This is a genomic window from Mesorhizobium sp. C268A (assembly GCF_040324475.1).
Lineage (GTDB): Bacteria > Pseudomonadota > Alphaproteobacteria > Rhizobiales > Rhizobiaceae > Mesorhizobium.
In genome coordinates this window covers 2,210,667-2,326,009 of the sequence record NZ_JAMYVX010000001.1, presented here as the reverse complement: position 1 = coordinate 2,326,009, position 115,343 = coordinate 2,210,667, and the positions used below count along the sequence as shown (strand labels likewise).

At 59.7% G+C, this 115,343-nt stretch carries 81 protein-coding genes, 35 pseudogenes and 1 riboswitch (2 of these 117 cut by a window edge); of the genes and pseudogenes, 44 read left to right on the top strand and 72 right to left on the bottom strand.

The features are described 5' to 3' along the window. On the top strand, nt 1-51 hold the 3' end of the coding sequence (locus NKL06_RS11240; protein WP_023693488.1) for a CocE/NonD family hydrolase. Its footprint begins 1,965 nt before the window's first position; the window shows 51 of its 2,016 coding nt (coding positions 1,966-2,016); the start codon falls outside the window, past its left edge; it ends in the stop codon at nt 49-51. Nucleotides 52-63: 12 nt separating this feature from the next. Here the strand turns inward: NKL06_RS11240 and NKL06_RS11235 are convergent. The 3 pseudogenes from NKL06_RS11235 to istA form a co-directional block, all read right to left on the bottom strand. Further along, nucleotides 64-333 (bottom strand): annotated as a pseudogene (locus NKL06_RS11235) (transposase); the annotation flags it as partial. A 97-nt stretch (nt 334-430) separates the two neighbouring features. After that, nucleotides 431-1,086 (bottom strand): annotated as a pseudogene (gene istB / locus NKL06_RS11230) (IS21-like element helper ATPase IstB); the annotation flags it as partial. 9 nt (nt 1,087-1,095) lie between these two features. Next, nucleotides 1,096-2,069, bottom strand: a pseudogene (gene istA / locus NKL06_RS11225) (IS21 family transposase); the annotation flags it as partial. A gap of 249 nt (nt 2,070-2,318) precedes the next feature. Between istA and tnpC the strand changes: the two are divergent. Next, nucleotides 2,319-3,963 (top strand): annotated as a pseudogene (gene tnpC / locus NKL06_RS11220) (IS66 family transposase). A gap of 2 nt (nt 3,964-3,965) precedes the next feature. Beyond that, nucleotides 3,966-4,199: a hypothetical protein gene (locus tag NKL06_RS11215; protein WP_023693486.1), complete on the top strand. Its 234-nt coding sequence runs from the start codon at nt 3,966-3,968 to the stop codon at nt 4,197-4,199. Between the two features lie 409 nt (nt 4,200-4,608). Here NKL06_RS11215 and NKL06_RS11210 read toward each other — a convergent pair. Continuing rightward, nucleotides 4,609-5,657, bottom strand: a pseudogene (locus NKL06_RS11210) (IS481 family transposase). A gap of 279 nt (nt 5,658-5,936) precedes the next feature. Beyond that, nucleotides 5,937-6,054, bottom strand: a pseudogene (locus NKL06_RS32715) (helix-turn-helix domain-containing protein); the annotation flags it as partial. 151 nt (nt 6,055-6,205) lie between these two features. Between NKL06_RS32715 and NKL06_RS11200 the strand changes: the two are divergent. Both NKL06_RS11200 and NKL06_RS11195 read left to right on the top strand, forming a co-directional pair. Then, entirely contained in the window at nt 6,206-6,409 is a 204-nt protein-coding gene (locus NKL06_RS11200; RefSeq protein ID WP_023694811.1) for a pantoate--beta-alanine ligase, read from the top strand. A 5-nt stretch (nt 6,410-6,414) separates the two neighbouring features. Next, nucleotides 6,415-6,714 (top strand): annotated as a pseudogene (locus tag NKL06_RS11195) (pantoate--beta-alanine ligase); the annotation flags it as partial. Between the two features lie 229 nt (nt 6,715-6,943). Here the strand turns inward: NKL06_RS11195 and NKL06_RS11190 are convergent. The 5 genes and pseudogenes from NKL06_RS11190 to NKL06_RS32710 form a co-directional block, all read right to left on the bottom strand. Beyond that, the gene (locus tag NKL06_RS11190) at nt 6,944-7,918 is read right to left on the bottom strand and encodes a GlxA family transcriptional regulator (RefSeq protein ID WP_031210778.1); all 975 of its coding nucleotides are present in this window, start codon (nt 7,916-7,918) and stop codon (nt 6,944-6,946) included. A 181-nt stretch (nt 7,919-8,099) separates the two neighbouring features. Next, nucleotides 8,100-11,114 (bottom strand): annotated as a pseudogene (gene ydiJ, locus NKL06_RS11185) (D-2-hydroxyglutarate dehydrogenase YdiJ). Nucleotides 11,115-11,180: 66 nt separating this feature from the next. Continuing rightward, nucleotides 11,181-12,161 carry an alpha/beta hydrolase gene (locus tag NKL06_RS11180; protein WP_023694816.1) on the bottom strand — a complete coding sequence of 327 codons (981 nt, stop codon included), beginning with the start codon at nt 12,159-12,161 and terminating at the stop codon, nt 11,181-11,183. Beyond that, complete coding sequence (locus NKL06_RS11175; protein ID WP_023694817.1) at nt 12,145-13,077, bottom strand: amidohydrolase family protein; 933 nt, start codon at nt 13,075-13,077, stop codon at nt 12,145-12,147. The genes NKL06_RS11180 and NKL06_RS11175 overlap by 17 nt, the downstream gene beginning before the upstream one ends. Nucleotides 13,078-13,765: 688 nt before the next feature. Then, nucleotides 13,766-14,014 (bottom strand): annotated as a pseudogene (locus tag NKL06_RS32710) (IS66 family transposase); the annotation flags it as partial. A gap of 149 nt (nt 14,015-14,163) precedes the next feature. Between NKL06_RS32710 and NKL06_RS32705 the strand changes: the two are divergent. From NKL06_RS32705 to NKL06_RS11130, 9 genes and pseudogenes are all read left to right on the top strand, one after another. Then, a pseudogene (locus tag NKL06_RS32705) lies at nt 14,164-14,599 on the top strand (IS21 family transposase); the annotation flags it as partial. A gap of 229 nt (nt 14,600-14,828) precedes the next feature. Then, the gene (locus NKL06_RS11165; RefSeq protein ID WP_023694820.1) at nt 14,829-15,773 is read left to right on the top strand and encodes an ABC transporter permease; all 945 of its coding nucleotides are present in this window, start codon (nt 14,829-14,831) and stop codon (nt 15,771-15,773) included. Nucleotides 15,774-15,804: 31 nt separating this feature from the next. Then, nucleotides 15,805-15,996, top strand: coding sequence for a hypothetical protein (locus NKL06_RS11160; RefSeq protein ID WP_352580273.1), 192 nt, complete (start codon nt 15,805-15,807; stop codon nt 15,994-15,996). Then, complete coding sequence (locus NKL06_RS11155; RefSeq protein WP_023694821.1) at nt 15,983-16,696, top strand: ABC transporter permease; 714 nt, start codon at nt 15,983-15,985, stop codon at nt 16,694-16,696. Before NKL06_RS11160 ends, NKL06_RS11155 begins: the two co-directional genes overlap by 14 nt. Before the next feature lie 3 nt (nt 16,697-16,699). After that, nucleotides 16,700-17,728 carry an ABC transporter ATP-binding protein gene (locus tag NKL06_RS11150; protein ID WP_023694822.1) on the top strand — a complete coding sequence of 343 codons (1,029 nt, stop codon included), beginning with the start codon at nt 16,700-16,702 and terminating at the stop codon, nt 17,726-17,728. Next, nucleotides 17,721-18,797: an ABC transporter ATP-binding protein gene (locus NKL06_RS11145; protein WP_023694823.1), complete on the top strand. Its 1,077-nt coding sequence runs from the start codon at nt 17,721-17,723 to the stop codon at nt 18,795-18,797. The genes NKL06_RS11150 and NKL06_RS11145 overlap by 8 nt, the downstream gene beginning before the upstream one ends. A 212-nt stretch (nt 18,798-19,009) precedes the next feature. Next, nucleotides 19,010-20,470, top strand: a complete 1,461-nt coding sequence (locus tag NKL06_RS11140) for an amidase family protein (protein ID WP_023694824.1) — start codon at nt 19,010-19,012, stop codon at nt 20,468-20,470. 43 nt (nt 20,471-20,513) lie between these two features. After that, nucleotides 20,514-21,527, top strand: a complete 1,014-nt coding sequence (locus NKL06_RS11135; protein ID WP_023694825.1) for a GlxA family transcriptional regulator — start codon at nt 20,514-20,516, stop codon at nt 21,525-21,527. Nucleotides 21,528-21,685: 158 nt separating this feature from the next. Continuing rightward, nucleotides 21,686-23,251, top strand: coding sequence for an ABC transporter substrate-binding protein (locus NKL06_RS11130; protein ID WP_084567756.1), 1,566 nt, complete (start codon nt 21,686-21,688; stop codon nt 23,249-23,251). Nucleotides 23,252-23,616: 365 nt separating this feature from the next. Here NKL06_RS11130 and NKL06_RS11125 read toward each other — a convergent pair whose 3' ends face one another. The 4 genes from NKL06_RS11125 to NKL06_RS11110 all read right to left on the bottom strand — a co-directional run bounded on the left by NKL06_RS11125 (nt 23,617) and on the right by NKL06_RS11110 (nt 26,061). After that, complete coding sequence (locus NKL06_RS11125) at nt 23,617-23,934, bottom strand: hypothetical protein (protein WP_023694827.1); 318 nt, start codon at nt 23,932-23,934, stop codon at nt 23,617-23,619. A 783-nt stretch (nt 23,935-24,717) separates the two neighbouring features. After that, a complete protein-coding gene (locus tag NKL06_RS11120; RefSeq protein ID WP_245267190.1) occupies nt 24,718-25,278 on the bottom strand; it encodes a hypothetical protein in 561 nt (186 codons plus the stop codon). Beyond that, nucleotides 25,221-25,862, bottom strand: coding sequence for a hypothetical protein (locus NKL06_RS11115; RefSeq protein WP_023694831.1), 642 nt, complete (start codon nt 25,860-25,862; stop codon nt 25,221-25,223). The genes NKL06_RS11120 and NKL06_RS11115 overlap by 58 nt, the downstream gene beginning before the upstream one ends. Further along, nucleotides 25,849-26,061, bottom strand: coding sequence for an IS4/Tn5 family transposase DNA-binding protein (locus NKL06_RS11110; protein ID WP_023694832.1), 213 nt, complete (start codon nt 26,059-26,061; stop codon nt 25,849-25,851). Before NKL06_RS11110 ends, NKL06_RS11115 begins: the two co-directional genes overlap by 14 nt. A gap of 531 nt (nt 26,062-26,592) precedes the next feature. Here NKL06_RS11110 and NKL06_RS11105 point away from each other — a divergent pair. Both NKL06_RS11105 and NKL06_RS11100 read left to right on the top strand, forming a co-directional pair. Continuing rightward, nucleotides 26,593-27,075, top strand: a complete 483-nt coding sequence (locus tag NKL06_RS11105; RefSeq protein WP_023694833.1) for a hypothetical protein — start codon at nt 26,593-26,595, stop codon at nt 27,073-27,075. Between the two features lie 97 nt (nt 27,076-27,172). Continuing rightward, nucleotides 27,173-27,455, top strand: a pseudogene (locus tag NKL06_RS11100) (IS21 family transposase); the annotation flags it as partial. 162 nt (nt 27,456-27,617) lie between these two features. On the opposite strand, the gene NKL06_RS11095 reads toward NKL06_RS11100, so the two are convergent. From NKL06_RS11095 to NKL06_RS11085, 3 genes and pseudogenes are all read right to left on the bottom strand, one after another. Further along, nucleotides 27,618-27,866, bottom strand: coding sequence for an ATP-binding protein (locus tag NKL06_RS11095; RefSeq protein ID WP_023694835.1), 249 nt, complete (start codon nt 27,864-27,866; stop codon nt 27,618-27,620). 53 nt (nt 27,867-27,919) lie between these two features. Continuing rightward, a complete protein-coding gene (locus NKL06_RS11090) occupies nt 27,920-28,069 on the bottom strand; it encodes a hypothetical protein (RefSeq protein ID WP_023694836.1) in 150 nt (49 codons plus the stop codon). A gap of 152 nt (nt 28,070-28,221) precedes the next feature. Next, nucleotides 28,222-28,673, bottom strand: a pseudogene (locus tag NKL06_RS11085) (IS21 family transposase); the annotation flags it as partial. Between NKL06_RS11085 and NKL06_RS11080 the strand changes: the two are divergent. Then, nucleotides 28,670-28,759 (top strand): annotated as a pseudogene (locus NKL06_RS11080) (ATP-binding protein); the annotation flags it as partial. The pseudogenes NKL06_RS11085 and NKL06_RS11080 overlap by 4 nt on opposite strands. A 165-nt stretch (nt 28,760-28,924) precedes the next feature. After that, a complete protein-coding gene (locus NKL06_RS11075) occupies nt 28,925-29,230 on the top strand; it encodes a hypothetical protein (RefSeq protein WP_245267192.1) in 306 nt (101 codons plus the stop codon). 13 nt (nt 29,231-29,243) lie between these two features. On the opposite strand, the gene NKL06_RS11070 is transcribed toward NKL06_RS11075, so the two are convergent. The 3 genes and pseudogenes from NKL06_RS11070 to NKL06_RS11065 all read right to left on the bottom strand — a co-directional run bounded on the left by NKL06_RS11070 (nt 29,244) and on the right by NKL06_RS11065 (nt 30,801). Further along, nucleotides 29,244-29,552 (bottom strand): transposase, encoded by a 309-nt coding sequence (locus NKL06_RS11070; RefSeq protein ID WP_023694839.1) that lies wholly within the window; start codon nt 29,550-29,552, stop codon nt 29,244-29,246. A gap of 161 nt (nt 29,553-29,713) precedes the next feature. Beyond that, nucleotides 29,714-29,839: pseudogene (locus tag NKL06_RS32700) on the bottom strand (transposase family protein); the annotation flags it as partial. 113 nt (nt 29,840-29,952) lie between these two features. Further along, nucleotides 29,953-30,801 (bottom strand): hypothetical protein, encoded by an 849-nt coding sequence (locus NKL06_RS11065; protein WP_031210786.1) that lies wholly within the window; start codon nt 30,799-30,801, stop codon nt 29,953-29,955. A gap of 379 nt (nt 30,802-31,180) precedes the next feature. On the opposite strand from NKL06_RS11065, the pseudogene NKL06_RS11060 reads away from it, so the two are divergent. Further along, nucleotides 31,181-31,713 (top strand): annotated as a pseudogene (locus tag NKL06_RS11060) (transposase); the annotation flags it as partial. Between the two features lie 13 nt (nt 31,714-31,726). On the opposite strand, the pseudogene NKL06_RS11055 reads toward NKL06_RS11060, so the two are convergent. Beyond that, nucleotides 31,727-31,934, bottom strand: a pseudogene (locus tag NKL06_RS11055) (transposase); the annotation flags it as partial. 62 nt (nt 31,935-31,996) lie between these two features. Between NKL06_RS11055 and NKL06_RS11050 the strand changes: the two are divergent. Next, a protein-coding gene (locus tag NKL06_RS11050) for an IS3 family transposase (protein WP_156939190.1) occupies nt 31,997-33,096 on the top strand; the annotation gives its coding sequence in 2 pieces (ribosomal slippage) (nt 31,997-32,249 and nt 32,249-33,096; 1,101 coding nt in all). A gap of 357 nt (nt 33,097-33,453) precedes the next feature. Here NKL06_RS11050 and NKL06_RS11045 read toward each other — a convergent pair. Together NKL06_RS11045 and NKL06_RS11040 are read right to left on the bottom strand one after the other, a co-directional pair. Continuing rightward, a pseudogene (locus NKL06_RS11045) lies at nt 33,454-33,684 on the bottom strand (IS110 family transposase); the annotation flags it as partial. A gap of 57 nt (nt 33,685-33,741) precedes the next feature. Continuing rightward, nucleotides 33,742-34,211: pseudogene (locus tag NKL06_RS11040) on the bottom strand (IS5 family transposase); the annotation flags it as partial. Nucleotides 34,212-34,749: 538 nt separating this feature from the next. Here NKL06_RS11040 and NKL06_RS11035 point away from each other — a divergent pair. After that, the gene (locus NKL06_RS11035; RefSeq protein ID WP_352580267.1) at nt 34,750-35,970 is read left to right on the top strand and encodes an ATP-grasp domain-containing protein; all 1,221 of its coding nucleotides are present in this window, start codon (nt 34,750-34,752) and stop codon (nt 35,968-35,970) included. Nucleotides 35,971-36,928: 958 nt separating this feature from the next. After that, nucleotides 36,929-37,141 (top strand): annotated as a pseudogene (locus NKL06_RS11030) (IS256 family transposase); the annotation flags it as partial. 193 nt (nt 37,142-37,334) lie between these two features. Here the strand turns inward: NKL06_RS11030 and NKL06_RS11020 are convergent. The 5 genes and pseudogenes from NKL06_RS11020 to NKL06_RS10995 form a co-directional block, all read right to left on the bottom strand. Beyond that, a complete protein-coding gene (locus NKL06_RS11020) occupies nt 37,335-38,564 on the bottom strand; it encodes an ATP-grasp domain-containing protein (RefSeq protein WP_023693496.1) in 1,230 nt (409 codons plus the stop codon). A 929-nt stretch (nt 38,565-39,493) separates the two neighbouring features. Then, nucleotides 39,494-40,777: pseudogene (locus NKL06_RS11015) on the bottom strand (IS5 family transposase). A 449-nt stretch (nt 40,778-41,226) separates the two neighbouring features. Further along, nucleotides 41,227-42,435 (bottom strand): IS91 family transposase, encoded by a 1,209-nt coding sequence (locus NKL06_RS11010; RefSeq protein ID WP_023693497.1) that lies wholly within the window; start codon nt 42,433-42,435, stop codon nt 41,227-41,229. Between the two features lie 10 nt (nt 42,436-42,445). After that, on the bottom strand, nt 42,446-43,306 hold the full coding sequence (locus NKL06_RS11005; RefSeq protein WP_352487742.1) for a site-specific integrase: 861 nt from the start codon (nt 43,304-43,306) through the stop codon (nt 42,446-42,448). Nucleotides 43,307-43,587: 281 nt separating this feature from the next. Next, nucleotides 43,588-43,885, bottom strand: a pseudogene (locus tag NKL06_RS10995) (hypothetical protein). A gap of 75 nt (nt 43,886-43,960) precedes the next feature. Here NKL06_RS10995 and NKL06_RS10990 point away from each other — a divergent pair. Next, nucleotides 43,961-44,174, top strand: a pseudogene (locus NKL06_RS10990) (helix-turn-helix transcriptional regulator); the annotation flags it as partial. Nucleotides 44,175-44,497: 323 nt separating this feature from the next. Here the strand turns inward: NKL06_RS10990 and NKL06_RS10985 are convergent. Both NKL06_RS10985 and NKL06_RS10980 read right to left on the bottom strand, forming a co-directional pair. Beyond that, a complete protein-coding gene (locus tag NKL06_RS10985; protein ID WP_031210613.1) occupies nt 44,498-45,178 on the bottom strand; it encodes an OmpW/AlkL family protein in 681 nt (226 codons plus the stop codon). 187 nt (nt 45,179-45,365) lie between these two features. Further along, nucleotides 45,366-45,792: pseudogene (locus NKL06_RS10980) on the bottom strand (prolyl oligopeptidase family serine peptidase); the annotation flags it as partial. A gap of 1,190 nt (nt 45,793-46,982) precedes the next feature. Here NKL06_RS10980 and NKL06_RS10975 point away from each other — a divergent pair. From NKL06_RS10975 to NKL06_RS10960, 4 genes are all read left to right on the top strand, one after another. Further along, entirely contained in the window at nt 46,983-47,129 is a 147-nt protein-coding gene (locus tag NKL06_RS10975) for a hypothetical protein (protein ID WP_156939155.1), read from the top strand. A 245-nt stretch (nt 47,130-47,374) separates the two neighbouring features. Further along, nucleotides 47,375-48,679, top strand: coding sequence for a lysine N(6)-hydroxylase/L-ornithine N(5)-oxygenase family protein (locus tag NKL06_RS10970; protein WP_023693506.1), 1,305 nt, complete (start codon nt 47,375-47,377; stop codon nt 48,677-48,679). A 505-nt stretch (nt 48,680-49,184) separates the two neighbouring features. After that, entirely contained in the window at nt 49,185-49,964 is a 780-nt protein-coding gene (locus NKL06_RS10965; RefSeq protein ID WP_023693507.1) for a phytanoyl-CoA dioxygenase family protein, read from the top strand. Nucleotides 49,965-50,288: 324 nt separating this feature from the next. Continuing rightward, nucleotides 50,289-52,292: a class I tRNA ligase family protein gene (locus tag NKL06_RS10960; protein ID WP_023693508.1), complete on the top strand. Its 2,004-nt coding sequence runs from the start codon at nt 50,289-50,291 to the stop codon at nt 52,290-52,292. A 785-nt stretch (nt 52,293-53,077) separates the two neighbouring features. Here the strand turns inward: NKL06_RS10960 and NKL06_RS10955 are convergent. The 5 genes from NKL06_RS10955 to NKL06_RS10935 form a co-directional block, all read right to left on the bottom strand. Beyond that, on the bottom strand, nt 53,078-54,541 hold the full coding sequence (locus tag NKL06_RS10955) for an NAD-dependent succinate-semialdehyde dehydrogenase (protein ID WP_245267142.1): 1,464 nt from the start codon (nt 54,539-54,541) through the stop codon (nt 53,078-53,080). A 78-nt stretch (nt 54,542-54,619) separates the two neighbouring features. Then, complete coding sequence (locus NKL06_RS10950; protein ID WP_156939157.1) at nt 54,620-55,027, bottom strand: insulinase family protein; 408 nt, start codon at nt 55,025-55,027, stop codon at nt 54,620-54,622. Between the two features lie 25 nt (nt 55,028-55,052). Further along, complete coding sequence (locus NKL06_RS10945) at nt 55,053-55,262, bottom strand: hypothetical protein (protein ID WP_023693509.1); 210 nt, start codon at nt 55,260-55,262, stop codon at nt 55,053-55,055. Next, nucleotides 55,259-55,633: a hypothetical protein gene (locus NKL06_RS10940; protein WP_156939158.1), complete on the bottom strand. Its 375-nt coding sequence runs from the start codon at nt 55,631-55,633 to the stop codon at nt 55,259-55,261. Before NKL06_RS10940 ends, NKL06_RS10945 begins: the two co-directional genes overlap by 4 nt. A gap of 696 nt (nt 55,634-56,329) precedes the next feature. After that, nucleotides 56,330-56,584 carry a hypothetical protein gene (locus NKL06_RS10935; RefSeq protein WP_023693511.1) on the bottom strand — a complete coding sequence of 85 codons (255 nt, stop codon included), beginning with the start codon at nt 56,582-56,584 and terminating at the stop codon, nt 56,330-56,332. A 344-nt stretch (nt 56,585-56,928) separates the two neighbouring features. Here NKL06_RS10935 and NKL06_RS10930 point away from each other — a divergent pair, with 344 nt between their 5' ends. Then, a complete protein-coding gene (locus tag NKL06_RS10930) occupies nt 56,929-57,141 on the top strand; it encodes a cold-shock protein (protein ID WP_023671852.1) in 213 nt (70 codons plus the stop codon). Between the two features lie 225 nt (nt 57,142-57,366). On the opposite strand, the gene NKL06_RS10925 is transcribed toward NKL06_RS10930, so the two are convergent. Next, nucleotides 57,367-57,840, bottom strand: coding sequence for a Ros/MucR family transcriptional regulator (locus NKL06_RS10925; RefSeq protein ID WP_023693512.1), 474 nt, complete (start codon nt 57,838-57,840; stop codon nt 57,367-57,369). Nucleotides 57,841-58,971: 1,131 nt separating this feature from the next. Between NKL06_RS10925 and NKL06_RS10920 the strand changes: the two genes are divergently transcribed. Continuing rightward, nucleotides 58,972-59,976 (top strand): glycosyltransferase family 10 domain-containing protein, encoded by a 1,005-nt coding sequence (locus tag NKL06_RS10920; protein WP_155924293.1) that lies wholly within the window; start codon nt 58,972-58,974, stop codon nt 59,974-59,976. A 137-nt stretch (nt 59,977-60,113) separates the two neighbouring features. Here NKL06_RS10920 and NKL06_RS10915 read toward each other — a convergent pair whose 3' ends face one another. After that, nucleotides 60,114-60,467, bottom strand: coding sequence for a hypothetical protein (locus NKL06_RS10915; protein WP_023671848.1), 354 nt, complete (start codon nt 60,465-60,467; stop codon nt 60,114-60,116). Between the two features lie 957 nt (nt 60,468-61,424). On the opposite strand from NKL06_RS10915, the gene NKL06_RS10910 reads away from it, so the two are divergent. Then, nucleotides 61,425-62,480 (top strand): cytochrome-c peroxidase, encoded by a 1,056-nt coding sequence (locus NKL06_RS10910; protein ID WP_023685632.1) that lies wholly within the window; start codon nt 61,425-61,427, stop codon nt 62,478-62,480. Between the two features lie 344 nt (nt 62,481-62,824). Here NKL06_RS10910 and metE read toward each other — a convergent pair whose 3' ends face one another. From metE to NKL06_RS10885, 5 genes are all read right to left on the bottom strand, one after another. After that, nucleotides 62,825-65,173: a 5-methyltetrahydropteroyltriglutamate--homocysteine S-methyltransferase gene (gene metE / locus NKL06_RS10905; RefSeq protein WP_031210616.1), complete on the bottom strand. Its 2,349-nt coding sequence runs from the start codon at nt 65,171-65,173 to the stop codon at nt 62,825-62,827. A gap of 94 nt (nt 65,174-65,267) precedes the next feature. Beyond that, nucleotides 65,268-65,469, bottom strand: a riboswitch (cobalamin riboswitch). 732 nt (nt 65,470-66,201) lie between these two features. Continuing rightward, on the bottom strand, nt 66,202-67,194 hold the full coding sequence (locus NKL06_RS10900; protein WP_352580261.1) for an adenosine kinase: 993 nt from the start codon (nt 67,192-67,194) through the stop codon (nt 66,202-66,204). A 106-nt stretch (nt 67,195-67,300) separates the two neighbouring features. Beyond that, a complete protein-coding gene (gene metK / locus NKL06_RS10895) occupies nt 67,301-68,476 on the bottom strand; it encodes a methionine adenosyltransferase (protein WP_023693516.1) in 1,176 nt (391 codons plus the stop codon). 53 nt (nt 68,477-68,529) lie between these two features. Then, a complete protein-coding gene (glyA, locus tag NKL06_RS10890; RefSeq protein ID WP_023693517.1) occupies nt 68,530-69,867 on the bottom strand; it encodes a serine hydroxymethyltransferase in 1,338 nt (445 codons plus the stop codon). 624 nt (nt 69,868-70,491) lie between these two features. Next, nucleotides 70,492-70,830: a recombinase family protein gene (locus NKL06_RS10885; protein WP_023693519.1), complete on the bottom strand. Its 339-nt coding sequence runs from the start codon at nt 70,828-70,830 to the stop codon at nt 70,492-70,494. A gap of 398 nt (nt 70,831-71,228) precedes the next feature. On the opposite strand from NKL06_RS10885, the gene NKL06_RS10880 reads away from it, so the two are divergent. Together NKL06_RS10880 and NKL06_RS10875 are read left to right on the top strand one after the other, a co-directional pair. Beyond that, the gene (locus NKL06_RS10880; protein ID WP_023693521.1) at nt 71,229-71,531 is read left to right on the top strand and encodes a hypothetical protein; all 303 of its coding nucleotides are present in this window, start codon (nt 71,229-71,231) and stop codon (nt 71,529-71,531) included. Continuing rightward, entirely contained in the window at nt 71,528-72,004 is a 477-nt protein-coding gene (locus NKL06_RS10875) for a PIN domain-containing protein (protein WP_023693522.1), read from the top strand. The genes NKL06_RS10880 and NKL06_RS10875 overlap by 4 nt, the downstream gene beginning before the upstream one ends. 801 nt (nt 72,005-72,805) lie before the next feature. Here NKL06_RS10875 and NKL06_RS10870 read toward each other — a convergent pair. Further along, nucleotides 72,806-73,300: a MaoC family dehydratase gene (locus NKL06_RS10870; RefSeq protein ID WP_031210619.1), complete on the bottom strand. Its 495-nt coding sequence runs from the start codon at nt 73,298-73,300 to the stop codon at nt 72,806-72,808. A gap of 50 nt (nt 73,301-73,350) precedes the next feature. Here NKL06_RS10870 and NKL06_RS10865 point away from each other — a divergent pair, with 50 nt between their 5' ends. Further along, nucleotides 73,351-73,560: a hypothetical protein gene (locus NKL06_RS10865; RefSeq protein WP_023693525.1), complete on the top strand. Its 210-nt coding sequence runs from the start codon at nt 73,351-73,353 to the stop codon at nt 73,558-73,560. Nucleotides 73,561-74,000: 440 nt separating this feature from the next. On the opposite strand, the gene NKL06_RS10860 is transcribed toward NKL06_RS10865, so the two are convergent. From NKL06_RS10860 to NKL06_RS10850, 3 genes and pseudogenes are all read right to left on the bottom strand, one after another. Continuing rightward, the gene (locus NKL06_RS10860; protein ID WP_245267152.1) at nt 74,001-74,393 is read right to left on the bottom strand and encodes a thiamine phosphate synthase; all 393 of its coding nucleotides are present in this window, start codon (nt 74,391-74,393) and stop codon (nt 74,001-74,003) included. Between the two features lie 54 nt (nt 74,394-74,447). After that, nucleotides 74,448-74,695 (bottom strand): annotated as a pseudogene (locus NKL06_RS10855) (thiazole synthase); the annotation flags it as partial. A 33-nt stretch (nt 74,696-74,728) separates the two neighbouring features. After that, nucleotides 74,729-75,886, bottom strand: a complete 1,158-nt coding sequence (locus NKL06_RS10850) for a porin (RefSeq protein WP_023693528.1) — start codon at nt 75,884-75,886, stop codon at nt 74,729-74,731. Between the two features lie 1,005 nt (nt 75,887-76,891). Between NKL06_RS10850 and hemN the strand changes: the two genes are divergently transcribed. Next, entirely contained in the window at nt 76,892-78,253 is a 1,362-nt protein-coding gene (gene hemN, locus NKL06_RS10845; protein WP_023693529.1) for an oxygen-independent coproporphyrinogen III oxidase, read from the top strand. A 176-nt stretch (nt 78,254-78,429) separates the two neighbouring features. Here the strand turns inward: hemN and NKL06_RS10840 are convergent, their stop codons facing one another. After that, the gene (locus tag NKL06_RS10840) at nt 78,430-78,621 is read right to left on the bottom strand and encodes a hypothetical protein (protein WP_023693530.1); all 192 of its coding nucleotides are present in this window, start codon (nt 78,619-78,621) and stop codon (nt 78,430-78,432) included. 497 nt (nt 78,622-79,118) lie between these two features. Continuing rightward, the gene (locus NKL06_RS10835) at nt 79,119-79,580 is read right to left on the bottom strand and encodes an NAD(P)/FAD-dependent oxidoreductase (protein WP_156939159.1); all 462 of its coding nucleotides are present in this window, start codon (nt 79,578-79,580) and stop codon (nt 79,119-79,121) included. 55 nt (nt 79,581-79,635) lie between these two features. On the opposite strand from NKL06_RS10835, the gene NKL06_RS10830 reads away from it, so the two are divergent. Then, entirely contained in the window at nt 79,636-79,947 is a 312-nt protein-coding gene (locus NKL06_RS10830) for a hypothetical protein (protein WP_023693532.1), read from the top strand. A gap of 208 nt (nt 79,948-80,155) precedes the next feature. Here NKL06_RS10830 and NKL06_RS10825 read toward each other — a convergent pair whose 3' ends face one another. Further along, the gene (locus NKL06_RS10825; RefSeq protein ID WP_031210621.1) at nt 80,156-81,811 is read right to left on the bottom strand and encodes an MFS transporter; all 1,656 of its coding nucleotides are present in this window, start codon (nt 81,809-81,811) and stop codon (nt 80,156-80,158) included. Nucleotides 81,812-82,146: 335 nt separating this feature from the next. Here NKL06_RS10825 and NKL06_RS10820 point away from each other — a divergent pair, with 335 nt between their 5' ends. Beyond that, complete coding sequence (locus tag NKL06_RS10820) at nt 82,147-82,419, top strand: hypothetical protein (protein WP_023743494.1); 273 nt, start codon at nt 82,147-82,149, stop codon at nt 82,417-82,419. A 216-nt stretch (nt 82,420-82,635) separates the two neighbouring features. On the opposite strand, the gene NKL06_RS10815 is transcribed toward NKL06_RS10820, so the two are convergent. The 6 genes from NKL06_RS10815 to NKL06_RS10790 all read right to left on the bottom strand — a co-directional run bounded on the left by NKL06_RS10815 (nt 82,636) and on the right by NKL06_RS10790 (nt 89,140). Next, nucleotides 82,636-84,111, bottom strand: coding sequence for an NAD-dependent succinate-semialdehyde dehydrogenase (locus NKL06_RS10815; RefSeq protein WP_023693534.1), 1,476 nt, complete (start codon nt 84,109-84,111; stop codon nt 82,636-82,638). 355 nt (nt 84,112-84,466) lie between these two features. Further along, nucleotides 84,467-84,667, bottom strand: a complete 201-nt coding sequence (locus NKL06_RS10810) for a hypothetical protein (RefSeq protein WP_023693535.1) — start codon at nt 84,665-84,667, stop codon at nt 84,467-84,469. 48 nt (nt 84,668-84,715) lie between these two features. Then, nucleotides 84,716-85,597, bottom strand: a complete 882-nt coding sequence (gene nadC / locus NKL06_RS10805) for a carboxylating nicotinate-nucleotide diphosphorylase (protein WP_023693536.1) — start codon at nt 85,595-85,597, stop codon at nt 84,716-84,718. After that, the gene (locus NKL06_RS10800; RefSeq protein WP_023693537.1) at nt 85,597-87,138 is read right to left on the bottom strand and encodes an L-aspartate oxidase; all 1,542 of its coding nucleotides are present in this window, start codon (nt 87,136-87,138) and stop codon (nt 85,597-85,599) included. The genes nadC and NKL06_RS10800 overlap by 1 nt, the downstream gene beginning before the upstream one ends. After that, nucleotides 87,135-88,109 carry a quinolinate synthase NadA gene (nadA, locus tag NKL06_RS10795; RefSeq protein ID WP_023693538.1) on the bottom strand — a complete coding sequence of 325 codons (975 nt, stop codon included), beginning with the start codon at nt 88,107-88,109 and terminating at the stop codon, nt 87,135-87,137. The genes NKL06_RS10800 and nadA overlap by 4 nt, the downstream gene beginning before the upstream one ends. Before the next feature lie 65 nt (nt 88,110-88,174). Further along, nucleotides 88,175-89,140 (bottom strand): NUDIX hydrolase, encoded by a 966-nt coding sequence (locus NKL06_RS10790; RefSeq protein WP_023693539.1) that lies wholly within the window; start codon nt 89,138-89,140, stop codon nt 88,175-88,177. Between the two features lie 444 nt (nt 89,141-89,584). On the opposite strand from NKL06_RS10790, the pseudogene NKL06_RS10785 reads away from it, so the two are divergent. Further along, nucleotides 89,585-90,049: pseudogene (locus NKL06_RS10785) on the top strand (IS110 family transposase); the annotation flags it as partial. Between the two features lie 92 nt (nt 90,050-90,141). Here NKL06_RS10785 and NKL06_RS10780 read toward each other — a convergent pair. From NKL06_RS10780 to NKL06_RS10755, 6 genes and pseudogenes are all read right to left on the bottom strand, one after another. Then, complete coding sequence (locus NKL06_RS10780) at nt 90,142-91,023, bottom strand: 50S ribosomal protein L11 methyltransferase (protein WP_084567723.1); 882 nt, start codon at nt 91,021-91,023, stop codon at nt 90,142-90,144. Between the two features lie 337 nt (nt 91,024-91,360). Next, nucleotides 91,361-91,852: a UTRA domain-containing protein gene (locus NKL06_RS10775; protein WP_352580255.1), complete on the bottom strand. Its 492-nt coding sequence runs from the start codon at nt 91,850-91,852 to the stop codon at nt 91,361-91,363. A 24-nt stretch (nt 91,853-91,876) separates the two neighbouring features. Then, nucleotides 91,877-92,002: pseudogene (locus tag NKL06_RS10770) on the bottom strand (GntR family transcriptional regulator); the annotation flags it as partial. 248 nt (nt 92,003-92,250) lie between these two features. Then, nucleotides 92,251-93,780 (bottom strand): pyridoxal-phosphate dependent enzyme, encoded by a 1,530-nt coding sequence (locus NKL06_RS10765; protein WP_023693542.1) that lies wholly within the window; start codon nt 93,778-93,780, stop codon nt 92,251-92,253. Between the two features lie 40 nt (nt 93,781-93,820). Continuing rightward, on the bottom strand, nt 93,821-94,702 hold the full coding sequence (locus NKL06_RS10760) for a GHMP family kinase ATP-binding protein (protein ID WP_023693543.1): 882 nt from the start codon (nt 94,700-94,702) through the stop codon (nt 93,821-93,823). A gap of 267 nt (nt 94,703-94,969) precedes the next feature. Further along, nucleotides 94,970-95,126: pseudogene (locus tag NKL06_RS10755) on the bottom strand (transposase domain-containing protein); the annotation flags it as partial. Here NKL06_RS10755 and NKL06_RS10750 point away from each other — a divergent pair. Beyond that, nucleotides 95,127-96,973 (top strand): annotated as a pseudogene (locus tag NKL06_RS10750) (recombinase family protein); the annotation flags it as partial. On the opposite strand, the pseudogene NKL06_RS10745 reads toward NKL06_RS10750, so the two are convergent. The 5 genes and pseudogenes from NKL06_RS10745 to NKL06_RS10725 all read right to left on the bottom strand — a co-directional run. Further along, nucleotides 96,959-97,323 (bottom strand): annotated as a pseudogene (locus NKL06_RS10745) (IS66 family transposase); the annotation flags it as partial. The pseudogenes NKL06_RS10750 and NKL06_RS10745 sit on opposite strands and share 15 nt — an antisense overlap. A gap of 392 nt (nt 97,324-97,715) precedes the next feature. Then, nucleotides 97,716-98,127 (bottom strand): annotated as a pseudogene (locus tag NKL06_RS10740) (transposase); the annotation flags it as partial. Then, nucleotides 98,121-99,044, bottom strand: a pseudogene (locus NKL06_RS10735) (IS66 family transposase); the annotation flags it as partial. The pseudogenes NKL06_RS10735 and NKL06_RS10740, both read right to left, overlap by 7 nt. A 76-nt stretch (nt 99,045-99,120) precedes the next feature. Continuing rightward, complete coding sequence (tnpB, locus tag NKL06_RS10730) at nt 99,121-99,465, bottom strand: IS66 family insertion sequence element accessory protein TnpB (RefSeq protein ID WP_023693549.1); 345 nt, start codon at nt 99,463-99,465, stop codon at nt 99,121-99,123. After that, nucleotides 99,462-99,878: a transposase gene (locus NKL06_RS10725; protein WP_245267143.1), complete on the bottom strand. Its 417-nt coding sequence runs from the start codon at nt 99,876-99,878 to the stop codon at nt 99,462-99,464. Before NKL06_RS10725 ends, tnpB begins: the two co-directional genes overlap by 4 nt. Before the next feature lie 53 nt (nt 99,879-99,931). On the opposite strand from NKL06_RS10725, the pseudogene NKL06_RS10720 reads away from it, so the two are divergent. Continuing rightward, a pseudogene (locus NKL06_RS10720) lies at nt 99,932-101,094 on the top strand (IS110 family RNA-guided transposase). Nucleotides 101,095-102,116: 1,022 nt separating this feature from the next. Here NKL06_RS10720 and NKL06_RS10715 read toward each other — a convergent pair. Further along, nucleotides 102,117-103,529, bottom strand: coding sequence for a helix-turn-helix domain-containing protein (locus NKL06_RS10715; RefSeq protein ID WP_023693555.1), 1,413 nt, complete (start codon nt 103,527-103,529; stop codon nt 102,117-102,119). 222 nt (nt 103,530-103,751) lie between these two features. Between NKL06_RS10715 and NKL06_RS10710 the strand changes: the two genes are divergently transcribed. The 4 genes and pseudogenes from NKL06_RS10710 to bioB all read left to right on the top strand — a co-directional run. Continuing rightward, nucleotides 103,752-105,284, top strand: a complete 1,533-nt coding sequence (locus tag NKL06_RS10710; protein WP_023693556.1) for an acyl-CoA carboxylase subunit beta — start codon at nt 103,752-103,754, stop codon at nt 105,282-105,284. A gap of 11 nt (nt 105,285-105,295) precedes the next feature. Continuing rightward, on the top strand, nt 105,296-107,299 hold the full coding sequence (locus NKL06_RS10705) for an acetyl-CoA carboxylase biotin carboxylase subunit (RefSeq protein WP_023693557.1): 2,004 nt from the start codon (nt 105,296-105,298) through the stop codon (nt 107,297-107,299). Next, on the top strand, nt 107,299-109,437 hold the full coding sequence (gene scpA / locus NKL06_RS10700; protein WP_023693558.1) for a methylmalonyl-CoA mutase: 2,139 nt from the start codon (nt 107,299-107,301) through the stop codon (nt 109,435-109,437). The genes NKL06_RS10705 and scpA overlap by 1 nt, the downstream gene beginning before the upstream one ends. A gap of 243 nt (nt 109,438-109,680) precedes the next feature. After that, a pseudogene (gene bioB / locus NKL06_RS10695) lies at nt 109,681-110,449 on the top strand (biotin synthase BioB); the annotation flags it as partial. Nucleotides 110,450-110,546: 97 nt separating this feature from the next. Here bioB and NKL06_RS10685 read toward each other — a convergent pair. Then, nucleotides 110,547-110,723: pseudogene (locus NKL06_RS10685) on the bottom strand (biotin synthase BioB); the annotation flags it as partial. 70 nt (nt 110,724-110,793) lie between these two features. Between NKL06_RS10685 and NKL06_RS10680 the strand changes: the two are divergent. Then, nucleotides 110,794-111,125, top strand: a pseudogene (locus tag NKL06_RS10680) (transposase); the annotation flags it as partial. A 35-nt stretch (nt 111,126-111,160) separates the two neighbouring features. On the opposite strand, the gene NKL06_RS10675 reads toward NKL06_RS10680, so the two are convergent. The 4 genes from NKL06_RS10675 to NKL06_RS10660 form a co-directional block, all read right to left on the bottom strand. Beyond that, nucleotides 111,161-112,018, bottom strand: coding sequence for a dimethylarginine dimethylaminohydrolase family protein (locus NKL06_RS10675; protein ID WP_023693560.1), 858 nt, complete (start codon nt 112,016-112,018; stop codon nt 111,161-111,163). Between the two features lie 25 nt (nt 112,019-112,043). Next, entirely contained in the window at nt 112,044-113,021 is a 978-nt protein-coding gene (gene ctlX / locus NKL06_RS10670) for a citrulline utilization hydrolase CtlX (RefSeq protein ID WP_023693561.1), read from the bottom strand. Next, nucleotides 113,021-114,094, bottom strand: coding sequence for an ornithine cyclodeaminase (gene ocd / locus NKL06_RS10665; RefSeq protein ID WP_023693562.1), 1,074 nt, complete (start codon nt 114,092-114,094; stop codon nt 113,021-113,023). Before ocd ends, ctlX begins: the two co-directional genes overlap by 1 nt. Nucleotides 114,095-114,259: 165 nt before the next feature. Next, nucleotides 114,260-115,343, bottom strand: the 3' portion of a protein-coding gene (locus tag NKL06_RS10660) for an MmgE/PrpD family protein (protein ID WP_023693563.1). It continues 356 nt past the right edge of the window; 1,084 of the gene's 1,440 nt are visible here — the last part of the coding sequence; its start codon lies beyond the right edge, outside the window — the gene reads right to left on this strand; its stop codon occupies nt 114,260-114,262.

Here is a 115,343-nt window from a genome sequence, read left to right as displayed (position 1 = left end):
CGCATTATTTCCAGAAACTGGGCCCTTAGGAAGAAAAGAGACCTAATCTAGGGCTTGTTGAGATCATTTGGAGTTAATGACGGCAGCAGCGAGATGAATGATGGCATTGAAGCTCTGGTCGGTTTTGTCGGCGCGCATGGCGATGCGTTTGAACTCTTTGAGTTTGCAGAAGAAATTCTCGATCAGATGACGCCATTTGTACATCTCGGCATCGAGCGGCATCGGCTTTGTTCGGCGCGGATGCTGGGGAATGACGATCTTGGCGCCACGCTCGTTCACATCGGCGATGAGGGTGTTGCTGTCGAAGGCCTTGTCGGCGATCAGAGCGCCGAAGGAGAGGTGTTTGATTCCGGGCTTTGATGATGCAGTCTTCTCGCAGGAATGGAGGGATGCGCTATGGGCCAGGTTCTACACGGGAGCGCCACGACGACAGAGGCGATCCGTCGAGCGATACGATGCGCCATTCGCCCACCGAGCGATTGGAGGTGATCAGGATCGATCCCCGCTCATAACGCCGCGACACCAGCTGGAAGAACAGATGCGCGGCATTGGCTTCGAACGGGAGATAGCCGAGCTCGTCGATGATCAACAGTTTCGGGCGCGACAGGGTCGTCAGCTGCTTTTCGAGTGAACCGTCGTCATGGGCCTTGGCCAGCATCGCCACGAGCGTGGCCGCCGTGACGAACTGGACGCTATGGTTCTGCCGGATCGCCTCGCGCCCGAGAGCCACCGCCAGATGTGTCTTGCCCGTACCCGGAGGTCCAAGGAACAGGACCGTGTCCCATGAGCAATCCAGCGGCAGGTCGCCAGCTCCCGGATTTGGCGGTGATCCAGCGACGGCTGCGCGTCGAAGTCGAAGCCGTCGAGTTCGCGCACAAACGGGAATTGCGCGATCTTGCCTGCCATGGAGATGCGCCGCTCGTCGCGCCTCGCGATCTCGCGCGTAACGAGGAAGGCCAAAGCCTCGCGCAAGGTCATTTGCAAACGCGCCGCTTCGCCCAGCAGCGTATCGAGCTGATCCCGGATCGCGGTCAGCTTCAGCCGGTCGAGCTGAGCCACCAACATCTCGTGATCGACCGCCGTCATCACCAGCTGCTCATATTCGGCCAGTGGCCGCGACAGAGCGGAAGGCGCAACAATATCCGCCGATCGTACCGGCGCAGCAGCGCCGACTACGCCGGCAAGATGCGCGCGCTCGATAATGCGTTGGCGACGTCTCCCGCACAAGGCATGATTCGCCATCACCTCGCCCGCATGACGCACGATAACGCGGCCGCCCAACACCACGACTTGGACGCTCTCCCCGATCAGCCGCCAGGGAACCGAGTAACTGTTCGTGTCCAGGTCGATAGCGCAGTCCGCCTGGACCTTGCGCACGAGATCCCGCAGCTGCCCAAACGGCGCCCGTCCGCCCAGAGGGCGAAGCGCCCCGGCCTCTTCGGCAAACCGCTCCGCAGGAGCCACGCCGGTCGTGCCATGCACACGCTGATCGGCAATCTCGCGCGTCCACCGGTCCAGATGCGCCTCGAACGCCGCCCGGTTCTCGAACCGGCGGCCGGCAATCGCATTGCGCTTGACGTAGCCGACCCGCGTTCGTCCTTCCCCTTCGTACGCGCCCGGTAGGGCGCACAAGCCCGCGGCGTAAATCCCCAGTAGCGGGCAAAGGCGTGCAGCCGCATGTTGAACCGCACCTCCCGCGTCGTCGCATTGTGATGTTCGACCAGCGCCTTCGGGTTGTCGAACAGTACTTCCGTTGGAACCCCGCCGAAGCGAAGGAAGGCTCCTTCCATCCCCTCGAACCAGTCCGCCTGGCGCTTCCGAAGCGAGGGACGGATATGCAGCCGACGCGAGTAACTCAGCGTTGCTACAAACAGGTGCACCCGAACACGCTCGCCGCCGATCCACGCCCGCGTGTCGCCAAAGTCGATCTGAATCTGATGTCCCGGCGCCGTCTCAAACCGAACCGTCGCGCGCTTCTACCCTGCACCCGAAGCTCCACCGAACGAAGCCCCGATCCCATGTTCGCTCTCCAGTTCCTGGCGCACCACATCGGCATTGCCGCCATGGCGGGCAGGAATCCCGAAATCCCAATCGTCATCCATGCCTCCTCTCATAACCGAGGAGGTCAGTTCTTCATTTCGTCAGGGGTCAGTTTCAATTCGGCCGACATCACCGGCGCAGCTCGCCTACATGCTCGACGGGATCGATTGGCGCAACCCGCTTCACACGTTCCGCCCCCAGCGCGCGGGCTGAGTTTTTCTTTGAGTTTGCGCCATTTTCCGCGAGTCAGCGGACGCTTTTATGATTCACTCCAGGGCATGGTTGCCACCGCGCACGATGCTGTTCCGGACGATATCGGCGCGCTGAGAGCAGCGGTGACCGCGGCGCTGGCCAGAGCCGAAGACGAGGCCGCCCGCGCTGCGCTGGTCGAGGCCGAACTGGCGGTCGCCAGGGCCAAGGCATCGGATGATGCGGCGCTGGTCGCACATCAGGATCTGACGATCCGCAAGCTGCAGCGGGCGCTGCATGGTCAGAGTTCTGAACGCTCAGCCCGCCTGCACGACCAGATGGAGCTCACCTTCGAGGAGCTCGAGAGCACCGCGACGGAAGACGAGATCGCCGCCGAACAGGCCGCGGCCCGGACCACCGAGGTGGCGCCTTATGTGCGCAAACGACCGGCGCGCCAGCCATTTCCCGAGCATCTGCCGCGCCAACGCGTGGTCGAGCCGGCGCCGACCGCTTGCCACTGCTGCGGCGGTCATCGGCGGCGCCTGGGTGAGGATATCACCGAGACGCTGGAGGTGGTGCCGCGGCAATGGAAGGTGATCCAACATGTGCGGGAGAAGTTCACCTGCCGCGACTGCGAGGCGATCAGCCAGGCTCCGGCGCCGTTCACGCCACCCCGCGGGGCTGGGCCGGTCCCGGCCTGCTGGCGATAATCCTGTTCGAGAAGTTCGGCCAGCATCAGCCGCTCAACCGCAAGGCCGAACGCTATGCCCGCGAAGCCTGTCGACGCTCGCCGACCAGGTCGGCGCCGGCGCCGCGGCGCTGATGCCGCTGTTCAAGCGGCTCGAAGCCCATGTGCTGGCCGCTTCACGTCTGCACGGCGACGACACGATGGTGCCGGTCCTGGCCAAGGGCAAGACCGATACCGAGCGATTATGGACCTATGTGCGCGATGACCGACCGTTCGGTGGCGCCGAGCCGCCGGCGGCAGTGTTCTACTATTCCCGCGATCGTCGAGGCGAACATCCGGCGGCGCATCTCGCCGGCTGGAGCGGCATTCTGCAGGCGGATGCCTTTGGCGGTTATGGCGATCTCTATGCGACGGGTCGTCAGGCGGCGCCTGTTCTGGAAGCCAGCTGCTGGGCCCACAGCCGGCGCAAAGTGTTCGAACTGGCCGATGTCGAAGCGGCGGCGCGCAAGAAGGCGCACGGCGAAAAGCCCAATCTGGTCTATCCGCTGGCGATCGACGCCGTGAAGCGCATCGATGCCCTGTTCGATATCGAGCGCGCGATCAACGGCCTGTCGCCGGCCCAACGCCACGCCGTGCGCCAAGAGCGGAGCGCGCCGCTGGTCACCGAGCTCGAGCGCTGGATGATCGAGACGCGCGGACACGATCTGATCAAGGCCTTCAACTACATGCTGCGCCGCTGGTCATCCTTCACCCGGTTCCTCGACGATGGGCGGATTTGCCTGTCGAACAATGCAGCCGAGCGAGCCCTGCGCGGCATCGCTCTCGGCAGAAAGTCCTGGCTGTTCTGCGGTTCCGATCGCGGCGGACAGCGCGCTGCCATTCTCTACAGCCTGATCGTCAGCGCCAAGATGAATGATATCGACCCGCAGGCCTGGCTCGCCGACGTCCTCGCCCGACTGCCCGCCTATCCGGCCCATCGGATCGATGATTTGCTGCCGTGGAATTGGATACCCGCAAAACTGCGGACCCAACCAGCGGCGGCCTGATCATGCAGCGCAATAAGGTGCATCACGTCTATACCGTCGACCGTGTCGCCAGGGACCTCGGCGTCAGCGAAGACCTCATCCAGGAACTGCCCCTCGGTCTCGAGCCCGAGGATGGCGTCATCTGGATCTACGGGCCTGACGATGACGACGGAACACTGGCCTTCACCGATGAAGGCATCGAAGAGGTCAAGCTCCTCCTCGAAGAATATCATCGCGTCTCCCCATCGAAAGCTTGACCCCAGCACCGCGGTGCTCATAGCCACCGGGTACGCACGTCTACGGTTTTCACCGGATGCGTACGTCGGTCCCAGCCTGAACGATGTAGAGCCGGAGGCGCCGGCTCCTGCGCGATCGCACTCTGAAGTACCAGCTACGACCAGCCAAGCGGTGTCTACCGGTGACCGGATGGAAATCGTCGGGGGCCAACGGCCGGGGTGTAATCGTTGACCTCAGGTACGCATACGACGAAGACAGCAGGATTGGCACACGCGCGTGCCCTCGGCGGGCTCTATGATGGCGTTGCGTGAAGGTCAGTTGGCCTGCGGATCGGCGGGCTTGTCGGCTTCGCGCAGGCGTTTCCATTGCCAGGTAAGCATAACGGCGGCGCGGTCGGGGCCGCGCTGGGTCCGGGCCCGACATATCGGTTTAGGATGACGCGCTCACGCCGTCGATCAGGACGATCTCGTGGCTCCAGTCGAACTGGTAAATGTTTAGTCCCAAGGTTTGATGGGTTGGATCGAGCCTGAATCGTTCGGGCTCTTTTGTCCAGATTTTGCAGATGTATTCAAAGGGCGTGAGGCCCTTGAGGGTCTTCAGTCGACGGCCGAAATTATAGGCTAAGACGAAATCGGCGAGATGCTGGCGCAGTTGGTCATGGCTCTCGTAGTAGAAGCGTTTGACGGTCGCATCCTTGATCGTGCGGTTCATGCGTTCGACCTGGCCGTTGGTCCATGGGTGCTTGGCTTTGTCGTTCGGTGGTCGATATCGGCCTTGGCGCAAGTATGTTCGAAGGCGTGCGCCCATATGATTTCTCCCGCCGCCATGGCCTCCTTGATCAGCGGAACGGCCGAGCCGCCGGCACCTGGGGTCGTGAACTGAATGCCGTTGTCGGTAAGCACTGTGTGGATCTTGTAAGGGACAGCATCAAGAAGATGGCGCAGGAAATCGGCGGAGACCGCTGTCGTTGCCTTCTCGTGCAGCTCGACGAAAGCGAACTTCGAGGTCCGATCTATGGCCACGAACATATGCAGCTTGCCCTGCTCGGTTCGGACCTCGGCGACGTCGATATGGAAGTAGCCGATTGGATAGGCCTTGAACTTCTTCCTTGCCGGCTTGTCGCCCTCGACATCCGGCAACCTGCCTATCCCGTGACGCTGCAGGCAGCGATGCAAGGATGACCGCGACAGATGCGGGATCGTCGGTTGGAGAGCATAGAGGCAATCGTCCAGTGGCAGCAGCGTATAACGCCGAAAGGCGACGATGACCGCCTCTTCCTCAGTCGATAGCACTGTCGACTTCGGATCTCTGGGGCCAGTCGGAAGATCGGCGGCCGACGTCCGGTTCCTCCACTTCCTAACCGTCTTCTGATTGATGCCGTAGCGCTTCGCCAGCGCCCTCAGGCTCTCTTGACTATGCTGTATCGCTCGACGGATCGCCTCTGTCGTCGTGGCGCTCCCATGAAGAACCTGGCCCATAGCGCATCCTTTGATTCTAGGCTTCGCCCGGTGGGAAGAACAGCGGCACATAGGCTTCCGCCGTCGCCGAGCCGCGTGCCTTCACCCAGCTCTTCGCATGGCGCCGGATCGCGTCCTAGCCGCCTTCATAGCCGAGCGCGTGAAGCTCCTCGTAGATACGGATCAGCGTCAGCCGCTCGCCCTCTGCTTTGGCAGGGTTGCCTTCCAGCAAGGCATCGAGCTGTTCCTGCCACGGTCCGATCTTCGGCTTCAGCTGCCGCTCGCGCTCGTAAGAGAACGACGTCTCGTCGGACCTGAGGATCTTGCGAATAGTGTTCCGCGATACATGCAACTCACGGCTGATCCGCTTCAGCGACCAGCCCTGCACATGGAAGGCGCCGAACGCGGGCGATCGTATCCACCGACTTCATCCCCTCTCTATCCGCTCGCCAAGACGAACGTCCGGACCGTTGCGGAATTGCGCAGCATGGTTGCCAGCTGGCGCCGCGAAGGTCTCAAGGTTGCCGGCGTGCCGACGATGGTGCCCTTCAGAAGGCCATCTCAGCCTCGTGCGGGCGTCGCTCGACACGGCCGATCGGGTGATCTTAACGCTGTGTGTCAATCCGGAGCAGTTCAACAGCCAGGCCGATCTTGTGGCCTATCCGCGAACCGAGCACAAAGAGGCCGCCAAGCTCGCACCGCTTCTCACCCATGTTCTTTACGCCCCAGATGCCTCTGAGATGTATCCGGAAGGGTTCGCGACCATTCTGTAGGTGGAGTGAGCGAGGGTTTGTGCGGTGCGTTCCGTCCCGGCCATTTCAACGGCGTTGACAAAGCTGTTCCTTCAGACCGGTGCCGATCTCGCTTCTTCGGTGAAAAGGATTTCCAGCAGTTCGAGATCGTGGCCTGTCCGACGGCACGCGAGACCGACGGCCCGGCGATGTCGTTGCGCAATTTCGGGCTCTCGGCCGAGCAGCGCTTGGCGGCGCCGATGATCTGTTCGAGGTGGCCGAGCGGCTGTCGGCGGGAGCGCCGGCCGAACGTGCTGCTTGCCGAGGCCACGCAAGCGATCCCCGCGGCCGTCTATGAACAAGTCGAGTACCTCGAGCTGCGGGCCGACGAAGAGCTTTCGCCGCTTTCCGCCGCCCCTGCTCGTTGCCGCGTGGCTCGGCGGGATCCGGCTCATCGACAATGTGCGGGTGTCTCGTTTACGCCATGCTCGACAAACAATATGGCGTCAAAACGCCCACGACCTCTCAAAAATCTGGAATCTCGTGCCAAGTGCCTAGCGACATCCGTTTGCCCCACTAACGACTGTCGGATGTTCGCCGTTCTTCGCCAGGGCTATGGCCGAAGGCCTTGCGATACGCGCTGCCAAGATGCGAGGCGGAGACGAACCCGCAGCGCAGCGCGATCGAGGCAATGGACTCGGTGCTCTCCTTGAGCAGCCGATGGGCCTCGTTCAGGCGCACGGCGAGGTAAAAGCGCTGCGGGGTTATGTTGAAGTGCTGGTGCCACAAACGCTCGAGCTGTCGCTGCGATAGGTTGCAACGCTGGGCGATGTCTTCGATGGGGACGAGATCTTCGAGGTTCTGCTCCATGCAAGCGATCGCCGCTGTGAGACGAGCGTCGTTCACACCGTAGCGCCATTGAATGGCAATACGCTGATGCTCTTGAGGTCGACGGATGCGGCTGTGCAGGAACTGCTCAGCAATGTCCGCAGCAAGCTGCCCACTGTAATCACTGGATATCTGGTCAAGCATGAGGTCGATCGCGGCGGTGCCGCCAGCACATGTCCAACGGTTGCGATCACGCACATAGAGCTCTCGGCAGACCTCAATTGATGGGAACTCCTCCGCGAACTGGCGCAGCAACTCCCAATGCAATGTGCACCGATAGCCAGCTAGCAGCCCGGCGCGGGCGAGCACAAAGGTTCCCGTGCTGAGCGCGCCGAGCGGCTTACCAGCGACGGCCAATCGTCGAAGGAAGCGATCCACTCGGACATCATGCAGCTTCTCGATTTGCATGCTTGCGACTACGAACAGCCGATCCATTGCGGGTGCGTCATCGATCGAGACGGTCTGTAGCTCAAGACCGCTGCTCGAGCCAACGGGAGTCCCGTCGGATGACAGCACATACCACTCGTAGAGTGATTGTCCAGAAAGCCTGTTGGCCGCACGCAGAGGTTCGCTTGCCGAGGCCAGCGCCATCATCGAGAACTCCGGAAAAACCAACAGCCCAATATGTTTGGGTACAGATCCACTCCCGGCGGTGTCGGTCACCGTGCTGCTCCCTCTTAACAAAAGTTTGGTCATTCATATCCAATCGCAGGCCGCCGTTCGGATACTGGGTGTTCGCTTCGCCCGTCAACCACCCCACTTGCCAACAGCACGACACGCGCTTCGGACAACTTCACCCAGACGGTCGGCCCGACAGCGTGGCTGTCGGAGCATTTCGATTGGTCTACTTGGCCCGATTCGAGAGCTCGGCAAGGAGCGCCTGCACAGGGTGGGCGAGGCGAAAACCATCGATGATCTCAACCTGGGACCGGCAGGAGAAGCCATCCGCGATGAGCCGACCCGAGGAGCCGGCGGCGTTCACGTGACTTGCCCAACTCAGTGTATATATGTGCTTTGACAAGGCGCGATGCTCGACCTCGTGACCGAATGTGCCCGCCATGCCGCAACAGCCGGACGGCAGAACGGTAAGTGTGATCCCGCAAGCGTCAAAGACGTGGCGCCAGGCTGCCATCGCCGCCTGCGCGTTCGTCCGCTCCGTGCAGTGCGGCAAGAAGAGATAGTTGGGCGCCCCCGTGGCGCGGGGGAGCGCATCCAGCCGGGCGGCCAGCCATTCCTGGATGAGTTGCACGGACGGCAGCTTCCGCGCGGGGAGTGCAGCGGGGTACTCGGGCCGGTAGGTAAGCGTCATAGAGGGGTCGAGCCCGACGAGGTCGACGCCAGCTGCGGCGAGCTGCCCAAGCGCAGTGGCGTTTCGGCGGCCAGGCGCTCAAACGAACTGAGGAAACCGTGAACGTGGAGCGGCTTGCCGTTCGGCCGATATGGCGCGAGCCACGGCCTCATCCCGATCGCGCGGGGGAGGTCGAGCATGTCGAGCAGCACTCCCGTATCGCAGTAGGTCGTGAACGCGTCCGGGACGACGACGCTCTGCATCCGTTCGTGCGGAGCCAGGGCGGCGAGCGCGTCCGGCGTTGCTATGGCGACGTTCCTTGCCTTCAGCTCCCGCCCGAGATCGATCCCAGACAGCCTCGGTGGATGGACGAGGCCGAGCGGCCGCAGCAGGCTGAGGGCCGTCGCTAAGTTGACGAGCGACGGCATCCTGGCGAGGAACGGCAGCATCACCTCCAGCCGCCCGATCACGTGGTGGCGCAGAGGCCGCAGATAGCGTCCTTGGTAGAGTTCGAGGAACTTCGACCGGAACGTGGGCACGTCCACCTTGATCGGGCACTGGCCGGTGCAGGATTTGCAAGCGAGGCAGCCTGCCATGGCCTCGTGGACCTCATGCGAGAAATCGTCGCCCCGACGGAGCGTTGCGAGAAGCCGTGCTGGAAAAATCAGCCAGCCGGGCCGGGCACGCAGCCGTTGCGCTTCCGCCAGCGGGTCAATGTCCTTCGCGGCGAGCCGCCGCAGCCATTCGCGCATGAGCTGGGCACGGCACTTCGGGGAATGCCGGCGCTCGCGCGTGCCTTTCCAGGAGGGGCACATAGCGTCGTCCGGGTTCCAGTTGAAGCAGGCGCCGTTGCCGTTGCAGTGCAACGCCTCGCCATAGCCGGCCCTTACGCCGGCCGGAATGGTGCGGTCGTGCTGGCCCTTGGTCGGCACGCCATCGACCCTGAGGAGCACGCCGCCGTCCGGGACGGCAATCTTGCCGGGATTGAATTGGTTGCGCGGATCGAAGGCCGCCTTCACGGCCTGAAGGACCGGGTAGAGCGGACCGAAGAAGCGGGGCGAGAACTCAGAGCGCATACCCTTGCCGTGCTCGCCCCACAGGAGCCCTCCGTATCGCTGCGTCAGCGCCACGACCTCATCCGTGACGTCCCGGATCAGCGCCTCGGCGCCCGCCGCCTTCATGTCGATGGCCGGACGGACATGGAGCACTCCGGCGTCGACGTGCCCGAACATCCCGTAGTCGAGTCCGCGCCGGTCAAGCACCCCCGGAACTCAGCAATGAAGTCAGCCAGGTTCTCCGGCGGAACGGCCGTGTCCTCCACGAAGGGGACCGGCTTGTCGCCCTTCATGTTACCGAGGAGTCCAACGGCCTTCTTCCGCATCTCCCAGATGCGAGAGACCTCGGTGTCCCCACGGGCGATCGTGAAGCCGCGCCGTCCGGCAACGGGTCCGTCCATGTCAAGCGCAGCCGTCAGCCGGCCCAGAGCCTCCTCAACCTGCGCGTTGCTTTGCCCGACGAACTCGATGAGGTTGACCCCAAGCGCCAGTTCCCCGTCGTCCTCGGGAAAGAATGTAGAGACGCCCGCCCAAATCAGGTCGCCCCGGGCGAGCGACAACACTTTTGCATCGGCGGTTTCGATCGAGGCCGCCCCGAAGGCGACGAGGGCCCGCGCGTCCCGGAGCGCGGCATCGAAGCTGCCGTAGCGCAGGTTCACCAGCGCGGTCTGGCTCGGCAGCGGCAGGACGTTGAGCGTCGCCTCGGCCAGAAAGCCGAGCGTGCCCTCTGATCCGCAGAGGATTGCATTGAGGTCGAAGCGGCCGTCCGGGCGCCGGATATGAGCGAGGTCGTAGCCTGTGAGGCAGCGATTGAGCTTCGGGAAGCGCTCGGTGATGAGCGCCGCGTTGCCGCACTCGAGATCATCGACGGCGCGATGGATGGCTCCGGCTTGGTCGGGGCGGTTCTTGGCCGCCGCGAGCGCCTCTTCGTCCAGGGGCGCCGAGTCCCAGACCGTCCCGTCGGACAGGACGGTCGTCAGCTCCAGGACGTGATCGCGGGTCTTCCCGTAGAGGCAGGATCCCTGCCCGCAGGCGTCCGTCGAGATCATGCCGCCGATGGTGGCCCGGTTCGATGTCGACAGCTCGGATGCGAAGAACAGCCCGTACGGCTTCAAGGCCGCGTTGAGTTGGTCCTTCACGACACCCGCCTCCATCCGAGCCGTACGGCGCACCGGGTCTATCGCGAGGATCCGGTTCATGTGGCGCGACATATCGACAACAAGCCCGTCCCTCAGCGATTGGCCATTGGTGCCGGTCCCGCCGCCGCGCGGGGCAACCCGAATGGCCGAGAACCGATTCTCCGCGAGCAGCTTCGCAATCCGGACAAGGTCATCGCGGTTGCGCGGGAAGGCGATCGCCTGCGGCGTCATTTGATAGATCGAGTTGTCAGTCGCCATGACCGTTCTGTCGTTAGCCCCCACCGACAGCTCGCCCGCAAAGCGCGCGCCCGAAGTTCGGCACAGAAGGCTTGGTAGAGTGGAAGCGTGACGGATTCGGACGGGAGCTTAGGGATCATGGTGCTCAAGGAGGCCGGGCGCGGCGCTGTATGGAGCAGGGCCGCGCGGGTTCAAGACGGAACGGGTTACATGGTGTGCGCGCGGATTCCGCGGTCGATGTTCTCGATCATGTAGCGGAAGACGATGTTCTCGGCGCTCATCTGCTGGCCATGCTCCATGCCGGCGATCAGCAACGGAGCGTTGGTTTTCTGCCCCGGATAGACCTGATGCAGCCGGACAGACTCCACGGGCATGTGCAGCGTGTTCTCCGCCCCATGGATGATTAGTGCCGGCGGGAAATGGCCCGAATCCTTGACGAGCTCAGCCTCCGGGTCAAATGCCAGGGACTCCTTATACGACCTCGCGCTCACAGTGCTGCAACCTGGCCAGCGATCAACCCCGTCGACATCAGTATAGCTGCCGAGCTGCTTATCGACGTAGGCTTGCGTAGCCGAGTCGAGTGGATAGTAACCAAGCCTCGTCTCTTCGGTCCCGGTGTCGAACGACGGTACCGGTTCGTCATCGGGCAACTCCAGCAACGCCGCGTGTGCGGCCATCTTGTCGGCGCGAAGGTTTTGCAAGGAGGTCATGCGGGTGTAGTTCATCGTCACGTAATACGGAACCTGGTCGCCGCCCGCGCGGGCCAGTTCGGTGATGGCGGCCAAGCTGGCGACCGAACCCATCGCCCATGAGGCAACGACCGGCATGCGGCCAAAGCGCTCCTTGGTCCAGGAGGTCGCAGCGAGCACCTCGGCCTTCTGGTCCTCGAGGCTAATGTTCGTAACTGTGATGTCGCCGCGCTTGACGGTGTTGCGCACGTCCTTATTCTTGAAGAAACCGGCGACGTCATACGTCATTACGCGATAGCCGTGCCCGGCCAGGGCCTTGCCCACCAACTGGCCGTACATACTGGTGCCGCCGGTGAAGCCCGAGTTGAAGACCACCGGAGGGAGCTTCTGGTGCTCGTCGCTCCGATTGGCAGGGCGGAAGACCCGTCCACGCAGGGGATGGGTACCGTCGTGGTAGGCCACAGGGAAGGCGATATCTTCTTCAATCAGGATGGTCATGGTTTTTCCTTTGAAGGGAGGTGGGAAAAATCTCGGCGGATGCGCCGCGAAGCAGTGCATCCGCTGTGGTGCCCGTCCGTGCGGCGGTGGCGCGGGCAAGCCGCGCGCCGAAGTCGAACGCATGCGCAGGAGTGAAGTGATTGGCGTAGGCCAGGCCCTCCCGGTCGGCGCCGACATGGGGGGCGTCACTGGCCTCCAGCAGCAGCCTGTGCGCACCCACCCGCTCGACGATTTGAACAGCGAAAGGCAGTGCGGCGGCCGCATCGATCGCCGTGCGGTATCCGGGTCCCTTAAAGTACACGTTGCCACGCTCAATGGCCTCGCGGAGCAAAGCGGCGAATGCACGGTCGTCAACGCCCCGCTCGGGATGGCACGTGCCAAGGTGGTCGATCAGGACAGGAACTCGTTCGGGCAGTTGTCTGAGCACCTTCAGGTTGACCGCGGCTTCCTGCGCATACACATGCACATGCTGGTCAGCGCGCAACCGGGCGAAAAGCTGCGGCCAGTCGGCACCGGTATAGGCATCATCCCCGATCGCCTCTGGAGTCGCATCATGAAGCACGATACGAACACCCTGCACCTGCGGATGCGCCAAGCGTTCAGCGTTGGCATAGAGAGGATCGGCCAGAATCGTTCCGACCAGCCGGACGCATCCGTAGCGTAAGGGATCGCGGTCCTGTAAGCCTGCCAGTTCGTCAAAGGACGCAAACACGTTCTCGGAGTCGGGCAGGATGCTCAGGTGAACATTGTTGAGCAGGGTGAGCTCCACCCCAGCATCGATCAAAGCGTCAAGATAGGCACTGAGAGGATGCGGAGCAGGCAGCGCATAGGGGAGTCGATCTTGGACGCGCGCCAAATCTTCCGCTGTGTAGAAGTGCGCATGGGCATCAATCCGCGGCGATATAAACGTCATCATCGGTCGCTCCATAGAACGACATAAAAATAGCCGCCTCCGGCGCCTTTGCCTCACGTCAGTTCGACGAACCATATCAAATAATCGCCATCTTCCGATCCGCCCTCGATGGCACAGGCATATCAACGGGGGTGACCGGGATCGCAGCATACGTGAGGATGAAAACATCTCGCCATCCTCGCTGTCGCCGCCACCTTTCTCCCTGTCATCGCTGGCCTCCTTCGTCGCGACGCCGGCCGCGGCCATCACGAGGGTTGCCAGCCTGGCGACAACAACACTTCGTTCCGCGTCGCTCAGCAGGCCTTGCATCTGCGGCGTATCGAGCGGCACGCTCATTTGCTGGATGAGCAGCGGTAGCGACGAGGGTCGAGGTAGTGCCTTCATAGCGCGCCTCCTGGATGGCCGTGAGTCTATCCGTCGATAGTCTGCCTGAAACCCGCTCGGCAAGCAGTCTATGAAGCTCTACAAGTCCAATCACCGCATCGCGCGGTTTGCCCATCTTCATGTCGGCGCCAAACGCCCGATCCAGCATCCACTCTGCGACCTGGATGATCTCATCCGGCCTGACTTTGCCGGATGATCGCGCCATTGGCCCGGTCCGCGCGATCTTCATGTCGAAAAAACCGTCGCAATATGGACGCCAGCGATAATGAACTCCACCATCTGCCCGACATGGGCAGAATGACCCTGCGATGGGAATCGGCCGCAGGGCACGCTCGGCAGCATTGTCGTCCACGCCGACACGACCGTCTTCCAGGATCAGGCAGAATGAAGGCTAGGGGCTCAAGCCACAAAGACTCTCGCCAGATCGCCCTTGCCCCGAATAGGGGTAGTTGCGCTTCGACCCAGACACGGATCCTTCCACTTTTGGCTTGCTGTGCTTCTGACGCGAGGCAAGGCGGATATCCGCAGGCTGACCTGCAATGTCGCGCTCGATGTCGTTAAAGCGTACTGCGCGGCGACAATTAAGTTGGCCGGTTAGGGCGTCCGCCAGCGCCGTTTAAAGGGAGGGGCAGAGGCCCGAGGGGAAAGCGGCGCTGGCGGACAGCGGCGAGTTCAAGCCCCCCTTCAGCGTGCTCTTTGAGCTCGATGCCAAACCTTCGTGTGACCGACAGCCAGGTGACAGTCTACCTGACCTCCCGTTCCCGACAGCAAAGCAAGGATGCCGCTGCCGGCGCCTGTGCGCACGCACGCCGCATCGACAAAGACACGCGTCTGCCATCTCAAAGAGGCAGCCGCGAACTTGGCGAGCTCGCACCGCCCCACTGACGGCGTCTGGCCGGGGGCATTGGAGATGCTGTGGATACCGGGCGGCATGGCCGTGACGATCTTCGAGGACTTCCAGGGCGAACTCGGCCTTGACGCTCTTCCCGACAGCGTCCGCCGCACGCTGGAGCGTCGCATCGCCAAAACGCGCGCCCTTCACGGCGGGGACAAGGAGGTCTTCTTCCCTCAGCGCCATGATCCCGGCCGCCAAGCGCTGTCGGATTTCACCGTCAAGGACAGCCTCGGCGTCACCATGGCGCCCCATCCGCGGCGCGGAGCAGGACGGCAAGTTTCACGAGCCCGGCCGCCTCCGTGGGTCGGATTTCACCAACGTGAGCCGGCTCCATCATTGCCGGTTCGCGCATTCCGGCTTTCGAGCATAAGCAGGTGTCTGTCGTATTCCTTAATGATAGCGTCGTATTTCTGGACAGAAGACCATACAGGGCAATGTAAATTTGCGGACTAGGGGATGTGAGCGGAACCAAAAAATGTTGATGTATAGCCTGCAACGTGTGGGGTTGGCGGCTGTGATATGTGTCACGTCAATGTGCGTTTTGTTCGGAGCATTCCGTTTGATACCTGGCGACCTCGCAACCATCATGTTAGGTCCTCGAGCCACTGAGGAGATGCGCGACAACCTGAATAGAGAGATGGGTCTCGATAGACCGCTCCCCATGCAGCTTGCCAAATTCCTGGGTGGGGCAGTCCGTGGTGATCTTGGTACTGACCCGCTAACCAAGCGTAGCGTTGGTTCTATTATTGTGGAGAATCTCCCATATACTCTGGCGCTCATGTTGAGTGGCCTCACATGGTCAGCGCTACTGGGAATTCCGCTCGGTTGCTACTCAGCAATTCGACGCAACAGCTGGATCGACCGCCTTACTGGGGTGCTCTCGGTAGGTACGATTTCCATCCCTTCGTTCGTCATTGCAATTTACGCGTTGTTGTTTTTTGCCATTCAGCTCAATTGGTTTCCGGTCATAGGCGCAGGCGAGCAAGGAAATTTGCGTGATCAGCTATGGCATCTAGCGTTGCCTAGCTTCGCTGTTGGGCTTGGGTGGGTAGGATATTTGTCGCGCTTGGTGCGTGCTTCGATGCTCGAGGTAATGGGTGAGAACCATATACGGACGGCGCGCGCTTTCGGTCTGCCGGAATCCAAGATCATTCTCCAGTACGCGCTCAGAATAGCGATTCTGCCCACTGTAACGATGCTCGCTCTTGCGATAGGCAGCTTGTTCTCAAGCGCTGTTTTCGCTGAAAATATCTTTGCTCGCCCGGGCCTTGGGAAGGTGATTGTCGACTCTGCTTTTGTGCACAACTACCCGGTTGTTCAAGGTGCAGTGCTAACGACCGTCGTAATCTTCGCTTTCGCTATGCCGATCTCCGATCTCCTTGTTGCCTGGATGGATCCCCGTGTACGCTCAACGCTCTGAACTACCGGTCGATGTCGTGGATGCGTCCCCAATGTCGTCACGCGTGGCGATCCTTGTCTTGCGTCGGCTGCGAAGTGATCCGCTTGGGGTTGTAGGCCTGCTCATTGTACTAGCAGTAACAATTTGCGCTATCGTGGGCCAGTCATCACACCATATGATCCGTTTAAGATCAACGTCACGGAGCGGTTTCGTCCCCTTCAGTCATTGGCTTGTTCGACGATAGAGAGAGGACGGAAGGTATCTCCAATCATTTTTTCGGAACCGACAATCTCGGGCGCGATGTTTTTAGTCGTGTACTGGCGGGCACTCGGGTTGCCATTGGCGTGGGCGGCGGTTCGATTATCTTAGCGTTCGCTATTGGCCTGATATTAGGCCTTATCGCAGGCTACGGACCGCGTTGGCTCGATAGTTTCCTGCTCCTGTTGTTTGACTCAATCTACTCCTTCCCCACGGTGATACTGGGGCTCACGGTCATGACCTTGCTTGGCCCCAGCATCGCAGCCTTGCTATTTATCATGATAATAATCCAGGCGCCGGGATATGCCCGGCTAGTTCGCACCGCAACGCTCTCGATCAAGGGTTCTGAGTACATCCTTGCCATTCAGTCGCTGGGTGGTTCTCAAAGTCGAATCCTACTTGTGCACATACTGCCCAATATCGTGGGCCCACTCCTCATTCTTGCCAGCATGGACATACCAGCGATGATCGCGCTGGAGGCGGGTCTCACCTATCTTGGACTTGGCATTCCACCTCCAGCGCCGAGTTGGGGTCGTATTCTGCAGGAGGGCTTCGGGACCATTCGTGAGGCGCCGTGGATTGTCATTGCGGGCGGTATTCCGCTTGTTGTGACCACGCTTGGATTCACTTTTCTTGGTGAAGCGCTACGTGACCTTCTTGATCCAAAGCTCCGTCGGATTGTATGAGCCATGAGCCTCGTATTTGCGTCAAAGCTCGAACCATCCAGAGCCATCAAAGCAGGAAATGTTTTGGAGGTGCGTGACCTCAGCATTCGCTTCCAGACCCCACGCGGACCGATATCGGCGCTTCGTGGCATCAACCTCGAAGTGCCGCGGGGAAGTGTCGTTGGGTTGGTAGGTGAAAGCGGATCAGGAAAGTCCACGCTCGCATTGGCGATTATGGGATTGTTATCTGATAATGCTTCCATCTCCGAAGGCTCCATTAGCTTTCTAGGCCGCGATCTACGAACACTCAAACCCGCTGAGCTCCGGCGCTTGCGCGGCGATCGGATATCGATGGTTTTTCAAGATCCCATGACATCTCTTAGTCCGGTGCGGACAATTGGCCAGCAGATGGTGGATGTTCAGTACCGCAAGCGCGAAGTTTCTTCAAACGGCAAGCGGCAGAGGGCGGCAGAGATGCTGGGCCGTGTTGGTATGCCAGATCCAGAGCGTCAGCTCAACCGATATCCCCATCAGTTTTCAGGCGGTATGCGGCAACGCATAGCCATCGCCATGGGAGTTCTGGAGCGACCGGATTTACTGGTCGCGGACGAGGTGACCACTGCGCTAGATGCAAGCCTAGAGGTTCAGATATCACACCTGCTCCGCGAGTTTCGTAGGGAGTTTGATACGTCAATCTTGTTTATCTCGCACAACCTCGGACTGATCGCCGAATTGTGTGACATTGTGGTCGTAGTGTATGCTGGCGAGGTGGTAGAGTGTGGGACCGTGCACGACATTTTCCACCGACCTCGACATCCTTATTCCCAAGCGTTGCTGGAATGCGATCCGGCCCGGATTGAAACAATCCGGCGCGATTTGCCGACAATTGCTGGAGATGTACCGAATCTATTGCGCGTGCCTTCAGGCTGCGTCTTCGCGCCGCGTTGCCCAAAAGTCTTTGACCTATGCCAAGCAATCCATCCAGCGGACTACAACATACACCCAAGACACCTAGCTCGTTGCCATTTGCTTGGGGACCAGGGCAATGAGTGAGTTGGCGGCCATAACTCCGATCGATTCTACCGCCTTCCTTTTGGAGGTTGAGAACGTCCATGTACGCTATCCGATGGTTGGGCCGATTGTAGCCAAGGTTCTGCGATGCCCCAACCGTTTCCTCGACGCAGTAATCGACGTGTCGTTCAAGTTGCGTCGTGGCACAACGTTGGCGCTGGTGGGCGAGAGCGGCTCGGGAAAAAGCACGCTGGGGCGTGCTATTACTGGTCTGGTTCCCTTAGCTGCTGGACGAGTGCGATTCGAGGGTCAAGAACCGCTGAAAAGCAATTCTCGCAGCAGAATGGCCTACCGCCGGGACGTGGCGATGATGTTCCAAGATCCAATCGCAAGCCTGAGCCCGCGACGCACTGTCCGCTCCTTAATCACCGAGCCCTTCATTATTCATGGGCTGAGTCGGCGCGACCTTGATGCTGAGGCTCACCGGCTCTTGGGCTTGGTTGGCTTGCCCAAAGACTTCGGTGAGCGCTATCCGCATCAACTGTCAGGCGGCCAAGCGCGTCGTATAGGGGTCGCGCGGGCGCTGGCACTCTCACCCAAGCTTATTGTCGCCGATGAACCCACCGCGGGGCTCGACGTGTCGGTCCAGGGTGACATCTTGAATTTGATGACACGGCTGCAGCGTGAGTTTGGACTTAGTTATCTAATTATCACTCATAACCTCGCGGTAGTTCGCCATGTTAGCGATGAGATGGCCATTATGTACATGGGACGATTCGTCGAGCAAGGAACAACGCGGGAGGTTTTTAAACATCCGTCCCATCCATATACTGCGGGACTCCTTGCTGCCCAACCTCATCCCGATCCTGATAGGCGCCGCGAAGAATTGCCGCTCTTAGGTGAGGTGCCAAGTTTAGCCTTTCGACCGACCGGTTGCGAGTTCCATACACGCTGCCCGCAAGCGAAGACATTGTGTCAACAGGAGTTGCCATTGGTTCATCAAAGTTCACCGACCCACCTTCACCGATGTCACTTTCCCTTAGTGAACGCGCTGGACCGAGGGGCTTTCGCGCGTTTAAAGACGATAACACGTGCAAAGCGGCCTATTTGACGCCGCTACTTCGCGAAGCGGGCACTCGGTGCGGTCCATTGCCGTTATGTGTTGGCGCGGTTGAACGGCTTGGCTTGGATCGTCGGCGTGTTCTTCGACCGCGCAATCCATTGGACCGCTGGTACCTCGACCCGCACCAACAGATTGCCCCCGCGACATCTTGGGCGGACGTGAGCTACGGGCGTCAGGCGAACTGATTGGAAGTTTCGACCATGACCACTCCGTTTGAGATTTGCGAAGCCACTATCCCCGAGCTGCAGGTTGCGATGGCTTCAGATCGCGTGACAGCTCAAGGCCTCGTCGATGCTTACCTTGCGAGGATAGAAGCATATGACCGAAGGGGTCCCTGCCTTAACGCAGTAATTCGCCTAAATGAGCTGGCCTATGATGAGGCCGCCGCACTCGATGAAGAGAGGCGGGCTGGTCGGGTGCGGGGGCCAATGCATGGAGTGCCCATCATCCTGAAAGACAACTTTGCGACATCGGAGATGCCTACATCAGCGGGCTGCGCTGCATTAGTTAAGCTGTGGCCACGGAACGATGCCTTTCAGGTAATCAAAATGCGTGAGGCGGGTGCCATTATCTTAGGCAAAGCAAGCATGGATGACCTTGGCGAAAGCATAACCGGGACAAGCTCATTGGGTGGCCAGACGCGCAATCCGTACGATCTCAATAGGATTCCTGGAGGCTCAAGTGGAGGTAGTGGTGCAGCCGCTGCGGCGAGTCTTGCCGCGATTGCATACGGAACCGATACAGGGGGATCTATCCGCATACCCGCAGCTTACAATAACCTATTTGCGTTGCGGCCGACGAAGGGGCTGTCGAGTAACAGGGGTATCATACCTTATTCGCATACGCACGACACCGCAGGGCCGCTCGCCCGTTCAGTAATCGATCTCGCGGTTGGACTTGACGCGACGGTCGGACCAGATCCTGCCGATCCAACGAGAGGAGCGGAACGCCGAGCGCCGTCTTTTATTGGAGCGCTTAATGCGGCAGCTCTAAAGGGCGCCCGACTGGGTATCGTCGGTAAGTTCTTCCGCGAAACGGACGATGCGGAGGCGATGGGGGTCGTAAAAGCGGCAGTGAAGCGATTGAAAGAGTGTGGTGCGGTCACTCTTGCAATCGAACTCCCAACTCCGCTGGAGGTCGCGGACGCTGCAGTATGGGGTTTCGAGTTTAGGTGCGATCTAGCGGGCTATCTTGCCGCCATCCCAAGTGCTCCTGTGTCCTCACTGTCGGAGATCTTGAGGCAAGGATTGTTTAACCCGGAACTGCGAGAACAACTGGAGCATGTGAATGCTTCCGCCGGTGAAGACAGCCCCGAATACCGCCTAGCGCTCGCGCGTCGAGAAAGCATTCAGCGCGAGCTCTTGAGTGTTCTTGACATGCTTGAGCTGGACGCTCTCGTTTATCCAACCCTTCGGGGCAGGCCCCCACTTATCGGCAGTGTTTCACCAAAAACCAACACCAGACTTAGCGCTGTAACTGGATTTCCGGCCATCGCGATTCCTGCAGGATTCACCTCGGACAATCTGCCGATTGGCATGGAGTTGCTTGGCCGTCCGTTTGCGGACGATCGCCTGGTCGCAATGGCTTATGCCTACGAGCAGGCACTTAGGCCGAGACAATCGCCCAACACTACGCCACCTCTAGTGGGCTCTAGGTGCTAGAGTGCGAATGCTGCGTCGCTTTGCCTGAGGCAGGGAGGGAGATGTGCCGATAGCCCACGATTGTGTGTTTGATGCGGAGGAGAGACCCCAGGTCTTTGTCTTCCTTCTGTTGCCCGGTCTATCTTTAATGAGCCTGGCCTCGGCAATCGAGCCACTGCGCTGCCTTAACCGATTGATACAACGACCCGCTTTCCTGTGGCGATTCGCAAGCCCGACTGGCGTCGATATAGAGGCTTCTGTGGGCATTCCGCTGCCGACATTGGAGCATGAAGCGGCGCTCCGCGATGCAGACTACCTCTTCCTCTGCGGTGGTTTGCATACTGAGTTGAACGATGAAAGGCGCTACCTCCAAATTCTTAGGGAGGCGGGCCGTCGTAGACTCGCGGTTGGATCGCTCTCAACCGGCACGCGGCTGCTGGCTCGGGCGGGTCTGTTGGCGGGGTATCGTTGCACAATACACTGGGAGAGCCGCTCTGCATTTCAAGAAGAGTTTCCCGATCTTAATTGCACGAACCGGATTTATGAAATCGACCGCGATCGCTTGACCTGTTCGGGCGGTACTGCGGCGATGGATATGATGTTGCATCTGATTTCGATACGGTTCGGCGCAGATCTTGCTCGGAGCGTTGCCAATCAGTTCCACCACGAGCATATCCGAAATGAGAAAGAGGATCAGTTCGGTGGGCGCCTGGAACATCTAGCGTATCTGCCGGACAAAATGCGATGTGCGATCGATCTAATGCAGCGTCATGTTGAGGAGCCTATAACAGTTCCGCACATTGCCCTACGGGTGGGGCTTTCTGTGCGTCAGCTAGAGCGCCGATTCAAAAGGCACGCTGGCCTATCGCCTCAGCGGTACTATATGCAGCTCCGTGTTGAGCGTGGTCGCGAGCTTCTTATTTACTCCAGCCTATCTGTGATCAACGTAGCTCTATCTTGCGGTTTCGATTCAGCTTCCCATTTTTCGACATGGTACAAGCGGATTTTCGGAAAGAGGCCATCTGAATCGCGGAGACAAGATCGGACGCCCCTAGTTCATACACCCTTCGAGAAATGAAGGCGTGTCGCAAATCTCAACAAATCCGTCGGACTCCTGGTGCAGGATCACGACAGGTTGCCATAGAATGCCGATCGTTAATCTACGCACCAGTGCGTCGCTATGGCGGCCGAAAAAATTGAAACACAGATGAAAACACAGACACGACAGGGGAAGCAATGAGCAACATTCCTGCTAACCGCCGCCAAGTGTTAGCTGGCGCGGGAGTTATGACAACTATTGCCTTACTTGGATTAGAGCCTGCGGATGTCCTCGCTGCGGACGGCGGCACGCTCAAAGTTCGCGTAGGCAGTGATATACAGGGGCTCGATCCGGGATATTTCCTCGCCAGTGATAGCGAAGTCGCAATTAACTATGCTTGCTTGCCGAGATTGGCGGTCCCGATCAGGCACGCGGATGGCAACTGGGGCTGGCGAGCATCTGACAATATCGAAAAGATCGGCTACGACGACCTAACCCACATCTCTTTTATCTTAAACCCAGGACAGATGTGGAGCGGCGATCTGGGGGAGTTGACGGCGGATGATGTTAAGTATTCTCTTGAAAGAGCACTAACATCCGATTACAAGGACAAATTTTCAAGCATTGATCGTGTTGATGTGAAAGACAAATATAGTGGGACCATCACCCTTAAATCAGAGTTTGTAGGTGTATTCATTTCAGGCTTAGCGAATTTCCCTGGAGCGATCTTGCCAAAGGCTGCGATGACGAAGATAAAAGACGGTAAATTCACGACAGAGTTTCCTGGCCAGCTAGGGCCATACAGCCTAGTCTCTTGGACGCCAAAGCAAAAGGCGGTACTCAAGGCAAACCCTCAGTGGAAAGGGAAGAAACCAGTATTCAGTGAAATTGAGATGTTGATTGTCGAAGACATCAAATCGGCTGAACTTGCTTTTGAAGCCGGCGAAGTTCAGTTGACGGATGTCTCTGTCGAAGCCGCTGCTCGCTACCGTCGATCCCCTCCCGCAAATGCGAAACTAATAGAACGGCCTGGTTTTCGGTACACCTGGCTGGGCATGAATACCGAACATCCTAAATTGAAAGACATTCGTGTGCGGAAGGCGATTCAGCGCGCCGTTGATGTCACTTCGGTGCTCCAGGGGGCGTACAGTGGCCTCGCACCTCAGGCATTTGGAGTGGTCTTCCCAGGTGCTCTGGGCCATCGAGACAAGTCGAAGTACTCGTACGCTCCTGACGAAGCGCGTTCGCTTCTAAAAGAGGCTGGAGTTTCGGATTTGTCCCTCTCGCTGGTGGTGCAGAGTTCTGAGGCAGCACAGGTAGTTGCGGCACAGATCATCCAGGCCAATTTGGCAGATGTTGGAATCGAGGCAAACATCATCCCCACGGACGCAGGGGTATTTTGGAATCTCGGTCAGGAGTCCAAGGGCGACGACTGGAAGAAGCTGGAGATTTGGATAATGAATTTCAGCGGTGAACCGGAGCCCTCGGGAATACTTCAATGGTTCATTAAGGATCAGATTGGCAAATGGAACTGGGAACGCTGGAGCGATCCGAAGTTCGAGGATCTGTGGTCGAAGGGACTTATCGAACAAGATGCCGATAAACGGGCAGCCATCTATGTACAGATGCAGGAGATCATGGAGGATACGGGTGCCTATTGTTGGTTGACGTTCGATCCCTCATTCTGCGTCAGTTCAGATAAGGTCGAGCCGACTTTTGATGCCGCGGCGAAGCCGATATTTAGTGACTTTCGCGAGACTTGAGGGTGCGCTGACTTCATACGATCCCGGACGGCGATTAAAGAACAGATCTACACTCGCCGTTCTGGTCTTCCTGGAGGTGGGGCGCGGCGGCCGGTGGCTTACCGCCGATTGGGACCATCGTGCTCCCGAACCAAAGCGGTTGAAAACGTCAAGCCAGCTCATCCATCGCTCAGTCAACCTCGGCGCTGCGCGCCAAAAGCAGCTAATCATCTACCAAGTCGGGCTGACGGATGACCGCGCGGCACGAATGACCGCTCCGTACTCCTCACCGTATCGCACGCTTGCGGGTTTTACCTTTGGCAAGCATCACCTAGATTAGGGGGCTGCACTCATCTCCGCGCCTTGGATACAAGCGCGCTGTCCCATCAGAGCGGTGGGGAAATTAAGGTGGCGGGTCGCCCTTGAGTGAGTGCACCGACTATAAGAACCGCCGCTATCCGATAGAAATCGTGGCCAGTGCTGTATTGCTCTACTTCGGCTTCAATCTGATCCGGTTCATCTGGCCAGCGGTCGGGATTGGCGCTCGTCCCGTTGATCTTGATGGTGGGGATGGCCCAACGTGTCCGCAGAAGCCAGACATTCTCACCTTTGAAGGCGCAGCCGCGTGCTGCGACAAAGCCTTCCACGTTCAAGGCCGCCGCGATCTCCTTGTCCATTTTGCCCGCGGCGTTGAGTTCGATCACTCGGCTCCGTAGCCGCTCCAGAGCTCCAGAGCTCCAGATCGATGTAGTCGCCACAGATGTCGACCCGCCTTTGGAGAGAGTGTTCACTTGTCGCTCCCGTCTGCCACAGGATCTTAACCAGGCCTGGCCGTGGAAGCGCTTCTGGTCGAGGATGACCTCACCGATGAGAGGCGCAGGATACCCTTGCGCTCTTGCGCTCGGCCGCCGTTGTCGAAGGCAAGTGCCAAATGCCGGGCAGATCTTCGCCCAGCTTTTGCAGCGCGCCTCGCGACGGCTCGTTCAAGACCAGGGGCTCGTCGGACCGCCATCGTTCGCAATCCTGTTCGATGCCTCGGCGGCGCGTAGCTTCTCTCCCACACGCGCTCCAGCGACCGTGCCACCAGACGGTTCTCCGGCTCGACCGCATCATATTTGCGAGAGAGGCGGAAGGCATCGCGGCTGATGACCAGACCGGCATTCCCCAGTCCGATCTCGGCGATCAGCTTCTGAGGCCCATTCGCTCGATGGTCCCGGCTGCGCATTTCGCAAAACCGGGACAGTCGTTCCGCTAAATCGCAGACAGCAGTTTCACTAAGGCGCGGACAGCAGGATGGGATCGGCCCCCGGTTGCCTGGTTGAACTTATTTGCGATCGATTTCGCCGTTTTCGGCGCCGGTCAAGAGGTACGCCTCCGGCGAGGCTTCCGATTACCCACATCGTCGGCTTGATCCAATGGAGATGCCGAGGGCGATGTCGTGCAAGCGGGTCATGCCGCGCCAGACGACCATGTTGCCGGGAGGCGGATCATGGTTGCGGGCGAGATAGCCGCCAAGCATGGCGATTTGCAGCAGGTAAGCGGCGAGCGTGGCCGTTGGAGGCGCGGTCGCGTTCGGGACTCATCGATCCGGTCGAGCGCAGTGATCTCGGCGAAGGTGAGAACGCTGTCGGGCGCGGCGTCTGGCTTGGCGCGCGCCGACATAGTGACGTAGAATATGCGCCAGCTGACCACCGCGATGAGCGCAGGAACTTCGCCAGCCTCTCGGCGGTCTCGAGCCTCGCCTCCTCGGCACGGCAGCCGGACTTCATGACCTTGTGGAACACCTCCGCCTTCCAGCGCAGGGCGTACCAGCCGAGCTTCTCGACCGCCACGGAGAGATCTTCGACCGGCAAGTTGGTCACCAGCTTCCAGTCGATCGGCTCGCGACCGGGCGGCGGATTCTCTTCGAGGGCGTGGATGTAAGTCAGAACCTGCGGACTGTAGCGCTTCTGCTTGCCCACCGGCGGCAAGGTGTTGATGGCGGCGAACTTTACCTGCAGCCAGGTCGTCTCGTCCTGATCAACCGTAATGCGATGACGTCCCGCCAAGGCGCCGCCGCAAGTTGGGCACAGACGCGATGAGCAGGATCGTGTGGGGCAGCATCGGCAGGCCGCTCTGCCAGCCTGTTCGTCTGCACCCGCACGAGGAAGCTGGTACCAAGGTCCTGCGCGGTGCAATAGAGCTCGTAGATGTCGCTCTCCCGGTCACCCACATGCACGCAGCGCTCGGGCGCGCCAACGAGCGCGATGGACTGGCGCAGGTTCTCCAGCCAGCGGGAGCTCTCCTTCGTCTCGATCGGCACGCGCGTGGGATTGATGTGCCGCTTGAGCGCGAGCGTTCCCTTGAACTTCGTTCGTGTCCAGAACTTCGCCGCCGTCAGGCCGAGGGGTGTGCCGGTGATGGTGACGGCCAGGCTCGAATGCATCAGCACCCCGCACAAGGTCAGCACGTTGGGCTGCCCGGCCTTGTAGCGCCCGGCGCTGATGGTTTTGGTGAAGCCGATTTTGCCTGGCTGCGCGCGGCTGTAGATAAATTCGGTGGTGTCCTGCAGGATAAGGATCGGACCTTCGCTCGCCGCAACGCGCGCCGCGGTCGCGGCGAAATGGCCGGCGAGAACGCTATGTTCGGTCACGCGGATTGTCAAAGAAGCGGTAGGCCGCCTTCGCCGCCGCCCAGTCGCCGCAGGCCGCCGGGATTGGCTTGCCCGGCGCAGCTGACATCTGATCCAGCAACCGTTGCAGCCGACGGGCCAGACGCTTGTCGGGAAGGGCCGCCGCAGAAAGCTCTCCCTCCTGCCAAGCGGCTTCGCTGCTGCTGGTCTTGTGTCGCATCCGTGACGCCTCCGTGATTAGGCGTCACGGACAGAATCACGGCAGATTCATACGGGGCAATAGGCCCGCCGACGATGTGGGTAATCGGAAGCTTCACCGGATGGGTACGTCAAGAGTGGCGGTGTTTTTGCCTTCTCATGCTGTCGCCTTCGAGGTGACGCGATGGGCGTTGTGAACGATCCGGTCGAGATAGGATCGCGGTTGCCACCACGGGATCACCAAACATCAAATGCTGCCGCCATTCTCGACGGGGTGGTGTCTCATTTAACGGTGATCAACCCGCGTCACGGCCTTGCGGGTCAGCGTCTGGAGCTCGTGGTCCGTTCTGCGCGTGGTCCGGCTTTCGTCGTTGCTCGACTGCCTGACGGACGCCGCCGCTCAATCCGGCGATCGGTGACCGACCTTGCAGCAGCGTCACCGGAAGAACAAGGCGCGTCGAATCGTTGGCCCGCATCAACGTCCGAACGCTGCTGACATTGATGCACCATTTGAACAGCACCTTGGCCTCCCGTATCGAGGAGGTGATTCGCGATGAACATACAGTCGAATCTGTACCGCGTAGCGTGCCAGACCCTCACCGAACTTCCGAACCCGGGCATGACAACACTCCCGAGCATTTGGCTCAACTTGCCGGGGAAGACGCAGAAGCAGATCGCGCAGAGCCTCGCGCGACTTCATTGCGGATACGATCGACGGGCGCGTCGACAGCGGCGGATCGGCATGTTGAGCGCATCGAATAGACCGGACGAGCGCGTCACTGGTGCGCATCGCGGCAAGCTCGCTTACATTTACGTCCGCCAGCCCTCCTTGAACCAGGTGCGGCATCATCAGGAAAGCACTGACTGCAATACCGCCTCGTCGATCGCGCGGTCGCTCCCGGCTGGCCGCATGAACGTGTGCACGTTATTGACGAATATCTTGGCAAATCCGGAGCCGGGACTGCGTGTTTCAGAAATTCGCGGACACCCATTCGCTAATTCGCGGACACTGATGTCAGTAATTACGGGACAGTGATTCCGCTAATTCCCGGACAGTCTTCGGGGCGGATAAGGTCGGTTTTCGGCAGCGTCGTTCTGGCATTTTGCCCTCTCATCATCGGTTGAGAGGGGCCATGCCAAGACGGAAGCTAGCGAGACGAACGACAGTGAAAGACCTAACGATCAATCCTGCGCCTGACGCATCAGCAGGGCCTCTCGGTGCGGGTCGGAACGGCTGAAGATCAGCAAGACTTCGGTTTCGACATATCTGTTGCGGGCGCGTGGGGCTGGCATCTCGGGCTGGCCGCTGCCGCCGGGCTACGACAATGACGTATTGCTTGAGCGGCTTCTGTTTTTGGCCGTCCGCCGCAGGATCTGGACGAGCCCGATTGGGCGATGATCTCGCGCGAGCTGAAGGGGGCCATTTCGGCAAAAGCCGCCGGGAACTGTTCGAGGAGATCGAACAAACGGCCCTGTCGCCATTGCCGCCGGCGCCGTTCAAATATGCGGAGTGGAAATCGGCGAAGGTGCATCCCGACTACCATGTCGAGATCGACAGGACCTTCAGTTGCGCGGTGATCAGCGTCGATTTCCGCGATAGCGTTCCTCGAAGATTTCCAGCAGATCGGGACGCTGCTGGTCGGTCAGGCTGTGGGTGCCCCAGTCGTCAAGGATGAGCAGTTGCACCCGAGCCAGCTTGTCGATGACACGGGGAAAGCGGCCGTCGAGACGCGCCAGGGCGAGATCTTCGAACAGACGCGGCATGCGCAGGTAGAGCACGGAATGATCGAGCCGGGCGGCCTGACGTCCGAAGGCGCAGGCCAGCAAGTCTTTCCGGTGCCGGTCTGCCCGGTGATGATGAGGTTTTCATGCGCCTTCAGTCAGGCGCCTTGGGCCAGCGACAGCGCATTGGGCCGCTCGAGCCCGCGATGCGCGGCGAAGTCGATGTTCTCGATGCAGGCGTCGACAAAGCGCAGCCTGGCAACGGCGAGACGGTTGGTCAGACGCTTGTCGACGCATGGCGGCTTCACGATCGAGCATCAGGCCAAGCCATTCGTCGCGGCTGAGATCGTCGGCGTTGATCCGGTCGGCCAGGTCCCGATAGGCGGCGGCCATTCCACCAAGGCCGAGAGCCTGCATCTGGTCGAGGGTTGGATGTGTCAGCATGGTTGGTTTCCTTCCTTCATTGATAATAGGAGCCGCCGCGGATGTTGGTGTGTGATGGCGTGGGCTTGACCGGCTCGGCTGCGGGTGGCACGCGGGCGAGGCCGGATTTGAGGAGGGCGTTGACGGAGGAGTAGGTGATCGCATTGATGGTCAGGGCCGGCGCGCAGGCCGCCTCGAGTCGATCCCGCTCGTAGCGACGGGCCAGCGAGAGGATGTCAAACGCGGAGCTGTATCCCTGCTCGGGATGGGGACGGTCGCGCATCATCCGCTCGACCAGGATGGCGGTGTTGGCGCCGGTCTCGGCTGCCGCCGGATCAAGTTCGCCGGCCTCGTGTTGGCATAGCGCTGGTGCGCCTTGGGCATGTGCTCGTTGACGGTGACATGGCCCGCAGCGCTGCGAGCGGCGGACATGGCTGGCGACGCGCTTGTGATCATGGAAGAGCTCGACACCCGGTGGAGTAGCCGCACATCTTGATCGCCTGCTTCATCATTCGAGAGTGATCACCATCCGAGGTGACAGTTACCGGCTTCGCGAAAAGCGTCGTTCCGGCCTTTGCAGAGGCCGGAACAACGCTCGAGACCAAGGAAACCGCAAAACAATGAGAGGGGATCAAATCTCCAGTTCGCCCAGGGGGCGCATTGCCTCAAGCAAAATGTTACCGATGTGTCGCTGTTCCGAATGGGATGGTCAGGTGTTGTCATCCCGATTCGGAGGATGGATGGCAAGGCGGATCAGCATGGCGACACGGTCGGAATTGGTGGAAGCAATTGTCGAGCGGTATCGATCGGGGGGTCGAGGCGACAAGCGCCTCATCCTCGATGAGTTCGTCGCGGTGACCGGTTATCATCGCAAGCATGCGATCCGAGTGCTCCGTCATCGTGCGTCGAAGACACCTGGCAACAAGAGGCACAGCTTTCGCTATGGCGGCGATGTTCGCGAAGCGCTCGTAGTGTTGTGGAGGCATCGGAGCGGCTATGTTCAAACGGCTGCGGCCGTTGATACCTGTCTTGCTGCCAGCGCTTGAACGGCATGGCCGGCTAGAGCTCGTATAGCGCGACGATCAGGATGAGACAGCGGCCGACGGCCAGACGCAACGCTTCACCCAGGTTCTGGAGAAGATGCCAGCGATCGTCGGCCTGCGTTGCATCGGGAGCACTGCGACGGGCGCCCTCGGCATAAACGCCGGCACGATCGCGCGCGATGACCTCGATGCCCAGGATGGCCTTCCAGCCATGATGCGACCGTGTCGGCGTTGCGATCCGGCAACCGCGGTTGCGCTCCGGATCGCGAATGATGTTTCCGTAGCGTTGCCCCTTGCGCCAGGCCCAATCGTCGATGCCGACCACACGCTTCCGGCGGCTCGAACCCGGCCGCGCGGATCATCCGCAACAGTGTGTCGCCGCTCGCCGGCATGGCGAGCCTGTCCGACCAGGCGTGAGCCCGGCTCGCCACCCAGGAAGCCTCTCGGTGAAGATCCGGCGCGGGGGCAATGTGGATCGGCGCATCGAAACCGTCGTGCGTGAAGCTGGATTTTGTCAATCCGCCCCTGCCACGGCAGATCGGTCAACCGGCGCATGTAGTGACTGTGGACGCGGCGCGTTTGGCGACCGCAACATGGACAGCACGATTCCATCGCCTTCGGCTGGGCAACAAGCACGACCCTGTCAGGCATGCGGAAGAACCCCTGATCGCGCGTCTCCGCGAGCAACTCGCTTCTCCTGGAGATGTGCCCGTCCATGACAAGGCTCAGAGCGCTTCGCCTGGCGGTGCGGAGATGTAGCAGGACGCGTAGATGTAGCCAGTCGTGCGCTCTAGGCGATCCTCCATGCCGAGTTTGACCATAGCCTTCAGGGTCGCCTGCCGTTCCGCCGGCGTGGAGAAGCGGCACTGGCGTTGTCTGAACCGTTCTACGAGCCTGGTTTCCAACGAGAAACCCCGAAGGGCCGCCGCGATGTCGCTATAACTGAAGGGATGCATTGCGAAGGCGACGACCCACGGGCGTGACCTCGCCGAGGCCTCGTACACGCGTGCAAAGGTTGCCTCAGTGGCGTAACCGACACAGCCTGTGCTGATGAGGATGTCCGCATCCGCGAGTGCGCTACGTTCCTTTACCGTCAAGTCATGAGTTTCCAGATCAGCCGTTATGCCAGCCTCTAGCAGGCCCATATCGAGCGCATACCGAACAGCCCGGAACGATGGATCCACGCCGACGACCTTGATGTCGTCACGGAGGCAGCGATTGCGAAAGAAGGAGCGATGCTCGATCTGCTGTCGGCTTGACAGCGATCCGCTGGGCCCCAGATAGGCAGCATGCAGATCGTCGAGATCGAGATCGGTTCGCAGTAAGGCAGCGTTAATACCATAGGAGCAACCGACATCGATGATCTTCAACGTCGTCTTGTTTCGAACGCGTCGATAATCGGCGAATACCCTTTCGAAGACCGGCTTGGCCCGATCTGGAAGCATATAGTCCCGGGCCAGACACGCCCGAAAATAGGCGTGCGGCAACGTGCGATTGTAGGTTGGCGTGAAATCGTACTTCCTCTCCTGAAGTCTGCCGCGCTCTGTGCTTGCTGCCTGACGCAGATCTGACATGCTGCTTTCCCTTCTTCGTTCCATCGATCAAAACCTGACCCACCACATAAATGTCGCTCCCCATCTTCCTGCTGCCTCACGAGAGGGATTCAAAAGTCGTGCCAAGCTTAGGAGAGAGCCAAAAAGCGATTTTCTGCAGATCGAATCAATTGTTTACATGAGAGTGCAACAGGAGCCTGAGTCGAACATCACAATGTCGCGTACTTGACAACCCGACATGCATCGATGCATGTCGCCATTTCCCAGAATGGATTCTGTGCGTCACACTCTGCTGGTTGAGCGGTCATAAGCTGTTGCGCGGCTGCTTCGAGCATGAGCTTCTTGTGCTCCTCCGAATCTAGCGATTGGCCTCAAGCCAAATTCGAGGCCGGGCGGAGAGGATGTGCGTGCGGCGAGCGAGCCGCAGGCGTTAAGCGAAGCGCTGCGGGAAGTCGATCTGCCGCTGGAGCGGATCGGGCTGGACGCGTGTTCGCTGACTGCCTGGCTTCACGACGGGATGTGCGCCGATGGCCTGCCGGCATCTGCATCGAGACCCGGCGGGCCAATGCAGCGATGAAGACGATTGCCAAACAAGACATATCGGAATGACGCCAGCGCGCTGGCGCAGATCATAGGCACCGGCTGGTACCGACAGGTGCATGTGAAGAGCCGGCAGTGCCGTCTCTGGCGTTCCCTTCTCGTCGCCCGCCGCACGGTGCAGAACGAAATGCGTACCATCGAGAACGTGGTCCGGGCGATCCTGCGGGAGTCCGGCATCAAGCTGGGCACGCCGTCGCGAACCGCCTTCAGCCGGTCGTGTGCACGAGTCGGCCGGCACAGATCCGGTTGTCATGCGGCTGGTCGAGCCACTGCTGACGATCCTCGCCACAATGCTGAGAGTTCGCCCGCCTAACGAAGCAGGTTCTCGGTCTAGAGCACGTCCTGTTTAATCCGGTTCATATCCTGCGGCTTTGAAGTAGTTGGCACATTCTGCTGGGGTGAAGAGGTCGACGACCGCGCCGATCGCGTCCCACAAAGCCTTGATGGTTCTCTCGGCCTTTGCTCGCCTTGAGTTTGGCGAAGGCGTTCTCAATCGGATTGAAGTCGGGACTGTAGGGCGGCAGGTTGAGCAGGCCCGCGCCTGCGGCCTTGACCTGAGACCCTGAAGCTCCTCCAGTTTTTTGGTAGAGTCCGTCCCGCTCAAGGAGACGGACGAATGAAGCGTTCACGGTTCACGGAAGAACAAGTCATCGCGATTTTGAAGGAGCAGGAGGCGGGAATGAAGACCGCCGATGTCTGCCGCAAGCACGGGATCTCGGAAGCGACTTTCTACAAATACAAGGCCAAGTTCGGTGGCATGGACGTTTCCGACGCCCGCAAGCTGAAAGCTTTGGAGGAGGAGAACGCCAAGCTGAAGAAGCTGCTGGCCGAGCAGATGCTGGACAATGCCATCCTGAAGGATGTCGCTGCAAAAAAATGGTGACGCCCGATGCCAAGCGATGCGCTGTGGCCCACGCCTGCGAGCGGCATGGGGTGAGCCAGCGTCGGGCGTGCAAGGCTCTTTTCGTCGATCGCTCGAGCGTTCGCTACACAAGCATCCGGCCGGATGATGCCGTCGTTCGAGCCGCGATGAAGACGGTGGCAGCCGAACGACGCCGCTTCGGCTATTGGCGCATCCACATCATGCTTGAACGGCAAGGGATCGTGATGAACCAGAAGAAGCTGCGGCGGCTTTACAGGGATGAGAAGCTCCAGGTCCGCAAACGTGGCGGCCGCAAGCGGGCCTTGGGAACGAGAAGGCCGATGACCGCGCCGGGCCGGATGAACGAGCGCTGGAGCCTGGATTTCGTCAGCGACGCCTTCACAGATGGTCGGCGGTTCAGGGTTTTGGCCGTCGTCGACGACTTCACGCGGGAATGCCTGGCACTGGTCGCGGATACGTCGCTGTCGGGCGCCCGCGTCGTCCGGGAACTGGATGCCGTCATCGCTCGCCGCGGCAGGTCTCGCACGATCGTCTCGGACAACGGCACCGAGCTGACGTCGATGGCGGTCCTCAAATGGTGCCAGGAGAGCGGCGTCGAATGGCATTACATCGCGCCCGGCAAGCCGATGCAGAACGGATTCGTGGAGAGTTTCAACGGCCGATTTCGTGACGAATGCTTGAACGAAACGCTGTTCTCCACTCTCACGCAAGCGCGGGCAGCAATCGATCTATGGAAGGAGGATTACAACCGGAACAGACCACACTCAGCATTGGGCAATATCACGCCCATCGAATTCGCCATAAAAATGGCGCTGGAAAAACAGGCCGCATGAGACCAGAAATGAGGCGCCGGACTCTCCATTGAAATGGAGGGAACAAGGGTCTCAGGTCAGCCTCAATCGCGTCGCGCACGCCGGCGCCCTTGTGGGCGGGCAGGTTGATGGTGTCGTCTAATCGTGGTGGCAGAGTCAAGCGCCTTTGCAATTCCTGAGACGCGTATGCCGGGTGCAGGGTCGTCTTCGCGGTCGACATAGGTCGCCGCATGATGGAGCTTCGCGGGAGGAGCCTTCAAATGTGGACGACGCACTATGCTGAGCCAGCGGTGCACCCCATCAAGCGGAATGGCTCTGCCCACGTCCCCGGCAGGGACGCCTCGGCGCGCTCAGAGACTGAACGCTATTCGTAAGTGATCACGCTATCGCTCCGGCGGTCCGATCGAAGCGCTCGCCATTTTTGAGCATAGCATGCATTGTCACCGCCAGTTTTTGTGCTACGGCAACGGCGGCTCGTTTGAAGGCTACCCGCTCCCTGAGTTTGAGGCCCCATGTCCGCAGGCTGCTGTCGGCCGAGCTGCGGGTCAGGATGACTGTCGCCGCTTCGTAGAGAAGCCCTCGCAAATGACGATCGCCACGATTGAGAACCTGATATGCGAATCAAGTATTTCTGGATATTTCATATGAACGGAAATCGTAATAGAGTCATGCAAAGATCGAAGGATCAGGGTCCAGACGGCGGCGAGGAAAATTCTGCGCGAGACGGTCGTAGCGGGTGAGGATGCGCCTGAAGTCCTTGAGGCGGCAGAACATGCGCTCAATGGCGTTGCGATCCCGGTAGAGATAGGGTGAGAAGCAATTCTTCCATTTCCTGTTGGCCTTGGGCTGAATGTTGGCGAAAGCGCCCCTGCCGCTGACTTGCTGGCGAATGGCATTGCTATCATAGCCCTTATCGCCATGCAGGATCGGCGCTGGCGGCATCTGCTCGATGAGGGCTTCCCCCGCCGTGCAGTCGGCAACCTGGCCGCCGGTCAACAGGAACGCGACGGGTCGGCACAGGCCATCGGTCAATGCGTGGATCTTGGTGGTGCGTCCGCCGCGTGATCTGCCGATCGCCTGATTTCACTCCGCCTTTTTCCGCCCGCTGCACAGCGGTGCGCACGAACGGCTGACGATGCGTGGGTCCGCGAATACTTCCCCGTGCTCCCTGGCAGCGCCGGTTCCCGATCCTGAGCGCCCGCCTAATTCTGCGTGACACTAGACCGGGGAGCTCATGAACCGGTTCTGGGGCATGGGAGGATCCGTGCCCCGCGGATCAGGCGGCAATTAAATAGCGAATTGCTGGGCCAGGGACGGTCAGGAATGCAACCGGCGATAGCTAGTCGCACGGTGGTTCAACTATCTCCTGAACAATCGTTTCGCTGTCGCAAATGGTAGTTTTATGCCTGGTTCGCCATCACCGATCCCAATAGGTAGGTAGTAGTGCATGCAAATCATTATACGGCTTTCAAGCTGGCGTCGCTTGAACGTCAAACTTGATCCATGGCTCGCCACACGATGATAAGCAAAATGTGTAACAGATTCTTCAAACAATTTTACAGAATCTTTGCGAACGCAAATCGCTGACGGCGGTATGTTCACTACAAAGTCTGAGGTCAGGCGCGGCTGAAAAGATTAAGGCCGCAGCACAACACGAACGGATGGTCAACGCCAATGGCAAGAAGAGCGCTCATCCTGGTTGAAGGCACAAGGGCTAATGGTCTGCTATACGTCCAAGCGGCCCACGGTCTTGGTCTTCATCCAATTTCCCTGTCGTCCGATCCAGCTCAGTACGACTATCTTGCGGCGGATGGGATTGAGGCAATCCGCGTCGATACAGCCAATCTCGATGCGCTGATCCGCGAATGTTCCCGGTTACGTTCGACCTATGACATTGCTGGCATTACGAGCGCCAAGGAGTCGGTGTATGCGACAGTTGGCAAGCTCTGCCGGCATTTCGATCTACCGGGACCGAACCCGATATCGATTGAACGATGCTGCGACAAATTCACTCAACGTCAGCTCCTCGCGGAGGGGGGTGTTCCAATCCCTGCTTATCGCTTGGCGGCGAACGCGACGGACATACAAAGCGCTGCCGCGGAGATCGGATTACCGGTGGTTCTTAAGCCAGCCGTAGGCACCGGCAGCAGCGGTGTCCGATTGTGCCGCAACGTCGATGAGTTAGCCGAACATGCGACCTATCTGTTGGGCGGGAAGCACATATGGCGGTCTTCGCCGAGGATACTGGTCGAAGAATTCGCACAGGGCCCCTACTATTGGGCCGACATAATGGGAGATGAGGTCATTGGGATTTCCGCGGGTGACTTCGGGCCCCCGCCGCATTTTGTTATTCGTGAAGGCATTTTTCCGGCACCGCTGAATGATGACGAGCACGAGCGTATCGCCGATGTTTCGCTGAGCTGTTTGCGAGCTCTCGGCCTTGGCTGGGGGCCAACGTGCATTGAACTCCGGTGGACGAAGCGTGGCCCAGTCGTCATTGAAGTCACTCCGCGACTTGCTGGCGGTCCTCAACCGGTTCGACTGGCTTACGGTGTCGATCTCATCACCGAGCACATCAAGCTTGCCATCGGCGACGAATGGGATTTGCGCAGAAGGCATTCGCACATTGCTGCTTGGCGGTCCCTAGTTCCTGATCGCGATGGCATCCTCGATTGGATGGATGGCGACAGCCGGGCGGGTGCAGTACCAGGTGTCGCGGAGGTGAAATTTTATGTTGAACCCAAGACGCCGATCATCAGGAAAGGCGATTACCGAGACTCTTTGGGATATGTCATCGCTGTTTCACCCAGCCTTGCTCAGACCGAGGCGATACTTCAACGTGCCGTCGACTTGATAGATTGGTCGATCACACCATTTCCGGCCTTTGGCGAATAGGAACAATCTGCAGCCCTGCGTTCCCGCAACGGCGCAGTTGAGCGCCAAGTATGGGGAGATTGGATGCCACTTTCTAATGACTGTACCGAGGTAACGGACTGATTGTCAAATTGCCACGAAGTGATGGGAGAGACATGTCTCCACTTCTAGTGCAGCAAGACTCAACGGCCGCAACAATGAGCGCGGTCCGATTGCTTTTCCGGCATCATCGCCAATGAGCGCGAACCAAGGCAATCGCCCAGCGCAAATGGATGCGCGCGATCTACGGTACGCATCCTATTCGAGGCCGGGCGAAGGTACCAAGGTGAGCCTCGCCGGCCTCACGCCGGCCGATCTCTGTGCCTTCCACAAGGCCCTTTCGCCCGCGACGGCCTACATGTGGCGGTGTCGGCGACATTGATGCGAAGACGCTGAGTAAAAAAGCTCGACCAGCTGTTCGGCGAATTGCCTCAGAAGTAGGTGCTCGCCCGGGTCGCCGATGTCGAAAGGCCTGGGCTTGCCTACGGTGTCTATTGCGTCCTTGAGAGACGACCAGCTGTCAATCACCACTGAATCGGGACCCTGGTTTTTCACGCAAAAAGTTGGACGAAAATCACCCCTTAAACGGGGTTCTCATTCCATGAGAGATCACATGGAAATACATAGACCACAGCGGTCGCCGGATACGTCCATCGGCTGAAAGCGCTGCCAGGCAGCCTACTCGAGCCTTGCCGGATTGACGCGCCCGCTCGCCTTTGCCTTTGGCGAGCGCGGGCGCCAGGCTTCGACAAAATTCTCGTAGCTTTCCTGGGCCTTCCTGGCGATTTGCGTCTCTTGGTTCCGCAAGTCCTTGACATTGTAGGCATAGGTTGGCCACGCGTGCTGCCTTTCCTTTGCGGCTTGCCACCTGCAGTTCCAGGCCGTGCATCTTGTGAGCGACCAAGCTGGGCCGCGCCCACAGATACGGATGAGATCGACAAGCGCTTTCGCCACGGTGCGGCACCGGACCGTACGCACCAAGTGCGCGCTGTCGCACAAGACGGCCCGTCTCATGGTCTTCAAACTGATCATGTCCGCCGCCAAAACTTGGCGTCGCCTGAAGGGCGAAACTCAGTTGCCAATGGTCATCGCAGGCGTCAGATTCATCGACGGAGTCGCCATAACCGCGACACCCGATCATCGCGCCGCCTGATCGGCCCCGTCACCCAATTCCGGCCATAGCTCCCTCCAGGCTCCATCAGCGCTACGTTACCGAGCACAACCAGACACTCAAGCCATTCGACTGGACCGCCCGTCCCGACAAAATTATCGCCGCCGCAACGTGAGCACCAAGTTTTAGATTCCATCCAGCGCAACTCCGTACGCCGGCAGGTAAGGGCCGCAGACTATTCCTTTTCGCCAACTGTCGGAAATGGCGTTATGGACCAATTAATCAACTCAACGGCACGCTGAAGTATCGTTTCCGTCTGAGCATGGGTGGCTGAAGCAGCGATGATATATCCGAGGCAGTCTCGGTAATCGCCTTTCCTGGCGATCGGCGTCTTGGGTTTAACATAGAATTTGACCTCGGTGACACCTTGTATAGCAGCCGCCTGGCTATCACCATCGATCCAATCGATCGTGCCATCGCGGTCAGCAACCAGGAACCGCGCGGCCGCAGCGTGGGAATGCCTTTTGCGCAGCTTGCATCTATCGCCGATGACAAGCTTAATGTGCTCGGTGATGAGATCGATGCCGTAAGCCAGCTCAACTAATTGAGGAGTCGGCGAGCCCGCAAGTCGCGGATTGACTTCAATGACGACTGGGCCACGCTTCGTCCACCGGAGTTCAATGTTCGTGGGCCCCCAGCCAAGGCCGAGAGCTGGCAAGCAGCTCAGCGATGCATCGGCGATACGCTTGTGCTCGTCATCAGTAAGCAGGGCCGGATAGCTCCACTTATGATAGACGAAATGCGGTGGTGGGCCGTAATCACCGGAGCCGATCCAAACGAGCTCGTTGCCCATTATCTCAGCGCAATACTGGGGCCCTTGTGCGAATTCTTCAACCAGTATCCTCGGCGAAGACCGCCAAATTCTCTTTTCGCCCAACAGATAGGTCGTATGTTCGGCCAACTCATCGAGGCTGCGGCACAATCGGACACCGACGCTGCCTATTCCTACGGCTGGCTTGACGACCACCGGCATCCCGATTTTCGTGGCAGCGCTTTCTATCTCCATCGCATTCGCTGCCAGGCTATAAGCAGGTATTGGAACGCCGGCCTTTGCTAGGAGCTGACGTTGAGTGAATTTGTCGCAACACTGCGCAATCGATTCTGGGTTGGGTCCCGGTAGATCGAAATGCCGGCAGAGCTTGCCAACCGTCACATAGGCCGACTCGCTGGCAGACGTAATGCCAGAAATCTCATAGCTCGCACGTAACCGGGAACATTCGCTGACCAGCTCATCGAGATTGTCTGTATCGACCCTGATGGCCTCACCCTCTTCCGCTGCAAGGTAGTCATTCTGGGATGGATTAGCCGACAGGACAATTGGATCAAGGCCAAGACGCTTGGCCGCTTGAGCGTAGCGCAGACTATTACTTGCGCCTTCAATCATGATGAGTGCTCTTCTTGCCATGGCTCTTGACTCCGATGGTTGTTTGCTGCCTGGCTGCCCGAGTCCAAAGCGGCATCAGCCGTTGCTAAACTCAAACTGCGCATTCAACGTACCAGTCTCAGCGATTTGCGGTCGCAAAGATCGTGTAAATTTATGTGAAGGTGACCTGTTGCAACTGTGGATTAGTCGGCAAGGACGATTGGTGAGTTGCTGGTCAGGCGGTGAGAATGCAAATTGCTCGATAAGGAGGGATTGGCATTAAAGCTTTTTGCGCATCGAGACGAATCTGCCGCGGGAGGGTTGTCTTCCTGGTCGACATAGGTCGCCGATGGAGCTTCGCGGGGTTGAATGTGAACGACGCACTATGCTGGATCAGCGGTGCAACACCATCAGCGGAATGGCTTGGCCCATGTCACGGCAGGGACGCCTCAGACGCTCGGACCTTGCTATCCGCGATATTTCACGTTGTGGCTCTTGCATTTGGGTCAAAAGCGCAGCAACCACGCGGGTGTGGATCGGCGGCGAGCCGTGACCCGACGAGGCTGGGCTGGGGAGTTCTCGCGTCGGAATCCAGCCTTCCGGCACGATCTGGCGCATGCACTGGAGCGCGCCGAATGGCTGGAACATCGGACATCGCTCTCCATCATTGCGTCGCGTCGACCTGCCGGGTTGGGGCGTTCTGTTTCGCGGACTCCCTCGGGCGTGATGCTACCGTATTTCTGCAACGGCTATGGGCTCTCGAATGTCTCAACTGTCTTACCGCGGACGGGCGACTGCCAAAAACTCTGTTTCCGCCGGATGCGCGTGACCTACGCTTCGTCCTTCAGGCGCCCAACGGTTCGCTTGCGGGGGCTTCGCACCGGGAATCGCTGAAGCGCTAATCGGCGAACCGCGGGTCCAGGCCGACTGGAAAGATCCTCGCGATCGTCGGCCGTGAACAATGAGAGGGATCAGGCTTCGAGTTCCTTCGGCTGAATTTGAGGGGCGGCGAGGAGAATCCACAAAAGAGCCTTCAGCCACCTGAGCAGGAGGGAGAAGTTGTAGCCGGCGGCCGCCAGGATGGCGTTGACGGCGTCGCCCTGCTTGCCGGCGAGATAGTTGCGGCCCATCCGGTGCTCGGCCTTGATGTGGCCGATCACGGGCTCGACGGCCGATCGCCGCCGCATCTGGCGCTTGATGGCTGGGGTGACGCGGCGTTTCTGGCCGCTGGTGAAGACCCTGAACTTGTGGCTCTCCGGTGCGTTGTGGCCGCGATAGCCGGCGTCAGCGAGAACGCGGCTGATCTCGTTGCCGATGGTCTTTTCCATGTCAGGGATGATCGCTGCGAGCGTGTAGCCGTCATTAGGGATTCGCCGGGCAGCGCTTTTGCATGCAGGGCGAACTGGCCACCCTTTGAACGCTTCAGCGTGGTGGCCACCGACACCTTCACCCCGAACTCGTAGGGTGCATGCGCCTTGCCCTTACCGATGCATTCCACCTCGTGCACATGCAGGCTGTAGATTTTGCGGCCGCGCTGGCGCTGACGCTGCTCGAGAACGGTAGAGGCCTGGTAGAACGACCATTTGAAGAGCGCGTCCAGTTCCGCATCGCCGGCGATCCTGGCGGGAGATGTCGCGAACGGTCCGGCCGAGATAGGTCTTTAGCCTGCGCAGCGCCTTATTGGCCCGCTTGAACTGCTTGGCGTGCGCATAGCGCTGCTGCTTGATCAGCGCCAGCTTGCCGACCCGCACATAGGTCTGGCGCAAATCCAGCCCCGCCCGTTTGGCCAGCCTCACCAGCCGTTCGCGGGCCCGGTGGATGAGCTTGGCCTCGGTCGGGAACATCACGTTCTTCGGCTGCACGGTCGTGTCCACGATCACTTGGCGCGTGTCGGTCGGCTTCATCGCCCCGGTCTTGACCGCAATGCTGAGGCTTTCCTGCAAAAGCGCGACGATCCGCTCCTCGCCCATGCGGCTGCGCCAGCGCGTCATCGACGAGCGGTCGAAGGGCAAGTCGTGGCGAAAGAACTCCTCGCCGCACAGATACTGGAAGTAGGGGTTTTCCACCCAGCGCTCGCACAGCACCCCGTCCGACAGGTTGAAGGTGCGCTTGAGGATCGCCAGCCCCGCCATCAGCCGGGTCGGCAGCGGCGGCATGCCGGGACCGTCCGAATAGACCGCACCGAAACGCTCCTCCAGCACCGGCCAGTCGATCGCCTGCGCCAGGCGCACCAGCTCGTGCTTCATGTTGATGATTTGATCGAGCCTGGAGCGGAAAAGATCCTGCTCTCCCGTCTGCGTGGCCTGGACACTGCGTCCCCCTCGATTCGCCGCCGCCGACCGAGTGAATCTGGAGGGTTCTGTGTAGTCGCGGGCGCGATTGGGCGGGCACGCACGGGTCGCGACTACATTGAAGCCTGATTGAACTGAACCGCGGGATGGCGAGCGGGGCTATGGGGATTTAGGGCTCGACAGTGTGTCCGAGGCGCCGGAGCGGGCTCGCCGATCGCTCTTGGGCGGTCGCCCGTCGTCGCGATGCAGGACCATCTGCGACGCGAGAGACGGCGCCATTGGGTCGTTGACGCTGAGGTGTAGCGTTGCTGGCGACAGCCAGGCTGCGACTTTGACTAGCGGCGCGCAAAGGCCCTTCGGCGACTGTAGCAGACGCCGGGATGGACGGTGCGAGCGTGTCGGTGCGCAACGTGTCATGAGGTGTCTGGCCAGGTCGGGGCCTTGCGCGGGATCGGGCCGAGCGAGGCCATGGCGCCGCCGCAGCCCGGACAGATGTTCAGGGAGCGCCCTGTGAGACAGCGGTAACGCTGGCGATAGTCGGCGGTCGGGTCCGGCGTCAGCGGCGTGGGCGCCGCCAGAAGAAGACGGCACTGGGCGAGCTTGGCGACGCGGTGGCCGTTGGCGAGGAGGCCGTAATGGCGGATGCGATGGAATCCGTCTGGAAGAGCGTGCAGCAGGAAGCGCCGGATGAACTCGTCGGCGCTTAAGGTCATGAGCTTGTGCTTGGATTTGTCGTGGTGGCGATAGTCCTTCCAGCGGAAGCTGACCTTTCCCTGGTCCAGGCTCACGAGGCGGCTGTTAGCGATGGCGACGCGATGGGTGTAGCGGCCCAGATAGGCGAGGACCTGTTCGGGACCGCCGAACGGTGGCTTGGCGTAGACGACCCATTCGATGCGCTTCAGTCCAGTCAGTTGGGCGCAGAAAGTGGCAGGGTCGGCCAGGCTGGCGAGATCGCTGAAGAAGCGAAGCTGGCCGGCGTCGAAGGCGTCCTGCAGGCGCCCCAGGAATAGCCGCCTGAACAGACGCGACAGAACCCGCACGGGCAGGAAAAATCCCGGCCGGCAGGCGATCCATCGCTGGTCCCCGGCCTTCGCCGTGGCAGGATCGAGCGACAGGCCGCCGCCCGGCACGACGCAGTGGACATGCGGATGATGGTGGAGATTTTGACCCCAAGTATGAAGCACGGCGACCATGCCGATCTCGGCGCCCAGATGCCTGGGATCGGCCGCCGCCACCCTCAAGGCTTCGGATGCGGCCTTGAACAGGATCGTATAGACCGCCGCCTTGTTCTGGAAGGCGATCTCAGCGATCTGGGCCGGGACGGTGAAGACCACGTGGAAGTATGGGACCGGCAGCAGCTCAGCCTGCCGCTCGGCCAGCCACTGGGCGCGGGCTAGGCCCTGGCACTTGGGGCAGTGACGGTTGCGGCAGGAGTTATAGGCTTGCCGCACGAGACCGCAGTCGGCGCAGTGTTCGGCGTGACCGCCCAGGGCCGCGGTCCGGCACGCCTCCACCGCGGCCATAACCCGGCGCTCGACACGCCCGAGATGGCCGGCATGGTCGCGGCGATAATCAGCCCCGTGACGGTGGAATACATCCGCCACTTCCAGATCCGGGCGCATGGCGCGCGGCTCAGCCGGGCGGCGTGATCTCCATGCGGAGTTGGTCAAAAGGACTGGCAGTCCGGCCGATCACAGCCGTTGAGACCTGGGCGTATAGTGTCGTCGTCGCCAGGCTGCGATGGCCCAGCAGCACCTGAATGATCCTTATGTCCGTGCCGGCTTCCAAAAGGTGGGTGGCGAAGCTGTGGCGAAGGGTGTGCACCGTCACCCGCTTCTCAACGCCCAGGAACTCGCAGGCTGCTCGACAGGCGATCCCTAAGGTCTGTGGGTGGATCGGGCCGCGGCCATCGCGCCGAGGAAATAGCCATCGCCCCGGCTTGGTCAACCGCCAATAGACGCGCAAAATCTCCAGCAGCTGCGGCGACAGCATCACATAGCGGTCCTTGCCGCCCTTGCCCTGCTCGATGCGAATGATCATCCGGCTGCTATCGATGTCCGTCACCTGCAGACGCGCCGCCTCCGCGGCGCGTAAGCCCACCGCATAGGTGGTCATCAGAGCGACCCGGTTCCTCGTCCCCTTCACGGCCTGCAGAAAGCCGACCACCTCATCGGCGCTCAGCACGATCGGTAACTTGCGCGGCGTCCGGGCGTAAGCGATCCGCTCAGGCAGATCAGATCGACCAAGCGTCACGCCGTAGAAGAAACGCAAGGCGCAAACGGTCTGGTTCAACGCGCCCCACGAGACCCTTCGGCCCACCAAGTGGGCCTGATAGGCGCGCACTTCTTCATATCCCAGTTGATCGGGTGATCGTCCAAAAAATCGACTGAACTTCGCCACGTGATGCACGTAGGATCGCTGGGTCTCCGGTGACAAATTGCGGATCGTCAGATCTTCAATCATCCGCTGACGCAGAGGGCTTATCTGGGCCATCTGGGGTTCTCCTGTCTGGAAGGTTGGCTCGACACCAAATCTTCTCAGACAGGGACCTCCTCAGGCCAGACCCGCGCATCAGTTACCGCGGCAGCGGTTTAGTTCAATCACGCTCCGCAGCACAAGGGAATCGCAAAATCGAATTGCAAGAAAACAGTGCCCAAACACCGCAAATCCTGCAATTCCAAAGCCGACCTCCGCCCTAATCAGGATGCCAGATCAACGGTTTGCGGATAGTTCACGGCCGACGATCATCTGCGCGACCGCATCCGCCGCGCCATTCACTGCGGCCATACGCTCATGAATGGCGGGTACAGGGCGTTCGTTGCTTGAGCGCAAGGCAAATCCTTGTAACCAGTCGTGACCATCCAGTTCGCACGGTCGAGATGACTGCGCCTTCCGGGCGCGCTCCGGTACGATGCCGAGGATCAGATGCGCCATCTCTTCTTCGCTGGCGTCGTCGGCGGAAGTGTCCAGGTGCCTCATGTAGGTTGTAAAGTGCTCCTTGTCATAGGCTGTCAGGCCGTCCGACCATGGGACTTCATCGGCAATCGGCGTGTCCGATTTAGGCTGTAACATCGCTGGATTCGAAGCCCTCGGCCAGACGGATGCTCAATGACTACATATTATAGTGCAATCCGATGCTTGTCGTGCATGGATATGCGCAAGTGTCGGACGGAATGTGCAGAGAATCAGGCAAAGGAAGCGTCTGACGCAAGAGCAGCTTGCCGAGATTTCCGGGTTCAGCCAGCAGTACATCAGCGGCTCGGAGAAAGGCCGAAGAAATCCGACGATCATCACGATCTATGAACTGGCATCGGCCCTCGGCGTCAGCCACACGGATCTGGTTCGGCCCGACAAACAGGCCCTGACACACCCGACTTCCAAGCAATTGCTCCGCGCCCGCGCACCTGACGAGGCCGCGAGGACCAGGAGTACTCTTCCTGGTCCGGTGGAGCCGGGAGGCCGACCCTTCGTCAATTTCAAGTGTAGCCCCACAATCGGCTGCTATGTGTCGGATGGTAATTATCTCAGAACTTTCCTCCGGTTTCGGACACTTCCCGCCACCAGTAACAAGGCCGCTCCTCGAACATCCGGACGACTCGCCCGTGCAGCGCCGGCGTTGAAAGGGCGCACGAGGCGCCCTTCATTTTCGGATCGGCTACCAGCAGCCGTCTTCCCCTTTCGTGATCAGAAGCGGTAGGTGACACCTGCGCCTATCAACCAGGGATCGAGCTCCGCCTTTCCCGTCAGCTTCGCGCCGTCGACCGTGACGTCGAAGTCTGGCTTGAGGAAAAGCTTCTTCACGTCGAAGTTGACGCCCCAGTGCTGATCCACCATGTAGTCGAACCCGACCTGCAGCGCGGTGCCGAACGTGTTCTTAACATGGAGAGCATCGGCGCTGCCGGCATCCTGGTTATAAAAGATCGTGTAGTTCACGCCGGCGCCGACATAGGGCTTGAAAGCGCCGAAGTTGGTAAAATGATACTGCAATGTGAGCGTAGGCGGCAGCAGCCAAACCTTGCCGACATTGCCCAGCGCGCCGATCGTTCCTTGGCCCTCGATATTTGCATAGGTGGTGCCGAGTATGAGCTCGGCGGCGATGTTGTCTGTGAAGAAATAGGAGATATCGAGTTCCGGCGTCACCGTGTTTGAATAAGAAAGACCGGAGCCGGGCACTGCATTGACGTAGCCCGAATCCTCAGTAACGACCCCCAACGCACGCAGGCGGACCTGCCAAGGGCTTGGCGCTTCCGTGACCGAGGCTCCTGCCTGCGGGACGCACGCGGGGTGCGCAAGGTCCGCCGCAACGGCCTGCTGTCCCACCACCATGAGGATGACGGCCGCTGTTACCCCCCGCGCCACGCCCATTCGCTTTTTCGCCATGCTATTCTCTCCTTGCTCTTCAGAAATGATGCGATGCACTATGAAAAATCCTGCTGGAATCGACGGAGCGCTCATGCGCAGTTTGCGTGGGACAGCGCACACATTATTTGCGCCGTGCTCCAATCATCGACCTGTACTCACTTGTTGAACGTTGCCCTTTGTTTCCGTCCACCTATCGAACGCCATCGGCTTGCCAGCCGATCGCACTGCGAAGGAAATTGGTGCCCAGGGCAATGAATGCGCCCGCTCCCGATTGTTCTTGCCGGAGCAGTGCCCGCCCGCGCCGGGCTCGTAGAAGTAGGCGGGATAGTCAAGAGCCTGCAGCTTTGCGGCCATCTTACGCGCGTGGCCCGGGTGGACGCGGTCGTCCCGCTTCCTGGTGGCAAGCAGGAGGGATAGGGCTTTCCCGGCGTCGCGGCGTGATAGGCCGAGATTTCCTTTAGGAAAATCCATTCCTGCGGCTTGTCGGGATCGCCATATTCGTCAATCCAGCTCGCGCCCGCCAAAAGCTTGGTGTAGCGGCGCATATCGATAACCGGGACTCTGCAGAACACCGCGCCGAAACGCTCAGGATAGCGGGTAAGCATATTTGTGATCAGACACATCTTCGAGCCAAAGATAGGGATCATCGTCCGGGGCATTCAGCGTTGGTTGGAAATCGAATACGGTCATGTCCGGATAACATGAAGTATGGTGTCGACTGGAAAATAACCGCAACGTCCTGTCGGCTCGGAAAGGCCCGGTTTTCCCAGCTGCGACTGCATGTTCGGCGGGCTCGATCATGGCATGATTTCTCCTCAGTCCTTGCCGCAGCACGTTTGCGGATAGTCTTGCACGTGTCGTGCCAAACGAGAAAACTATTTCACAACAATGACATGGCTCTGACTGCCGTGTGCATCATGTTGACTTTGTCGCAGACCCGACAACGAGTGCACCCGTGACCGCCCTGATAGAACCTCCTGTGCGAGCTCGGTGGGCACTGCGGAATAGCAGTGAAGCTCACCGCGAACTGGCCGAGCTTCGGATCGACATCGGCGACGGGGCGATTGACGACCAGGACGTTGCCGGTGTCGGGCACGGCACGGCCTGAGGAGCTCCGCGGCGGCGATCATCGAATGACAGCGTTTGCGAGGGCTCCCATTCCTGGCCGACCGGTAGGCGCGCAAAAGACTGCTGCCTCATCCCTCCGCCTGGATTGAGCCGCAGCGATGGAATGGCGTCGTGCTTTGGACAGAATGGTCATAACGAATTCTGTTCCGGCTATCTGTACCCGAGATTCATTGATGCGCTTAGGCCGGGCATGCGCCCATCCGCGACCATCTGAGCATGAGCATCGATCCTTCACCAACATAGAGAATTGCTTCCCTATGAGAGAGGTCTCGCGGCGGACATGAGTTTGCGTCACTCTTCATGATCGCGGCCTCCGAGGATGTCGGGATCGAGCCAGTGCAACGGCACGATAGGGCGCAGGATCTGGCAGCTCTTGCAACTGCTGAGCTCGATGGACACGGCATATCGTGAACTGTCCGACAGAGACGCAGGGTTCTGCACTGTCTGTTCATGAACACTGTGCTGGTCCCCATAAGAAGTATTCTGATGCAGAGGGTGCCCAATTAGCTATTCGGAAAGGCGACATCCGAAGTGCAAATCGGGCGCCGCCCTGAAGCGTCCCCCTCAATGTCGGATTTCGGACAGGATCGTAATCCGCCAACCCATTGTTTAATAAGATTTCCTTCTCTGGCACGGCCCATGCATGGGACTCTCCGAACGCATCAGCGAGACGTCGTCCATGATCATGCGCACCGAAAATGCCGTCGCCGTAGTGAACACCGCGCTCTCGCCTGCCATCAAGCCGCCGAAAGGCCGGCACGTCATGGTCGGCCGGCGATTGGGCGGCTTCAAACACCTTAATGGGCCTGCAAAGCGTCTCGCGTGACGGCGACGCGGGCATCCAGACGAACGGAAAGACATACGTCGTTGCTCCACGTCGCCGGCCTGACCCCTCGATTTCACCGCGCTGGAATGCTCCGGTCTACATTCAACGACGCGAACGCGATGGACAAATTCTCGCAAACCCGGTCGGGACCGGTGCTCCGAAGGTCCGCGAGGGGGGCCCAATGGCTGTGGCCGATATTCGCCGCGAACAACCCGCCTAGTGGCAAGACTCTATAGGAGGAAGCAGTGGAGTTATCTTGCGTTGGGATCGGTGCTGGCCCGTCCAATTTGAGCCTTGCGTGTCAGCTACACGAGCAAGTTGGGAAAGGGGCGGTGTTCCTGGATCGGCAGGTCGACTTCCGCTGGCATCCAGGCAGTGCATTCGGTTCCTCGGAGCTCCAGGTCAGCCACTTCAAGGACCTGGTCACTCTAGTGAATCCGCGATCGGCCTACACTTTCGTAAACTTCCTGCACGAGAACGGGCGTCTGTATCACTTCCTGAACGCACAGTTCGAAGCCGTGCTCAGAGTGGAGTTCGAACAATACCTGAACTGGGTCTTCCACAGGAACCCACTTGTGCGTGGCGGCGAGACAGTGCGCGAAATCCGCTTTGATGGCGAGTTTCGGGTGCGGACGGACAAGGCGGTTCTCGGCGCCAGAGACGTCGTGGTCGGCATTGGCAAGCAGGCGCAAATTCCGCCTCAGTTCCAGGGCTGGACTGGACGCAACCTGTTCCACTCATCGGTTTTACTGCACATCCATCCTGAGGTGCGGAGAAAGCATGTCTGCGTGGTCGGCGGAGGCCAGTCGGGAGCCGAGGTGATGTTGCATCTTATCGGCCTGCCGAAAGAACGGCGGCCTGCCTCGATCACTTGGGTCTCGCAGCGCGAAAACTATCTGCCTCTGGACAACAGCCCGTTCACAAACGAGTTGTTCATGCCCTGCTTTTCGGATCGTTTCGCGGCGATGAGCGAGTCGCAGCGTAAGCTGCTCCTGCGGCGTTTCGTGCTTGCCTCGGACGGCATTTCGGAAAGCACGTTGCGCGCGATCTATCAGGCGCTGTACCGCCACGCATTTTTCGAGGCAAACCGATGCGACATCACACTGCGGCCGGGCTGCACCGTCTCGCACTGCATCAACGCCGGCGCGGGTCACAGGCTGACCCTGCAGCACGGCATGGTCGAGGTCGAAGAAGTCGCGGCTGACATCGTCATCCTGGCCACCGGTTACGAGAACGCGATGCCAGACTTCTTGGAACCCATCGCGCACCGGCTGGAGCATATCGACAATGAGTTAGCTATTCGCGAGGATTTTTCGGTGAGCTGGGACGGACCTCGTGACAGACGCATCTTCGCACAAAACGCGAGCCTCGGGCAGCGCGGCCTGGCCGATCCGAACTTAAGCCTGCTGGCCTGGCGCGCGCGCCGCATCCTCGATAGCCTTCTTGGGCGCGCGCCATGCGCGAACCCCGAGCATCCTGGCTTCATCAGCCATACCTCGATCGAGAGCTGGCCCGCCCCCGTAGCCGAAGAAATGGGCAGCGGGATATGACTCGTAAACTTCTGATCATCGGCGGTGGCATCCTGGGAATGACGTCCGCGTCCGCTGCGGCGAAGGCCGGAGGCTTCTCCGAAATCATCGTGACCGAACAAGTTCTTGGACCAAGCGGCGCATCGCATTATTCTGGGGGCGTGCATTTTCCCTACGGTTGTCAAAACCGTACCAGGTCGCTCACTCGAAAGAGCGCCGTGGTCTTGGCGGCCATGGCTGGGTCGGCCGTCAGCGGATGGTGCGGCCCTTTAGGGATGCGTGTCGTGGCTGGACCGGGTGAAGCGATTGATCCGGCCCAGTTTACGGAAGCAATGGACCCGACTGAGCCTGACATAGGCAGTCTCGCGCCGAGCTTCTGCGGACAATGTCCGCCGGAGCGGAACGCACTTAGCATCGCCGTCCCACATGACGTGAGTCCGTCTCCGTGGACCCGCAACTTGACCAGCGCCCGACTGCCCTAATTGGGATGTCCGACCAACAGTCTTTCCAACAGGAGGCTTTTCGCATGTTGACTGATGCACAAAGAGAAAAGTGGCAGAAAGACGGATACGTCAGGCTCGAAAGGTTCTTCGCTCCAGCCGCTCAGGAAGATATCTCTATTTTTGTCGAAGATATGTCACGCTGGGATGTCAGCGATGATAAATGGCTCATGTGGTTCGAGAAGACGACGGACAATCGAAAGATCGTCTCCAAGATCGAGAATTTTCTCGACTTCCATGATCCATTGCGTCGTTTGCTCTTAGAAGATCAGCGCATACAGTCAGCGGTCGAGGATTTGCTCGGCGAAGATTCGCGCAGGCTCAAGGAGTTGCTGATTTTCCACTACCCCGATAGCGGCGGCTATCTCCCGCATCAGGACATTTATCACATTCCACACAAGCTCCCCGACCGGATGGTCCATGCGGTGGTTGCCATAGGCATCGACGATTCCGACCCGGAAAACGGCGGGCTTTTCTTCAGCCCCGGCAACCACAAAAAGGGGGTCTTTCCCATGGATGCCGGTGGGGTGATCTATCCTGAAGTCGCCGAAACGTTCTCTTGGGAACCCGTAGTATGGAAGGCTGGCGACATCTTCATCTTCGACGATTACGCACCGCACTACTCACGACCGAACAAAAGCAATCGTTCTCGGCGGACACTCTACTTGGTGTTCCAGCGTGCCTCAACCGGTGGGCCGACCCGCGCTGAATATAACGTGCTTAAGCGCGCCCTTAACCCGCCCGAGGGCAAAGTGGCCGATCTCGATAATCTCAAGCCCCCAAATGGCATCTTCTATCGCGATTGAGCTCACGCAGCCAGGCGGAGGCATGCACACGAAACTGATCGACCGCTCAAAAAATGCGCGGACGGTATGGCGGTCTGATTTGCGGGCTCGCGGAGCATCGGACGCTTTGGCACGTGGATTGTGGACGTGGTCACAGGAGGTGTTCTGTGTGCCTACAGCCCGACCAGCGCCCCCCTTGGTTGCCCGCCTGCCGGCCCAGAGCTGCACTATCCTGGCCGGGCCGCCAACGGGTCGGGCTGCCGTTTCTCTCCATGAAGTGCACTTGAGGCTGTTCGTTGGCAGCCGAAGGTCCGTCCCACTCTTCAACAGCTTAGGTTCGTTGTCATGCGCAAATACACGTTTTCTCGAACGGAGCTGTCGCGAGCGTTCGGTATCGACACGGCCACGCTTGGAACGGGCAGTGCTCGCACGGGGTTTTCGTTCGGAAAGGTTGGACCCGGGGTCACATCCGAGCCCCATCGGCACGACGAAATCGAGGCCTTCGTGGTCCTGTCTGGTGCGGGCAAGGTCACCACCGACCTTGGGGAAATCTCGGTCGAGGCCGGCGACGTCGTTCTGTTCCATCCTTTTGAAGCGCATGTGCTGCGCAATGACGGGAACAAAGACCTGGATTTCGTCGATGTCTACTGGCGAGACGGCGAGGCCGCCCTTGATGCCGCTTTAAAGACCACGGCTCCACGCGGGCCGACCTTCGTCTTCTCCGCGCCGCCAACGCCAAATGGCGATCTGCATCTGGGGCATCTTTCTGGCCCTTATTTCGGCGCTGACGTCTATACTCGTTTCCTGCGCATGAAAGGAGTCGAGGCCTATCACCTGACCGGAAGCGACGATTACCAGAGCTACGTCGCGACACGCGCCGATGCCGATCAATCGAAGCCTGCAAACGTGGCGCGCTACTACGCCGACGAGATTCGTGCCACGCTTGCACTTCTCGATTGTGACGTCCACAGCTTCCAAGCCACAATGGGCGATGACGGTTACGGCGAGTTTCAAGCCGCGTGTTTCCGAACTCTTCTGAGCAGCACGGCGGTAGATCTGCGCCAGAGCCCTGCGCTTTTCGATGCTGTGACGGGTCACTATCTTTACGAGCCGGATGTCGGCGGCCTCTGCCCCGATTGTGGCGGCTCCGCCGCTGGCAACATCTGCGAGGAATGCGGCGCCCCAAACCTCTGCCACGACCTGGGTGCAGCGCGGTCACGGCAGTCTGCCGAAGCGCCGCTGGTCGGCTCCCTCCGCCGTCCGGAACTTGCCCTGGACCGCTGCTACGACAATATCGACCGGCATCTAAGGGCATCAGGCGTCCCGCTACGCATCTTGGATCTCTTCGCGCGCCTACGCCAACGCGGCGAATTTTCAGTACCCATTACCCACCCCTCGGACTGGGGCCTGCCGGCCGAAGGCTTCCCGGGGCAAGTGATCTGGGTCTGGCCGGAGATGGCCTTCGGTTTCCTTTACAACATCCAGGCGCTCGGCCGCTCGCTGGGTCGTGACTGGAAGGCGGAGATGCCCCGCAACGACTGGCAGATTGTCCATTTCTTCGGCTTCGACAATTCGTTCTACCACGCGCTACTCTACCCCGCTCTTTACGCCGAGGTCTTCTCCCACTGGACACCACGCATCCGCTATCACGTCAACGAGTTTTACCTGCTCGACGGCAAGAAGTTCTCAACCAGCTGCCGCCATGCGGTCTGGGGCAAGGAGGTTCTAAGCCCAAAGACAGTCGACGTCGTGCGCCTCCATTTGGGCTTGACACGCCCGGAAGGGGAGCGGACGGGTTTCACGCTGGACGCGCTGCGCTGCACCGAGAACGAGGTGTTCCAAAGCATCTGGCTGAACTGGCTTGAGGCGTTGAACCAGGAAATCAAGCACGATTTTGCCGGCCGTGTACCCGATGCAGGCGACTGGAGCCCGGTCGACCGCGCCTTCTTTGCTCGCATAGAGATCTATCGCGCTGCGATGGAGCGGGCATATTCGGACGAAGGCTTCTCGGTCCGGCGCGCGGCCACTCAGGTCTGCGAATTCGTGCGCGATTGCGTGATCTACCGTGGGGCGCAAGACTTTGCGGCGGCGCGACGTTTCTATCCCGCCCGCAATCGGACTTCGCTAGCCCTTCAGACGACGGCCGCTGCGATCCTGGCACCGACACTCGCTCCGTTAATGCCCCGGTTCGCCAGAACGCTGGCGCGAGGCATCGATGGCGTCTCAACCGAAACATGGCCCCGGTCCGTCCAGCGCCTTGCACCCGGGACGCGCTTTGATCTCAGACCCGTGTTGGTGTTCTACGCCAAGTCCGGCAATCCTCATCTCGATGAGGAGGAAGCACTATGAGCCAAAGGTGCACCAGTGAGCTGTCCCAATCTCGACCAGATTTGCGCGGCAACCAAAGCCGACCATGCCAAATATGCTGTCACTGGGGCGACCGAAGCCGCTATCAAACGGTAGAGACCAGATTAGCGGACCTGAACCAGCGCGTCGTCGACAACCCTGGCCCGCGCCTTCGAGGACCGCTCGGCCGATCGCTTCCCAGCCCTTGCTGTTCGTGCCGCAATGCCGTGTGGGCTCGACTGCGCTGACCAACCTCTGCGGCATCGGCATTCCGTCCTCCAGCCGGTCAAGGCTGTCATGCGATTCGACCCGCTTGGTCAACCTGGCGCCCTGGAACGTGCGCCGATCACCAATGTGAATGCGAATGCCTGCGTGATGCTATCTTCTATTCTGTCCGAGACTGTACCGACGCGGCATTCAGCCGAAGAACAACTGAGCTACTGACAATCGGAATGTAGCAGGTTCAAATTCGGGTCCGAAACCGGATATTGCTCACAACCAGCGTTCAGGATCCGGCATGGTGCACAAGCTTCCAATCAGACCCGCGCAAGTTCGTCTGAACTTATTCGGCTAGGGCCGCCAAATCGCAAGCGTATCCTCCTTAACATTCACGAGGTCTTCGCCGAAATGCAGACGCTTGTCGCGGGAGAGATAGATCCCTAAACTATTAGGGTACTCCTCGGGATTGCGTGTTTGCTCGGATATGGACCGCCCTAATTGAGGAGCGATTCTACAATCACATGTTTGGAAATCGCTCGCTAGGTACCCCGCCTGTGCAAGCCGATGCTTCAGATGCCGCCCATGCAGAGATATTTCATTTCGAGGTAATCCTCGAGCCCATGGCGGGATCCCTCCCGCCCGATGCCGGACTGTTTTATCCCACCGAACGGCGCCGCTTCCGAAGACATCCGGCCGGTATTTACCCCCACCATTCCGTATTCCAAGGCCTCGGCGACATGCCAAACACGCTTCAGGTTGGAGGCATAAAAATAGGCCGCGAGGCCGTAGATCGTTTCATTTGCATCACGCACGACCTGATCCGCATCTTTGAAGCGAATAATCGGTGCGAGCGGCCCGAATGTCTCTTCGCGCGCGACGGTCATCTCGCTGGTGACACCGGTCAGGACCGTTGGTTGGAAAAACGTGCCATTCGAGCCGATGCGTTTGCCCCCGCATCGAATCGCGCCGCCTTTAGCTACGGCATCGGCAATATGGGATTCAATCTTGGCCAAAGCCTTCTTGTCGATGAGGGGTCCTATGTCCACTCCGCGCGCAAAACCGTCACCAACTTGAAGTTGGCGAGCCCGTTCAACGAATTTCTCGACGAACTCGTCGTGAACGCCCGACTGGACGTAAAGGCGGTTCGCTGAAACGCAGGTCTGGCCGGCATTGCGGTACTTCGCCTGGATCGCACCGTCTACCGCGGCATCGATATCGGCGTCATCGAAGACGATGAAAGGTGCATTGCCGCCGAGTTCTAGGCTGACTTTTTTGATTTGGGCCGAGCACTGGCGCATGAGTAGGCGCCCGATCTCAGTAGACCCGGTGAAGCTGATCTTGCGGACCTTGGGATTTGTGCAAAGTTCGCGGCCGACCGCGTCAGCTTCGGATGCGTAGATCAGGTTGACGACGCCTTCGGGAAAGCCTGCCTGATGGGCGAGGGCGAACATTGCTCCAGCCACGAGCGGCGTCTGTTCAGCGGGCTTGAGGACGATCGTGCAGCCCGCCGCCAAGGCTGGGGAGATTTTGCGCGCCACCATCGAGGCCGGGAAATTCCATGGCGTTATCGTGCCGACGACCCCGATGGGCTGCTTGATCACCAACATTCGGCGGTCGGCCGATGGTGCGGAGATCGTCTCGCCATAGACCCGATTTGCCTCCTCGGCATACCATTGCAGATACGCCGCAGCATGCGATATCTCCGATTTGGCTTCCGCAAGCGGCTTGCCCATCTCCGCAGTGAGAATTGCAGCGAGATCGTCGGCGTGGTCGATGGTCAACTGATGCCATCGCCATAGAACGTCGCTGCGCTCACGTGCGGTAAACCCTGCCCATCCAGGCTGCGCGACATAGGCCTTGTCGATCGCAGCGCATGTATCCTCGACACCCATATCGGGTAGCTCTGCCAGCACTTCGCCGGTCGACGGGTTGAGAACCTCAAATGTCCGCTCGCCCATCCGCGTGCCAAGTGCCGGCAGGCGATCGATGGGTCCAAACAGGTCAGGGGATCGCAGGTGATCATCGGCGGGCACAGGGGCAATACCGGATTCCTCCTCAACGCAGCAGGTGTATATAGTCGGTGGGGTGTGTATTCCGGACGTAAAGGTTCCTTATAGGGCCTCGGCCATACAGCTAGCAGACCACGGTACCCAAGTGGGAGGGAGAATATCTGAATTCGCTACAGGACGCCTAGCGGTTCTACTAGTCGGGCTCGACGGTCGGTTGCGCGGTGGCAGGTCCGGCCCGCGCGCAACCTTTCCATAGGTCTTCGCTGCCAGCGCCTTCACCGTCTCAGGCTCTGCGTCGCCGGCCACCACCAGCACGGCGTTGTTCGGTATCCGTTGGAGATCGTGAATGCGTCGGTGCCGTTCAGCTTCTCCATCTCCTGCCTCCAGCCGTTGACCGGAATGCGGTAGGGCTGATTGGCCGCAACGTCGCGTTGACCTTCCCGTCCAGCAGTTCGTCTCTGTGCGGCAACGGCGCTCCTTCAGGATCGCGTTTCGCTCGCTCTCGATCATGGTCGTTTAGCGGCCTCGAAGCCCATCATCTCGCCCAAAGCGATTTATAGGCGGTGAGGGCGGTATTATAGCCGCTGACTGAGACGGCTCCGTCGAACTCGCTGTCGGCGCGGTTGGGCGTCGCCCTAAAGATCAGACGCTCGAGGGAAGGGGCAAGTTCGGGTTTGCCCGGTGGCTCGTCGGCGCTGCGGACCTTGTGCCAGATCATATGAAGTGACGATTTGCGCGGGGTCATGTCGACCGTTCCATGCCATCATGGAGCAGGAAATCCGTAATCTTGCCGCCGTCGGTGGCGGCCAGAGCCGGAGCGGTCGTCTCCAGGGCCAGGGCGGTGGCAGTGAATGCCTTGCGCAGCCAGGCGGCGATCGATGGCTCCGGTTGGAAAGGCAAGTTTCGAGGCAGTGATTTGATCCTCATTTTCCTGAACGGGCTGCGTCTTCGATCCCCGTGGGAGGATCGGCGGGCAGGCCGAGCCAGATGAATCATGCGGCCAAGGCTCACTCGAGCCTCATCTTGGGATGAGCCCAGGAGACCGGCGGCGGTGTTCTTGGGGGGATGGTCATTGGAGGGATTTTCCTTGATCCGCGACGCCTTGCGGACGACCACGCATGCACCGTGCCAGATCAGAAAACATTCGAGGCATGTGGACAAGTCAGTCTGACATGTTGTGCATCCGACATTGTGGGCCATCGAACAGGGCTGAAGGCGACGCGAGCACGGCTGAGAATATCTTCTTCATTGGAAGACGATTGGGCGCGCTGCTGGGGAAGGGGGACAGGATGCGCTTCGAAGGCCGCTGCACCGACGGTCAGAATTGAAATGTTGTCGCTCCAGCGGACCGATGTCCTCGACAGTCAGACCGGGGGTGCTGAAGGGTAGAGGCGTGAGCAGCGTAGCTAAGTGGGCGCGGACCCAGCTCGCGCGCGAAGACGGACCTGAAAAAAACGGCGGGTGGCGACATTCGCGAGGCGCTGGAGAACGAGGTCGTAGGACTGGGCGGGAAAAACGATGCCGTTGCTCTCTTCTGGCGTGATGGCCTGCCGCGAGGCCGTTGAACGTGATGAGTTGCTGCGGAAGGGGAGTGTTTTCGCGGGACCTTGGTCAACGTAAGAAACAAACGTCGAGCTCGCCTTGGATGGGGGCATGCAGCACATTTGCCGCTGCAGGACAGCAGCACGGAAGCTGTCCGCGCTTGCCGTCGTCCCTGGGAACCAAACAGCAGAATTTAGCGGTCGCGATTGATTTCATGCCCGCCTGGTGCGCTCGGCTGCAAATGCATGCCTGGCGGAGTGGTCGCTTAGGTCAAGAGCATCGCGTGAGTAACAGCCTTACCTTGCTCAATCTGATGCGCGCTAACCGCCTCGCCGGATTGTGGAACTGCTCGCGGGTGGCTTCTACCACAAACAGCAAGGTCATGAAATCAAGCAGGAAGCCGTCAATCGCTTGGGCGATTGTTTCTGACTTGCCCTTGAACTGGTCCAGCAAAACGCGCGCGCTATCGATTGCTTCCACGCTGGTCGCATCGATCAACCCCTCGACCCTCTTGAAACAATCCAACTCGAAACTCCTTAAGGCGCTCCCAAGGTGTTATGCACGAAGGCAGCTCCGTGAACTACCCGGCCTTTTGACCTGGCGGCACGAGCAGCGGTCGGCCTTACGTCCCGCGCCTCCAAACACGAGCCATCGACGTGGCGCTGAGGAGCGTTGGAAGAAATTGGGCGCTTCCGGCCACGCTCGAGCGGTAGTGTAGGACAGTGCTTGCTGGCGGCTACGCCCACAATGGAGTGCGCCAGCTGATCGGGGCTTAACAATTTTTCGCTTTTTGCTGCGCCCAACTCTCGGCTATGACTCGGACAGGCCTAATGGCCGCGGACGTGCATTGTAGAAGAAGGAACAAGCATATGACGACTGGAACGGTAAAGTGGTTCAATAGCACCAAGGGGTTTGGATTTATCCAGCCCGACAATGGCGGTCCGGATGTTTTCGTCCACATTTCCGCTGTCGAACGCGCGGGCCTCTCGACCCTCGCTGACGGCCAGAAGATCAACTATGAGATCGAGCAGGACCGCCGCACTGGCAAGTCCTCAGCTGGCAGCCTGAGCAAAGCTGGTTGAAATTTTCTCCTGCGAAGTCGCAAGAGTGGGCGTGTAGGCCCGGAAGTGCTCACTGCCGCTCGATAGGGACGAGCAAAAAGTGAGGGCAGCAGATTGCTGCATGGGTCGCGAATTCCTCATGAAACAAGTTGTTGGAAAGAAGGCGGGTTGGCCCCGCCTTTTTTATGCGACGCCCAGATTAAGCCGACGGCTGCAACGCTGCAGAAGGAATTTCAATTGCCGCAATCAAGCCGCGACCTTCTTGCGAGTTCGCTTCGTCGGCACCGGCGCTTCCGGCTCTCTCGGCGCTTTCGGTTTGCGGCCGAGCCCCATCGTTTTCGCCAGTGACGAACGCTTCGCGGCGTAGTTCGGCGCCACCATGGGATAATCCACCGGCAGGCCCCATTTGGCCCGATATTCACCCGGCGTCAGCCCATAGTGGGTCGACAGATGGCGCTTTAAAGATTTGAATTTCTTCCCGTCTTCAAGGGAGATGATGTAGTCCGGTGTCACCGACTTCCTGATCGGGACTGCAGGCGTAAGGGCAACCGGCTCTTGTGCAGAGATACCTCCGGCCGTCGCTCTCAGAGCCGCATGCACTTGGCCGATGAGGGCAGGGAGATCCCCCACCGGGATCGGATTGTTGGACACGTAGGCCGACACGACATCGGCGGCAAGCTCAATGAGGGTGTCGACGTTTTTTCCGGCTTCTTCTGTCATGAAACTCTCCAGGCGGTGAAACATAGTCAGCGAAGCGTCGCTTCATAGGGCCGGTTGCCGCTGAAAGCAACAATGTCTCTGACTGCGTTATTGCCAATGCTCGTCCAGAAGCGACATCGATGCGCCATATTTCGCGGCGTGACAGCTGAGCCACTCGTTGTTGGCGACCCTGCCGAGGTGCGTGGCGCGTGCCGCTCTAACTTAGCGCCGAAGTCGCTAGTAGCCTCAAGGCTAAGCGCGCTGTGAAATCGAGCGATAGTGGTCGCTTGATGGTGGGCGTCAGGGACGATGGAACAAACGTTCATTGGCAATGGCCAAAGTGATGTAAGTTCATCGCCGGTGAGCCGCTCTTGCAAAGGGGCTGGGAACCGCCGCTGATAAACCTAGGACATCAATGTATTTCGAGGCGTTTCTTAGCCGGTCCTGGAGAGGCGGCAATGGCTGCGGATGACACCTGTTCCACGATATCAAACAGCGCGGCGACCGGCAGCTTCTCGAATCTGGAGCGGCTTCTCGCAAGTTGGCGCCGCGCCGAGAGGCCGGGCAAGGACAGTGAGCCGCCTGCATCAATCATACGCATCAACCAGCCAGCGACGCGTCCTCATACAGAATGCCGCGACCGGCCGTGTGATCTCGCCGGTAGTCGCCGAGGCCCTCTGCATGAAGCCTCCGGATGTGCTGACGATCAACCAGGCCAGAAAGGTCGACGTCCTGAAGCAGGGATGACATGAGTTTGCCACTATGCGCAGGCTTGCCATGCCCTTCCGCGGCATTTTGCGGGGCCTGTGAGTTGGGCAAGCTCGGCACTTGTCGACTTGGCGTCACCCGGCTCATCGCCATCACGCGTTTCGGTCTGGTCCTACCTCCGTGACGTTGACTCCGTTCGCGATGCCATTGAACTGCCGTGGAGAACGGCCGAGGCGGAAGGGCTGATCAACCGCCTGAAGACGATCAAACGTACCATTAGGCAGCGCCGGCTGCGAACTCCTTAGGCACGCATGCTGCCACTCAGCCGGCCTAATCACCACACGAAGCGAGGAAGAACCTGGTCAAGTGCAAAGCGACAATTGCCTCGACAGCAGGTCCCGGAAGGTTTATGCTGCCCGATGTTACCGCAATCCTGAATGGCGATTGAGTACCTTCACGAGTGAAGGGAGTGGAACTGCTTTGTCGGCCAAATTGTTGACGGAACGCCCGGCGCCCATTGTTGCTACATGTCTAGATTCTTGGGGCGTTTTGGATGATGCAATCCACCACCTCACTCCAAAGGGCAGTGGAATCTGGAACAATGTCGCTTTTGTACGCACGACATCCTTCGTGCCCGATTGGCATATTGTCTTTAACTCTGCTTCTCTTTTTGGGCTCCCTGTTGATATCGAGGCGAGCCCCAACAGGACAATTTTTGCAATCGGCGAACCGCCGACGAAAGCTCATCGTGCATTTCATGAAGGGCAGGGGAAAAATACTATCGTCCTGACGTCTGACGCAGAGCTGGTTGCTCGGCAGAATGCAGCTCGCCGATTCGTTTTGTCTCCACCGATCACTCGGTCTTGGTCTGTAAACAAGACATATGACCAACTTCTGGTCAGCGAAGTCATGGATAAGCCACTTCGGCTCTCATGGATTACCAGTAACATCGCCCTGCTTAAAGGACATCGGTATCGGCTGGCGTTTCTGGAACGGCTAAGAAAGGAGCTCGATTTTGACCTGTTCGGCCGAGGTTTTCGGCTGATTGGAGATAAATGGAACGCACTCGCACCTTATCGCTACAGTATAGCGTTCGAGAATACTCGTGCTGATTACTATTTTACAGAGAAGCTTATGGACTGCTTCGTCGCTGAAACAATGCCGATCTATTACGGCAGCCCGGCAATCACGAGGTTCTTCCCTTCGGACTCTATGGTTCTGATTGACCCAGAGGACAAGAACGTAATCCAAAAAATTCAAGAAATTATCAACTCAGACCTCTGGAAGGAACGTCGCGGCGCAATAAGAGAGGCGAAGCGGCTAGTCCTCGAGAAATACAATACGTTTGCCTATCTCGCGGGCTTCATCGAAAGCGTTCAGGATAAACCCTTACCGCCAGAAATTATACACATCGAATCGCCTGAAGTTGATTTTTCGATAGACGAATGAAGTACTCCAACGCTCGCTCCGCGTGCCCGGCGGTTGGTGGTCTCACGAGATCGGTGCGGAACGCCCGGCGGAGAATGCCTGCTGCGCAAACGGGCCGGCACGGGCGCACAAGGTCATGCGCCCCCGGCTGCCGCTAATCAGACAAACTGGGGAAGGCCAGGAACGGAATTGAGGACCTCGTCCACGAGTTCGTCGCCGGCATGTTCCTTGGCGCAGGCGATCGTCTCGTTGGCGAGGGCGGCGATCTTTGCCATGCTGAGACCCTCACTCATCAATTGCTGCCCGAGCCCCATAAGGCCGCCACCCTCTGGGTCGTCGCCATGATACTTCGCTACTAATTCCGAAGCTCCCGGAATGGCCTCGATCATGCGCGCGCCGGGACCGTCGGCCGCGTGGCTCCGCAGGAAACCCAGCATTAACCCAACGGCCTTCTCTGCGACAGCCGGGCCGATGCCGGCACCAGTGGCGATGCGCGGTAAGATTTCTTCCATGCAGGGTCTCTCTCTCTTTGATTACGTTTACAAGGGGCCGGTCCGGCGCCCCGCGCCTTTGGCCGAACCACAATTGAACTCCACAAAATAGGCCAGCGGAGGTGCTATTGCGCCTAAAACCGCCTGTGTCAACGCAAGCTGCGTCGGACGTGCGTGTTTCGCAAACCGAAGATCATTCCAATTCACTTCATTACGCATTGGCAACCGCACAGTTTGCGTTGGCTCGCTTATGGGCCAATGCCCCCCGCCCGTCAAATGATGACGACAACGTGGTCAGCGCCCAGGATCTGTGGATCAAGGTGAGGCAGTTACAGCGGGTGGACCTGCTCAAGCGCGGCGCCGTCGACACAAAGGGCTAGATTGGCGATACTGCGCGTGTTGGCCATGTCTTTCCTCGCGTGATGGGATGTTCGTAGAAGCGGAGCTATATGCCGGTGTGACGGTCCACAAAGGCGGAACGCCTATTCCGATACCACATCCATACTGTCACATAGACCGTCGCTGCTTAGGTATTGAAACCGCCATCGCTGGTGACATCACAATGTGCAGTCGGCGGGTGTCGATAAGGTCGATTCACGCAATCAGCAGGTCAGGAGGAACGAATGAACCCTGACGGTTCAGAAGCTCACTTTTCGCAAGGCGTGCAGCGCACATCGTGCAAGAGATTGCCAGTCTTGCGGATGCTGTCGACTTTCTCAACCTTGGCTGGAAGATCGCAGTGACCGAATCTACGAAGCCGCCCTCAGGGCGTGCTTTGATGCATAAAACCGGTTGCCAACCAGGGATACTCCTCCTCCCTGAAGTCCAATCGAGAAGAGCGATCACTTCCAAGAGGTCCCAGCTCAGCTGCGAAAACAGGTGTGAGACCCCGTCCTCTCCCTCAAGCTGATCTAGCTCAGGGCGTTCATGAGCCGCAGATCGCATAATGGCTGCGTGGACGACGCAGGAAGACCAATTATGAAAATCCTATTCAGTACGATGGCTGTGACCTTGCTGGCACCCACCGCCTTTGCTGCGGATTCGATCCCCACCGACCTCAGAGATACGGCATTGGCCACCTTCACGGCTTTGCCATCCACCACGCCGACAGTCGCCAACAACCCGATCACCCCGGAAAAGATCGCTCTCGGCAAGGCACTGTTCTTCGATCCACGCGTCTCGGCGTCAGGCGTCTTGTCGTGCAATTCATGCCACAACCTGGCCACCGGCGGCGACGACAATCACGAAACCTCGATTGGCCATGGTTGGCAGAAGGGACAGCGCAACGCGCCGACTGTACTGAACGCTGTCTTCAACATCGCCCAGTTCTGGGATGGTCGTGCCGAAGACCTGAAGGCTCAGGCGAAGGGACCGGTCCAAGCCGGGATCGAAATGGCCAATACACCGGGCCAACTCATCGCCACTCTCAAGTCCATGCCGCAATATGTCGAGTGGTTCGATGCAGCTTTTCCGGCTGAAGCCGATCGGGTCACCTTCGACAACTTCGCCAAGGCGATCGAAGCCTTCGAGGCGACACTGGTCACACCTGCCCCGTTCGACAGCTTCCTGAATGGTGATGAGGTTGCCATGACTTCCGAACAGAAACAGGGCCTGGTGCTTTTCATGGACAAAGGCTGCTCGTCCTGCCATGCCGGCATCAACGTTGGTGGGCAAGCCTATTACCCATTCGGCCTCGTGGAACGGCCCAGCGCCGAAGTCCTGCCGGACAAAGACAAGGGCCGATTTGAGGTCACCAATGCAGCCGACGATTCCTATGTCTTCCGCGTGGCGCCGCTGCGCAACGTTGCACTCACCGCGCCATACTTTCATTCGGGCAAGGTTTGGGATCTGAAACAGGCCGTCGCCATTATGGGGACCACCCAGCTCGGCGTAGTACTGGCGGACGAAGAAGTTGACCTGCTTGTTGCCTTCCTCAACTCGCTGACCGGAGAGGCACCTGACGTCGCCTATCCCATCTTACCCTCAGAAACGGCGACAACGCCCCGGCCTGTAACGCAGATCTCAGGAAAATAAGGGCCAATCGGCTGCGGACTCGCAATCGAAAATGATTGGCGATTTTTACTTGGCGACACGAATTGCGACGTCCATCTTGTCGCTGCCTGAGCGAACGCGCCAAGCAGTCTACTTTGAGAAACGACGCGTGTCCGATTTGTTCGAGGCGCGGGGCCTGTATGTCCCCAAGGAACCAATATTATAGCGTAGTGCCACATTTATATTTCTGCGGGATTAAGACACGTGCCGTAGGGAAATTGCACATTTGCGCCGAGTGGCTCATTTCCAAGAGTGTGCCGGTTTGGCATGTTCACGGCCGACAGGAGCCAGCCGGTAGCTCACCACACGGTGAGGAAGGAGAAGCCTCAGGCCACTTTCTCCCGGAGCGCGCGCGCTGCAGCGACCATGTTCATGAGGGCAGGGCGGACCTCCTCCCATTTGCGTGTTTTGAGGCCACAGTCCGGGTTTACCCACAGTTGGCCGTCGGACAGTCGCTCGCGGGCAAGCATGATTAGGTCCGAAATCTCGCCGACTTCCGGGACGCGTGGTGAGTGAATATCATAGACGCCAGGACCGATTTCGTTCGGATATTTGGAGCTCGTGAAGGCGTCCAACAGTTCCATCTTCGAGCGCGACGTCTCAATCGAAATGACATCCGCATCCATTCCAGCGATCGCGTGAATGATCTCGTTGAACTCCGAATAGCACATGTGGGTATGAATTTGAGTCGCGTCCTTTACACCCGTTGAAGCGATCCGGAAACATTCGACAGCCCAGTCGAGATAGACTTTCCAGTCAGATTGGCGCAGTGGCAATCCTTCGCGAAACGCGGCCTCATCGATCTGGACCATCCTTGCGCCGGATCTTTCGAGATCCGTCACTTCGTCGCGGATGGCGAGCGCGATCTGGCGGCAGGCTTCGGAGCGGGGTACGTCGTCGCGAACAAAAGACCAGTTGAGAATGGTGACTGGGCCTGTGAGCATTCCCTTCACGGGCTTTTCCGTAAGCGACTGGGCGAATTGCCACCAGCGCACTGTCATCGGATTGCGCCTCGATACGTCGCCGAAAATGATGGGGGGACGCACGTAGCGCGACCCATAGCTTTGTACCCAGGCATGCTGGGTGAGCGCGAAGCCGGACAACTGCTCGCCGAAATGCTGTACCATGTCGTTTCGCTCGAACTCACCATGCACCAGCACGTCCAGCCCGATCTCTTCCTGCCAGCGAATTGCAGCCTCGATCTCCTTCTTCAGGAACGTCTCATAGTCGACATAGCTCAGCTGGCCCTTCGCATGAGCGGCCCGCGCCTTGCGTACCTGCGGCGTCTGCGGGAAGGACCCGATGGTCGTCGTCGGGAACGGCGGCAGCCCGAGTGAGCCGGCCTGGACTCTGGAGCGCTCGCCAAAAGCGCTCTCTCGTCGCTTCGCGCTGTCCTCAATGCTAGCGATCCGCCCCTGAACAAGCGGGTCATGGATCCTCGTGGATGTCACGCGCGTGGCGGCAGCCTCGGCAGACGCTTTCAACGCGCCTGCCACCGCATCCCTGCCTTGGGACAGGGCCCCGGCTAGCAAGACCAGCTCGTCGGTCTTCTGGGCCGCGAAGGCGAGCCACGACCTGATGTCCGCGTCGAGTTCCGTCTCCATGCGCAGATCAATCGGCACATGCAGCATCGAGCAAGAAGGCGCGATCTCGACGCGGTCCAAGGGCCAGCCGGCGACGATCGGTTTGATGCGGTCGAGAATGGCGGGCAGGTTCGCACGCCAGACGTTGCGGCCATCGATCAAGCCAAGCGAGAGCACCAGATCCTTCGGAGCGAGCCGAGCCACCGTTTCCAGCTGCTCGGGAGCGCGCACGAGATCAATATGCAGGCCGGCCAGGGGCAGAGAAATCGCGGTTTCGAGATTGTCTCCCAGCGACCCGAAATACGTAGCCAGCATGATCTTCAGCTCGGGCGCGGCTTTCGACAGCTGGCCATAGGCGAATTCGAACGCAGCTCGTTCGTTCGGGTTCAGATCGAGGACAAGCGCTGGCTCATCGATCTGCACCCAGTCGGCTCCCGACAGCTTCAGCCTCTCCAGAAGCTGCTCGTAAACCGGCAGCAGCCGCGGTAGGAGCGCGATGGGACCGAACCCCTCGGCAGGCGATTTCGCCAGCTTGAGGAAGGTGATGGGTCCAAGGATGACTGGGCGTGTGTGAATGCCGAGAGCTTTAGCCTCGAGGAAGTAATCGACCGGCTTCGATGACGAGAGGGCGAACGTCTGATCATCATCGAGTTCCGGCACAATGTAGTGGTAGTTGGTGTCAAACCACTTGGTCATTTCCATCGCGGTTACACCAGGTCCATGAGCCTCCTCCTGGTAACCAGCGTGTCCACAATCCTCCGTCTGACCCTGGTTGCCGCGCGCCATTGCGAAGTAGATGTCAAGTGGGACCTCGCCGCTATTCCAGCCGTAACGGGATGGAACGGCCCCGACCATGGCTGCGGTGTCGAGCACATGGTCGTAAAGCGAGAAGTCGTTCGACGGGATTTTCGACACGCCGCGATCGCGCTGCTCTTCCCAGCTAGCGGCACGGAGCGCCTTCGACGTCGTGAGAAGGTCGCCAGCGGACGATGTTCCGGACCAGTAGCTTTCAAGCGCGAATTTCAGTTCTCGCCGACGACCGAAGCGCGGCACGCCGAGCGTTGCTACAGGAATTTGCTGAGAGACAGTCATGTCATACCCCGATGATTGGGGCGTCGGTGACAAGGAAGGCGCTAGCAGGCCGGCATCAACGCCGGGTTGCAGCGGCCACCGAGACACCCCGCCCGTGGACGTAATTCGCGTGGCAGGTCTCCTGGCTCGCGGGGTCATAGCCTCTACCCGTCTTCCTGAGGGTATTCGCCTCAGTGACGTGATTGGGGTTGGCTCGCCGCTAACAGTTGCGGGGGCAGCGCCGGCATCGCACCGGCTTCCCTCTTAGCTCCGCTGCGGCAGCGCCGCACGCGAGAACCACGACACGCAGACAATCACAGCAGTTCGCTCTTTTGTCAATGACGCATAACGAAATGTTTATGTCGTTATGTGATCGCACTTTTACGCCTTTGTCTAGCATTGTGAAATATTCCGTCCGCCGATTGGCGGCGCTGCACGGCGCTACTTAGTCCCGATAAGCCGTTTTAGACCTCATTCAGGCAGCAAACTAAGTATCTCGTCGCCAGGTGCTCCGCATTGAGGAACGCGGAATTGCAGGCAAAGCTCGCGTGCTTCATATTCGCATCATACGGTCGGCAGAACCCCGGTTTTATCCAGTGCACGCTCCAGTGCGGTGTGCAATTCTACACAGTCCGATACGAAGGCATTCTGGCCTCGCTGATCCATCCCAAGCCGAGATAGTGGAAGTCATCCGCAGGCACCATAACCCGGCTGTTGTCTAAACGAAGTCCGCTGAGTCGATGCCCTTGGTGTAGCCGGCCGATCGACGCTGATAACTAGCTTTGCTGCACCAAGTTTCAGCTGGGAAACGTAGGCTTTCTGCGCCGCAAGCGAATCCGCAGCACACTGTGCGAATTGCTTCGGATCGATACCTATAGGAAATTTTTTTGGCATTGCGTCTGGCCGTGGCCTTGCACCTCTCGAGCGAGCTACGCAGCAGCACTCGGTCAGATCTTGGAAGCGAATGGCTGTCGATATAAGCGAGGTTTGACACAGTTTCGGCCACCGCGATGATCGCTCAGTAGGGCAGCTGTTAGTTGCTCGCCCACCTAAAGCAACCCAGCCTGTTCAGCCGCGCTGCGCAGGTTCTGCCGCGGCCGCGGCCCGAGCTGCTGGATCACCAGCCCGGCGGCCAGCGAGCCCAGATCGCCGCAATCCTTCAGGCTGCGCCCCGTGGTGTAGCCGTAGAGGAAACCGGCGGCATAGAAGTCGCCGGCGCCAGTGGTGTCGACCAGTTCGCGGATCGTCGTCGCCTGGATGGTGACGGTCTCGTCGCCGCGCACGATCACCGAACCTTTTTCGGAGCGGGTGACGGCGGCGATCTTGCAGTCCTTGCGGATAGCCGCCAGCGCCTCGTCGAAGGATTTTGTCTGGTAGAGCGACTTGATCTCGTGGCTGTTGGCAAAGACGATGTCGACCGTGCCCGAACGCATCAGGTCGAGGAACTCGTCGCGGTAACGGTCGACGCAGAACGAATCCGACAAGGTCATCGATACTTCGCGACCGGCCGCGTGCGCCAGTTTCGCCGTCTGCCGGATGGCTTCCTTGGCGCGGGGCGGGTCCCACAGATAACCCTCGAAATAGGTCACCTTGGCGCCGGACGCCTTGTCGGCTTCGACATCTTCCGGCCCGAGTTCGACGCAGGCGCCGAGATAGGTGTTCATCGAGCGCTCGCCATCGGGGGTGACGAAGATCATCGAGCGCGCCGTCGGTGGCTCGCCCTGGAGCGGCCTGGTGTCGAAGGCGACACCCTGCGCGTGGATGTCGTGCGCGTAGATTTCGCCCAGCGCATCGTTGGAGACCTTGCCGAAGAAGGCGGCGCGTCCGCCGAAGGAGGCAACACCTGCCGCCGTGTTGCCGGCGCTGCCGCCGGAGGCCTCGATCGCCGGGCCCATGCGGCTGTAGAGCAATTCGGCGCGCTGCGTGTCGATGAGATTCATCGCACCCTTGATGATGCCGTTGGTCTCGAGGAATTCCTCCTCGCACTGGGCGATGATGTCGACAATGGCATTGCCGATGCAAAGCACGTCATAATCCGGCATCAATGTCTCCGCCAAAAACCCGGGCCGGCTTCTCGCCACGCCGGCCGGGCCGGGTCTGCCCGGTGGGAATGGGCTTTCCGCTTGCCAATCCGTTCGCCGGCGGCTCTCACGGGGCGGCGAGTCCTGCCTCGCGACGCAATTCGTCGGCCCTGTCTGTCTTCTCCCAGGTGAAATCAGGCTCTTCACGGCCGAAATGGCCATAGGTCGCTGTATTGCGGTATATAGGGCGTAAGAGATCAAGCATCTTGATAATGCCTTTCGGTCTGAGATCGAACAACTCAAGAATGAGGCGCTCGATCCTGCTTTCCTCAACCCTGGCTGTCCCGAACGTGTTGACCATGACGGAAACCGGACTGGCCACGCCGATTGCGTAAGCAAGCTGCACCTCGCACACGTCCGCAAGTCCGCTGGCGACGATGTTCTTTGCGACATAGCGGGCTGCATAGGCAGCTGAGCGGTCAACCTTGGACGGGTCCTTGCCCGAAAAGGCGCCGCCGCCATGACGACCCATCCCGCCATAGGAATCGACGATGATCTTGCGTCCAGTGAGACCGCAGTCGCCGCGCGGCCCGCCGACTACGAACCGCCCCGTCGGGTTGACCAGAATTCTGATGCCTTCCGTCTCCAGGTGGGTCGGCAGGACAGGCTTTATGATTTCCTCAATGACGCCCTCGCGGACAGTCTCTTGCGAGACCTGCTCGTCATGTTGCGTCGACACGACGATCGTATCCAGGGCGACCGGGCGCAACCCCTCATAGCGCACTGAGACCTGGGATTTCATGTCAGGACGCAACCAGCCAAGCTGTTGCGCCTTCCGGACATACGCCTGCCGTTTCGTCAAGCGATGAGCGAGCTGGATCGGCAAAGGCATCAGGGTATCGGTTTCGCGGCATGCGTAGCCGAACATGAGGCCCTGATCTCCCGCTCCCTGCTGGAGGTCTTGCCCTCTTCCCTCGTCAACGCCTTGGCTGATGTCGGGCGACTGCTCGGTGAGGGCATGAACGACGGAGCAACGCCGGCCGTCAAAGCCGACGGCCTCGTCGTCGTACCCAATGTCGAGAATCGTATCGCGCGCAACTTGGCTGTAATCCACCTGCGCATCGCTGGTAATCTCGCCAGCCAGGACGACTATCCCTGATTTTACCAACGCTTCACAGGCGACGCGCGCCTTGGGATCTGTGCGGAGGATGGCATCGAGGATGGCATCCGAGATGTTGTCGGCCAACTTATCCGGGTGCCCCGCGCCAACCGATTCGGAAGAGAACACGAACTGCCTAGCCATGAATACCTCGCTTCGGGTGTTGGATGTGGTATGGGCATTTTGCTTGGCCCACCTTACTTGTCGGAGATGCCCGGGACCTCGAACGCAGCGCACAAGTCGGCAACGTCTCTTCGCACGCAGGCATGGAGATCTTCGTCGTCTGGCCGCTGGAGGACGGAGTCAATGAAGCCAGCAATTTTCACCATTTCCACATCGCGCATGCCCATTGACGTCACTGCTGGCGCCCCCAGGCGAATTCCGCTTGTGACCGCCGGATCCCGCGGGTCGCCAGGCACCATATTAAAGTTTGTGATGATTCCTGCCTTTGCTAGTCGCTCGGCATAGGCCTTGCCCGATAGGGGCCGATCGCGAAGATCAAGGATCAGCATGTGATTGTCCGTCCCCCCGGTCACCAGGTCATAACCTCGCTCAAGCAGTGCATGTGCCAGAGCCTTGGCATTCTTGACCATCTGTTGGCCGTAGCTTCGGAAGGACGGGTTCGCGGCTTCGTGCAAGGCAACCGCTAGCGCAGCGATGGCATTCATGTGGGGCCCGCCTTGCAGGTGAGGGAAGACCGCCCGGTCTATTCGTCTGGCGAGATTGTATTTGCTCTTTGTATGATACAGGGCCTGATAGCGATCTTCGTTCCTTGACAAAATGAAGCCACCGCGGGGACCGCGGATCGACTTGTGGGACGTGCTGCTGACCACGTCGCAATGGCCCACGGGATTCGGGTGCGCTCCCGCGGCAATCAGGCCGCTGATGTGCGCAATGTCGGCTACGAGATAGGAGTTCGCTTCCAGGGCGATTTGTGCCATTGCCGCGTAGTCAAAGACACGCGGGTAGGCAGTTCCGCCGACCCAAATGAGCCGCGGCCGTTCCCGCTTGGCTGTCTCGCGCAAGCGGTCATAGTCAATCTGCTGTGTCTTTTCATCTAGTCCATAGGGCACGCGTTGATAGTCAGTTCCGGAAAAATTGATGGCCCAACCATGAGTCAGATGGCCCCCTTCCGGAAGGGGCAAGCCCATGACTTTGTCACCGGGACTCAAAAGCGCACGATAGACAGCCTGGTTGGCCGGCGAGCCGGAATAAGGCTGGACGTTGGCATGCTCGCTGCCAAATAATGTTTTCAGGCGCTCAATGGCCAGATTCTCAAGCTCATCAACGATCTCGTTTCCAGCGTAGTAGCGCGCACCGGGGTACCCCTCGGCGTACTTGTTCGTGAAAATCGAGCCGTTCGCTTCCAGCACGGCCGAGGACGCAAAGTTCTCTGAGGCGATGAGCTTGAGGGTCGTCCGCTCCTGCCGCTCCTGTCTCAGAAGCAGCTCGTGAACGCGGCAATCAACCGCGGCCAAGGAAGACCGCCCGTGGGTGTCGGGCTGTGCGATCGCGCCGTCGGCGGAGTTGTCCATGGTAGCTTCGCGCTCCAATTGAATTGACCTATTTCACGATCAAGCACGCGGTCCCCTTCGGCCGCGTGTCTCGTACCGCTTCGAGCCGCTGCAGGTCCTGTTTATGATAGCCGTCGCGATGGGGCAGGAGATCGACCAATAATTGTACCAGCCCGCCGTCGCTGGATCCTGCTTTGAGATGGTACGTGCGCCACGGAGGCTGTTCGTTGCAGCAAAGAAAGTCGGCTCTGGCGAGCAGCCGGACGTGTCGCGCAACCCGCTCTCGACACACGCCCAGAATCTCCGCTAGCTCGCAGACAGTTAGGTCCGCATGCGCACAAAGGCCCAGGAATCGGAGGCGGTCAGGATGCGCTGCCATGCGTAGGCGACTAACCAGTGTCATCATGGCTCAGGGCCAAGTCCTGCCGAAATTTCTCATTTCGCGTTCTCCACAGAAGTTGCAGATTTCGAAGGGTTGTCCAACGACCGGACAAATCTCGGTGGCCGTGACGACCGTCGATATCCTGTGTCGAACAAACAAATGGGCGCTCTTCTTGCCTTTAGCCGAAATTGCAAGCAGTTCGGCCAGTTGAAGACAAGCGGTGCCAGGGTTTGGAACCACTGACCTAAGACGTTGCAATAAGCCTACCATTCACAGCGAGCCGGAGTTGCTAAGAGTCTATGAATTTCCTTGAAGGATCTGTTGCAACGTTTGCCCAGCCTGGCCTGCTCCCGGTTTGCAGCGGTCATGGTCAGGCGATCCATCGCCTCTGCGAGCACGGAATTGCCCTGCATCGCATCGCTGATCAGCTCCTGAAGGCCGGGACGCAACAGCGACGCGCCGCAGATCGCGCGGTGGGTATTGCTGTCGACGACTGTCCAGCCTTGCTTTTCAGCACGCAAGCAGCAGAGCCGCAACTGATCCTCGATCGAGGCGTCTCGGTGATTGTCAGTTGAGTAGCGAGCGCCAAGCGCGACCTTCATGAGGCGGCCCCTTACTCCGGGACGCGGTCTCGCGTCTGGCTATCCGTTTCGGCTTGAACGAAATCCCGTGCGGCCTGTCGCGCCAGCAGCCGGACCAGATTGACGAAGCGTCGATCGGGCTTCGGCGACGCAGGCACAGCCGATTCGCGGGCCGCGCCGGCGACCACACGAAGCTTTTCGGCTGTTGCACGTTTCGGTCGCGCTATGATCGCGTTCCTGCCTGACGCGAAATACTCCGTTTCGCGACAATGATGCCAAGTCACGGTGCTTCGACAAGATGGAAATCCTTTGTGATCAATAACGCGCCTCGCGGAGGAGCCAGTGCTGGCCGATGACGGGGCACCTTGTGCTCCGAAGAAGGCATGGCTATATATCCGGATAGAGAACGGAGGCACGCGATGGGCAACACTGCACAGAAGAGAGCCATCGAGAATTATCGGTCTCGCCTGGCTGAGCGCGGCATCGCGCGGTTCGAGATCCTGGCGTTCGACGCAGACCGCGATCTACTGCGAACTCTTGCCCGAAAATTAACGGAGAGCGGGCCGGATGCCCGACAGCTTCGTCGGACCGTACAGCAAGCCGTGGCGGGTGAGCCACCGAAAGCGGGCAGCATTCTCGCCGCGTTGCGTCGCTCGCCTCTGGTTGGCTCCAACCTCAACCTCAGCCGGCCGCGCGAAGAGGGGCGCGAGATCGACCTGTGACGCGCTACCTTCTTCATACCAATATCATCAGCAACGTCATAAAGCCGGAGCCTTCGGGCTCGTTGCTTGCCTGGATGGGCGCGCAGAAGGACGAAGACCTCTTAATTGCTTCGCTTACTGTCGCCGAAATTCGCCGAGGGATCCTAGAGAAGCCGAAGGGGAAGAAGCGCAGTAGCCTTGAAACTTGGTTCGAGGGCTCCGAAGGCCCGCAAGCGCTGTTCGCTGGCCGCGTGCTATCGTTCGACGAGAAAGCCGGCCTCGTGTGGGCGCGGCTGATGGCCAACGGCAAAGCCAGAGGCCGTTCGCGGAGCGCCCTAGACACAATCATTGCCGCTATAGCTGAAGCCAACGAGTGTGTCGTAGTGACCGACAATGAAAAGGACTTCGAGGACGTTCAGATAATCAACCCGCTCCGTAGCTCTGGAAGCCAAGCGGGTGATGATAGCTCCAACGGTCCGGCCGATTCAATTTGAGGATTTCAGCGGCACGGAGACCGAACGTCTCGTGTTCGCCTACCTTTAGCGATGGCTGGATTGATCTTGCTTAGTTCGGCCAGGGGCGTCTCTTCCAGTTCCGCTTTAATGCCATCCCGGTTCATCTAGTCAGCTCGATCTACCAACAGTTCGCACGCACGAGCGCTGCGGACAAGGCGCGATCGCAGGGACTGCGCGATATGCGTGTCGAGCTCGTCCATCTTACACTCGATCTCGTCTTCGAAGGCTTCTCGCCAAACGCCACTGTAGTCGATGCCGCGCGCGGCTCGGGGCCTTCTCATCGAGGCTTTCTCGCGACTGGTCTGGCGCGCTACCAATGGCAAGTTCGCCCGCCGGGAACTCGTCGGTCTGTACTCCCAGCTCTGGGCGTCCACATCAACTGCGGAGCTCTTGGCATCGCCGTGTTCTGCCTTTGGCTGGCAGCTCTCAAGCTCGACGAGCAGCCGATCGACGACACCCGCGACCTCAAGTTCGACCCGGTTAACTCGATAACACCCTATTGGCAGATTCAGTCGGGGAGGATCTGCCCACTCCGATCACAAGCCGATCTTTCGACCCCGTGGTCGGGAATTCTCCATGGACTTCGTGAACAAGGAATGCAGCGCCGAAAGCCGAAGCGCTTCCGATACATCGACGCCCCTTCCGAGACGGAGCCCCGATTAGGCATTCCTGCCACTCTATCTAGCCGACCCCCGTGGCCGCGTTGCCGATCGGTGCGCACTGGTCGCCTACATCGCCCCGGCACGTGAAGATCGTCTCTGCTGACGCTCGTTGAGCAATTCAGGCCGCCTCCGGCTGGCGTTTGATCAGCGTCAGCGTCAACCAGCGCGCGGTCAGCGCCGGCTTTTTCGAGCCCTCGATCTCAATCGTCACGCCCAGCGCCGTCTGCACCCAGCCCGACGGCCTGACCTTGATGTCGGCCAGTACGAAACGGGTGCGGATGCGCGATCCGGTTTTCACCGGCGCCAGGAAGCGCAGCGATTCGAAGCCATAGTTGACACCCATCTTGCAGTTTTCGAGCGGCCGCATGGTCTCGAAAGTCATCGCCGACAAAAGCGAAAGCGACAGGAAGCCATGTGCGATGGTGCCGCCGAACGGCGTCTCGCGCTTGGCGCGCTCCGGATCGCAGTGGATGAACTGGTGGTCATCGGTGGACTCGGCGAACTGGTCGATCATCCGCTGCGAGACCGCCCGCCACGGCGACACGCCGACTTCCTTGCCGACGCTGGCCAGAAGCTCGTCGAGACTGATCGGTTCCACGCTAATGTCCTCCATTTCAACCGTCCGAAGCGCGAGCGGCTTCATTCCGTGAACAGTGTCAGCCCATGCTGCACCGACTGCCGGCCATCCATCGGCAGGATGGCGCCGGTGAGATGACTGCCGTCACGGCTGCACGAATAGAACGTTCCGCCGGCAATCTCATTCGGCGCACCGATGCGGCCGATCCGAACATGGCCGCAGACGGGCTGGCTTGTATCTCGGTCGCGGTGCGCGTCCTGCAGGCCGCCGAAAGCAGCTCGTCTTGCTACGGATGATCATTCCGCCGGCGCCGCTATGCGGTATTGTCGCAGATTGATAAAATCAATTGTCTGGATAGGAACCATCCGTGTCTCGAATGGTGGAGGAGTAGTCCAGCAGACGGGGTGGCTTGTGGTCCTTCTTGAAGCTCCGCCACCAGACCGGGTTGCGTAACTTGGATTTCCAAGGCGTCTTCCTGGGTTTGCACCGTCAGCGCGCTGACAGCAAGGCAGGTGCGCAGGTCACGGCAAGCGATCGTCTCGATCTCGCGGGCAATTCCAGCCCTACCGCGGGAGTCAGACCCTACAACAACGAGCAGACGCGGTTCTCGCCCCAGCGCTATTGTTCTGTCTTTCGATCCATTCTCGCGTGCGCGCTTCTGGGGCGTCGTTCAGCGCAAGGTCGGTGACCACGGCTGCGCTTTCGGCGCCAGCCTCGAAAAACGCCTTCGAGCCGGTCAGGTTGAGGCCGTCGATGGAGACCAATGGGATCGGCGCGACCTGGTGCTTCCACTCGCTGATCCGCTCGAGCCCTTGCGACGCCCATTCATCTTCTTGAGGCTAGTTGGATAGACTGGGCCGAGCGCCACATACTCCGGCTCGGCCACTGGCGCAGTTCGGTGTGATCGTGGATCGAAAGGCCGAGCTTCAATCCGGCGTATTTCATCGTCAGCATCGGCGGCAGCCAAATCCTTTTGACCAAGATGGACGAAGTCGCAGCCTTCCTCGATTGCCGTGCGCCAATAGTCGTTGACGCTCACTTGGCAACCATGGACCGCGCAGGCGTCGTTCGCGCGGCGGATTTCCGTCTGCAGTCCTTTCTCGTCCATATCCTTTATCCGGAGCTGCACCAGACTCACGCCGAGCGGGACCAGCCGGTCAATCCAGCCGGCACGTCGACGACTTCATGAGAAGACGGCCCTGCCGATCGTCGGTGGGTAGCGCGGTTCGAGCATTCCCGAGTTGAAAGCTTCACGACCGGCATCGACCGCTTTGCCGAACGCACGCGCCATGCCGACCGGATCGGCCGCCCTCGGGACCGCCGTGTTCAGGAGCACGGCGTCAAACCTGAGCTCCATCACGGTCGCCGCGTACGACGGCCGTCCGAGCCTGCATCCACAATCAACGGAATGTAGGGGAAATGTCCGCACATCAACTGGACCTCGTAGCTCAACGCTTCATCGCATTAGAATGAGCGTTCGAAACGCAGGATACCGCCGACACTGCTCTTCTTGTTGGCATTGGTCCAGTTCACTTCGGAAGCTTTCACCTTTCCGACGGCGGAGCCTCCGTAGCGGTCATAGTCGAGTTCAGCCGTAACTGTGAAATCTGGAAGAAGCGCGTAGGCGACGTTCGCAGCGACACCATAGTTCTTGAGCTGATCACCCGAGAGCTGAAGGTTCAACGAAGTTGTCTCGTTGAGCTCGTAAGCGGCGCCAGCCCAGAAAGCCCAGTTCCCGCCCCAAATCTTATAGAAGCCGCGACCATGAGCGTCGATCGCGTTCATGGAGTCGTCGTTGAGCTTGCCATTGGAACCGTAGCCGAACATTCCGAACAGCAACAGTTCGTTGGTGACATTGATGTCGACACGGACCTTGGCGGCCACCGATTCGTAGTTGCTATCATAACCAGCAACGCAAGTGATCGCTCCCCAGCCATGTGTGTATTTCAAGCCGCCGACTATGTGCGGAGCGTAGTTGTCGATTGTGCCCACCACGCCTGAGCCTTCTTCGAGCGAAACCACGGCCGAAAAGCCGTTCCCGGCGTCGAAGTAGTACTGGACCACATTGGTATCGAAAGCGCCGTACGGAACCGGCGTCTGGTTGAGTACGTCACCCGCGCCGCCAATAAACACGTCGAAGGCCGACCAGTCCTTACCAACTCGGAGGCCACCAAGCTGAATCCAGGCGAAGGTCAAGATGCTGTCTCCGTTGAAGGCATAGGACCGAGAACTGTCCGAAACCGAAGTGTGGCGGTTACCGAAATTCACGCGGGTTTCGGTGTAGGTCTTCAACGTGCCGAGTTCGGTCTCCTGGCCGGTCCAAGCTTTCAGTGTGAAGCGCGTGTTGTTTTGCCATGTACCCTGATCCTCACCAGTCCTCACATCTGAGGTTCTTGAGTGGTAAAACAATCCGACATCGCCCAAGCCCACGTAGTAGCTAAGATAGCCGCCGATTCGCAGGCAGGTCTCGGTGCCTGAAATATAGACGTAGCTGGAGCCGTAGACGTCGCAGATCTTGAGGTACTCAGTGGGATCAGGCTCGGGGACGATGATCACGGCGCGAGCGTCGGAAGCGGCGATCAGTGCCGCAGTTGAGCCGAGGAGGAGGCTCCCAATGGTCATTGTTGATCTCCGTCTAAATAGTAAAAGGAATCGAGACCGATAAATGATTTTTGCTAAGCAAACGATTGATAGCGAATCAGCTTAATTCTAGGAGTGTTGCTGCACCTGCCGTGCTAATGCTTAGGAGAAGTTAGAATGTGGTTGAGACTTGCTGTCACATAGATTAAGTAATTATCATTCCAAGGCGGTCGTACAACATTTTTGTACAATTACCCTTTTGACCTCCGCGGCGGGCCTCACAAAGGGTACTACTGCAAATGACGTGCCACCCTGGCGACCCAGCTGCGGCTTGAAGCTCAAATGTGCGGGCGGACCTTGGTTCGCGCTTCCGTTCTTTTTGCCTTGCGGATCCATCCAAGCACGAACGGCAAACGTTTCGGCTACGGTTCGTCTGTTCGCTTCGTGACAGTTTGGCTTAATGGCGACGGCATTGTTTGCTGTGAGCCCCGCCGTTGAGGCATCATGCGGCGGCCACCGCTCGGTACGACGCCGTCACTTTGGCGAGCTGATGGTCGATAACCACGCGCCGCAGCCTTGCACCACTGAGTCGGTAGGCGCCAGCCTTGGCATTGCGGCGGACCTGACGGTCGCGTCGAGCAGGTTTTCGTGTTGAAAGCGGCGCGGCACAGCTAATGCTTCTTGCCAGCAATTCACACAACGAGCTCATCGAGACGGCAGAGATCATTATGGGCGGCGCTAGCTGGCGTGCAAAGTCTGGACCCAACACCGTATTGTCTCATCGGATGCGGCATCTGCGCTCAGAAGAGTCTCCCACGCGCAGATGAAGGGAAGGGACGTCGAACAAAACGGTGCGCGTGAGGGTTTCGGCGGGAACACCATCGTCAGTCGCTGACCGAGTGCGCTCAGACCATCGCTGTCCAGCCAAGACTGAACGGCGCCCATTGGTAAAAATTCCGAGCCCAAAGCGGAACGGACTGACATAGCGCAAAGACGCAGGCGAGCGCAGCGGTAAGGTTGGATGTTATCAGCATGGGACGGTGACCGTTGCAGACCACGAAATTTCGAGAGGCCCGGCTGCCTTGGTACACTATCTATCCCGCTGTGTCGGAGTTCTCTGGGGCGGTCGGCGCCGAGGCTTATGAGGAATGGCTCAGGAACCTGCCGGCTGATGATCCGGTGTCACTTTATCTGCACGTTCCGTTCTGCCGATCAGCCTGCTGGTATTGCGGCTTCCCAACCACCATCACCCGCCGTGATGCGCCCATCCTCAACTATCTGGCGGCGCTGCGTGACGAGATCCGTCTGGTTTCGGAGCGAGTGCCGAAGACGTTGCCCGTGAGCGACATACATTTCGGCGGCGGAACGCCGTCTCTCATCGGACCAGCCGAGTTCCTCGCTCTGATGGAGTTCCAGCGATGCCGCTTCGCCATCTCGAAAACAGCTACGGTCGCCATCGAGATCGATCCACGAACACTCACGCCCGAGATGGCGGAAGGCTTGGGAGCGGCCGGCGTGAACCGCGCGAGCCTGGGCGTACAGAGCTTCGATCCCATTGTTCAAAAAGCGATCAACCGAATCCAGAGCGAGGCCCAGACGTCGGCTGCCGTGGAAGTGCTGCGCCGGCATGGAGTAAGCCGCATCAACTTCGACCTCATCTACGGCCTGCCGCGTCAAACGGTGGAGTCGTGCGTCGAAACAGTGAGGGCGGCGGTCGCCATGCGCCCCGACCGGCTTGCCTTGTTCGGCTACTCGCACATCCCATCCCAAGTAAAGAATCAGCGCCTCATCGAGGCGGAATTTCTTCCCGACAGCACTGCCCGCGCTGAACAGTATGCGGCTGTCGCCGTGACGCTGATTGCCGCCGGCTACCGACAGATCGGGCTCGACCATTTCGCCTTGCCGGACGACGAGCTCGCGCTGGCACAGGAAACAGGTCGCCTGCGACGTAACTCGTTGGGCTACTCGGCCGATACCTGCAGAACCCTGATCGGTTTCGGCGCGTCGGCTATCGGCCGCCTCGGCCAGGGATACGTTCAAAACGAAGTTACACGGGATTCCTACATCCAGCACATCGCAGCTGGCCGACTGGCTACATCGAAGGGCCATCGCCTCACAGACGACGACCGCGTGCGAGCCGCAATTATCGAGCGATTAATGTGCGATTTCGAGGCTGACGTGCCGGCAATCTGTGTCGCCCACGGATCTGATCCGATCCGTCTTCGCGATTCGGCTGAGCGCTTGGCCATGCTGGCCAAGGACGGGATAGTGGACTTCGAAAACGGCTTTGTCCGCGTACGGCGGGAGCATCGCTTTGGGATTCGCGCTGTCGCTGCCGCATTCGATGTGTTTAGGGATGGCGTTACGTATATCCCGCAGCAGCTTAATGCGATGCAAAGCACGACATAGTCCGGCATCAATGTCTCCGCTTGGAACCGCCGGCCTACTTGCCACGCCGGCCGGGCGCTGGTCTGGCAAGTGGGCTTTCCGTTTGTCAATGCGTTCGTTCCCGGCCCTCACGGGGCGGCGAGTCCCTGCCGTGAGCGCCTCACCCGCGAGGCTACATGGCGGCCGTGGAGATTACCTCACCAGCGGCGCCTGATCGGAAACCTTAGCACCTCAGCGCTTTGGCGTGGCTGCTTGAACTCTTCGACGGCAACCGCCTCAATTAGCAGGTCCAAGGCTTCGCGGCCCCTTTGACTCATCGGGTCATCCCCACAAAGGTAGTCATACGCTCGATCTAAATGCACTCGGGCGGCGGAAAAATCGCTTGTCATATCATAGAACCCTCTCTACCCGCCCGCATTGCCGTCTACGAGGTGAAGGTAGTGCAATCGTCAATATATACAGAAAAATTTGAATTAAATCGGAGATGATCATGGAGGCCGAGTTCCCTGACCTGATGCCGCCATCAAGCCCGCCGACGACCACTCGCTGGCGCTCGGTCGCTTCATAAATGCCGAGCACCCCGTCCCGAGACCACCTCTGACCTCCCTCCTTCGATGCTATACGCGTGGAAGACATGGCTGCGCCGCCGCTGCGAGAAAGGCGTGTCCCGTCGCGCGGCGGCTGCATAGTGGGCAGCCAGCGCCGGGAGCTAATCGGCAAAGCCGCGTGTGGCGATTTTGCATAGCGCGCAGGCGAATCGCCACGCCCGTCCAGCATGTCCGATGCCGCGTAGGCCGCCAGGATCCCTGAGCGGAGTGCATGCACGATCCCGCGTGATGACAGTGGATCGGCACAGAACAGGCAGTCGCCCGCCGCGACGCAGCGGTCACCGGCGGCGGGATCGATCGTTGCGGTTCCCGCCGCCTTGATCATGCTGGCGGTCTCGATTGCGTTGGGCGGCACGAGCGGCGCGACGGACTGCGTTGCGGCTAAAGCGCGGTACCAATGTCCGGCTTTGCGCAGTTCGCTGCCCAGATCCGGATCGGTGAGGCACGCGCAAGTCGGCGCTGTACCACCAGCCTTCGGGACGCGCCTCGACGACCATGCTGCAATCGCCCGGTGCGCGGTCGAAAAAGCGTGTGTAGGCGGCAAGATGTCCGTGCATGGTGAGCTTGGCGCCGAAACATCGGGCCAGCCTCCAACTGGGACCGGTCGCCCAAACCACGGCGCGGGCAACGATAGCTTCATCGGCCAGCTTGAGCAGCCAGCCTTGATCGTCGCGCACTGCCGAACCCACGGCCGAGCCAAATCGCGTGTCCACACCTGCCGCCTTGGCCGCCTGCACCATCAGCCGGTCGAATCGCGTCCGGTCGAGCTGCCAGCCGGCACCTTGAGCGGAAAACATGCCGCCGCTCGCTGGGAACTTCATTGGCCCCCACCGAAACAAGCACACGATTTTCAACGAAGCCGGCCTCGGCGAACGGCGTCCAGACACCAAGCTGACGCAGCAGCCCATTCGCTACTGCCGGCAGCACCTCTCCCGGCTTTGGCCGATCATGCCTTCCTGCTTCCAGCAACAGCACGCTCCGCGCGGGTGCATCGTTGCCAACGCCACTCCGGATGTGGTCGCCGCCGAACGTGATCGTCTCAGCGAGCTGGCGGGACAAAATGCCAACCTCAAGATAGCGTTGGCCCGGATCAGCGAGGCGGACTGAGGAAGGCTTTAAATTCAAAAGGTGACACGCGGCAATAGTCGCGTGCCGCTGTAGCCCCAGGCTCCGCTTCACCGTGGGGACCGATCGGTCGCACTCTCAGCCTGGAGTTCTTCTCTGCCACCCATCATCGAATTTTGGTGGATTATCCGTCTCCCGCACCGGTTTGAGCGCGATAGACAAGAATCGCGTTTTCTGTGCCGGCCGGGCTTCAATGACGGGGATGGCGAAAAGCTGAGTGCTCGGGCTTGCGGGCCGAGCTTGTCGGCCGCTCGATGGAAAGGGTCATTTGAGGTGGGGTCTCGGCCGCGTGCAGCTGAAAGACACGCTCGTCCAGTTCCTTGTCCACTTCCGTCAGACGATGATTGAGGCGAAGGTAGTCCGTCCAGGTCGGCGTGCGGAACGTTTCCGTCCAATGCATAGGCTTCTGCAAGTTCCGCTGGAGCGTCCAATTCCGAGCACCGACCCGGCTGTGTACATGACGCCGCTGCCGCATGAGGTCGAGGAAAGCCTCGAGATCTCTCTCGGCGATCAGATATTCGACCTTGACCACGATCGGGCCGCTTCTCGGCTTCAGGTTGAGCGCGACAGCCGGGGCATCGAATTCCTCCAGAGGATCGGGCTCTGAGTCGCGGCGCTCGCGAAGAGGAAACAGAACGCCGGCTGCAGCGACGATCAACAGGGCTCCAGCGGAGCCCTCCAGCGCCCAGGTCAACGAATGGTTTTCGGCCACCGTGCCCCACACCCAGCTGCCGAGCGCGATGCCGCCGTCTATCAAAGCATAGTAGATCGAGATGGTGCGCCCCACGACCCAGCGCGGGCTCGCCAGCTGCACGCTCACACCGACCCCTGACCAGGCGGTGACCCAGCCCGCGCCGCCCAAAGCGAGTGCAATTGCCGCCACCCCGATCGAAGTTGTCAGTGCCAGGGAAAGTGAGCACGCCGCGCAGGCGACGCAGGAGAGCCTCATCAGCCTTTCTTGCGACAAGCTCCGTCTGAACAGGCTGTTGGAGAGGCCGGCGAAAACGGCTCCGGTCCCGAAGCCAGCCATGAGCGCGCCATAGGCGAGCGGGCCTCCTCCCAGCTGGTCGCGGACAACCACCGGCAGCAGCGCGAGTATGGCAATGCTCGCCAGGCCAAAGAGGGTTCCGCGCGCGATCGCTGCCTTGATCTCCGATGACATCGCCGTGAAGCGCAGCCCGTCATAAATTGCCGTCCTCATCGACTCGCGAGGAAGAGGGGAAGAACGAACCTTCCACTTGCACCGCCAAATGGTGGCCAAGGGTACGAAATAGGTGAGCGTGGTCAGGGCGAATGCCGCCATGAGGCCAAATGAGGCAACCACAATGCCGCCGAGCGCCGGACCCACAGTCCGGACGGTGTTGAAGCCAACAGAAAGCAGGGTGACGGCAGCGGGAACATCGCGTCGATCCACGATATCGCCAACCGACGCTTGCCAGGCCGGATCATTGAGAGCACCGCCGCTTGCGATCAAGAAGCTGAAGCCGAGGATCATCCACGGACTGACAAAGCCCAGCGCCACGGACGCGGTCAGCATCGCGGACGCAATCACCATAAGGCACCGACCGGCGAACATGACCCGGCGCCGGCTGAAATTGTCGGCGAGAGCTCCGGCAAAAACGGACAGGACGAAAGCGGGCAGGTTCGATGAAGCCTGCACCAGCGCAACCATCAGATCGGAAGTCGAGATCGTTGCCATCAGCCAGCTGATGGCGACAGTCTGCATCAACCAGCCGAGGCTTGAAACCTGCGTCGCGAGCCAGATCGAACGAAAGGTCGGCTGCAGAAGTGGCCCAAAGGTCCTTGGTGCAGCCAAATCTTCGTTTGATCCAGCCACCCTACTCATTTTGCGATCCTTTGCTTTCCGTTATTGTCGCTTCCCATGTAATCTAGGCTGAACCGTGGCGGCTGGAAGAATAGAGAGGAACTGGTTGGCTCCGACGAGTGCAGCACAGTTTCCTCGGCATTGAGGGTCGCGGCACGCGGGCGTGGGCCGGCTCACTCGCCTTCGAAGATGTCTTGTCAAGGTCGGAGTCACTTGTCGCTTAACGCACCAGGCTTCATCAACGCGCACTTTGCAGAGCGATGCCTTTTCGCGAAACGCGACCCTGTTCTTTGTTGAAGACTCATTCATCAGCGGCGTTCGATGCGCTGCGTGTGGCTTAGGGAGAGTGAGGACGCTTGCAGATCTTCGACAGGATCGATTCACTGATAGGCGCAGACGATTGCCGGGCCGCGATCGAAGAGGCGCGCGCCTTGCTACTTCGATTCGAACAAAGGTCTGTTGCGCTCACGCATGCGATAGACGACTTTCTGCTCGACCTGATAACGCTAGCTTTCATTGTTGAATGTTACGGACGCGGCTTTGAACTTTTGGCGCGAACGCTGGCTCGTAGAAGACTGGCAAAGGTCAGGCTTTTGTCGGAAGAGGTCTATTCCGCCAGAGAGAAATGACGCCCAAAGCTTGTTGCTAACCGGCTATCGCGCCGCGTTCCGCCACAGTGACGAAGGCAATTGACGACGTTCGACCACCAAAAAATAGGCGGAAAACCGGGGCCCTTTATGAGGCAGACTCGGTGTGGATTGTTCCGCGAATCTGAAAACTGCGGGTCCATTTCGTGGCGTCCCGCCGTCCGCTGGCCTTCATCGCGGCAATCGCCGCCCGCCGCCTCAGATGCCGCCCATGCAGAGGTACTTCATTTCAAGATAGTCTTCGAGGCCGTGGCGGGAACCTTCCCGCCCGATGCCGGACTGTTTTATCCCACCAAAAGGCGCGGCTTCTGAGGACATGCGTCCTGTGTTGATCCCCACCATGCCATATTCCAGCGCCTCGGCCACACGCCAGACACGCTTCAGGTTTGAAGCATAGAAGTAGGCGGCGAGGCCGTATATCGTATCGTTGGCCTCACGCACGGCCTGATCAGCATCCTCGAAGCGGATAATCGGCGCCAAGGGTCCAAAGGTCTCTTCTTGCGCCACGATCATTTCCCTTGCGACGTTGCTGAGGATCGTCGGCTGGAAAAAGTTGCCATCGCTGCCGATCCGGCCGCCGCCACATCGGATCGCGCCACCTTTGGCCAAGGCATCGGCAATGTGAAGTTCGATCTTGGCCAGTGCATGCCCGTCGATCAGCGGACCGATGGCGGCACCTGGATCGAAGCCGTCGCCGACCTGAAGCTCACGGACACGCTCCACGAATTTGGCGACGAATTCGTCATGAACGCCCGACTGGACGTAAAGCCGGTTGGCGGAAACGCAGGTCTGGCCGGCATTGCGAAACTTGGCCTGGATCGCACCGTCGACGGCAGCATCGACGTCGGCATCATCAAAGACAATGAAAGGCGCATTGCCACCCAACTCTAGACCGACTTTCTTTATCTGGTCCGAGCACTGGCGCATGAGCAATCGGCCGACCTCGGTCGAACCGGTGAAACTGATCTTGCGGACCTTGGGGTTGGAGCAGAGTTCGCGGCCGACCGTATTGCCTTCGGAGGCGTAGATGAGGTTGACGACGCCTTCGGGAAAGCCGGCAAGATGGGCCAGAGCAAACATTGCACCTGCCACGAGGGGCGTCTGTTCAGCAGGTTTGAGCACGATGGTGCAGCCGGCGGCGAGAGCCGGCGAGATCTTGCGCGCAACCATTGAGGCGGGGAAGTTCCAGGGCGTGATCGTTCCAACGACGCCGATCGGCTGTTTGATCACCAGCATGCGACGGTCTGTAGAGGGCGGCGAGATCGTCTCACCATAGATGCGATTAGCCTCTTCGGCGTACCATTGCAGATATGCGGCCGCATGCGCCACCTCAGACTTCGCTTCGGCCAGCGGCTTGCCCATCTCCGCAGTGAGGATCGCTGCAAGATCGTCGGTGTGGTCGACGATCAGTTGGTGCCAACGCCAGAGGATGTCGCTGCGCTCGCGCGCGGTCAGTGCGGCCCATTCAGGTTGCGCCACATGAGCTTTGTCGATCGCCGCGCGCGTCTCCTCAACACCCATGTCGGGCAGTTCCCCGAGCACCTCGCCGGTCGAAGGGTTTGATACCTCGAAGGTCCGCTCGCTTACTGGCATGCCAAGAGCCGGCACCCGGTCAATGGCTCCGAACAGCTCGCGCGATTTCAGGTGGCGAAGCATTGGCTCGTACAAGGGCAACCCGAATCCTCCTCGATGCAATTGGCGTGTCACACGACTTTTTGGTTTATCCGCTGGCCTATGGTTTCGCATAGGGCCTCAGTGAGGGGCCACTAGACCCACTCGAATCCACTCAACCGAAACTGATGTCAGTTGTGCGAAACAGTCCGACCATTTCTCGAAACAAGGAGATCGAATCCGTGTCGTTGCTCGCGCACTGGAGGGCAAATCGTGATCCTGCCGCGCTGTCAGATATTCCAACTGGTGTTTGCAGTCCAACCGCCCTTGAACGCGCTGGAGCACTGCGCGTCTTTTTTGCGGAAATAGAAGTGCCGAGGTCAGATTTGAAGCTGCCGCAGCGCTCAGTTCAGCAGGGCTATCCCTGATCTATGGCCTTGCTTTGATGGTGGGAGCGCTCTTTGCGGACCATGTCGTACGACTCGATATACGCCATCTCCAGAAGGTATCCTAGGAACTGCAGCCTGTGAGACCCCGCGATCTGATTCAGCTCGCTGAGCATTGCGCTGATGAAGGCAAGCGCCTTGGCCCGGTCGGATCTCAATCCCTTGTCGATCATCGTACGTCCCCACTTCCGCAGATTGCTCCTATATGGAGCGCGCTCTATTCAGTTCAGATGCTTCTGGATGCATGCTTCGATAGGCACGTCCATGCCGATGTCGAGGATTGGCGCGCTGTGCGTAAGCCACCCAATAGAAATGAGGTCGACCCCGGTTGCCGCTACGGCTGGTGCCGTTGCCGGCGTTATGCGACCCGAGGCCTCGGTGGTTGCGCGGCCGTCGACCATTGCCACCGCTCGGGTCAGTTGCTTGACGAACATATTGTCCAGCAGGATGGCGTCGACCCCGGCGCCTAGCGCGATCTCGAGCTGGTCGAGCGTGTCGACCTCGACCTCGACCTTGACCATATGGCCGACCGCGGCGCGCGCCCGCTCAATGGCCGTGCGGATGTCGCCGGCAATGGCGATGTGATTGTCCTTGATGAGCACGGCATCATCCAGCCCGAAGCGGTGGTTGGCGCCGCCGCCGGCGCGCACGGCGTATTTTTCCAGCGCGCGTAGCCCGGGCGTCGTCTTTCGCGTGCAGACGATCCGTGCTTTCTGACCGCGCACCGCCTCGACGATCTCGGCCGTTGCCGTCGCAATGCCGCTGAGATGGCAGAGAAAATTGAGCGCTGTACGCTCGGCCGCAAGCATTCCACGCGCCGGTCCACTCACCCTTGCAATGGTCTCACCCGCCGCGATCCTGCTGCCGTCCAGACGTCCAAAATTTATGTCGATCGACGGATCAACAAGCATGAAAGCGTAGGCTACCAGATCAAGACCGGCAACAACGCCAGACTGCCGTGCTCTGAACGCAAAGGTGGCCTTGCAGTCAAAGGGTATAATCGCGTCGCTGGTAAGGTCACCGGCTTTGCCCAGATCCTCAAGTAGAGCGCTACGCACGATCGGCTCGATCGCGATCCCGGGAAGGGGTGGAGGTGACGTCATCAGGCACTCCGTTCCGCGGGCCGCAGACTAAGTTCGGCCGCAACCGTCATTGCTGAGGCGAGGGTCAAGCGCGAAGACCGGGCCTGCGCCCTGCGTGTGGGGAAGTCCGACCTGCAATGCGAGCCGCGGCTTTCCTCGCGCCGAAGCGCTGCAATGGCGATTATCAGCGCGATCAAAGCAGGGTCGGAAGCGCCAGTGTTGCGAACCGCGATCGGCAGCAGCGTTTCCACGGTGTCGGATAGTGCTTGCCCGTCCCGTATAACACCGAGCCCATTAGAGACCGCGTCGCGAACGGAGGAGGGGTCGGGCCGCGGGGGTGCCGTTGCGACAAGCCTTGGCCACTGCCAGCCCGCAGGAGCGGCAGCTACGCTTTGCGCGACCCACAACGAGGTCGTCACGGCCTCGGTCAGCGAGTTGCTGGCAAGCCGGTTCGCCCCGTGCAGACCGGTGCAGGCAACCTCACCGCAAGCCCACAAGCCCGACACCGTGCTGCGGCCCGCGGCATCCACGGCCACGCCGCCCATGTGATAATGTGCCGCCGGGCGAACCGGGATCGGCTCAACGGCAGGATCGATTCCGGCGTCCCGGCAATGCCGGGTCACAGCTGGGAAGCGCTTGGCGAACTTCTGGCCGAGGGACTGCCGGGCATCAAGGTAAACACGATGTCCGGTGCCAAGCTGCTGCCATACGGCCCGTGCCACGACGTCGCGCGATGCCAGCTCGCCGCCAGGCGTATCGCATAGAAAGCGGTGCCCGCACTCGTCGATCAGGACTGCGCCTTCGCCGCGGACCGCTTCGCTCACCAACGGCATAGGCCGATGCGAAACATCGAGCGCCGTCGGGTGGAACTGGATGAATTCCAGATCGGCGAGTTCCGCACCGGCGCATGCGGCGAGCGCCAGGCCGTGCCCGAATGAGCCGGCCGGATTGGTCGTGTCTCTGAACAGGGCGCCGATACCGCCGCTCGCAAGAACCACGCGGCGCGTCGGAAATATAATCGCCTGTCCACCTTTTGCCGCCACAACGCCGCTGACCGCCCCATTTTCCACAATGAGCCGGCGGGCTTCCATGCCTTCCAGAATTGTGATCGAAGGCGTTCGCCTCACAGCGATGATGAGCGCGCGTACAAGCTCGCGGCCCGTAGAGTCACCCCCGGCATGGACGATCCGGCGACGGGAATGCGCTGCCTCGAGCCAGAGCCGCAGTGTCCCGTCCCACGAGCAGTCGAAGGCGACGCCCAAGTCCATCAAATTCTCGATGGCTCGGTCCGCCGCATTCGCAACGCGTCTGACCACACTCTCGTCGCAGAGGCCATCACCTGCAGCAAGCGTGTCTCCAAGATGGAGGTCTGGACTGTCGTCAGCGCCGAGGCTTGCCGCCAGCCCGCCTTGCGCGAGTGTGCTGGAGGTTTCGGTCCCGAGCCGCGTCGGGGACAGAAGGTAAACGGGATGGGGCGCCAGATGAAGCGCGGTCATCAGCCCGGCAACGCCAGCGCCGATGATCACGGGCGCTCCCCTGATGTCGCCGACGTCTGGCGTCATACGGCAAGCATCCGCTCGACCGCACGCCGAGCACCATCAACCACTCGAGCATCGATGGTCACGATGTGGCGGGTTTCTTGCAGCGCCGTGCGAATGTTGGCGAGCGTGATACGCTTCATATGCGGACAGAGATTGCAGGGGCGCACGAACTCGACGTCGGGGTGCTCGATGGCCACGTTGTCGCTCATTGAGCATTCGGTCATCAACACGACGCGCGCAGGCTTGTGCCGTCCGACGAAATCCGACATCGCCGCAGTCGAGCCGGCGAAATCGGCAACCGCGACAACTTCCGGCGGGCATTCAGGATGGGCAAGCACGGTAACGCCAGGGTAGGCATCGCGCAGCTCGCGAATGTCGGCTGGCGTGAAGCGCTCATGCACTTCGCAATGACCGTTCCAGGCGATGATCTCGACCGAACTCTGTGCCGCGATGTTCCTGGCCAGGTATTCATCGGGCAGCATGATCACCCGCTCAACGCCAAGCGACTCCACCACAGCAAACGCGTTGCCGGAGGTGCAGCAGATGTCCGACTCGGCCTTCACGGCAGCGGACGTATTGACGTAGGTCACCACCGGCATGCCAGGATAGCGTTGCCGCATCAGCCGCACATCGTTCGCAGCGATCGAGTCAGCCAGCGAGCAGCCTGCGCCGAGATCTGGAATGAGCACCGTCTTGTCCGGATTGAGGAGCTTCGCCCTCTCAGCCATGAAATGCACGCCGGCGAGCACGATGATGTCCGCATCGACGGTCATTGCCTTGCGGGCCAGCGCCAGGCTGTCGCCGGCGATGTCAGCCACGCAGTGGAAGATCTCGGGGGTTTGATAGTTGTGCGCCAGGATAACGGCTTTGCGCTCGCGCTTTAGCGCCAGAATGGCCTCGACGTCGTCGCTGAAAGCCGCCCATTCCACTCGGGGGATGACGCGCTGGACGCGCTGATACAGGGACGCGGCCGAAGGTATCGTCCCGCTCACCGGCGCCTCCCGTTTATAATCCATTCGACTATAAGGGGCATATATCTAGGTCGACTATAAGCGTGTCAACCCCGGGCCAGAGGCAATTTTGTCCCCGCAACGGCAGTTTCGTCGAGCACGACATGGCGAAACTGATAGAGCTTGGCCGGGCGCCCGCCCGTATCCAGAGAAGTCTCGCCAGTCTCCTCGACCAGTTCTTGCTGCTCGATGAGCCGGCGAAAGTTAGGCTTGTTGATCAGCCGGCCTGCCAGGGCTTCCACCGTCCGTTGCAGCTGCAGCAGCGTAAACACCGGCGGCATCAGCTCGAAGACGACTGGCCGGTATTTGATCTTCGAGCGCAAGCGCGCAAGGCCCGTCGCCAGGATGCGGCGATGGTCGGCAACCATCGTTGTCCCGGCTGTTGAGTCGGATGCGATCGACCGTTCGTCGCGGGTGGCCTCTGCCACCAGACCCGCCTCGTAAAGCAGCTCATAGCGCTGAAGCGCCAGCTCTTCATTCCAGGGGCGCTCGTCGAGCCCGAAAGCAATGGCAGCCCGCCGCCGCCGCTCACTGCGCGTCGCAGTTTGCTTGGCATCGGCCGCCCAGGCAAGCAGACGCGGCTTCAGAACATCCGCAATCAGTTTCGGTGTTCCGAGGCGGTGGTCCTCCCACGGAAAATAATCGTACCAGCTCCGCCAGGCACAGGTGGATGCGCCGGTGGCATGTTCCTTCCGGGTCAAAGCGAGATAGCTGATGGAAATGACGCGCTGCTGGCGCCCGTCGGCGCGGTCGGCATCAGCGAACGTATAGAGCTGCTCAATATAGCCCAGGGGATGACCAGTCTGCTTCTCGACCCACGCCCTTAGACCTGACTGCAGCGATCGATGCTCCAGCGCGAACGGCCCCGAGGGCAGGCAATCACCCTGCCCGATGGTGAGGACCGCTGGTTCACCGTCATTGACGGACACGACAACGGCAATCAGCTCCGCTTCGACTTGCTTGGCCTTGGCGGCGGCCCTACCGTTACGTGTTGCTTTTGGGCGATCTTCCATGGTTGCCTGGGTTGGGCAGAGTTTTCCCTGCGAAACATCCTAATCGATTTAACCAGCGTGTAACAGGCCATTTCGCCTGTCAACTCGGCTGCTCTATGAAAGGCTTAGACCTTCGGTCTACACCCGGCATGTTTCAGAAGCGACGTTCGCGGCACCTGACCCTGGGGCAGCGCAAGTAAGCCGCGCTCGGCGGTCCGAGAGGCTCTGCCATTGTGGAGTGACCGGGGCCTGAAGTAACCCTGCACGGGGGCGGGAATCCTCGAAGATAGCGGGCGCCGGCTACGTGGCCCGACCCCACGTATTATTGGCAGAGATAGAGCTTAAAATTGGACGCCGATCGAGGGTCAGTTTTGGAAACGATGACGTAATTGCTGCCGTCGCTCCTTTGAACGAAGATTCGGCTGACGGCAAAAGCCGCCAACCATTGAGATCGAGGAGGCCGCAGTGAAGCAATATGTCGGACTGGATGTGTCGCAGAGGGAGACAAGCGTCTGTGTGGTCGACGATACTGGAAAGACGGTGTTCCAGGGAAAGGCGAAGTCCGATCCGGGAGCACTGACCGAGTTACTCCGCAAACGTGCGCCTCAAGCCGAGCGCATCGGATTTGAGACGGGCGCCATGTCCAGCTGGCTATGGCACGAGCTGAAAAGGGTCGGGTTGCCGGTCGTCTGCCTTGATGCTCGGCATGCAAAGGCAGCGCTTTCAGTGCGAATGAACAAGAGTGATGAGAATGATGCCCGCGGCCTGGCCGAACTGGTTCGCGTCGGCTGGTATCGAGAAGTGAAGGTCAAGAGCGCAGAGAGTCAGGCCACCCGGTCCATGCTCGTCGCCCGGTCGAGACTTGTCGAGATCCGTCGCGATCTCAAAAACCAGACACGGTCCATGCTGAAGGAATATGGGCTGCAGTTCAGTGGCAAGCTGTCTCTCTCCTCAGGCACCCACAAGCGGCCTCGCGCCCCCTATACGTGGCTCCTCACGCGAGGTAGACTTGATGGTTCCATTCATATCGAAACCAACTCGATCAATCCAGTTTTAAGACCTCTCAATTGATAATGCTGCCCAGATTCGACGGCCAAAGGTTCTCGTAAGGGGTGGAAAGCTGTTGGCCAATGGCTGTTCGGATTTCTCGAAGAGACGAGGAATTTCCCAAAATGGGCGTCAAAATATGACGACATTCCGTGGCAGAGGCCGGAAGTGTGGGCTATGATTTTGTGCTCCACAGGATCCAACACGCTTGGATTCAAATAGTTATATTTCCTGAAGAAAACAGTCGGCGAGAGACATACCTGCTCATGGAGCATCTGGTTGACAGGGAAATATGAACGCTCAGCAAATACGTTTAACCTCGAAAGATCAAAACCGCACTGGGTAAACACGGAGTTTTTCTCGAAAGCTTGTGTGTCAGTGCAAAGAAAACCGAATTGCTCAATCCGCTCCGGCATCACGACTGTGTCAGGTCCAGCAATATGCCGGATGTCCTCAGCGACTGATTCGTATCCCTCGCCAACCACGCCACAATCCAATGTTTCCGTGAATATGACGTCAGGCGCTGAAGGCAGGTCGCCGTCCAGAAGCGCTTGCCTCGAGGATTTTGCAATAACCGTAATGCAATCTTGAAAATTGTTGGCCCGGATAAGGTCTCGTGCCAAGTTAGCAAGCCGCTCATCCATCTCACAAGTGAACACCTTTTTAGCCCCATATTTGGCGAACAGCATCGCCGGGAGGCCAGCACCGGTCCCAATTTCAACAACAATCTTACCTACGACATTACAAGATGCAATAGCCGCCTCTATTGCTCCATTTCGACCGACATCCCGGAGCATCGTGAAATGCCACCTTGGAACTTTTGAATCGCCATAAGCGTGCAAAGCGGTTTCGTTCATTTAATACATTCCGACAGAAGTAAATAATTGTCAAATGATTGCGCAAGCCCGACACAGCCAATCTTTCATGGCAGCTGATGTTCCGGGTATTGTCCGCTGCCTCAATTGCACAAACGGTGTGCTGCAGGTAAGACAGAGCCCCTTCGCCCAGCGTGCTGACCGGCGGCTTGCCCTCGCCGACGAACCTATCGGCGATCGATGTCGAGGTTGCCGCTACGAGGCGATGCTGGCGGATACGCCCGCACGGGCAGTGCACGCGTCTCCAATTTCCGAATCTGCCTCGGGCGTTGGGCAAGGGTGAAGTAGGAACAAAGGCTACAAGTTCTCAGTCGGCTCATTATTTAGATACCTCTAACTCTACGAGACAGGCCAGACAGTCAAATGGAGATTCGGATATACCGAAGATCGAGAGTGACGAGTTGCTGGTTGTTAACTGATAAATGCGCCGAAGTGTTGGATATCCATTTGGTATCGCAAATGCCTTCTGGGCCTCATCGGACGCGGGGTTGGCGGCCACAAGTATCCTGGCCGTGTGAAAGTGCTCGCCGTGATCGCGCAGTGCGTCGCTTGCAAGCTTGCCTCCAAGATCACCAACGCTGTTGCTGAACGAGGGTGGCAGGTACGACGTATCAATCATGATCGGCGTTCCGTCGGCCGATATTATATTTCGTACACAATGCATTTTTTCAGTTGGCGTCTCGAACTCACTAAACAGGCTTTGGTGGATTCTCTCTCTTGTCACCGATAGCAAGTGGACCCCCTGTTTGAGCCCGAGTCGCTGAGCATCTCCGAAGGATGCAAAGGGGAAGCCCAGGTCATGAATGAACATGCGCCGCTCTCGTACAAAGGTTCCAAGCCCAGGGAAGGAACGCAGAAGTCCCGTATGTTGTAGGTCGCGCAGCGCCCGCTTTATTGTTATATTGCTTACGCCGAACTCCTCCGCAAATTTGGCGGCGGATGGTAGAGGAGTCCCTACTTCGTATTCGTTTTCAAAACTCGCCGCATAATCTCCTTCCGAACCTTTTCATACAGCGCACTGGCAACTGCTCTAGGCATTCAGCAAACTCCAGGAAGGTATGCTAATCGCAACTTCAAGCGGACCGTTGCGTCGAGCATAGTGCGCATTGCCACCTCGATGACTGCGCAGGAAGCGACGAATTCTGCAAGCTTGACAGTCCCGTGCACCTAATGTGCCTCGTCAAGCGTCAAAACAATGGACGATTAAGTTCATCTGCCGGGGCCAATCCTATATTCAAAAATGGTCTGAGTGCCGATAGGACCGCAGTAAGTAGCGCCTGTGTCACGGAAGCCCGACCGCAGATAAACGTCTCTAGCTTTAATATTACGTCCGTTGACGGCGAGCATGAGACGATTGATCCGTGGTCGGTTTGTCAAAATCCATTCACCGGTGAGTTTACTAGCGAACGTACCGTATCCATTCCCTTGGTATAATTGTCCAACACGAAGGCTATGCAAAGTAATCGCGTCTGGCGGCGCCCATTCTGGCAACGCGGCTTCTTCACGAAGGACGAAGAAGCCAACGATTTGATTTCGGACCGCAATCGCGAAAGGGTGCTCCAGTTCAGGGTTCGGGCCGCCTCGAAGCTCCGAGAACGTCACATGGAACGGGTCGACAAACTGCTCTTGCTCGGGATCCAGTTGCAAATGGCTGACGGCAGCGCAATCAAAGCGAGATAGGGATTTCAACTGCGGAGAACTTGCCGAACTGCTTGGCGTCCGGTCGATGAGGCTCGAAAGGACATCGTCGAGTGTTCGCCTGCTCCAAGCATAAGAGGACCAGCCGCTCAACTCCTCCGTGGGCGCTGTCACAACCACTGGCTCTTGGCACATAGGCGCGGCCCATCCAGGTACGGATGAGAGCCAGTCCTCGTTATATACAGATTCGACGTAGCGATGCCCCTCATCCGGAAAGATCGCGACGACGGCCTTGCTTGGGTTCTTGCGCGCCCACCAGTCGGCGACTTTATAGGCGGCGCCGCTAGTGGGGCCCACGAACAGCCCATGATCCCGGTGCAACTGATGAGTTGCACGAAACATCTCCGCAGACGTTAACCAATGAACCTCATCAAACTGTGTATGGTCCACGTTGAAAGGAACGATTTCCCCGCCTAGACCACTAAGGTCTACCAGCTTTCCGCCAGGTTGCCCAAATAGGACAGAATTCGGAGTATCAACGCCAACCGCGTGCAATTCTGGGAAGAGTGCCTTCAGAAACATGGTCGTGCCGCACATGGAGCCTCCTGACCCGACAGGCCCAACCAAGCAGTCGATCTTTCCCAATCTTTCGATCAGCAGTGCTGCAAACTTCGCGTAGGCGTGCGGATTGTACGCATTGGAGTACTGTGAAGGCCAATAGCTGTCGGGTATCTCTTTCAGATATTCTGCCAGCCTGTCCAAGCGCGCTTGCTGGAATCCACCGCTGGGCGCCGGCTTTTCGACAATGTCCACGTGTGCGCCAAGCTCGATGAAACGCCTATGAAGATGTCGATCGATCGAAAAGTCGCTCACGAGAATGAGCTTGAAGCCATACTGTACAGCGAGCATAGCCAGAGCGAGACCAAAAGTCCCCGAAGAGGACTCGCAAATGGTGGCACCTGGTTTCAGCAAATCCTGCTCCACAGCCCGTTCCAGCATGAACCGCGCAGGTAGGAGTTTCATAAGAAAAAAGCTGGCACCATACAGACCATCGCTCAACTTAACGATTCGAGGATTCTCGAAATCCTCAAGCTTGCGCATTAGAGTGCGGCTAATCACTTGTTGCTCTCCAGATTCTATTTCAGTGTGTGATGATCGAGGGTTCAAAATCGGACTTTCGGAGGTCATCCATCGCTAAGTTTATGTTTTCGCTAGTCCTTTCGTTGGCCGGATCGAACATCACGCCGACAACTGTCCCGGTGTGGGCCACCTGTATGCCGACAGCGCCATGACGGTCCCCAATTACTTCGATATCGAGCAGGCGCGGCTTTCGGAGAAATCTCTGGTTGATTCGAGCACTTGCCGTAGCAACTCGGCCAAGCAAGCCAAGGTCGGACGCTGTGATCGCTTGACGCAACAGGCTCCGGAGCGGGCGAAACATTTCGATCTCGAGCGGGCTATACCGAGCCGGCTCTAATGTGAGCGTATCGACGGTTTGACCGCCCGTTGGATCAAGGCTGATGACGTCAATCGGCGGAAGCGAAAATCTGAAAGACTCTATTGGGATTCCCTCGCGATGTGCGAAAAGCACAGCTTGCTGTGAAAACAGTGTGGGATCGCATGCCGTCTCGGCGCTCACGGCAATTTGCATCACGCTATCAGGGGTTGGGTGCACGTCCAGATAACCAAGAACCGCCAAGATGCTGGCAACGACGTCAGCGGTGGATGAGCCCATGCCGCGTCCGACAGGGATGTTGCTTTCAATTGTTAACTGTCCGCCTGTCCTACCCGGAGCGAACCTCTTAAGCGTGAGCTCCGCGGCGCGTTTCGACTTCTCACAATAGCGTGGAACGACGGATATCCTGTGTTCGCCCTTCGCTGAGAACTTTGCCTTTGACTTGAGCTGACGGTAAGGCAGCGAGACAAGAGCGCGGCGCAGACGCGCATCCTCGTCCTCAAAAATGCCCTGAAGAAGCTCGCCATGGTGTCCGATAGCCTCACCGTGTCCTTCTGTCGCAGACATGATTGATCTCCATAGTTTCAAGCCTCTGATGAAAGGAGGGACAAATGTCTATGAAACCAATGTCGTGGCATCTTCCGCCGCCTTTCAATGAGCCATTGTCAAAATTCGTGCCAACCGCACGGAAAGAGCCCCTGAGAACCTTTGTGGCTGCTAATCAATGACTTACAACCGCCGGAGCAGGAACCAGGCCGAAAACTACCGTGTCGCGAATTCGACAAACCAGACATAGGTGCTGGTGTTTCGCCGTCAGAATTCCTCCGTAAGCGGTCAGCCGATAACGTCAGGCCTAAAGTTCCAAGGCACGAGCATTTCGATCTCGGATGCCGGCCATCCTTGAGCGATGCGGGTCAAGGTCCTGCGAGAGCCAGTCGAGCGGATCGACCCTGTTCATTTTGCAGGTTTGCAGCAAGGTGGCTACCGTCGCGTCGAGCGCCCGGGTTTCGAGCGGCTCGTCGACGATCTGTGCACCGGTCATGTCGGCGCAGTATTGTTTCTTGAGGCCTCTCCGTTGTCGCGCAATGGTCCGGACTGGCATAGGCTGCTTGAGCTTTGCGGTCAGGTCGATGCGCGCGTGATCGATATCGATGGCATTTATGATCCCGCCAAGCCAAACGACCGGCTGTTGCTCGGCATCAAGGGCAACATCAGCGAGTTCGAGCTTTCTGTCATTCGGGCGCGGATGTACGAGGCCGCGCGGCAGAAGGCCCAGCGGGGCGAACTGCGGATAAGTGTGCCGATCGGCTACATCTGGCACCGCGATTACGGTCTGGGTTTCGACCCTGATATTCGGGTCCAGGAAGCGATCAGGCTTATATTCGCGCGGTTCCGCGAGATCGGCAGCGCACGCCAGGTGCTGATCTCGCTCAATGCCGAAGGCATGCATTTTCCGCGCCCATCTGACGGCAAGATGATGGTCTCCTTCGACTGGGTTCCGATCTGCTATCGCAGCGTCATCAGCGTATTGAAGAACCCTTTCTATGCGGGGGTCTATGTGTACGGCAAAACCCAGAAGCGGACCGAGATCGTCGATGGCCGCGTCCGCAAGAGCTACGGCCACCGTAAATCCCATGAGGATTGGGCGGTTGTGCTCAGGGAGCATCATGAAGGCTATGTCGGCTGGGACGAGCATGAGCGGAATCAGAAGCTGCTCGCCGCCAACACCTACGGCAAGGGCGGCGGTGTAAAGTCCGGTCGGGGCGGAAGGGCTCTTCTGGCCGGCATGCTCACCTGTGGTCATTGCGGTCGCCGCCTGTGCGTCGTTTATGTCGGCCGTGGCATCGGTTATCATATCTACCGTTGCGACCGCTCGAACCTCATGCTGGCGCGACCCCGATGCATGACCGCCAACGCTGCGATCTCGCAGGAGGTTTTGCGCGCCGTGGCGCCCATGGCGATCGAAGCAGCATTGGAGGCGGAGCGCATGCATCTCGAAGGCGAAGCGCAGAGAAGGCAGATGCTTGAACTGGGTTTGCAGCAGGCCCGCTACGAAGCCTCGCTTGCCGAATGACGCTATGCGGCCTGCGACCCCGACAACAGGCTCATAGCCGCTCAGCTTGAGAAGAGCTGGGAGGCCACGCTTCGCCGTGTCGAAGCCTGCGAAGCCCGGCTCAACAATCGGCAAGTTCGCGATGACGCCGCCATCCCGGATTTTGCCGGCCTGGCTCAGGATCTCAGGGCTGCATGGGACGCTTCCGATGTCGACATGCGCTTTCGGCAGCGGCTCCTGCGTTCAAGGATATCGTCGTGACCGTGGACGATGGTGCGAGGCAGGTCGAACTCACCATACACTGGCAGGGCGGACAGCATTCGCAGGTTCACATGCGCAAGCCAAAGTCCGGCGAGCACACCAAAAGCACGCCCGAGGAGGTGATGGCAATCATCCGATCGATGGGGACGCGCTGGTCCGACGCAGATGTCGCCGCCACGCTCAACCGCATGGGGATGCGGACCGGTCAGGGAAAGACCTGGACAGGGCATCGCGTCAGCTCGTTGCGCCGGGTGCACAAGATCGAGGACTACCGGTCTGCCGGCAATACTGGCGGAGAATGGCTCACCATGTCGGAAGCCGCGACCAAATTCGGCGTCACCAACCATAAAATCCGGCGTGTCGTCGAAGCAGGGCTGTTGCCCACCGAGCAAATCATGCCCGGCGCGCCCCATCAAATCCGCGCAGCGGACCTCGAAAAGCCCACCGTCAAGGCCGCGATCTCGCGTAAAGGCCCGTGTCGCGTCACCAACCAAGACCAGAAATCCCTGTTTTCCGCCATTTGAAAAGGAGCAGCATAATGAATCAGGCATCGTCTGGGGCCTGATTGCACGCTCGACGATATGGAGTCGATCTCGATGCGACCGTCCATCAGAAAGCGTTCCAGCGCCTCCCGCGGGTGAGCGCGTAGCGGATCGCCTCGGCGGTCTTGGATTTTCCGGAGACTTCCCCAGGTCCGCTTGGCTCGCGACAATGGCCGCGGACTTTTCCTGACGGAGCGCGGCGCGGCTTCCGGCATCCTTGCCGCGAACCTCGTCCTCGACCTTCCACAATCGGTCATGGCGATGATCGTTACCATCGCGGCTTGCGAGATCCCGCTGATGTGCAGGTCGTAGAATTTGCGCCGCAGGTGCGCCTTATCTGTTGCACAAGATAATGCAGAGCGTTTTTAGCTTGGCGTCGCGCTGCAAGGCGGGTGGCGAGAGTGCGCTGAGGTGGATCGCGGCGGTGAGCTAAAAACGTGTTGGACCAAGCCGCCCGCACGGGTGGCCGCTATGGGCGTTCAATCAGGCCGTGGCCATGAACAGGCATGGCGGGGGCGCGGATGCGGTCGTGGACGCAGCGATTGCAGGGCTCGCGTGCGCCGAAAGCGGCGCGGATATCGGTTCCGGCATGTGAGGATCGGCGCCGCGCCCTGACTGAGAGAGGTTGCCGGTGACGACGGCGCACACTTTTGCGGGACCGGCTCAGTTTGGCTTCCGAGCGGGTTGGCGCGATGCTGATGACAAGGAAGGCGACGCCCCTGCTTCATGACGTGTCCTGGTATGGCGGGCGTCCGGTGACGCCGTCGAATGTTTCGATGATGATCATCCGGCCTTGACGACAGGCGGGGCATTGCCTGAGGGAATGCCCGGTGAGGTCCTCGTAGCGGTCGCGATAGTCCTTTGCGGATCGGCTGTCCGACGGCTCTGGAACTGGCATGCCGAGCAGGTCACGACAGCAGGCGAGCTTTTGCGCGCGATAGCGATTGCCGAGGAAGCCGTAATAGCGGATGCGATGGAAGCCCTCGGGCAGGACGTGCAACAAGAAGCGGCGAATGAACTGGTCGGCCGCGACGGTCATGACCTTCTGCCGACTGCACCTTCCAGCGAAAGGCGACTTCGCCATCCTCGATGGCGACGAGGCGATTGTTGGAAATGGCGACGCGGTGGGTATAGCGGGCGGACTGGTTCCACCATAGGGTCGATCATCCCGTGCGTAGGCCCATAGCCAGGCCTTCGTGGTTTTCCCCGCTCCGGGGGCAAGGGTGGGCAAGGTCGTCTCGTCGGCGAAGACCCTTTCGCCCTCCTTCACACGCTCGAGGATGTAATCGGCGAGCATCTACAACTCGAAGCCCACATGCCCCATCCACTGCGCCATCAGCGACCGGCTGGTCTCGACACCGTCGCGCAGATAAATCGCCTCCTGCCGGTAAAGCGGAAGGCCGTCGGCGTATTTCGACACGGCGATGTAGGCGAGCAGCCGCTCCGTCGGCAGGCCGCTTTCAACGATGTGCGCCGACGCCAGAGCCCGGACCACGCCGTCACGGCCCCGGAAAGCGTATTTGGGACGGCGCGTGACGATGACCCGGAACTTCGGCGGCACGACGTCCAGCCGCTCGGATCGGTCCTCGCCGATCAGAACCTTTTCCAACCCTCGCAGTTCGCCAGGGATTTCCGGCTCGATAATTTCCTCGATGCGTTCGAGGTGGGCAGCAAAACCCTTGCGCGGACGCGGGGCGCGCTTCGGCTTGTTTCCGACCGCGCGGTCGAGTTCGCTCCGGATTTCCGAAAGGCCGGTCTCGACCTCTTCGAAGGCAAAGGAGGCCTGCTCGTCGTCGATGGCCAGCGTAGCCGCTCGGAACGCGTGCCATGTTGCGTGCGCTGTAAAACTTTCAGGATCGACGTGAGATTGGCGATCCGCTCGTTGGCGCTCCTCTCGACGGCTCAGCCGGGCGACCTCCGCCTCGGATGCTGCGATCCGAGCTTCGGCGACTGCGATCCGGGCCTGACTCGCAGCCTGCTCGCGAGCCATGGAAAGGATCATCGCCTTCAGCGCATCAACGTCGTCGGGAAGGGCAAGACCCGGTAGAACCATGGCAAGCAACAGAGCACAAAAACAGCCGCTTTCCCAACCGTTCCAGCCGCATGATTCATCTTGCCGCAGGCCGGTTTCAGCCCGTCGATAACGGCCGCCTGACCCTGGCCGGACGGATCTTTTTCCAGTCCAGTCCGGCCAGAAGCGCCATCAGCTGGGCGTGGTCGAGACGCATGCGCGCGGCCGATATCGCAGACCAGCAGAAGCTGTGATCTTCCAGAGTCTTCGAATAAAGACAAACCCCGCTGCCGTCCCACCACACGATGCGAACCCGGTCCGCACGCTTCGAGCGGAACACGTGAAGCGCCCCCGAGAACGGGTCCAGGCCGCCATCCCTGACCAGCGCCATCAAAGATGCCGCGCCCTTGCGGAAGTCGACAGGCTGGCACGACACGTAAACCACCACACCGGAAGCGATCATGCCTTGCGAACCGCGCGGATGATTCTCGCCAGGCGATCGGGATCAACATCGCCGCCGGCGCGCACCACGGCATCGCCAATGACGATTTCCACCATGTCGCTGCCCATTGCTTCAAAGCCCGTGAACTTCGCCGGCTTGCTCGCTCCCTCCGTCAGTGGCGCAACCATGCCCGACGAAAGCGCCTTGCGGCGCCATGCATAGAGCTGCGAGGGGTCCAGCCCCTCGGAACGCGCAACTGCCGACACATTACCCCCTGGCGAGAAGGCTTCGACGACAAGCCGTGCCTTCTCTTCGTCCGACCGATGGCGCGGCTTGCGTCGGGACGGCACAGCCTCCGCCGTCAAAATCTCGAATGTTCGATGATGGCTCATACTGTCGCTCACAGATCCCATGGGCTGGATGACGGCCGCCATTTTTTGCAGAATGAGTGGTCGTCCTACCAACCACCTAATCTGAGGAGACTGCGATGCTTAAGACCGATATCCCGACGACGGCCGTCCAAACCAATCTTGCTGCAATATTTCTATCCTTGGAACTGTCGCGTTCGACATGGCTCATCACGTCGCTGTCACCGGGGAATGGCGAGAAGATGTCGAAGCACTCGGTGGAAGCTGGCAATATTGTCGGTCTAATTGAGTTGTTCTCGAAGCTGCGAGAAAGGAGCCGAGCCAGAACGGGGCAGATGTATCCGATCATTACGATCCAGGAAGCTGGTCTCGATGGTTTTTGGGCCCACCGATCGCTCGAGAAGAAGGCATCGAAAGTCACATCGTTGATGTGGCTTCAATCGCTACGCCTCGCCGCCGGCTGCGCGTGAAGACTGATCGTGTCGATGGCGAGGCGCTGTTGCGTGTTCTGCTGGCCTTCAAGAGGAAGGAACCGCGCGTATGTGCGATGGTGCGGGCCATTTCCCATGAAGAGGAAGACCGGCGGCGGATCGGCCGGGAGCAAAAAGCGCTGATGGTGGAACGTGTCGGTCACGTCAATCGGATAAAGGGGCTTCTTTTCTCGCAGGGTATCAGCGATTACGAGCCCCTTCAGAAAGATCGACGCCAGCGCCTCAGGGAACTGCAAACAGGTGACGGTCATATGTTGGCACAACATATGAAAGCCCAGATTGCCCGTGAGCTGGACCGGCTGGAACTGGTTATGGAGCAAATCAAGGTGGTCGAGGACGAGCGTGACGCACTTCTCGCGGACCAAAGCGCAGGACAAGACCAAACCGTCGCCGGTCACGATGTTACTTGGGATCAAAGGCGTCGGTGCGGAGTTTGCGAACATCCTATGGTCGGAAGGTCTGTTCCGGCCCTTCGACAACCGCCGCCAGGTCGCGGCCTATGCAGGATTGGCACCGACGCCTTGGCAAAGCGGCTCGATTAACCGCGAACAGGGCGTGTCGAAAGCAGGCAATCCGAGACTGCGCACGACTTTGATCCAGCTAGCCTGGCTGTGGTTGCGGCATCAGCCGGATTCGGCATTGGCGCAATGGTTCAGGGGCGTGTTGAACATAATGGTGGTCGCATGAAGAAGACGACCATCGTCGCGCTGGCGCGCAAGCTGTTGGTCGCGCTTTGGAAGTATGTCACCTCTGGGGTCATCATCGACGGCGCCATCATAAAGGCCCCATAACGCTTTCACTCTCCCCCTTAAGATACCACCAAGGTCTCATGAGCCCTGGTGGTTCCAGGCCGACGACCGAGAGAATCTTTGGCGAGATGCCGTCTCATAGAATCGCTTTGTCGACCTAAGCCCTGCCCGCCGGAAGCGGGATGTTGGTGCAGCCGAAATAAACGGCGACCGTATGTGAGGTGGATGAGGCTCGGCAAAACGAGCCGTGTCACACAGTCGGGCTTGGAACCTGGAACCGATAATCTGAGATGACGATATGTTTTAACCACCTTGACACAGATGTTCCCATGTGAGGATTCTCCGCATGATTCATGCTGAAAATGAGCGATCAACCGCCCGCACGCTACGTGGGGATGCCTACGCGCTTACATTCCTCCGCGGGAAAGCGGAATTGATGCGTCATTCAATCACATTCCGGTTGAGACCAGTAACGCTTGGTCGTGAGGCGGCGTGCAGGATGGGCGGTCTGGGCATGAGACAGGAAGGCGCGTCCGGCTCCGGCCTTGCCTCCAAGCTGATGCGGCTTGGCTGGTTCTGCCCCCGTGATTGCAAGTCAATTAAGGCCCAAGAGGTGAGGGCGGTGCTCACGGCGCGCAAGCTCGTCCATCGCTGTTCGCAGTGACCTAATGGGATGGACGACCTCCGCTCTCGGATCGAGGTGCCACAGGGTGGCTGTCGCAAGTCACAGGAGGGGGTGCCGTCCAGGGAGCGGGATATCACAGTCGGTCTGGATAGTAAGCGCGTAGGCCACCTCATTACGTGGCGTACGGGATTCTGAACGCTCATTTCTGCAAGCCTCAAAGATCGCCGCATATGGGCGGACCGTGCCGCAGGAACGGCCGGAATGAGGTTGGTGGAGCGGACCGTGCCGCAGGCGAGGTCGTCGTTCGGGTTCATGCGTCGGGGTTCGTCCCGGCGGACCTGGGATGGCCCTCGACCTGACCGCATACCCTCGATCCCTGGACCAACCGGATAGAGCGATTTGGAGCTAGGTGGCACGGTTTCCCGCACCTCACTCTCAGTCAGCCAATCGTATACGGCAGTTCGCTGCGTCGGTCGTGATCGACCGTAATCGTGCTCTTGAGCGGCGGAACGGCACGCTGGATGCAATCGACACGCTCACAAATGCGGCATGAAACGCCGATGGGCTCGAACGCTGAGCTGTTGCCAAAATCCAGCCGCTCGGAATAGACGAATTCGCCTGCATCGGAGATCTCGCATCCGAGCGCGATCGCATAGCGTCTGTGAGGAGAACCAAACCCCCCATCCGCCTTGGTGATTTCCGTGGCGATACTCAGATAGCGCACGCCGTCCGGCGTCTCGGCCAGCTGGCAAATCATGCGGCCCGGGGTTTCGAACGCCTGATAAGCGTTCCACAACGGGCAGGCTGCACCGTAGCGAGCGAACTGCAACTTCGCGGCGCTGTGGCGCTTGGTGATGTTGCCGGCACGGTCGATGCGCGCGAAGAAGACCGGCACGCCCTTCATCCGAGGCCTTTGCAACGTCGACAGGCGATGCGCCACCTGCTCAAGGCTGGCGCCGAAGCGCATAGCGAGCAGGTGCAGGTCATGTCGAAGGTCTTTTGCCATGGCCAGGAAGGGACCGTATGGCAAAATGAGCGCGCCGGCAAAATAGTTCTGGAGGCCGATCCTGCATATCTCTGCCGCTTCGGAGGTCCGAAATCGCGCGCCCTCGATGATGGCATCGATCTCCGCCCGGTGCTCCAAGGCGCCGATCTGGAATGCCATCTGAAAACTGCGCGTCGATGCAGGCGAGTAAGAGTTTAAATACAGCACGCGCGCGGACGCGTCGAAGCGCCTGATTACCCGCTCGCCACTGGCGGCACGCGCAAGCCGAACTTTATGATGCTGTTCCAGATGATCCGCCAACACGGTACCGAGATCACGATCCGGCAGGCCCAGGGCTTTGGCCAGATGCTCGGCCGCCCGGTCGAGCTCGTCGATGTAGTTGTCAACAAAATGAAAGAAGTCCCGCACTTCCTCGTAGGGTGTCGGTTCGGCAAAGGCATTGGTTCGGATCAGCTGGTCGTCGAAGCTGGCAAGCTGCTCGCTGTTCCTGCGATAGGTTTGATGGCAGGTAATCAACGCATGAGCGAGAGACGGTGCGTTTTGGGCAACGAGCTTGAGCTCCTGAAATCCAGCCGAAACACCGCTGAATACCGGGTCGGCAAGGGCCTCGCTCAGTGCCGAGAGCAGCCGGTCGGCCTCGCTGCCGCCGATCGAAGCGATATCAACCTGGAATTTTTCGGCGAGCGCAAGAAGCACCGCGGCTGACACTGGTCGTTGGTTGTTTTCTATCTGGTTCAGATAGCTGGTCGAAATCCCCAACCGCTCGGCGAAGATCGCCTGAGTGGCCTTGCTGGCCTCGCGCAATTCGCGCACGCGGCGTCCAATGAAGAGCTTACCGTTTGCCATTTGCAGTTTCGCATGTTGCTTTTTACAATTTCATACATTTTGCAAGCGCACACGGTCAAGCCTTTCCCGAGCATTGCCGGCGAACTAATGCAGGAGCGTTATGCCAGTGGAGGCGCTCATGCGATTGTCCAGCCAAGCAAACCCGAGTTTGAGGCAAAGCCGGATCGCTGCACTACGGTGCCTCGTGGCTTGGAAGATGCCCGAACAAATGGCAGGTCGCTAATGCGGGCCGTTCTCGAACAACTCGAAATCCGTCGTGCCCAGGCTCGAATGGGTGGAGGGCAGAAGCGTGTCGATGCTCAACACGCAAAAGGCAAGCTGACGGCCCGAGAGCGCCTCGTGGTGCTTCTCGATGAAGGCTCCTTCGAAGAATACGACATGTATGTCACGCATCGTGCCACGGACTTCGGCATGGCTGAACAGAAGGTGGCTGGCGACGGCGTCGTCACAGGCTGGGGTACGATCAACGGCCGGCTCGTTTACGTCTTCTCTCAGGACTTCACGGTGCTTGGCGGGTCGCTGTCGGAGACACATGCCCAGAAGATGTGCAAGATCATGGACATGGCGGTGCGCAATGGGGCGCCGGTCATTGGCCTCAACGATTCTGGCGGCGCGCGCATCCAGGAAGGTGTCGCCTCGCTGGCCGGCTATGCCGACGTGTTCAAGCGCAATGTCGATGCTTCCGGCGTCATTCCGCAGATTTCGGTGATCATGGGCCCGTGCGCCGGAGGTGCGGTCTATTCGCCGGCCATGACCGACTTTATCTTCATGGTCCGGGACTCCTCCTATATGTTCGTGACCGGTCCCGATGTGGTCAAGACGGTCACGAACGAGATCGTGACCGCGGAGGAACTAGGGGGCGCTGCAACACACACGCAAAAATCCTCTGTTGCGGATGGGGCTTTCGAAAACGATATCGAGGCTTTGGAAGAGGTCCGGCGCCTCTTTGATTTCCTGCCGCTCAATAACCGGGAAAAGCCGCCGGTGCGGCCCTTCCATGACGATCCCGAGCGGATCGAGTTGCGCCTGGACACGCTGGCGCCGGAGAGCGCCAACAAGCCCTACGACATGAACGAACTAATCCTTGCCATTGCCGACGAAGGCGACTTCTTCGAGCTTCAGGCCGCCTTCGCCCGCAACATCATCACCGGATTTGTTCGCATCGAGGGCAGGACGGTAGGGGTGGTGGCCAACCAGCCCATGGTGCTGGCCGGATGCCTCGACATTGATTCCTCCCGCAAGGCCGCGCGTTTCGTTCGCTTTTGCGACGCCTTCGATATTCCGATCCTGACGCTCGTCGACGTGCCGGGGTTCCTGCCGGGCACCGCCCAGGAATTTGGCGGCGTCATCAAGCATGGCGCCAAGCTGCTGTTTGCCTATTCTCAGGCGACCGTGCCGATGGTCACGTTGATCACCCGCAAGGCCTATGGTGGGGCTTACGACGTGATGGCTTCCAAACATATTGGCGCCGACATCAACTACGCCTGGCCGACTGCTGAAATCGCGGTGATGGGCGCAAAGGGCGCGGCCGAGATCCTCTACCGGTCCGAACTCAGCGATCCCGAACAGCTGGCGGCTCGCACCAGGGAATACGAGCAGCGCTTCGCCAACCCCTTCATTGCCGCCGAGCGCGGCTTCATCGACGAGGTGATCATGCCACATTCCTCACGCAAGCGGATCGCGCGTGCCTTTGCCGCTCTGCGGGGAAAAAGCGTCGAGACGCGCTGGAAGAAGCACGACACGATCCCGCTTTGAGAATGCAAAAAATGTTCAAGAAGATCCTGATCGCCAATCGTGGCGAGATCGCGTGCCGGGTGATCAAGACGGCGCAGAGGCTCGGCATTGCAACGGTCGCTGTCTACTCCGACGCTGACCGCGACGCCTTGCACGTCCGGCAGGCCGATGAAGCGGTCCATATCGGTCCAGCCGCGTCCGCCCAGTCCTATCTCAGCCTTGCCAACATTCTGGATGCCATCTCCGCTACGGGTGCTGATGCCGTTCATCCGGGCTACGGTTTCCTGTCCGAGAACTCGAATTTCGCTGACGCGCTCAAAGCCAACGGCATCGCTTTCATCGGGCCCTCGCCCGTCTCCATCGAGGCGATGGGCGACAAGATCACCTCGAAAAAGATCGCGGCTTCCGCCGGTGTCTCCACCGTGCCCGGCCATATGGGCCTGATCGAGGATGCTGAGGAAGCGGTGCGCATCGCCGCAGAGGTCGGCTTTCCTGTCATGATCAAGGCATCCGCCGGCGGTGGCGGCAAGGGCATGCGCATCGCCTGGAACGAGGTCGAGGCGCGCGAAGGATTTCAGTCCTCGCGAAACGAGGCGAAGAATGCCTTTGGCGACGACCGTATTTTCATTGAGAAGTTCGTCACCGAGCCACGTCACATCGAAATCCAGGTACTCGGCGATCAGTACGGCAATATCGTCTATCTCGGCGAGCGGGAATGCTCGATCCAGCGCCGCAACCAGAAGATCATCGAGGAGGCCCCATCACCGTTCCTCGACGAAGCAACCCGGCAGGCGATGGGTAAGCAGGCCATCGCTCTTGCCAGGGCGGTCGGCTACCACTCTGCAGGCACGGTTGAGTTCATCGTCGACCGCGACCGAGACTTTTACTTCCTCGAGATGAACACGCGGCTACAGGTCGAGCATCCGGTCACCGAACTGGTAACCGGCATCGATCTAGTCGAGGAAATGATCCGCATCGCCGCCGGCCAAAAGCTGCGCTTTGCCCAAGAGGATGTGAAGCTGAACGGCTGGGCGGTCGAAAGCCGGCTCTACGCCGAAGACCCGTATCGCAATTTCCTGCCCTCGATAGGTCGTCTGACCCGCTACCGGCCGCCCACCGAAGGTGCGCGTGCTAACGGCTCACTCATCCGCAACGATACCGGTGTGGTGGAGGGCGCGGAAATCTCCATGCACTATGATCCAATGATCGCCAAGCTCTGCACCTGGGCGCCCGATCGGCTGGGCGCAATCAATGCCATGGGCGCGGCGCTCGATGATTTCGAAGTGGAGGGGATCGGCAACAATCTGCTGTTTCTCGCCGCTGTCATGGATCATCCCCGGTTTCGCGAGGGGCGGCTAAGCACGGCCTTCATCGCCGAGGAGTTTCCGGACGGCTTCGCAGGTGTGTCCCCAACTGATGTGGATGAGCGTAAACTCGCGGCGGTCGCCGCACACATCAACTGGAAACTCCAGCACCGCAATGTCCTGATCTCCGGGGCAATGGACAATCATCGTCGCAAAGTCCCCAGCGATTGGATCGTAACGATTGGCAGCCATGCCTTCGCAATCGCGGTGCGCGATCAGGAAGACGCAAACGCGGTGTCATTCGAGGACGGCTCGGTTCTGAGTGTTGTCAGCGATTGGCTGCCGGGACGGCATATCGCGCACTTTCAAATTGGCACTGAGACCACGTCGATCAAAACATCGCGGTCAGGAACCGGCTACCGACTGCGCTGGCGCGGAATGGATGTTGTCGCCCATGTACGCAGCCCACCTATCGCCGAGCTCGCGCGATTGATGTCGAAGAAGCAGCCGCCGGATACCTCCAAGCTGCTGCTTTGCCCGATGCCAGGTGTGGTCACCGCTATTGCCGTGTCCGAAGGAGAACAGGTCGAGGCTGGACAGGTGCTCGCCACCGTCGAGGCCATGAAGATGGAGAACGTGCTGCGCGCCGAACGGCGGGCCGTCGTCAAACGGATCGCCGCCAAGGCGGGAGTAAGCCTCGCGGTCGATGAACCCATTCTGGAGTTCGAATGATGGCCGACGCCAAACTCGCCGACTGGCGCACTCTTGCCGAACGGGAGCTGAAGGCCTCACCAGACGCCCTGGTCTGGCGCACGCCCGAAGGTATCGACGTCAAGCCGCTCTATACGGGGGATGACTTGGGGGCTGTCGACGACCTCCATTCCTTACCGGGACTGAAACCCTTCGTCCGCGGACCGCGCGCGACGATGTATGCCGGCAGGCCATGGACAATCCGGCAATATGCCGGCTTCTCGACGGCTGAGGAGTCTAACGCCTTCTACCGCAAGGCGCTCGCCGCCGGCCAGCAGGGCGTGTCGGTCGCCTTCGATCTCGCCACGCATCGCGGCTATGACAGCGACCATCCCCGTGTCGTCGGCGACGTCGGCAAGGCTGGCGTAGCAATCGATTCCGTGGAGGACATGAAGGTCCTGTTCGAGGGCATACCGCTCAAGGACATTTCCGTCTCCATGACCATGAACGGTGCGGTCATCCCGATCCTTGCCTGCTTCATCGTCGCCGGCGAGGAGCAGGGTTGCCCGACGGCCCAGCTCTCCGGGACCATCCAGAACGACATCCTGAAGGAGTTCATGGTCCGCAATACCTACATCTATCCGCCAGAACCCTCGATGCGGATCGTCGCCGACATCATCGAATACACGGCAAAGGAGATGCCGAAGTTCAACTCGATCTCCATCTCCGGCTATCACATGCAGGAGGCGGGTGCGACGCTGGTGCAGGAACTTGCCTTCACCTTGGCCGATGGGCGCGAATATGTCCGCGCGGCGTTGAAAAAGGGCCTCGACGTCGACGATTTTGCCGGGCGGCTCTCGTTCTTCTTTGCGATTGGTATGAATTTCTTCATGGAGGCCGCCAAGTTGCGGGCAGCGAGATATCTGTGGTCGCGTATCATGGAAGAGTTCGAACCGAAGCAGCCTTCATCGCTGATGCTGCGCACTCACTGCCAGACATCGGGCGTGTCGCTGCAGGAGCAGGACCCCTACAACAACATCGTGCGCACCGCATATGAGGCACTCGCCGCGGTGCTCGGTGGCACGCAGTCACTCCACACCAACTCCTTCGATGAGGCGATCGCACTTCCGACGGAGTTTTCGGCGCGGATCGCGCGAAACACCCAGCTTATCCTCCAGCACGAGACCGGCGTGACCAAGGTCATCGATCCGCTCGCCGGCTCCTATTATGTTGAAAGCATGACCGCCGAACTTGCCGACAAGGCGTGGGGGCTCATCGAGGAAATCGAGGCCATCGGCGGCATGACCAAGGCCGTCATTGACGGCCTGCCAAAACGCCTGATCGAGACGGCGGCAACGCGCCGCCAGGCGGCGATTGATCTCGGGGAGGAGGTGATCGTCGGCGTCAATAAGTACCGGCTAGAGACCGAGGCCGCGATCGATGCCCTTGAGATCGACAATGCGGCGGTGCGCGAGGCGCAAATCCGTCGTCTAGAACAAACAAAGCGTCAGCGCGACCCCAAGCGCGTCGGCGCAGCCCTTGCCGCGCTTGGCGAGACCGCGGCCAGCGGCAAGGGCAATATACTTCTAGCAGCGGTCGACGCAGTGCGCGCTCGCGCGACGGTGGGGGAGATTTCTGACGGTCTGCGCCGCGCCTTCGGCGATCACGTGGCCGTTCCTAAAGTGATCTCGGAAGTTTACGGCGAAGCCTTCCACAATGAGCCGGAATACCAAACTCTAACGTCCCGCATCAGGGACGTTTCCGTCTCGCTTGGCGGCCGGCCGAAGTTGATGGTGGCCAAGCTCGGCCAGGATGGCCACGACCGCGGCGCCAAAGTGATCGCATCGGCGTTCGGCGATCTCGGCTTCGACGTGGTCGCCGGGCCGCTCTTCCAAACCCCGCAAGAGGCAGCAAGCATGGCGGTTGCGTCTGCAGTTCATGTCATCGGAGCGTCCTCGCTCGCGGCCGGTCACAAGACCCTGTTGCCGCAGCTCGTCGCGGCGTTGAAAGCAAAGGGTGCCGAAAACATGATCGTCGTTTGCGGTGGCGTGGTGCCGCGCCAGGATTATCAGTTCCTGATGGACCATGGGGTCGCAGCCGTGTTTGGCCCTGGAACGCACGTCTTGGACGCAGCACGTGCGGTTGTGGATCTCATTGAAGGGAGGCGCCGCAATCAGTGAAGACGCTCCTCGTCAAGCCTTCGGGATGCCCATCCTCGGACGGCGACGATGTAATGGACCGAAACGGCTCTTGAATGGCCTCAGCAGCCACTTCTGGCTGCTCAAGAGCGCGAGCGACGTCGCTGCAATCGCTGATCGACCCACGGGGCAAAGAGGCCCGCGACGTCGCTTTGAGGACTGGACAACACAGCGGAATGCCGTAAAGACCGGCGTCATTGACGCAAGGGGAAGGAGAGAACCGTAGTGAATGGATCGCAAATAGGCTCCGAGAGTGTCCGGCCCTTATGGTCACAAGCGGAAGTTCGCGCGCTCTATGAGCTGCCCTTTAACGATCTTCTCTATCGCGACCATAGCATCCACCGCCAGAATTTCGATCGCAACAAGGTCCAGCTCAGCCGGCTTCTCAGCATTAAGACCGGCGGCTGCCCGGAGATTGCGGCTATTGCAGCCAGCCGGCGCATCACGAAAGCGGGTTGAAGGCGTCGAAGCTGATGGAGGTCAGGCGCGTTATTGCATGGGCGCTGCCTGGCGGAACCCCAAGCCGCGCGACATGGATGCGGTGGTGGCGATGGTCGAGGGCGTCAAGGCGCTGGGCATGGAGACGTGCATGACCCTCGGCATGCTCGATCTTGAGCAAGCCGCTCGCCTGAAACAGGCTGGCCTCGACTACTACAACCACAACATCGACACCTCCGAGCGCTACTACAACGAGATCATCTCGACCCGGACGTTTGCCGATCGGCTGGATACACTGGCCAATGTCCGCGAGAACGGCATCAAGGTCTGCTGCGGCGGCATCGTCGGCATGGGCGAAGAGCCGGTGGATCGGATCGACATGCTGGTGACGCTGGCCAATCTGCCGGAACATGCCGAAAGCGTTCCGATCAACATGCCGATCCCGATCGAGGGCACCCCGCTCGCCGAAGCCAGGCCGATCGAGCCGATCGAATTCGTGCGCGTGATTGCCCTGGCACGCATCATGACGCCGAAATCGCATGTGCGTCTTTCCGCGCGGGCGAAGATCGGCGAACTGGCGCCACGCCCGCAGGGCCGCCGCCGCGCCTCCAGCCTCGATGCGGTCGAGTCGTAGCGGGCAAGCGGTGCCCCGTTCATTGTGCCTTGAGGTCCATGGGCTCGATGCCGAGGCGCCGGAACAGCAGAATGTCCTTGTCCTCGGCGGGATTGTCCGCCGTCAGCAGCGTGTCGCCGACGAAGATTGAGTTCGCGCCGGCAAAGAAGCACAGCACCTGCATCTCGTCGGTCACGGCGGTGCGGCCGGCGAGGAGCGCAAGGACATCACGCTGAACGAGATGGTGGAGCGGCTCAGCGCCGAGCATTCGGTGCGGATCAGCCGCGAACGGCAACGTATTCGTGGCCTATGTCGAGCAGGTGCTGGTCCCGACATTGTCGGAGGGCGACGTAGTCGTCATGGACAACCTGCCCGCCCACAAGGCCGCCGGCGTGCGCGACGCGATTGAGGCCGCAGGCGCGAGCCTGCTCTACCTGCCGCCCTACAGTCCCGACTTCAATCCGATTGAGAACGCCTTCGCCAAACTTAAGGCGCTGCTGCGAGCAAAGGCCGAGAGAACCCTCAAGGCTCTGTGGGACGCGGTCGGCGCGGTCGTCGACCTCTTCACCCCAGCCGAATGTGCCAACTACTTCAAAGCCCAGGATATGAACCGGATTAAACAGGACGTGCTCTAGTTCGAAGGTTGCCTGCGATTTAGGGCCGGATAGGTGTGATTGTCTCACCGAGGTCTCGCGGCTGGCGACGAAGGGCATTTGCGGCCTGGAACCAACGTAGCGACATGCACGAGAGCCCTGCATCAATCTTTTGGATCTCGGCAGTCTCCAACGGCACGACGGTGTAACCCTGTTTGTCAAGCATCTCCAGAGTTCGTGGGTAACAGGCACTTGCGAACACGACATCGTTGACCCGGAGCACATTGGCGGCCGGCTCTTCGCCTTGAGGAACGACAATCTTCCGAAAACCCTCGAATACGGCCGCATCAGCAAGGGCTGATGTGACGATCACGGTCTCATCATTAAGCAGCGACGAGGCCGTTTTGAAATGCAGCACGCCTTTCGGTGTCTCGGCGATCTGAGCCTTTCCGCCAAGCTTCTTGATGCAGTCGATCAGCGCCTCTGCACCAGCCTTGTCCGTGCGATCGGACAGGCCGATCAGCAACCCCTTCGGCGTATACATAATGTCTCCGCCATCCGCCTGGCCTGGAGCAGGAAGTTCGAGCACGGTCTCGAACATCTCCCGTAGAACCGGCGCGAGTTCGGCCGTTTCCTTAATGCGCGTGGGTGTGCCGGGGCGAAGCAGAATGGCACCGCCGGTAAAGACGAGCGCCGGGTCCTCGACAAAAATGGAGTCGGGGAATGCTTCAAGCGGCGGAAGGACGGTAACCTCGACGCCTGCGTTGCGGAGCGCCGCGACATAGGCGTCGTGCTCGGCCTTCACGCCGGCGTAGGTCGGACCGCCGCGATCGTCGGCGCGCAGGCCGTTGACGACTGAGGTAGAGGGCTCTCGGACGATTGCCGAATTGAACCCATAGACTGATCTGGTCTGCGACATTGTTGGCTATCCTATGGTTCCGATATTAAGCTGAGCGGCTCTCATTCGGCCCCAAACAGCAGACGTGCGTTTGCGCTGTGCGCCGTGACAGATGAATTCCGGCAAGCATGCAGCGAACCGAGCCTCCGGCGAGTTCGATCGTCGAGACGTCGAACGGCAAAAGCGTTGCAGAACGCTCAATCACTGCGATCTGTCGCTGATCCAGGGCTGCGTGGGCGCGAGCCGAAAGCGCAAGGACGCAACCATCGCTGCCCTCCAGCTCGATGGCGTTGCCGGCGAAGTTCTCGACCTGATTAATGGAAAGCTCGATGACCTCGCGGCCAGTTTCCTTGAGCCTTTCGACAACATCCTGCCGGCGTCGAAGATCGGGAATCATCTGGGTCCCGAGCAGCGCAAAGTCGGTCGCGATGCACATCAGCACGTTAGTGTGATAAATCGGCTTGCCGCTGCGGTCGACGGCGTCGAAGACCATCGGCTCGAAGTTGAAGTGCGTGCAGAACCGTTCGAGCGCCACTTCGTTGGTGCGGTTGGAGCGCACGGCATAAGCGACGCGGCCAATATGATCGAGCACCATGGCGCCGGTGCCTTCGAGATAGACATTGTCTTTCTCGAGCCCCGAATAGTCGATCACGTCCTGTACCCGGTATTCGTCCTTCAGCATCTCGATCACATCACCGCGACGCTCCTTCTGCCGATTGGCCGAGTACATCGGATAGATGGCAACGTGGCCGCCGGAATGGGTGGAAAACCAGTTGTTGGGAAAGACGGAGTCAGGTGTCGAGACGGTCTTGTCCTCGAAGAGATGGACGGTGACTCCGGCCTCGGCGAGCCCTTTCGCCATCCGGGTCACTTCCTCAAAGGCGGCGTTGGCGACCGCAGCACCGGCACGCTTCTCACCATTGGATTGAAACGCGTTGTCGGCAGCCGTCATTGGATTCGGCGTAAAATGATGCGGTCGGATCATCACCACGCCTTTGGGCGCCTGCACGGACTGTCTGCTCATCAGAGTGCTCCAGCCTTGAGGACTAGAGGAGCGGCTTTCGCAGCGCGCAGGATCATGCCGAAGAGATCGCGCGGCTCGTCGGGATCGGCGAGCAGATCGAGCTCCTCGTAAAGCCCGGTCTCCTTAAGACGGTCCCGAACATAGCGCAGCGCTGAGAAATCCTCGATGGCGAAGCCGACGGAGTCGAACAGTGTGATCTGCCGTTCACCGGAGCGACCAGGCACCTTGCCGGCGATGACCTGCCAGAGCTCGATCACCGGGTGGTCTGCATGGAGTTGCTGAATCTCGCCTTCGATCCGCGTCTGCGGCGGATATTCGACGAATATATCGGAGCGCAGCAGTATGTCGCGGTGAAGCTCGGTCTTGCCGGGGCAATCGCCCCCAACCGCGTTGATGTGAATGCCAGGACCAACCATGTTGTCGGTGAGGATCGTCGCACACTGCTTGTCGGCTGTGACGGTGGTGACGATCTCGGCCCCTTCGACCGCTTCCTGCGCGGAGGCGCAGGCCTGAATCTCGAAGCCCATGCCGGCAAGGTTCTTCTGGCAGCGGGCCGTGGCCGCAGGGTCGATGTCGTAGAGGCGCAGTTTGTCGACGCCGAGGATCGCCTTGAAGGCGATCGCCTGAAATTCCGATTGGGCGCCGTTGCCGATCATCGCCATGGTGCGCGCGGCGGTCGGCGCCAGGTATTTCGCCGCGACGGCCGACATCGCCGCGGTCCTAAGTGCGGTGAGGATCGTCATCTCGGTTAGCAGCATCGGATAGCCATTGCCAACATCGGCAAGCACCCCGAAAGCAGTGACGGTCTGGCGGCCGGAGCGGGTGTTCTTTGGATGACCGTTGACGTATTTGAAGCCGTAGGTCTCGCCGTCGCTGGTCGGCATCAGCTCGATGACGCCGTCCGCACTGTGGGAGGCGATACGCGGCGTCTTGTCGAAGCACTCCCAGCGCCGGAAGTCTTCCTCGATATAGGCGGAAAGCTCGATGACGAAACGCTCGATGCCCGTTGCCAGCACTAGCTTCATCATGTGATCGACGCTGACGAACGGGACGTTGTTAAGCTTCTCGGGCAAAGTCAAAACTCTCCTTGTCGGACGGTCCACAACGGCGGCGACATCATTTCGTCCTCGGTCCTTCGGCACGGCCTGCCGCGGGCTTAGTGGTAGTTGCCGCCGCAGAGATGCTTGGCGCACGCCGTCGGCGGCATCACTTCCTCGCCGAAAGATCGGTCTGCAAGACTAAGCCCGTAGGAGGTCGTACAGCTCCTCCATCGAGGCCAACCGGTCGAGCGCCATTGTGGTTTCGATGATCTGGTGTCCCCTCACTTCAAGAGGTGTCCCGCGAACATTGTTAAGAAATTTCCGCTCGATGTCTGCGTCGCTAAGCGGCCTGCGCCAATGGCCAGGTGCCCAGTCGACCGTCGCACGGAATTTTCGGCCATCCTTCATTTGGATAAGCACCGAGGACCTGTACCGGTCCTCATCCCAGAAGGCCTCCTCGGCGGCGGGATCGACCTCCACTGTTAGCTTGCGCATCAGTTCCTTCACTACCGGGCTCTGCATCATCTCAGGCGCGAACCAGTACCGTCCGGGTTCGCGCGACAAAAGCGCCATTGCCGTCACGTACTGGACGGAAAGTTGGGCGTCGATGTCGGTGGCGGGCGCGGGGTCCGAGAACCATTCCGTAATCCTTGAAAAGCACCTGACAGAAACCGACGCGATCTCCTCCACCACAATGTCATGATCCCTCACTACGCTGGCTGCAGCGTCGATGGTGGTGTGAAGGAAGGCACAGCAAGGAAAGGTTTTGATTGAGAGTTCGCTGATGCGCCATCTCTGCCCCAACTCCGCTGACAGCTCCCCGGGATTGAATTTGTCCGATCCGATGATGCGGGCAAAACCACGTTCAGGATCGCTGATCATTGCGAATGGACCGAGAATGTCTTGTCGAGCGCAGAGCGCCGCGTCGACACCGCCGAGTGTCATCTGGCCATAGTTCGCCTTTAAAGCGTGTGCCGGTTTGCCGTATTGGACATACCAGATCGGCACATTTGTGTTTGCCGCAGCGTGTCCGAGCGCCGAGCGGATCTGAGATTCGTTTCCGCCTGCGACTACTGCCGCAGCGGCACCGGCCGCGATGCCATGCCAAGCATGGTATACCGCAAGCCGCCGGTAGACCTCTTGACTTGCTGCTGTCGCATCGTGAACACGCAGACCTGCTTCATAACCGGCAACGACGCCGCTCAGGAATCGCTGTGGCGTGACGGCAAGATGCTCTGCCATCGCGAGCGCCGCCGGGATAACAGTTGCGCTGGGATGCCCT

Coding starts and splice junctions, on each gene's coding strand:
- NKL06_RS10930 (WP_023671852.1), top strand. CDS start 56,929: ATGACGACTGGAACGGTAAAGTGGTTCAATAGCACCAAGGGGTTTGGA.
- NKL06_RS10965 (WP_023693507.1), top strand. CDS start 49,185: ATGTTGACTGATGCACAAAGAGAAAAGTGGCAGAAAGACGGATACGTC.
- ctlX (WP_023693561.1), bottom strand. CDS start 113,021: ATGAGCAGACAGTCCGTGCAGGCGCCCAAAGGCGTGGTGATGATCCGA.
- NKL06_RS10715 (WP_023693555.1), bottom strand. CDS start 103,529: ATGGCAAACGGTAAGCTCTTCATTGGACGCCGCGTGCGCGAATTGCGC.
- NKL06_RS10960 (WP_023693508.1), top strand. CDS start 50,289: ATGCGCAAATACACGTTTTCTCGAACGGAGCTGTCGCGAGCGTTCGGT.
- NKL06_RS11160 (WP_352580273.1), top strand. CDS start 15,805: ATGTCGTCACGCGTGGCGATCCTTGTCTTGCGTCGGCTGCGAAGTGAT.
- NKL06_RS11005 (WP_352487742.1), bottom strand. CDS start 43,306: ATGGCCCAGATAAGCCCTCTGCGTCAGCGGATGATTGAAGATCTGACG.
- glyA (WP_023693517.1), bottom strand. CDS start 69,867: ATGGACAACTCCGCCGACGGCGCGATCGCACAGCCCGACACCCACGGG.
- NKL06_RS11165 (WP_023694820.1), top strand. CDS start 14,829: ATGTTGATGTATAGCCTGCAACGTGTGGGGTTGGCGGCTGTGATATGT.
- NKL06_RS11105 (WP_023694833.1), top strand. CDS start 26,593: ATGAACATACAGTCGAATCTGTACCGCGTAGCGTGCCAGACCCTCACC.
- NKL06_RS11065 (WP_031210786.1), bottom strand. CDS start 30,801: ATGTCAGATCTGCGTCAGGCAGCAAGCACAGAGCGCGGCAGACTTCAG.
- scpA (WP_023693558.1), top strand. CDS start 107,299: ATGGCCGACGCCAAACTCGCCGACTGGCGCACTCTTGCCGAACGGGAG.
- tnpB (WP_023693549.1), bottom strand. CDS start 99,465: ATGATCGCTTCCGGTGTGGTGGTTTACGTGTCGTGCCAGCCTGTCGAC.
- nadC (WP_023693536.1), bottom strand. CDS start 85,597: ATGACGTCACCTCCACCCCTTCCCGGGATCGCGATCGAGCCGATCGTG.
- NKL06_RS10835 (WP_156939159.1), bottom strand. CDS start 79,580: ATGGTGCAGGCGGCCAAGGCGGCAGGTGTGGACACGCGATTTGGCTCG.
- NKL06_RS10760 (WP_023693543.1), bottom strand. CDS start 94,702: ATGTCTGCGACAGAAGGACACGGTGAGGCTATCGGACACCATGGCGAG.
- NKL06_RS10775 (WP_352580255.1), bottom strand. CDS start 91,852: ATGTTCATTCATGACCTGGGCTTCCCCTTTGCATCCTTCGGAGATGCT.
- NKL06_RS10725 (WP_245267143.1), bottom strand. CDS start 99,878: ATGGCGGCCGTCATCCAGCCCATGGGATCTGTGAGCGACAGTATGAGC.
- NKL06_RS10850 (WP_023693528.1), bottom strand. CDS start 75,886: ATGACCATTGGGAGCCTCCTCCTCGGCTCAACTGCGGCACTGATCGCC.
- NKL06_RS10865 (WP_023693525.1), top strand. CDS start 73,351: ATGCTGCACCGACTGCCGGCCATCCATCGGCAGGATGGCGCCGGTGAG.
- NKL06_RS10840 (WP_023693530.1), bottom strand. CDS start 78,621: ATGACAAGCGATTTTTCCGCCGCCCGAGTGCATTTAGATCGAGCGTAT.
- NKL06_RS10985 (WP_031210613.1), bottom strand. CDS start 45,178: ATGGGCGTGGCGCGGGGGGTAACAGCGGCCGTCATCCTCATGGTGGTG.
- NKL06_RS11150 (WP_023694822.1), top strand. CDS start 16,700: ATGAGCCTCGTATTTGCGTCAAAGCTCGAACCATCCAGAGCCATCAAA.
- NKL06_RS10830 (WP_023693532.1), top strand. CDS start 79,636: ATGCCGCCGCTCGCTGGGAACTTCATTGGCCCCCACCGAAACAAGCAC.
- NKL06_RS10915 (WP_023671848.1), bottom strand. CDS start 60,467: ATGGAAGAAATCTTACCGCGCATCGCCACTGGTGCCGGCATCGGCCCG.
- NKL06_RS11010 (WP_023693497.1), bottom strand. CDS start 42,435: ATGCGCCCGGATCTGGAAGTGGCGGATGTATTCCACCGTCACGGGGCT.
- NKL06_RS10885 (WP_023693519.1), bottom strand. CDS start 70,830: ATGAAGGTCGCGCTTGGCGCTCGCTACTCAACTGACAATCACCGAGAC.
- NKL06_RS10880 (WP_023693521.1), top strand. CDS start 71,229: ATGGGCAACACTGCACAGAAGAGAGCCATCGAGAATTATCGGTCTCGC.
- NKL06_RS11180 (WP_023694816.1), bottom strand. CDS start 12,161: ATGACCATCCTGATTGAAGAAGATATCGCCTTCCCTGTGGCCTACCAC.
- metK (WP_023693516.1), bottom strand. CDS start 68,476: ATGGCTAGGCAGTTCGTGTTCTCTTCCGAATCGGTTGGCGCGGGGCAC.
- NKL06_RS11035 (WP_352580267.1), top strand. CDS start 34,750: ATGGCAAGAAGAGCGCTCATCCTGGTTGAAGGCACAAGGGCTAATGGT.
- NKL06_RS10900 (WP_352580261.1), bottom strand. CDS start 67,194: ATGCCGGATTATGACGTGCTTTGCATCGGCAATGCCATTGTCGACATC.
- NKL06_RS10780 (WP_084567723.1), bottom strand. CDS start 91,023: ATGAACGAAACCGCTTTGCACGCTTATGGCGATTCAAAAGTTCCAAGG.
- NKL06_RS10800 (WP_023693537.1), bottom strand. CDS start 87,138: ATGACGCCAGACGTCGGCGACATCAGGGGAGCGCCCGTGATCATCGGC.
- NKL06_RS11075 (WP_245267192.1), top strand. CDS start 28,925: ATGGCAAGGCGGATCAGCATGGCGACACGGTCGGAATTGGTGGAAGCA.
- NKL06_RS10925 (WP_023693512.1), bottom strand. CDS start 57,840: ATGACAGAAGAAGCCGGAAAAAACGTCGACACCCTCATTGAGCTTGCC.
- NKL06_RS10950 (WP_156939157.1), bottom strand. CDS start 55,027: ATGATCGAGAGCGAGCGAAACGCGATCCTGAAGGAGCGCCGTTGCCGC.
- NKL06_RS11145 (WP_023694823.1), top strand. CDS start 17,721: ATGAGTGAGTTGGCGGCCATAACTCCGATCGATTCTACCGCCTTCCTT.
- NKL06_RS10910 (WP_023685632.1), top strand. CDS start 61,425: ATGAAAATCCTATTCAGTACGATGGCTGTGACCTTGCTGGCACCCACC.
- NKL06_RS11215 (WP_023693486.1), top strand. CDS start 3,966: ATGCAGCGCAATAAGGTGCATCACGTCTATACCGTCGACCGTGTCGCC.
- NKL06_RS10675 (WP_023693560.1), bottom strand. CDS start 112,018: ATGTCGCAGACCAGATCAGTCTATGGGTTCAATTCGGCAATCGTCCGA.
- NKL06_RS11020 (WP_023693496.1), bottom strand. CDS start 38,564: ATGGCAAGAAGAGCACTCATCATGATTGAAGGCGCAAGTAATAGTCTG.
- NKL06_RS10705 (WP_023693557.1), top strand. CDS start 105,296: ATGTTCAAGAAGATCCTGATCGCCAATCGTGGCGAGATCGCGTGCCGG.
- NKL06_RS10710 (WP_023693556.1), top strand. CDS start 103,752: ATGCGGGCCGTTCTCGAACAACTCGAAATCCGTCGTGCCCAGGCTCGA.
- NKL06_RS10810 (WP_023693535.1), bottom strand. CDS start 84,667: ATGATCGACAAGGGATTGAGATCCGACCGGGCCAAGGCGCTTGCCTTC.
- NKL06_RS10825 (WP_031210621.1), bottom strand. CDS start 81,811: ATGAGTAGGGTGGCTGGATCAAACGAAGATTTGGCTGCACCAAGGACC.
- metE (WP_031210616.1), bottom strand. CDS start 65,173: ATGACTGTCTCTCAGCAAATTCCTGTAGCAACGCTCGGCGTGCCGCGC.
- NKL06_RS10975 (WP_156939155.1), top strand. CDS start 46,983: ATGATCATGCGCACCGAAAATGCCGTCGCCGTAGTGAACACCGCGCTC.
- NKL06_RS11140 (WP_023694824.1), top strand. CDS start 19,010: ATGACCACTCCGTTTGAGATTTGCGAAGCCACTATCCCCGAGCTGCAG.
- NKL06_RS10765 (WP_023693542.1), bottom strand. CDS start 93,780: ATGCGCAAGCTTGAGGATTTCGAGAATCCTCGAATCGTTAAGTTGAGC.
- NKL06_RS11130 (WP_084567756.1), top strand. CDS start 21,686: ATGAGCAACATTCCTGCTAACCGCCGCCAAGTGTTAGCTGGCGCGGGA.
- NKL06_RS11175 (WP_023694817.1), bottom strand. CDS start 13,077: ATGATGACGTTTATATCGCCGCGGATTGATGCCCATGCGCACTTCTAC.
- NKL06_RS10870 (WP_031210619.1), bottom strand. CDS start 73,300: ATGGAGGACATTAGCGTGGAACCGATCAGTCTCGACGAGCTTCTGGCC.
- NKL06_RS10945 (WP_023693509.1), bottom strand. CDS start 55,262: ATGACCCCGCGCAAATCGTCACTTCATATGATCTGGCACAAGGTCCGC.
- NKL06_RS11110 (WP_023694832.1), bottom strand. CDS start 26,061: ATGCGACACAAGACCAGCAGCAGCGAAGCCGCTTGGCAGGAGGGAGAG.
- NKL06_RS10790 (WP_023693539.1), bottom strand. CDS start 89,140: ATGGAAGATCGCCCAAAAGCAACACGTAACGGTAGGGCCGCCGCCAAG.